Annotated in this window: 118 protein-coding genes and 1 riboswitch (2 of these 119 only partly in view); of the genes, 65 read left to right on the top strand and 53 right to left on the bottom strand. The window is 54.0% G+C overall.

Going from position 1 to position 114,994, the window contains the following annotated elements:
* Both nrdA and ubiG read right to left on the bottom strand, forming a co-directional pair.
* Positions 1–708, bottom strand: the start of a protein-coding gene (nrdA, locus tag J5067_RS08905; RefSeq protein ID WP_264650934.1) for a class 1a ribonucleoside-diphosphate reductase subunit alpha. Its footprint begins 1,578 nt before the window's first position; the window shows 708 of its 2,286 coding nt (coding positions 1–708); the start codon lies at positions 706–708; its stop codon lies beyond the left edge, outside the window.
* 401 nt (positions 709–1,109) lie between these two features.
* Complete coding sequence (ubiG, locus tag J5067_RS08900; RefSeq protein WP_264650933.1) at positions 1,110–1,832, bottom strand: bifunctional 2-polyprenyl-6-hydroxyphenol methylase/3-demethylubiquinol 3-O-methyltransferase UbiG; 723 nt, start codon at positions 1,830–1,832, stop codon at positions 1,110–1,112.
* 221 nt (positions 1,833–2,053) lie between these two features.
* On the opposite strand from ubiG, the gene gyrA reads away from it, so the two are divergent.
* Both gyrA and rcsC read left to right on the top strand, forming a co-directional pair.
* Positions 2,054–4,690: a DNA topoisomerase (ATP-hydrolyzing) subunit A gene (gyrA, locus tag J5067_RS08895; protein WP_264644969.1), complete on the top strand. Its 2,637-nt coding sequence runs from the start codon at positions 2,054–2,056 to the stop codon at positions 4,688–4,690.
* A gap of 121 nt (positions 4,691–4,811) precedes the next feature.
* The gene (gene rcsC / locus J5067_RS08890) at positions 4,812–7,691 is read left to right on the top strand and encodes a two-component system sensor histidine kinase RcsC (protein WP_264644970.1); all 2,880 of its coding nucleotides are present in this window, start codon (positions 4,812–4,814) and stop codon (positions 7,689–7,691) included.
* 133 nt (positions 7,692–7,824) lie between these two features.
* Here rcsC and rcsB read toward each other — a convergent pair whose 3' ends face one another.
* Complete coding sequence (rcsB, locus tag J5067_RS08885) at positions 7,825–8,478, bottom strand: response regulator transcription factor RcsB (RefSeq protein ID WP_264644971.1); 654 nt, start codon at positions 8,476–8,478, stop codon at positions 7,825–7,827.
* A gap of 8 nt (positions 8,479–8,486) precedes the next feature.
* The gene (rcsD, locus tag J5067_RS08880; RefSeq protein ID WP_264650932.1) at positions 8,487–11,141 is read right to left on the bottom strand and encodes a phosphotransferase RcsD; all 2,655 of its coding nucleotides are present in this window, start codon (positions 11,139–11,141) and stop codon (positions 8,487–8,489) included.
* Positions 11,142–11,465: 324 nt separating this feature from the next.
* On the opposite strand from rcsD, the gene J5067_RS08875 reads away from it, so the two are divergent.
* From J5067_RS08875 to J5067_RS08835, 9 genes are all read left to right on the top strand, one after another.
* A complete protein-coding gene (locus J5067_RS08875; protein WP_264628196.1) occupies positions 11,466–11,798 on the top strand; it encodes a type II toxin-antitoxin system RelE/ParE family toxin in 333 nt (110 codons plus the stop codon).
* 1 nt (position 11,799) lies between these two features.
* The gene (gene nadS / locus J5067_RS08870; RefSeq protein ID WP_264628197.1) at positions 11,800–12,084 is read left to right on the top strand and encodes a NadS family protein; all 285 of its coding nucleotides are present in this window, start codon (positions 11,800–11,802) and stop codon (positions 12,082–12,084) included.
* A 360-nt stretch (positions 12,085–12,444) separates the two neighbouring features.
* Positions 12,445–13,788, top strand: coding sequence for an isochorismate synthase MenF (gene menF, locus J5067_RS08865; protein ID WP_264650931.1), 1,344 nt, complete (start codon positions 12,445–12,447; stop codon positions 13,786–13,788).
* A 107-nt stretch (positions 13,789–13,895) separates the two neighbouring features.
* Entirely contained in the window at positions 13,896–15,626 is a 1,731-nt protein-coding gene (gene menD, locus J5067_RS08860) for a 2-succinyl-5-enolpyruvyl-6-hydroxy-3-cyclohexene-1-carboxylic-acid synthase (RefSeq protein WP_264650930.1), read from the top strand.
* A 14-nt stretch (positions 15,627–15,640) separates the two neighbouring features.
* On the top strand, positions 15,641–16,444 hold the full coding sequence (menH, locus tag J5067_RS08855) for a 2-succinyl-6-hydroxy-2,4-cyclohexadiene-1-carboxylate synthase (protein ID WP_264650929.1): 804 nt from the start codon (positions 15,641–15,643) through the stop codon (positions 16,442–16,444).
* Positions 16,445–16,495: 51 nt separating this feature from the next.
* Complete coding sequence (gene menB, locus J5067_RS08850) at positions 16,496–17,353, top strand: 1,4-dihydroxy-2-naphthoyl-CoA synthase (RefSeq protein WP_264644976.1); 858 nt, start codon at positions 16,496–16,498, stop codon at positions 17,351–17,353.
* A complete protein-coding gene (gene menC, locus J5067_RS08845; RefSeq protein ID WP_264650928.1) occupies positions 17,353–18,327 on the top strand; it encodes an o-succinylbenzoate synthase in 975 nt (324 codons plus the stop codon). The genes menB and menC overlap by 1 nt, the downstream gene beginning before the upstream one ends.
* Entirely contained in the window at positions 18,315–19,721 is a 1,407-nt protein-coding gene (gene menE, locus J5067_RS08840; RefSeq protein ID WP_264650927.1) for an o-succinylbenzoate--CoA ligase, read from the top strand. The genes menC and menE overlap by 13 nt, the downstream gene beginning before the upstream one ends.
* 128 nt (positions 19,722–19,849) lie before the next feature.
* Positions 19,850–20,392, top strand: coding sequence for a YfaZ family protein (locus J5067_RS08835; RefSeq protein ID WP_264650926.1), 543 nt, complete (start codon positions 19,850–19,852; stop codon positions 20,390–20,392).
* Positions 20,393–20,479: 87 nt separating this feature from the next.
* Here the strand turns inward: J5067_RS08835 and tyrP are convergent, their stop codons facing one another.
* A complete protein-coding gene (tyrP, locus tag J5067_RS08830; protein ID WP_264650925.1) occupies positions 20,480–21,688 on the bottom strand; it encodes a tyrosine transporter TyrP in 1,209 nt (402 codons plus the stop codon).
* A gap of 206 nt (positions 21,689–21,894) precedes the next feature.
* Here tyrP and J5067_RS08825 point away from each other — a divergent pair, with 206 nt between their 5' ends.
* Positions 21,895–23,091: a nicotinamide mononucleotide deamidase-related protein YfaY gene (locus J5067_RS08825; RefSeq protein WP_264650924.1), complete on the top strand. Its 1,197-nt coding sequence runs from the start codon at positions 21,895–21,897 to the stop codon at positions 23,089–23,091.
* A 324-nt stretch (positions 23,092–23,415) separates the two neighbouring features.
* Here J5067_RS08825 and J5067_RS08820 read toward each other — a convergent pair whose 3' ends face one another.
* The 4 genes from J5067_RS08820 to J5067_RS08805 all read right to left on the bottom strand — a co-directional run bounded on the left by J5067_RS08820 (position 23,416) and on the right by J5067_RS08805 (position 26,957).
* The gene (locus J5067_RS08820) at positions 23,416–24,294 is read right to left on the bottom strand and encodes a co-chaperone YbbN (RefSeq protein ID WP_264644982.1); all 879 of its coding nucleotides are present in this window, start codon (positions 24,292–24,294) and stop codon (positions 23,416–23,418) included.
* Positions 24,295–24,426: 132 nt separating this feature from the next.
* Positions 24,427–25,203 (bottom strand): SDR family oxidoreductase, encoded by a 777-nt coding sequence (locus tag J5067_RS08815; protein ID WP_264650923.1) that lies wholly within the window; start codon positions 25,201–25,203, stop codon positions 24,427–24,429.
* Positions 25,204–25,327: 124 nt separating this feature from the next.
* Positions 25,328–26,350, bottom strand: coding sequence for a tyrosine-type recombinase/integrase (locus J5067_RS08810; protein ID WP_264627694.1), 1,023 nt, complete (start codon positions 26,348–26,350; stop codon positions 25,328–25,330).
* A gap of 10 nt (positions 26,351–26,360) precedes the next feature.
* Complete coding sequence (locus tag J5067_RS08805) at positions 26,361–26,957, bottom strand: phage repressor protein CI (RefSeq protein WP_264627693.1); 597 nt, start codon at positions 26,955–26,957, stop codon at positions 26,361–26,363.
* A 95-nt stretch (positions 26,958–27,052) separates the two neighbouring features.
* On the opposite strand from J5067_RS08805, the gene J5067_RS08800 reads away from it, so the two are divergent.
* The 8 genes from J5067_RS08800 to J5067_RS08765 all read left to right on the top strand — a co-directional run bounded on the left by J5067_RS08800 (position 27,053) and on the right by J5067_RS08765 (position 31,886).
* Positions 27,053–27,304 (top strand): Rha family transcriptional regulator, encoded by a 252-nt coding sequence (locus J5067_RS08800; RefSeq protein ID WP_264627692.1) that lies wholly within the window; start codon positions 27,053–27,055, stop codon positions 27,302–27,304.
* A gap of 12 nt (positions 27,305–27,316) precedes the next feature.
* Positions 27,317–27,823 carry a phage regulatory CII family protein gene (locus J5067_RS08795; protein ID WP_264650922.1) on the top strand — a complete coding sequence of 169 codons (507 nt, stop codon included), beginning with the start codon at positions 27,317–27,319 and terminating at the stop codon, positions 27,821–27,823.
* A gap of 9 nt (positions 27,824–27,832) precedes the next feature.
* The gene (locus J5067_RS08790; protein WP_264627691.1) at positions 27,833–28,045 is read left to right on the top strand and encodes a phage filamentation protein Fil family protein; all 213 of its coding nucleotides are present in this window, start codon (positions 27,833–27,835) and stop codon (positions 28,043–28,045) included.
* Between the two features lie 2 nt (positions 28,046–28,047).
* Positions 28,048–28,410 (top strand): hypothetical protein, encoded by a 363-nt coding sequence (locus J5067_RS08785; protein ID WP_264627690.1) that lies wholly within the window; start codon positions 28,048–28,050, stop codon positions 28,408–28,410.
* Positions 28,411–28,482: 72 nt separating this feature from the next.
* Positions 28,483–28,716 carry a DUF2732 domain-containing protein gene (locus J5067_RS08780; protein WP_264627689.1) on the top strand — a complete coding sequence of 78 codons (234 nt, stop codon included), beginning with the start codon at positions 28,483–28,485 and terminating at the stop codon, positions 28,714–28,716.
* Complete coding sequence (locus tag J5067_RS08775) at positions 28,713–29,522, top strand: Dam family site-specific DNA-(adenine-N6)-methyltransferase (protein ID WP_264650921.1); 810 nt, start codon at positions 28,713–28,715, stop codon at positions 29,520–29,522. The genes J5067_RS08780 and J5067_RS08775 overlap by 4 nt, the downstream gene beginning before the upstream one ends.
* A 1-nt stretch (position 29,523) precedes the next feature.
* Entirely contained in the window at positions 29,524–31,590 is a 2,067-nt protein-coding gene (locus tag J5067_RS08770; protein ID WP_264650920.1) for a replication endonuclease, read from the top strand.
* An 86-nt stretch (positions 31,591–31,676) separates the two neighbouring features.
* Positions 31,677–31,886, top strand: coding sequence for a hypothetical protein (locus tag J5067_RS08765; protein WP_264650919.1), 210 nt, complete (start codon positions 31,677–31,679; stop codon positions 31,884–31,886).
* Here J5067_RS08765 and J5067_RS08760 read toward each other — a convergent pair.
* From J5067_RS08760 to J5067_RS08750, 3 genes are read right to left on the bottom strand one after another with little or no spacing between them, the layout of a single operon-like run.
* Positions 31,863–32,129, bottom strand: coding sequence for an ogr/Delta-like zinc finger family protein (locus J5067_RS08760; protein ID WP_264628012.1), 267 nt, complete (start codon positions 32,127–32,129; stop codon positions 31,863–31,865). The genes J5067_RS08765 and J5067_RS08760 overlap by 24 nt on opposite strands.
* A gap of 50 nt (positions 32,130–32,179) precedes the next feature.
* A complete protein-coding gene (locus J5067_RS08755; protein WP_264628013.1) occupies positions 32,180–33,208 on the bottom strand; it encodes a phage portal protein in 1,029 nt (342 codons plus the stop codon).
* Positions 33,205–34,980, bottom strand: coding sequence for a terminase family protein (locus J5067_RS08750; protein ID WP_264650918.1), 1,776 nt, complete (start codon positions 34,978–34,980; stop codon positions 33,205–33,207). The genes J5067_RS08755 and J5067_RS08750 overlap by 4 nt, the downstream gene beginning before the upstream one ends.
* 162 nt (positions 34,981–35,142) lie before the next feature.
* Here J5067_RS08750 and J5067_RS08745 point away from each other — a divergent pair, with 162 nt between their 5' ends.
* From J5067_RS08745 to J5067_RS08610, 26 genes are all read left to right on the top strand, one after another.
* On the top strand, positions 35,143–35,967 hold the full coding sequence (locus J5067_RS08745) for a GPO family capsid scaffolding protein (RefSeq protein WP_264628015.1): 825 nt from the start codon (positions 35,143–35,145) through the stop codon (positions 35,965–35,967).
* A gap of 69 nt (positions 35,968–36,036) precedes the next feature.
* Positions 36,037–37,074 carry a phage major capsid protein, P2 family gene (locus tag J5067_RS08740; RefSeq protein ID WP_264650917.1) on the top strand — a complete coding sequence of 346 codons (1,038 nt, stop codon included), beginning with the start codon at positions 36,037–36,039 and terminating at the stop codon, positions 37,072–37,074.
* A 2-nt stretch (positions 37,075–37,076) separates the two neighbouring features.
* Complete coding sequence (gene gpM / locus J5067_RS08735) at positions 37,077–37,778, top strand: phage terminase small subunit (RefSeq protein ID WP_264650916.1); 702 nt, start codon at positions 37,077–37,079, stop codon at positions 37,776–37,778.
* Positions 37,779–37,873: 95 nt separating this feature from the next.
* A complete protein-coding gene (locus tag J5067_RS08730; protein WP_264650915.1) occupies positions 37,874–38,326 on the top strand; it encodes a head completion/stabilization protein in 453 nt (150 codons plus the stop codon).
* Positions 38,323–38,823, top strand: coding sequence for a phage tail protein (locus J5067_RS08725; RefSeq protein ID WP_264650914.1), 501 nt, complete (start codon positions 38,323–38,325; stop codon positions 38,821–38,823). Before J5067_RS08730 ends, J5067_RS08725 begins: the two co-directional genes overlap by 4 nt.
* Entirely contained in the window at positions 38,820–39,524 is a 705-nt protein-coding gene (locus tag J5067_RS08720) for a phage virion morphogenesis protein (RefSeq protein WP_264627808.1), read from the top strand. The genes J5067_RS08725 and J5067_RS08720 overlap by 4 nt, the downstream gene beginning before the upstream one ends.
* Positions 39,525–39,526: 2 nt before the next feature.
* Positions 39,527–40,672: a DUF2586 domain-containing protein gene (locus J5067_RS08715; protein WP_264627809.1), complete on the top strand. Its 1,146-nt coding sequence runs from the start codon at positions 39,527–39,529 to the stop codon at positions 40,670–40,672.
* A complete protein-coding gene (locus tag J5067_RS08710; protein WP_264650913.1) occupies positions 40,669–41,124 on the top strand; it encodes a DUF2597 family protein in 456 nt (151 codons plus the stop codon). The genes J5067_RS08715 and J5067_RS08710 overlap by 4 nt, the downstream gene beginning before the upstream one ends.
* Before the next feature lie 8 nt (positions 41,125–41,132).
* The gene (locus J5067_RS08705) at positions 41,133–41,438 is read left to right on the top strand and encodes a phage holin family protein (protein WP_264628284.1); all 306 of its coding nucleotides are present in this window, start codon (positions 41,133–41,135) and stop codon (positions 41,436–41,438) included.
* Complete coding sequence (locus tag J5067_RS08700) at positions 41,425–41,766, top strand: M15 family metallopeptidase (RefSeq protein ID WP_264628285.1); 342 nt, start codon at positions 41,425–41,427, stop codon at positions 41,764–41,766. The genes J5067_RS08705 and J5067_RS08700 overlap by 14 nt, the downstream gene beginning before the upstream one ends.
* 104 nt (positions 41,767–41,870) lie before the next feature.
* A complete protein-coding gene (locus J5067_RS08695) occupies positions 41,871–42,224 on the top strand; it encodes a hypothetical protein (RefSeq protein ID WP_264628286.1) in 354 nt (117 codons plus the stop codon).
* A 132-nt stretch (positions 42,225–42,356) separates the two neighbouring features.
* The gene (locus J5067_RS08685) at positions 42,357–42,614 is read left to right on the top strand and encodes a putative phage tail assembly chaperone (protein ID WP_264650911.1); all 258 of its coding nucleotides are present in this window, start codon (positions 42,357–42,359) and stop codon (positions 42,612–42,614) included.
* 187 nt (positions 42,615–42,801) lie between these two features.
* A complete protein-coding gene (locus J5067_RS08675; RefSeq protein ID WP_264650909.1) occupies positions 42,802–44,859 on the top strand; it encodes a phage tail tape measure protein in 2,058 nt (685 codons plus the stop codon).
* Positions 44,852–45,187 carry a DUF2590 family protein gene (locus tag J5067_RS08670; protein WP_264628236.1) on the top strand — a complete coding sequence of 112 codons (336 nt, stop codon included), beginning with the start codon at positions 44,852–44,854 and terminating at the stop codon, positions 45,185–45,187. The genes J5067_RS08675 and J5067_RS08670 overlap by 8 nt, the downstream gene beginning before the upstream one ends.
* Complete coding sequence (locus J5067_RS08665; protein ID WP_264650908.1) at positions 45,177–46,361, top strand: baseplate J/gp47 family protein; 1,185 nt, start codon at positions 45,177–45,179, stop codon at positions 46,359–46,361. The genes J5067_RS08670 and J5067_RS08665 overlap by 11 nt, the downstream gene beginning before the upstream one ends.
* A complete protein-coding gene (locus tag J5067_RS08660) occupies positions 46,354–46,986 on the top strand; it encodes a phage tail protein (protein ID WP_264627826.1) in 633 nt (210 codons plus the stop codon). The genes J5067_RS08665 and J5067_RS08660 overlap by 8 nt, the downstream gene beginning before the upstream one ends.
* A gap of 11 nt (positions 46,987–46,997) precedes the next feature.
* Entirely contained in the window at positions 46,998–48,290 is a 1,293-nt protein-coding gene (locus J5067_RS08655) for a phage tail protein (RefSeq protein WP_264650907.1), read from the top strand.
* 23 nt (positions 48,291–48,313) lie between these two features.
* On the top strand, positions 48,314–48,541 hold the full coding sequence (locus tag J5067_RS08650) for a hypothetical protein (protein WP_264650906.1): 228 nt from the start codon (positions 48,314–48,316) through the stop codon (positions 48,539–48,541).
* An 8-nt stretch (positions 48,542–48,549) separates the two neighbouring features.
* Positions 48,550–48,855 carry a hypothetical protein gene (locus tag J5067_RS08645; RefSeq protein WP_264627829.1) on the top strand — a complete coding sequence of 102 codons (306 nt, stop codon included), beginning with the start codon at positions 48,550–48,552 and terminating at the stop codon, positions 48,853–48,855.
* A gap of 3 nt (positions 48,856–48,858) precedes the next feature.
* Positions 48,859–49,584 (top strand): hypothetical protein, encoded by a 726-nt coding sequence (locus J5067_RS08640; RefSeq protein ID WP_264650905.1) that lies wholly within the window; start codon positions 48,859–48,861, stop codon positions 49,582–49,584.
* Between the two features lie 45 nt (positions 49,585–49,629).
* Positions 49,630–50,358, top strand: coding sequence for a hypothetical protein (locus J5067_RS08635; RefSeq protein ID WP_264650904.1), 729 nt, complete (start codon positions 49,630–49,632; stop codon positions 50,356–50,358).
* The gene (locus J5067_RS08630; RefSeq protein WP_264650903.1) at positions 50,324–50,857 is read left to right on the top strand and encodes a hypothetical protein; all 534 of its coding nucleotides are present in this window, start codon (positions 50,324–50,326) and stop codon (positions 50,855–50,857) included. Before J5067_RS08635 ends, J5067_RS08630 begins: the two co-directional genes overlap by 35 nt.
* Positions 50,857–52,509 (top strand): hypothetical protein, encoded by a 1,653-nt coding sequence (locus tag J5067_RS08625; protein WP_264650902.1) that lies wholly within the window; start codon positions 50,857–50,859, stop codon positions 52,507–52,509. Before J5067_RS08630 ends, J5067_RS08625 begins: the two co-directional genes overlap by 1 nt.
* Before the next feature lie 64 nt (positions 52,510–52,573).
* Positions 52,574–53,113 (top strand): YfbU family protein, encoded by a 540-nt coding sequence (locus J5067_RS08620; RefSeq protein WP_264650901.1) that lies wholly within the window; start codon positions 52,574–52,576, stop codon positions 53,111–53,113.
* Between the two features lie 530 nt (positions 53,114–53,643).
* Positions 53,644–54,756: a PIN domain-containing protein gene (locus J5067_RS08615; protein WP_264650900.1), complete on the top strand. Its 1,113-nt coding sequence runs from the start codon at positions 53,644–53,646 to the stop codon at positions 54,754–54,756.
* 48 nt (positions 54,757–54,804) lie between these two features.
* Positions 54,805–55,116, top strand: coding sequence for a hypothetical protein (locus J5067_RS08610; RefSeq protein WP_264650899.1), 312 nt, complete (start codon positions 54,805–54,807; stop codon positions 55,114–55,116).
* 333 nt (positions 55,117–55,449) lie between these two features.
* On the opposite strand, the gene tesA is transcribed toward J5067_RS08610, so the two are convergent.
* Positions 55,450–56,118, bottom strand: a complete 669-nt coding sequence (gene tesA, locus J5067_RS08605; protein WP_264644984.1) for a multifunctional acyl-CoA thioesterase I/protease I/lysophospholipase L1 — start codon at positions 56,116–56,118, stop codon at positions 55,450–55,452.
* On the opposite strand from tesA, the gene ybbA reads away from it, so the two are divergent.
* Together ybbA and ybbP are read left to right on the top strand one after the other, a co-directional pair.
* On the top strand, positions 56,053–56,772 hold the full coding sequence (gene ybbA, locus J5067_RS08600) for a putative ABC transporter ATP-binding protein YbbA (protein WP_264650898.1): 720 nt from the start codon (positions 56,053–56,055) through the stop codon (positions 56,770–56,772). The two genes, tesA and ybbA, sit on opposite strands and share 66 nt — an antisense overlap.
* Positions 56,769–59,198: a putative ABC transporter permease subunit YbbP gene (gene ybbP, locus J5067_RS08595; protein WP_264650897.1), complete on the top strand. Its 2,430-nt coding sequence runs from the start codon at positions 56,769–56,771 to the stop codon at positions 59,196–59,198. The genes ybbA and ybbP overlap by 4 nt, the downstream gene beginning before the upstream one ends.
* A gap of 129 nt (positions 59,199–59,327) precedes the next feature.
* Here the strand turns inward: ybbP and J5067_RS08590 are convergent, their stop codons facing one another.
* From J5067_RS08590 to purM, 6 genes are all read right to left on the bottom strand, one after another.
* Complete coding sequence (locus J5067_RS08590; protein WP_264628857.1) at positions 59,328–59,678, bottom strand: hypothetical protein; 351 nt, start codon at positions 59,676–59,678, stop codon at positions 59,328–59,330.
* A gap of 259 nt (positions 59,679–59,937) precedes the next feature.
* Positions 59,938–60,513: a spermidine N1-acetyltransferase gene (speG, locus tag J5067_RS08585; protein WP_264644987.1), complete on the bottom strand. Its 576-nt coding sequence runs from the start codon at positions 60,511–60,513 to the stop codon at positions 59,938–59,940.
* A gap of 135 nt (positions 60,514–60,648) precedes the next feature.
* Positions 60,649–62,769, bottom strand: coding sequence for a TonB-dependent siderophore receptor (locus J5067_RS08580; RefSeq protein ID WP_264650896.1), 2,121 nt, complete (start codon positions 62,767–62,769; stop codon positions 60,649–60,651).
* A complete protein-coding gene (locus J5067_RS08575; RefSeq protein ID WP_264650895.1) occupies positions 62,759–63,883 on the bottom strand; it encodes an ABC transporter substrate-binding protein in 1,125 nt (374 codons plus the stop codon). The genes J5067_RS08580 and J5067_RS08575 overlap by 11 nt, the downstream gene beginning before the upstream one ends.
* A gap of 208 nt (positions 63,884–64,091) precedes the next feature.
* On the bottom strand, positions 64,092–64,730 hold the full coding sequence (purN, locus tag J5067_RS08570) for a phosphoribosylglycinamide formyltransferase (protein WP_264644990.1): 639 nt from the start codon (positions 64,728–64,730) through the stop codon (positions 64,092–64,094).
* A complete protein-coding gene (gene purM / locus J5067_RS08565; RefSeq protein WP_264650894.1) occupies positions 64,730–65,767 on the bottom strand; it encodes a phosphoribosylformylglycinamidine cyclo-ligase in 1,038 nt (345 codons plus the stop codon). Before purM ends, purN begins: the two co-directional genes overlap by 1 nt.
* 318 nt (positions 65,768–66,085) lie before the next feature.
* Between purM and upp the strand changes: the two genes are divergently transcribed.
* The 4 genes from upp to hda all read left to right on the top strand — a co-directional run bounded on the left by upp (position 66,086) and on the right by hda (position 70,605).
* Positions 66,086–66,712, top strand: coding sequence for a uracil phosphoribosyltransferase (upp, locus tag J5067_RS08560; RefSeq protein WP_195314718.1), 627 nt, complete (start codon positions 66,086–66,088; stop codon positions 66,710–66,712).
* Positions 66,713–66,923: 211 nt separating this feature from the next.
* Positions 66,924–68,222 carry a uracil permease gene (gene uraA / locus J5067_RS08555; RefSeq protein WP_264644991.1) on the top strand — a complete coding sequence of 433 codons (1,299 nt, stop codon included), beginning with the start codon at positions 66,924–66,926 and terminating at the stop codon, positions 68,220–68,222.
* A gap of 74 nt (positions 68,223–68,296) precedes the next feature.
* Positions 68,297–69,766 (top strand): tetratricopeptide repeat protein, encoded by a 1,470-nt coding sequence (locus J5067_RS08550; RefSeq protein ID WP_264644992.1) that lies wholly within the window; start codon positions 68,297–68,299, stop codon positions 69,764–69,766.
* 131 nt (positions 69,767–69,897) lie between these two features.
* Positions 69,898–70,605, top strand: a complete 708-nt coding sequence (gene hda / locus J5067_RS08545) for a DnaA inactivator Hda (RefSeq protein ID WP_264650893.1) — start codon at positions 69,898–69,900, stop codon at positions 70,603–70,605.
* On the opposite strand, the gene arsC is transcribed toward hda, so the two are convergent.
* The 4 genes from arsC to J5067_RS08525 form a co-directional block, all read right to left on the bottom strand.
* The gene (gene arsC, locus J5067_RS08540) at positions 70,600–70,956 is read right to left on the bottom strand and encodes an arsenate reductase (glutaredoxin) (protein ID WP_264650892.1); all 357 of its coding nucleotides are present in this window, start codon (positions 70,954–70,956) and stop codon (positions 70,600–70,602) included. The genes hda and arsC overlap by 6 nt on opposite strands.
* A 145-nt stretch (positions 70,957–71,101) precedes the next feature.
* A complete protein-coding gene (locus tag J5067_RS08535; protein WP_264651100.1) occupies positions 71,102–72,517 on the bottom strand; it encodes a M48 family metallopeptidase in 1,416 nt (471 codons plus the stop codon).
* Between the two features lie 321 nt (positions 72,518–72,838).
* Positions 72,839–73,306 (bottom strand): thioredoxin-dependent thiol peroxidase, encoded by a 468-nt coding sequence (gene bcp / locus J5067_RS08530; protein WP_264644995.1) that lies wholly within the window; start codon positions 73,304–73,306, stop codon positions 72,839–72,841.
* Between the two features lie 2 nt (positions 73,307–73,308).
* The gene (locus J5067_RS08525) at positions 73,309–73,914 is read right to left on the bottom strand and encodes a glycine cleavage system transcriptional repressor (RefSeq protein ID WP_222159958.1); all 606 of its coding nucleotides are present in this window, start codon (positions 73,912–73,914) and stop codon (positions 73,309–73,311) included.
* A gap of 187 nt (positions 73,915–74,101) precedes the next feature.
* On the opposite strand from J5067_RS08525, the gene dapA reads away from it, so the two are divergent.
* The 9 genes from dapA (at position 74,102) to J5067_RS08480 (ending at position 83,700) form a co-directional block, all read left to right on the top strand.
* The gene (dapA, locus tag J5067_RS08520; RefSeq protein ID WP_264644996.1) at positions 74,102–74,980 is read left to right on the top strand and encodes a 4-hydroxy-tetrahydrodipicolinate synthase; all 879 of its coding nucleotides are present in this window, start codon (positions 74,102–74,104) and stop codon (positions 74,978–74,980) included.
* A gap of 16 nt (positions 74,981–74,996) precedes the next feature.
* The gene (gene bamC / locus J5067_RS08515; protein WP_264650891.1) at positions 74,997–76,034 is read left to right on the top strand and encodes an outer membrane protein assembly factor BamC; all 1,038 of its coding nucleotides are present in this window, start codon (positions 74,997–74,999) and stop codon (positions 76,032–76,034) included.
* A gap of 327 nt (positions 76,035–76,361) precedes the next feature.
* A complete protein-coding gene (gene purC, locus J5067_RS08510; protein ID WP_264624180.1) occupies positions 76,362–77,075 on the top strand; it encodes a phosphoribosylaminoimidazolesuccinocarboxamide synthase in 714 nt (237 codons plus the stop codon).
* Positions 77,076–77,267: 192 nt separating this feature from the next.
* Complete coding sequence (locus J5067_RS08505; RefSeq protein WP_222159962.1) at positions 77,268–77,720, top strand: DUF441 domain-containing protein; 453 nt, start codon at positions 77,268–77,270, stop codon at positions 77,718–77,720.
* 13 nt (positions 77,721–77,733) lie between these two features.
* Positions 77,734–79,815, top strand: coding sequence for a tRNA(Met) cytidine acetyltransferase TmcA (locus J5067_RS08500; RefSeq protein ID WP_264650890.1), 2,082 nt, complete (start codon positions 77,734–77,736; stop codon positions 79,813–79,815).
* 64 nt (positions 79,816–79,879) lie between these two features.
* A complete protein-coding gene (locus J5067_RS08495; RefSeq protein WP_264651099.1) occupies positions 79,880–80,464 on the top strand; it encodes a TIGR00730 family Rossman fold protein in 585 nt (194 codons plus the stop codon).
* Positions 80,465–80,467: 3 nt separating this feature from the next.
* Positions 80,468–80,872: an NUDIX domain-containing protein gene (locus J5067_RS08490; protein ID WP_264650889.1), complete on the top strand. Its 405-nt coding sequence runs from the start codon at positions 80,468–80,470 to the stop codon at positions 80,870–80,872.
* Between the two features lie 181 nt (positions 80,873–81,053).
* The gene (gene ypfH, locus J5067_RS08485) at positions 81,054–81,671 is read left to right on the top strand and encodes an esterase (protein ID WP_264645089.1); all 618 of its coding nucleotides are present in this window, start codon (positions 81,054–81,056) and stop codon (positions 81,669–81,671) included.
* Between the two features lie 358 nt (positions 81,672–82,029).
* A complete protein-coding gene (locus tag J5067_RS08480) occupies positions 82,030–83,700 on the top strand; it encodes a methyl-accepting chemotaxis protein (protein WP_264650888.1) in 1,671 nt (556 codons plus the stop codon).
* 42 nt (positions 83,701–83,742) lie between these two features.
* Here the strand turns inward: J5067_RS08480 and J5067_RS08475 are convergent, their stop codons facing one another.
* From J5067_RS08475 to J5067_RS08450, 6 genes are all read right to left on the bottom strand, one after another.
* Entirely contained in the window at positions 83,743–84,927 is a 1,185-nt protein-coding gene (locus tag J5067_RS08475; protein WP_264650887.1) for an acetyl-CoA C-acetyltransferase, read from the bottom strand.
* A 10-nt stretch (positions 84,928–84,937) separates the two neighbouring features.
* Positions 84,938–85,585, bottom strand: coding sequence for a 3-oxoacid CoA-transferase subunit B (locus J5067_RS08470; RefSeq protein ID WP_264650886.1), 648 nt, complete (start codon positions 85,583–85,585; stop codon positions 84,938–84,940).
* Positions 85,585–86,241: an acetate CoA-transferase subunit alpha gene (gene atoD, locus J5067_RS08465; RefSeq protein ID WP_264645003.1), complete on the bottom strand. Its 657-nt coding sequence runs from the start codon at positions 86,239–86,241 to the stop codon at positions 85,585–85,587. Before atoD ends, J5067_RS08470 begins: the two co-directional genes overlap by 1 nt.
* Before the next feature lie 183 nt (positions 86,242–86,424).
* Positions 86,425–86,724 (bottom strand): hypothetical protein, encoded by a 300-nt coding sequence (locus J5067_RS08460; RefSeq protein WP_222159969.1) that lies wholly within the window; start codon positions 86,722–86,724, stop codon positions 86,425–86,427.
* A complete protein-coding gene (locus J5067_RS08455) occupies positions 86,724–88,064 on the bottom strand; it encodes an acyclic terpene utilization AtuA family protein (protein ID WP_264645004.1) in 1,341 nt (446 codons plus the stop codon). The genes J5067_RS08460 and J5067_RS08455 overlap by 1 nt, the downstream gene beginning before the upstream one ends.
* Positions 88,065–88,113: 49 nt before the next feature.
* Positions 88,114–89,436: a CitMHS family transporter gene (locus tag J5067_RS08450; RefSeq protein ID WP_264645005.1), complete on the bottom strand. Its 1,323-nt coding sequence runs from the start codon at positions 89,434–89,436 to the stop codon at positions 88,114–88,116.
* A 476-nt stretch (positions 89,437–89,912) separates the two neighbouring features.
* Between J5067_RS08450 and J5067_RS08445 the strand changes: the two genes are divergently transcribed.
* Positions 89,913–90,818, top strand: a complete 906-nt coding sequence (locus J5067_RS08445) for a LysR family transcriptional regulator (protein ID WP_264645006.1) — start codon at positions 89,913–89,915, stop codon at positions 90,816–90,818.
* Positions 90,819–90,866: 48 nt separating this feature from the next.
* Here the strand turns inward: J5067_RS08445 and J5067_RS08440 are convergent, their stop codons facing one another.
* From J5067_RS08440 to J5067_RS08420, 5 genes are all read right to left on the bottom strand, one after another.
* A complete protein-coding gene (locus tag J5067_RS08440) occupies positions 90,867–91,055 on the bottom strand; it encodes a YpfN family protein (RefSeq protein WP_195314740.1) in 189 nt (62 codons plus the stop codon).
* A gap of 2 nt (positions 91,056–91,057) precedes the next feature.
* On the bottom strand, positions 91,058–91,732 hold the full coding sequence (locus J5067_RS08435; protein WP_264650885.1) for a M15 family metallopeptidase: 675 nt from the start codon (positions 91,730–91,732) through the stop codon (positions 91,058–91,060).
* Entirely contained in the window at positions 91,729–92,856 is a 1,128-nt protein-coding gene (gene dapE, locus J5067_RS08430) for a succinyl-diaminopimelate desuccinylase (RefSeq protein ID WP_264645008.1), read from the bottom strand. The genes J5067_RS08435 and dapE overlap by 4 nt, the downstream gene beginning before the upstream one ends.
* 1 nt (position 92,857) lies before the next feature.
* Entirely contained in the window at positions 92,858–93,220 is a 363-nt protein-coding gene (locus J5067_RS08425) for an ArsC family reductase (RefSeq protein WP_264645009.1), read from the bottom strand.
* 450 nt (positions 93,221–93,670) lie between these two features.
* Positions 93,671–94,369 (bottom strand): aspartate/glutamate racemase family protein, encoded by a 699-nt coding sequence (locus tag J5067_RS08420; protein WP_264645010.1) that lies wholly within the window; start codon positions 94,367–94,369, stop codon positions 93,671–93,673.
* A gap of 220 nt (positions 94,370–94,589) precedes the next feature.
* Here J5067_RS08420 and cspE point away from each other — a divergent pair, with 220 nt between their 5' ends.
* On the top strand, positions 94,590–94,799 hold the full coding sequence (gene cspE / locus J5067_RS08415; RefSeq protein ID WP_222159976.1) for a transcription antiterminator/RNA stability regulator CspE: 210 nt from the start codon (positions 94,590–94,592) through the stop codon (positions 94,797–94,799).
* A 53-nt stretch (positions 94,800–94,852) separates the two neighbouring features.
* On the opposite strand, the gene crcB is transcribed toward cspE, so the two are convergent.
* On the bottom strand, positions 94,853–95,236 hold the full coding sequence (gene crcB / locus J5067_RS08410) for a fluoride efflux transporter CrcB (protein WP_264645011.1): 384 nt from the start codon (positions 95,234–95,236) through the stop codon (positions 94,853–94,855).
* 75 nt (positions 95,237–95,311) lie between these two features.
* Positions 95,312–95,373: riboswitch (Fluoride riboswitch) on the bottom strand.
* A 173-nt stretch (positions 95,374–95,546) separates the two neighbouring features.
* On the opposite strand from crcB, the gene tatE reads away from it, so the two are divergent.
* Positions 95,547–95,756 carry a twin-arginine translocase subunit TatE gene (gene tatE, locus J5067_RS08405; protein WP_264645090.1) on the top strand — a complete coding sequence of 70 codons (210 nt, stop codon included), beginning with the start codon at positions 95,547–95,549 and terminating at the stop codon, positions 95,754–95,756.
* Between the two features lie 100 nt (positions 95,757–95,856).
* On the opposite strand, the gene lipA is transcribed toward tatE, so the two are convergent.
* The 13 genes from lipA to leuS all read right to left on the bottom strand — a co-directional run bounded on the left by lipA (position 95,857) and on the right by leuS (position 109,776).
* The gene (lipA, locus tag J5067_RS08400) at positions 95,857–96,822 is read right to left on the bottom strand and encodes a lipoyl synthase (protein WP_264645091.1); all 966 of its coding nucleotides are present in this window, start codon (positions 96,820–96,822) and stop codon (positions 95,857–95,859) included.
* A gap of 213 nt (positions 96,823–97,035) precedes the next feature.
* Positions 97,036–97,731 carry a lipoyl(octanoyl) transferase LipB gene (gene lipB, locus J5067_RS08395; RefSeq protein WP_264645092.1) on the bottom strand — a complete coding sequence of 232 codons (696 nt, stop codon included), beginning with the start codon at positions 97,729–97,731 and terminating at the stop codon, positions 97,036–97,038.
* A 108-nt stretch (positions 97,732–97,839) separates the two neighbouring features.
* On the bottom strand, positions 97,840–98,103 hold the full coding sequence (gene ybeD / locus J5067_RS08390) for a DUF493 family protein YbeD (RefSeq protein ID WP_252319101.1): 264 nt from the start codon (positions 98,101–98,103) through the stop codon (positions 97,840–97,842).
* Positions 98,104–98,363: 260 nt separating this feature from the next.
* A complete protein-coding gene (gene dacA, locus J5067_RS08385; RefSeq protein ID WP_264645012.1) occupies positions 98,364–99,575 on the bottom strand; it encodes a D-alanyl-D-alanine carboxypeptidase DacA in 1,212 nt (403 codons plus the stop codon).
* A gap of 164 nt (positions 99,576–99,739) precedes the next feature.
* Positions 99,740–100,852, bottom strand: coding sequence for an endolytic peptidoglycan transglycosylase RlpA (gene rlpA, locus J5067_RS08380; protein ID WP_264645013.1), 1,113 nt, complete (start codon positions 100,850–100,852; stop codon positions 99,740–99,742).
* Positions 100,853–100,866: 14 nt separating this feature from the next.
* Positions 100,867–101,979: a peptidoglycan glycosyltransferase MrdB gene (mrdB, locus tag J5067_RS08375; protein WP_264645014.1), complete on the bottom strand. Its 1,113-nt coding sequence runs from the start codon at positions 101,977–101,979 to the stop codon at positions 100,867–100,869.
* Between the two features lie 8 nt (positions 101,980–101,987).
* Positions 101,988–103,892: a peptidoglycan DD-transpeptidase MrdA gene (gene mrdA, locus J5067_RS08370; RefSeq protein WP_264645016.1), complete on the bottom strand. Its 1,905-nt coding sequence runs from the start codon at positions 103,890–103,892 to the stop codon at positions 101,988–101,990.
* 34 nt (positions 103,893–103,926) lie between these two features.
* Positions 103,927–104,397, bottom strand: coding sequence for a 23S rRNA (pseudouridine(1915)-N(3))-methyltransferase RlmH (rlmH, locus tag J5067_RS08365; RefSeq protein WP_264645017.1), 471 nt, complete (start codon positions 104,395–104,397; stop codon positions 103,927–103,929).
* 1 nt (position 104,398) lies between these two features.
* Complete coding sequence (gene rsfS / locus J5067_RS08360) at positions 104,399–104,716, bottom strand: ribosome silencing factor (RefSeq protein WP_264645018.1); 318 nt, start codon at positions 104,714–104,716, stop codon at positions 104,399–104,401.
* Positions 104,717–104,938: 222 nt separating this feature from the next.
* On the bottom strand, positions 104,939–105,595 hold the full coding sequence (gene nadD / locus J5067_RS08355; protein ID WP_264645019.1) for a nicotinate-nucleotide adenylyltransferase: 657 nt from the start codon (positions 105,593–105,595) through the stop codon (positions 104,939–104,941).
* Positions 105,588–106,625 (bottom strand): DNA polymerase III subunit delta, encoded by a 1,038-nt coding sequence (gene holA / locus J5067_RS08350; protein WP_264650884.1) that lies wholly within the window; start codon positions 106,623–106,625, stop codon positions 105,588–105,590. The genes nadD and holA overlap by 8 nt, the downstream gene beginning before the upstream one ends.
* Positions 106,622–107,179: an LPS assembly lipoprotein LptE gene (lptE, locus tag J5067_RS08345; RefSeq protein WP_264645021.1), complete on the bottom strand. Its 558-nt coding sequence runs from the start codon at positions 107,177–107,179 to the stop codon at positions 106,622–106,624. Before lptE ends, holA begins: the two co-directional genes overlap by 4 nt.
* 14 nt (positions 107,180–107,193) lie before the next feature.
* Positions 107,194–109,776 (bottom strand): leucine--tRNA ligase, encoded by a 2,583-nt coding sequence (gene leuS / locus J5067_RS08340; protein ID WP_264650883.1) that lies wholly within the window; start codon positions 109,774–109,776, stop codon positions 107,194–107,196.
* A 284-nt stretch (positions 109,777–110,060) separates the two neighbouring features.
* Between leuS and J5067_RS08335 the strand changes: the two genes are divergently transcribed.
* Positions 110,061–110,546: a zinc ribbon-containing protein gene (locus tag J5067_RS08335; RefSeq protein WP_264645023.1), complete on the top strand. Its 486-nt coding sequence runs from the start codon at positions 110,061–110,063 to the stop codon at positions 110,544–110,546.
* An 82-nt stretch (positions 110,547–110,628) separates the two neighbouring features.
* Here the strand turns inward: J5067_RS08335 and J5067_RS08330 are convergent, their stop codons facing one another.
* The 5 genes from J5067_RS08330 to lnt all read right to left on the bottom strand — a co-directional run.
* Positions 110,629–111,354: an amino acid ABC transporter ATP-binding protein gene (locus J5067_RS08330; RefSeq protein ID WP_264645024.1), complete on the bottom strand. Its 726-nt coding sequence runs from the start codon at positions 111,352–111,354 to the stop codon at positions 110,629–110,631.
* Positions 111,351–112,028: a glutamate/aspartate ABC transporter permease GltK gene (gene gltK, locus J5067_RS08325; RefSeq protein ID WP_264645025.1), complete on the bottom strand. Its 678-nt coding sequence runs from the start codon at positions 112,026–112,028 to the stop codon at positions 111,351–111,353. Before gltK ends, J5067_RS08330 begins: the two co-directional genes overlap by 4 nt.
* Positions 112,028–112,768 carry an amino acid ABC transporter permease gene (locus J5067_RS08320; RefSeq protein WP_264645026.1) on the bottom strand — a complete coding sequence of 247 codons (741 nt, stop codon included), beginning with the start codon at positions 112,766–112,768 and terminating at the stop codon, positions 112,028–112,030. Before J5067_RS08320 ends, gltK begins: the two co-directional genes overlap by 1 nt.
* Positions 112,769–112,983: 215 nt before the next feature.
* On the bottom strand, positions 112,984–113,883 hold the full coding sequence (locus tag J5067_RS08315; RefSeq protein ID WP_264645027.1) for an amino acid ABC transporter substrate-binding protein: 900 nt from the start codon (positions 113,881–113,883) through the stop codon (positions 112,984–112,986).
* A 438-nt stretch (positions 113,884–114,321) separates the two neighbouring features.
* Positions 114,322–114,994: the end of an apolipoprotein N-acyltransferase gene (lnt, locus tag J5067_RS08310; protein WP_264650882.1), read on the bottom strand. It continues 857 nt past the right edge of the window; the window shows 673 of its 1,530 coding nt (coding positions 858–1,530); the start codon falls outside the window, past its right edge; the stop codon is at positions 114,322–114,324.

Here is a 114,994-nt window from a genome sequence, read left to right as displayed (position 1 = left end):
GGAATCCAGGCTGTCGCCGCACTCGATCAACACGCAGGAGCTGAACTGACGGGTCGGGGTACGCACGCCGGACATGATCGGCGTTGGCAGCGAAATCTTGAAGGTAGAAATCGCGTCATAGAAGCGTTTGACGTAATCCAGACGCGTTTCGCGCGGGTAACCGGAGAACAGGCAGGCGGCTACCAGTACATACAGGAACTGGGCGCTTTCGTAGATGTCACCGGTGACGCGGTTTTGCACCAGATATTTCCCTTCCAACTGCTTAACCGCAGCGTAAGAGAAGGTCATGTCGCGCCAGTGATCGATGAAAGCGTCCATCTGAGCGAACTCTTCTGGCGTGTAGTCCTGCAATAAGTGGGTGTCGTATTTGCCCAGTTCCACCATGTTGGTGACGTGATCGAACAACGCCGGCGGTTCAAACTGGCCGTACGCTTTCTTACGCAAGTGGAAAATGGCCAAACGCGCGGCCAGATATTGGTAGTCCGGGCTGTCGCGCGAAATCAGATCGGCGGCGGCTTTGATAATGGTTTCATGGATATCGGCAGTCTTGATGCCATCATAAAACTGAATGTGGGAGCGCAGCTCTACTTGAGACACTGACACATTGTGCAGGCCTTCTGCTGCCCAGGTAATCACCCGGTGAATCTTGTCCAGATTGATGCGTTCTTTGCTGCCATCGCGTTTGGTTACTAGCAGGCTCTGGTTCATGTGGTGTAGTACCTATCCGTTTTTCCTATTGCAATAGTGTTTTCCCCGATCGAAAACGCACACGACAGTCTAGTGCTGCGGTGTGTGGAGGAAACACTACATATAGGGGGTTTGGTTTAGAATGATAACAAGATAGTGAGAATTTTCGGCTATTGCAAGTGAACAAAACACACTGAAATTGTGGATAACATGGGGAGGAATTGTTACACAGTGGCTAAACGCCTGTAGCGTTGCGGCCTTAACTTTTGTCAATGGATGGGGATAAAAAAATAAAAAATTGATCGGTTGCCGCTTTTTTCCGCGCACAGAAAATGCTTAATTTGATCAGCGTCTAAGGTTATGACTGAAGAGGGAATGGCAGATTGGCGACGATATCACCAATCTGCGTTCCAAACGCTGAGTTATTCCGCCTCGCGCTGCGTATGCAGCATATAGTTCACATCCACGTTAGGACCGAGCGTAAAACGATCGCGCAGCGGATTATAATGCAGACCGGTGATATGCTGGTCGGCCAGCGAGGTGCCGTCCACCCAGTCCAGCAGTTCTGCCGGGCGAATAAATTTCTTCGCGTCATGGGTGCCTTTGGGCACCATTTTCAGCACGTATTCGGCACCGAAAATCATCAACAGCCAGGCTTTGGCATTACGGTTGATGGTCGAGAAAAACACATGTCCGCCGGGTTTGACCAGGGCGGCACAGGCGCGCACCACCGATTGCGGGTCTGGCACATGTTCCAGCATCTCCATACAGGTCACAACGTCATAGCGCCCGGCGTGCACCGCTGCGTGAGACTCCACGGTTTCCTGCACATAGTGCACGCTAACGCCGCTCTCCAGCGCGTGCAACCGGGCTACCTGCAACGGTTCGGCCCCCATATCTAATCCGGTAACCTCTGCCCCTTCGCGCGCCATGCTCTCCGCCAGAATGCCGCCACCGCAGCCGACATCCAGCACCTGCTTGCCAAACAGCCCATCGGCGCGGCGCGCGATATAATCAAGTCGCAGCGGGTTGATGCGGTGCAGCGGTTTGAACTCGCCTTCCAAATCCCACCAGCGTGAGGCGACGGCTTCAAACTTGGCGATTTCATCATGATCGACATTGTGCGTCGGTGTTTCTGCGTTCATGCGGTATACCACCTTTTGTTATTCTCATCTGCGGTGAGTATATCGGGTGTACGCAGGATGTAGTAGCGATTCTCCCTTTCGCTTCAGCGATGGAAAAGGCGGTGAATGAAAGAAAAGCGTCATTACTCGTGCGCGTATTTTCCCTGTGAGGTGGGTTTTGTGCTATCATTTTCCACCTTTTGAACTCGGGTTGATGCATTAAATAGAGGGATAGCGGCTCCATGAGCGACCTTGCCAGAGAAATAACACCGGTCAATATCGAAGATGAGTTGAAAAACTCATATTTGGACTATGCCATGTCCGTTATTGTCGGGCGTGCCTTGCCTGATGTTCGTGACGGCCTGAAACCCGTGCACCGGCGCGTGCTCTTCGCGATGAGCGTGCTGGGAAATGACTGGAACAAACCCTATAAAAAATCGGCCCGTGTGGTCGGCGACGTAATCGGTAAATACCACCCGCACGGTGATTCCGCCGTGTATGAAACCATCGTGCGTATGGCGCAACCTTTCTCCTTGCGCTATATGCTGGTGGATGGTCAGGGCAACTTCGGGTCAATAGACGGCGACTCCGCGGCGGCCATGCGTTATACCGAAATTCGCATGTCGAAAATCGCCCACGAGCTGCTGTCGGATCTGGAAAAAGAGACGGTAGATTTTGTGCCCAACTACGATGGCACAGAACAGATCCCCGATGTAATGCCGACGCGTATCCCTAACCTGCTGGTGAACGGTTCTTCCGGTATCGCCGTGGGGATGGCAACCAACATTCCGCCTCATAATCTGACGGAAGTGATCAACGGCTGCCTGGCGTACATTGAAGATGAAAACATCAGCCTGGAAGGGTTGATGGCGCACATCAAAGGGCCGGATTTCCCGACCGCCGCAATCATCAACGGCAGACGTGGCATTGAAGAAGCGTACCGCACCGGGCGCGGCAAAATTTACATCCGCGCACGCGCTGAAGTAGAAGTGGACGAGAAAAATGGTCGTGAGACCATTATCGTGCACGAAATTCCCTATCAGGTGAACAAGGCGCGTCTGATTGAGAAAATTGCCGAACTGGTAAAAGAGAAACGCGTCGAAGGCATCAGCGCATTACGCGATGAGTCTGATAAAGACGGCATGCGCATCGTGATTGAGATCAAACGTGATGCCGTGGGCGAAGTGGTACTGAATAACCTCTATTCTCTGACTCAGCTTCAGGTCTCGTTCGGCATCAACATGGTGGCACTGCATCAGGGTCAGCCGAAGATTATGCCGCTCAAGGATATTCTGGTTGCCTTTGTTCGTCACCGTCGTGAAGTGGTGACGCGCAGAACCATTTTTGAACTGCGCAAAGCGCGCGAGCGTGCCCATATTTTGGAAGGGCTGGCGGTTGCGCTGGCAAATATCGATCCGATCATTGAAGCGATTCGCAATGCGCCAAACCCGGCGGAAGCCAAGGCGGCATTGATTGCTCGTGCGTGGGATCTGGGCAACGTCGCGGCGATGCTGGAACGCGCCGGTAATGATGCTGCACGTCCTGACTGGCTGGAGCCGGAATTCGGTATTCGCGACGGTAAATACTACCTGACCGAGCAGCAGGCACAGGCGATTCTGGATCTGCGGTTGCAAAAGCTGACCGGTCTGGAACACGAAAAACTGCTGGATGAGTATAAAGAGCTGTTGGTACAAATCGCCGAGCTGCTGCATATTCTGACCAGCCCTGAGCGCCTGATGGAAGTCATTCGCGAAGAGCTGGAAGCCATCAAGGCCCAGTACAGTGACGAACGCCGTACCGAAATCACTGCCAACAGCGCTGACATCAATATCGAAGACCTGATCAATCAGGAAGATGTGGTGGTTACGCTCTCGCATCAGGGCTATGTTAAATACCAACCGCTGAGCGACTATGAAGCGCAGCGTCGTGGGGGCAAAGGCAAGTCAGCGGCACGTATCAAGGAAGAAGATTTTATCGACCGTCTGCTGGTGGCCAACACCCATGACACGATCCTCTGCTTCTCCAGCCGTGGCCGCCTCTATTGGTTGAAAGTGTACCAACTGCCGGAAGCGAGCCGCGGTGCGCGTGGGCGTCCTATCGTCAACCTGTTGCCGTTGGAGCCGGAAGAGCGTATCACTGCCATTCTGCCAGTGCGTGAATACGAAGCAGGCCAAAACGTGTTTATGGCGACCGCCAGCGGCACCGTGAAGAAAACCGCGCTGACCGAGTTTAGCAATCCACGTTCGAAAGGGATTATTGCCGTTAACCTCAATGACGGCGACGAACTGATCGGCGTTGATTTGACGGACGGTGAGAACGAAGTGATGCTGTTCTCTGCGGAAGGCAAGGTGGTGCGTTTCTCCGAAGCGGCAGTGCGCGCTATGGGACGTACCGCTACCGGTGTGCGCGGTATCAACCTTCAGGGTGACGATCGCGTGGTGTCTCTGATCGTGCCGCGCGGCGAGGGGGATATCCTCACTGTGACGCAAAACGGCTTCGGTAAGCGTACTGCGGTGAGTGAATACCCGACCAAATCTCGTGCGACCAAAGGCGTTATCTCTATCAAAGTGAGCGAGCGTAACGGTAAGGTTGTCGGTGCGGTGCAGGTCGATGAACTGGATCAGATCATGATGATCACCGATGCCGGTACGCTGGTGCGCACCCGTGTTTCTGAGGTCAGCATCGTAGGCCGTAACACCCAGGGCGTGACGCTTATCCGCACCGCGGAAGACGAAAACGTGGTAGGGCTGCAACGTGTTGCTGAGCCGGTCGAAGATGAAGAGCTCGACAGCGTGGCAACTGCGCCAGGTGAAGTCGCCGAAGAAGAAGACGGCATTGATGATGCCGAAACTGACGACGATGTGGCTGACGACGAATAATCGCTCGCTACACCGGTGAAACCAAAGCCAGCATCTCAGATGCTGGCTTTTTTTATGCGCTCTCGGTACTGTATCGGCAAGCCTTTGCCTTGCAACCGTTTACCAACCCGATGGAATAAATTTGAAATACCTCGCTTCATTTCACACGACGCTGAAAATTTCCCGCTACCTGTTCAGGGTGCTGGCGATGATGTTATGGATGCTGGGAGCGCTGATTTCCATCTTCTATTTCAGCAAGGTTCTTAACGATAAAGAAGCCGAGTTACGCCTGGAATATAACCAGAGCTACGATCAGTCGCAGGAGTATATTCGTCGCACCACGGACATCGTGCGGGAATTACGTTATGTGGCCGTCAGTCATGTCAACATGGCGCCCGCACACGCCATACCGCCTGCCGCCAACACCCTGCGTACGCCGCTGCTTTCACTTTATCCCTTAACCGCAGGTGCAGACTGTCAGGCGATCTACCAGACCCAAAAAGGGCAGTTGGATGCCGTCAGCGCATTTTTTACCGATTGGCAGGATAACTTCTCTACCGTATACGATCTGAACCGGGTGTTTTTTGTCGATGGCGCCTGGCAGTGCATGATGGATTTTGGCATCCGTAATCAGGCGCTGGATCGCGATAATTTGTTGCAGAACCTGCAAGAGCGTTTTGCCGATAAAAAGCATGCCACCCAGGGCGAATGGCGCGATGAAACGGTATATTGGATAACCCCGGCCTCCGATCCTGACATCGGCTATCTGTATGCCATTACGCCGATTTATAAAGGGGATCGTCTGGAAACCCTGATGGGCATTGAGCAAACCATCCGTCTGGATGATTTTGTTGCCGCAGGTAAATTTACGGTCGGTGCCAAACTGCTCGATCAGTTCAACCAACCGTTGCTGCAATTTACCGATAAAGAGCGCAACGGATCGATGACCTCCAGCTACCCGAACGATCGCACCTATTTTGGTTATGTGGACGGTTACGACGAAATTATCCTGAAGAAAGCCTTACCGCCAACCACCTTTAATATTGTCTATTTCATGCCGTTCAGCGTGCTGTTGTCGCAGTTGAACTCGCTGATTATCAACATGGTGCTGTTAAATCTGCTTTCTGCGCTGGTGCTGTTTATTCTCGCCTGGACGTTTGAACGCAAGATGTTTCTGCCCGCGCAAATTAATGCGTTTCAACTGGAAGAGAACGAGCAGTTTAACCGTAAAATCGTCGCCTCTGCGCCGGTGGGCATTTGTATTCTGCGCATCAGTGATGGCACCAATCTGCTCAGCAACGAACTGGCGCACAATTACCTGAATTTGTTAACCCATGAAGACCGGCTCAAGATCACACGCATTATCTGTGAACAGCAATCAAAATACGTCGATGTGGTCACCAGCCGGAACCATCACCTGCAAATCAGTTTCGTTCATTCGCGTTATCGCAATGAAAATGTGGCAATTTGCGTGCTCTCCGATGTGAGCGCACGGGTGAAGATGGAAGAGTCTCTGCAAGAAATGGCGAATGCCGCTGAACAGGCGAGCCAGTCGAAATCGATGTTTTTGGCTACGGTCAGCCACGAACTGCGCACGCCGCTGTACGGGATCATTGGTAATCTGGATTTGCTCCGCACCAAAAGTCTGTCGAAAGATGCGAATCGATTGGCGGCGGCGATGCAGAACTCCTCGGCGCTGCTGCTAAAAATCATCAGCGATATTCTCGACTTTTCCAAGATAGAGTCGGAACAGCTTAAAATTGAACCCGCTATTTTCACCCCACAGGAAGTGGTCAGCCACATTACCAGCAACTATCTGCCGCTGGTGGTGCGAAAAAATCTGACGCTCTACTGCTTTATCGATCCGTCGGTGCCCGCGACGTTGTCCGGAGATCCGGTGCGTTTGCAGCAGGTACTCTCCAATCTGGTGAGCAATGCGATTAAATTTACCGATACCGGCTGCATTATCTTTCAGGTGTGTTGCACCGACGGCTATCTCGAATTTTGGGTACGTGACACCGGCGTGGGCATCAATCCCCGCGAAGCGCTCAAGCTGTTCGATCCCTTTTTCCAGGCGGGCAGCGGCGTTCAGCGCCATTTTCAGGGAACCGGACTGGGGTTGGCTATCTGTGAAAAGCTGGTGAACCTGATGGATGGCGACATGTCGCTGATATCGGAGCCGGGGCTGGGCAGCCAGTTTGGCATTCGCATTCCGCTTTATCAGGCACATTACCAGGCACGAACGGTCAGTGATGCACTCAGGCAGAAAACCTGCTGGCTGCGGATGCGTAATGCCAGTCTTGAGCACAACGCGCTGAGTTTGCTGCATCAATATGGTCTCTCTGCTGCACGGTATTCTGATCAGGCGGTGCAGGAGGACGACATCGTCATCAGCGATTATCCACAGGCTACGCCGCCGCTCTCGCGCTGGAGCGTGTTGTTTAGTCACGTGCACATCGGCAGCGCACAGGAGAGGGAGGCAGGGCGCTGGGTCATGAGCACCGCTGGATTGCCGGATTTGCCGACGCTGCTGGAACGCCTGTGCCGCCACAAAGACGGAGAAGAAGATACCGTGGCCGTGCCGGGGACGCGCGTCCAAGCGCACTATAACCTGGTGGAAAATAGCGACATATTGATTATGGTGGTGGACGATCATCCAATAAACCGTCGCTTGCTGGCCGATCAGCTTGGATCGCTGGGGTATCAGGTCATTACCGCTAACGATGGCGTGGATGCGTTAAGCACGCTGGCAAAGAAAACGGCAGATATCGTGCTGACCGATGTCAACATGCCGAATATGGATGGTTATACGCTGACGCGCACCCTGCGTGCACAGCGCTGGGAAGCGCCGGTGATTGGCGTCACCGCCAACGCGCTCGCGGAAGAACGACAACGTTGTTTGGCGGCGGGGATGGACAACTGTTTATCGAAACCGGTTACGCTGGATGTGCTGCAACAGTGTTTGTCGCAGTATAGCCAGCAAGTGCGTGAACAGCGTACTCATTCAACAGGAAAGGGTTAACACCCGTCGTCGTTCCTGCGAATAACCATCACGTCATCCTCGGCGAAAGCCGGGGATCTCTTGCAGAATACATGCGTTCATTCTGCAAGAGATTCCCGCTTTCGCGGGAATGACAGAGGGAGTGGGGGAATGTTTAGGCGCCCTCGTTTGGCTCGGCACCGTTGATAGAGGACAGGTATTTCAGCAGGGCAATATCGTTGTCGACGCCCAGCTTGGTCATGGCAGATTTTTTCTGGCTGCTGATAGTTTTGATGCTGCGGTTAAGCTTTTTGGCAATTTCTGTCACCAGAAAGCCTTCTGCAAACAGGCGCAGCACTTCGCTCTCTTTCGGTGACAGGCGTTTGTCGCCGTAACCGCTGGCGCTGATCTTTTCCAGCACCTTGGCAACGCTATCCGGGGTGAATTTCTTGCCCTTTTGCAAGGCAGCCAGCGCTTTGGGCAAATCGGTCGGTGCCCCTTGCTTCAACACAATGCCTTCAATATCAAGATCTAACACCGCGCTCAAAATGGCGGGGTTGTTGTTCATTGTCAGCACAATGATCGCCAGATGGGGAAAATGGCGTTTGATGTATTTGATCAGTGTGATGCCATCACCGTATTTATCGCCAGGCATGGATAAATCGGTAATTAACACGTTGGCATCAAGTTTCGGCAGATGGTTGATCAGTGCTGTCGAGTCTTCAAACTCGCCCACCACGTTAACCCACTCAATTTGTTCAAGCGATTTTTTAATGCCAAAAAGGACAATCGGATGGTCGTCAGCGATAATTACGTTTAAATTACTCATCGTTTTATTTACTCGTCTTGTTGGCCATTAGGCTGCAATAATACACGGACAAGTTCGTCGATCTCATCAAGGTCGTTTTTGATTTCTTCACTCGCCTGTTCGGTAATATGCCGCTCAAGTTGTTCACACAATTGTTTGCCAGGGTGCAGATTTAGCATGGCAAACACACCCTTAAGTCGATGCGCCGTTTGTGCCAGCGTTGAAAAGTCGCCTGCTTCTGCATCAGTATACAGTTTGGCAATGTCGTCGGGTACCGTTTCAACGAACAGCGAAAAATAGTCGCTGGCTTTCAGTTGCCGGGCATATTCTTGAATATCCGTCGGTGCAGCGTCGAGCGTCGTGGACTCAAACTGTTGCTCAATCAAGGTCAATAATGCGTCTTGCAGTAACTGACTGATATTAAAATTGGTGCGTAAACGCCTCGGTGCCAGTATGGTCACCTGGGTATCCTCACCGTTCACCAGCAGCGTGTTATCCGCCATTTTTGCTTCATCATCGACAATGCGCAGGTCGAACTCCTGAGGCATCTGTCGCTCATCAGCGTTGATACATTCTGCCCCCCAACTGGCGAGCAGGTGCTGCACGATCTGCCGTACCTCATTGGCGGTGATGTCTAACAGCACCGTCATGTCTTCCAGCAGTTTTTCGTCTTCATCCCGGCTGCTGGCGCTGGCGGGCAGCGTGAACGTCAACTGGTAGTGCGTGCCGAGATCTTGCTTGCTGGCGATACTTAGCTCTCCGCCAAGCTTGCGTGCCAGTTGATGGCAGAGGAACAGCGCAAACCCTGAGTTTTGCCGGGAACGATCCGCAGACGGCACCGTTAGCCAAGGGTGGCGCAGATTATCCAGTTCTGCCGCTGACATGCGGGTGCCGGTATCACTGAGCCGGATAGTGAGTTTGTCCGCCTGCTGGGCATCCGCTTCCAGTGTGAGCGTAATCTTGCCGTAATCCGTATTGGTGATGGCGTAATCGAGCAACAGCTGCAGCGCTTTTTGCAGCATGTCCATGTCGCCCATATACAAACGTTGCGGCTCCAGACGGTAGTGATGAAACAGGTGCAGCCCTTTCTGGGAAAGGCGCGGCAGGCTGGCAAGCAGCAAGCTATCCATCATGGCTAAGGGAGAAAATGGCACCACTTCCGGCTGCCACGCGTCGCTGTCGAGCTGGTCATGGAGCGCAATATTATCCAGCAGTGCGATCGTTTGCGCCGTTTCATCCGAGGCTTTACCTAACAGTCCCGCGCGAACGTCGTCATCCGTGGTTTGCGCCAGGGACAGCAAGTGTTGCTGCAAGGCCTGCATTGGCGTATGCAGCTCCTGACGCAGGTTGGTTAACAGCCGTTGACGCGCCAGCACGTTTTTATCATATTCCCGCTGCGCCAATTGCATCTTTTTATGCACCAGGATTTCTTTATCCTGCTCGCGAATCAGAAACAGATTGTGCTCTGGCATCTGCGGCTGGCTGAACTGCAAAATCTCATACATCTCGTTGTTGATGGTTGCCTGCACTACGCCCTGATGCTCGCGCGCCATCGCGGCGATTTTCTCCAAACTCAGGTGAGGCAACAGATGTTCGGCAATGGCGTTTTGTACCACCACGCGGTTGGCAGCAAAATCATAAACCAGAATGCCAACGGGGATGCGTTTCACGATCTCCTGATAGAGCGCCTGCTGTTTACGCAAGCGCGGTGACGGATCGTCGCGCGCATCGCGGTTGGGCTGACGCCACAGGTAGAACCCCGTGAGGGTCAGCGCCAGCAGCGCCAGATTCAGCAGCAGCAACCAGATATTATTACGCGCCATATCGGCAGCGAATTGCCGCAGAGGTAACTGATAAACGATGTTTACCGGCGCGTTAACCAGCGGTGCCGCCACCTCTAACAGCGAACCGTTTAACTGGACGCGGGTGGTATCGTCGTTGTTGGTGAACGCTTCACTGCTGGCACCCACGGTGTCCGCGCGCAGAATGAAATTGTCGCGCGACAGCGTATGCGGGATCAGATCGTTGATGGGCAAATCAAAGGCGATAATGGTCGCCAGATGGCCCGGCTGGTTGAAGGTGGTGCGCAGCGTAAAATAGTAGTCATTATAAAAGCGCAGCTTACGGATCGGGGAGAAGCTCTCGCGTTCATCGAGCGCGTTCGACTGTTGCAGCATCTCCGTGCGCCGGGCTTCGGCAATGGCGGTGATATAGCTGCCGCGAAACTGTGCGGAAATATCCTTCAATATCTGCGTGGAAATCATGCTCAGGCTGTTATCTACGCCGTTGAGGTAGTACATGGAGTAGATATCGCTCTCTGCGCCCCACAGGATATCGAGATAACGTGAAATCTTGCGTACCGCGCTCAGCGTTGATTTATCGTGCTGACCAAAAATCAGCGCATCGGTTTTCTGGCCGTTTTTCTCCACATAGAACACCTCTGGCAGCAGACTGATGGCACTGACGTTATCTTCACCACCCGCGTCGTTGTTCAGATTGCTATAAATTTGGTAGGTGAAAAAGCGGTAGGTGTCGATGCGCTTTTGCATCCCCAGGGCGAGGGTGTTGAGCGTAGACTTCTTCTCTGCCAACCAGCTGTTCACGATATTGTAGCTCAGCGTGCCGGTCGTCAGCAGTAGCAGCAGGGTGAACAGGGTAAGGTAGCGAAGCAGACTCGCAGGCATGATGACAGTTCCTACTTGGCAGTGCGTAAAGATGAGAGAATGAAATTTTTGTCCGGCTCCCTTTTTATCATAACTTCCCCACTGAATCGAAACTTCCTTAATGCCGTTGGCTAACTTCCGAGATTAATCGGAACAGTTAACCCTTTTTGCTGTGATATTCACCAGTGTTTAGGGATAACGCTCCCAATCTGGGAACGTTATCCCTGCATCTTGTGTGCTGTTCAGCTCGGGTTTTAGATCGCTTTGCGCATAATTGCGCACCATTTCATGGTGTACATAGTACTCAATTGGTGTACTATGTACCCTTGCAGGGAGAGCATTTCAGTGAGCTATGGGATAGCGTTTATCGAAACTCCGATCTTTACTCGTCAGATAAAGCAGATTGCCACTGATGATGAGCTTAAAACACTACAGAGAACGCTTATCGAATCGCCAGAAAAAGGCGACCTGATACCGCAAACGGGTGGATTGCGAAAAATCAGAATGGCCGTGGGTGCTAAGGGAAAAAGTGGTGGTGTCAGAGTGATTTATTTTCTGGCAACGGTCGAGGTCATCTATCTTGTGTTGGCCTACTCGAAAAGCATGAAAGAAAGTCTGAGCGACGCAGAGAAAATTGAACTGAAAAAATTAACGGCATTATTGAAAGGTGAGGTGTGAAATGCGTTTATTTGACGAACTAAAAATGTCTTTGGAAGAGGCTGTCGATATCAAGCAGGGAGGTAAGTCTCCCGCGCGTGTTACCCACTACGATATTGCAGATGTTCGGGCGATAAGAGAACAGCTCAATATCTCTCAGGGTGAAATGGCAAAAGCACTTGGAACCAGCATTGATACCATCAAAAGCTGGGAAGCTAAACGACGTAACCCCACTGGGCTTGCGGCAAAAGTATTGGCGACCATTCAGGCTAATCCCGCTTTCTTTTATGAACTGGCTGCGCATTGATGAATTTTACCATCTCTGACCGCTAACCCTTATCGGGCCAATTTGTTTATTTTTGCTGTCGTGATAGCCCATATTTCTGTCTCTGATTAGCATGACGGCCAAAAAAAAGCCGGTAAAAACCGGCGAAAGGATCGGAAATTGGGAAATAAATGATGATAGCAACACCATTTTACCGCGTTGCGTTCGCTGCTTTTGTCGATTAATGCGATTACTTATTGCGCGATCATCGCCATAATGCGCAGCCCCCGTTTGCTGTTGTGCTTGTTTACAATGATTTGACCGTGGATAGCACGCAAGCCTGTCTCACATCATCCGCTTTTTGCCGTATAATCTCGTGCTTTACGTTTGAGTTTTGGGGTAATGGTGAAACAACTTTCTCACTTGTTGCGTCGTATGCAGCAGGTATTGCGTGAACCACAGCCAGCAATGCCGGGAAGCCGACAGCTCGTCGTCTCTTTGACCGTGGATGTCGCGGCGGCAGAAGAGAGTGAGCCGTCATTGTTGCCCTGGTTGGCCACCCAGCCCGTCTATCCCCAGTTTTACTGGCAGCACCGGCAGGAGCCTGAAGAGGCTGCCGTGTGCGGTATCGTGCGCGGTTTTCGTCATATCAGTGATGCCGAAGGGTTTTTTCAGCGCTATCGCAGTGCGCCGGATGTGCGTGTCTGGGGCCTCAACGGCTTTGAGCACAGCGCCGTAGAAGGGGGAGATCCGGCCGACTATCTCTTTTTACCGCGCGTTGAAGTCATGCGGCAGGGCAATCAACTGAGCCTCAAGGTGAATCTCTTCAGTGAGACCTCGTTGCAGGAAGATACCGATGAAGCTGCTGCGTTTATCAAATTCCTGTTGCCTGCGCATCCCATTGCGCCGCTGACCAGTCGCATTGTGGCGCAACAGCACCGACCTTCGCGGGAAGGGTGGGTTAGCATGCTCGAACGGGCACTGGCGAGCATCGCTGCCGATGAGATGGAAAAAGTGGTATTGGCGCGCTGTACCACGTTGACGCTGTCGCAGCCGCTGCGCGCGGCCAGTATGATGGCCGCCAGCCGTGCCGCCAATCATCGCTGTTTCCACTTTATGCTGGCCCACAATGCAGAACAGGCCTTTATGGGCTCCAGCCCTGAACGCCTGTATTTTCGTCAGGGGACCATGCTGAACACGGAAGCGCTGGCCGGAACGGTCGCCAGCGATGACAACGACCACACCGCCGAGACGCTGGCGCAGTGGCTGATGAACGACAGAAAAAACCAGTGTGAAAACCAGTTTGTGGTGGAAGATATCAGCCAGCGTTTGCAGCAATCCGCCGCTACGTTGGATGTTATGCCCCCGGAAGTGATAAGGTTGCGTAAAGTGCAACATTTGCGTCGCGCGATCCGCGCCACGCTGCATCAGGCTTCTGATACTGCCTGCCTGAATGATTTGCAGCCGACAGCGGCGGTGGCTGGGTTGCCACGTCAGGCTGCGCGTGCGTTTATTCGTCAGGTCGAGCCTTTTACACGCGGCTGGTACGCGGGTTCTGCCGGTTATCTTTCACTGGCGCAGGCCGAGTTTTGCGTTGCCTTGCGTTCAGCAGAGATCAATGGCGACAAAATTAACCTTTACGCCGGTGCAGGCATTTTGCCGGGATCTGATCCAGAGCAAGAATGGGTCGAGCTGGATAACAAAGCAGCAGGGTTAAAGACACTATTCGACGGCGAAGTGTCATAGTTTTGTTTTATCTTTGTTGTGCAGAGTGCGGGTTTATATCAAAGTCAGCCTCATGAAAAAAAATATAATAAGCGGCATATCCTGAAATCAGAGCAGTCGAGTCCACCATGTCAACAAGTGTATTTAATCGTCGCTGGGCCACATTATTACTTGAGGCGTTGACTCGTCATGGCGTTCGCCATATTTGCATCGCGCCGGGCTCGCGCTCAACACCGTTAACGCTGGCTGCGGCTGCGCATTCAGCGGTGATTTGTCACACCCATTTTGACGAGCGTGGGCTGGGCCATCTTGCGCTTGGCTTAGCCAAGGCATCGCGTGAACCGGTGGCGATCATTGTGACGTCTGGCACGGCAACTGCCAATCTTTATCCGGCAATCATTGAGGCTGGGTTGACCGGGGAGCGATTGGTGGTGTTGACTGCCGATCGCCCACCCGAATTGATTGACTGTGGCGCTAATCAAGCCATTCGCCAACAGGGCATGTATGCTTCTCACCCGACTCAGGTGCTCAATTTGCCGCGTCCAACGCCGGATTTGCCCGCGCGCTGGCTGGTGTCGGCGATCGATGGTGCGCTGGGGGAATTAACCCACGGCGCATTGCATATCAACTGCCCCTTTGCTGAACCCCTGTACGGCCCCGATGACGACGATTTGTACCAGGACTGGCTGGCCACGCTGGGCGGATGGTGGCAAACGCGCGCTCCCTGGCTGCGGGTGGCACATCCAACGGCGGTTGCGGTGGAGCCTGATTGGCCGCTGTGGCGCAAAAAACGCGGCGTGGTTCTGGTCGGCCGAGTGACCGCGCAAGAAGGGGCGCAGTTGACGGCCTGGGCCGAAACCTTAGGCTGGCCGTTGGTTGGCGATGCGCTATCGCAAACCGGCCAACCGTTGCCTTACGCAGATTTGTGGCTGGCGCACCCGACCGCCGTGCAGCAATTGCAGGCGGCCGAAGTGGTATTGCAATTTGGCGGCAGCCTGACCGGAAAACGCGTGTTGCACTGGCAGGAGCACTGCTGTCCTCAGGAGTTTTGGCTGATCGATCCGATGCCGGGGCGACTCGATCCTGCCCATCATCGCGGGCGTCGTCTGGTAGCACCGGTCAGCGACTGGCTTAACGCCCATCCGGCGCACGCGCAGGCACCGTGGGCGCGCGGGTTGTCGGCATGCGTCGCGGCGGTGCGTGATTATGTGGCCGCGCGCTTGGCGGGACCCTTTGGTGAAGCGCCATTGGCACACCGTGTGGCAGCATTGCTGCCACCAAATGGCCAGCTGTTTGCCGGCAATAGTCTGGTGATTCGCCTGATCGATGCACTGGCGCAGTTGCCGGGTGCCTATAACGTGTATGGCAATCGCGGTGCCAGCGGCATTGATGGCCTGATCGCCACGATGGCGGGGGTCCAGCGGGCAAACGGGTTACCGACGCTGGGGATTGTCGGCGACCTCTCCGCGCTATACGACATGAACTCGCTGGCGTTGCTGCGTCACGCACCGGCTCCGCTGGTGCTGCTGGTGGTGAACAACAACGGCGGACAGATTTTCTCTTTGCTGCCGACGCCCGCTCGGGCGCGAGAAACCTTTTACTGTATGCCGCAAGACGTGGAATTCAGCCATGTTGCTGCCATGTTCGGGCTGAACTACGTGCGGGCGGAAAGCTGGCAACAGGTGAGCGAAGCCACGGCGGCTTGCTGGGCGCAGGGCGGCGTAACCTTGCTGGAAGCGGTTGTCGACGCCAAGGCGGGCGCTGACACGCTCAATCAACTCGCGACGCAGGTTGCCAGCGGTGAGATTGAGACACAGCTGGAAAGCGACATTGCCCGTTTAGAACCGCTCCCGCTATGATCGCTGGGCCCTCCATGAGCTTGCACTGCCTGCGTATTGCGCCTCCCGATGTTTCGCCCGAGACGCCCTGGCTGGTGCTGTTGCACGGGTTGCTGGGTCGCGGTGATGACTGGCAGGCGCTGTGCCCGTTGCTGCAAGAGTGGCCCATTCTGCAAGTGGATTTACCGGGGCATGGTGCTTCGACGTGCGTGCCTGTCCGTGATTTTAGCGAGATGCGCCAGCAGTTAGCGCTGACGCTGCGCGCGCAGGGTATCCATCATTACTGGCTGATTGGCTATTCGCTCGGCGGGCGTATCGCGATGGATTTCGCGGCCTCCGTCGCGGGGGACGCAGCGGCGGGATTGCGTGGCCTGTTGGTGGAAGGCGGCAACCCAGGGCTGATGGATGACACAGAACGTCAGGCACGCGTGGAGCACGATGCGCGCTGGGCGCAGCGTTTTCGCCGCGAACCCTTATCCGTGGTGCTTGCTGACTGGTATCGTCAGGGCGTATTTGCCGATTTGGATGATGAGTCGCGCCAGACGTTAGTGTCATTGCGCAGCAACAACGATGCCGTCGCCGTGGCTGATATGCTGGAAGCCACCTCGCTCGGTCGGCAACCGTGGTTATTGGATGCGGTGCGCCGTAGCGGTTTACCCTTTGGGTATCTGTGCGGCGCGCAGGATCAAAAATTTCAGGCTATTGCCCAGACATACCGCTTGCCGCTGCTGTCGGTTGCGCGGGCGGGCCACAATGCGCACCGTGCCAACCCGGCAGGCTATGCGCAACAGATACGTAGGTTTATCTCTTTGCCCGATGCCGCACAGGCGCAGGGCTGATTCTCTCTCTGCCACGGTAGCGCCCTGGCACCCTATGAAGGAAGGAACACCATGCTTTATCCGAGTGAAGAACTGCTGTATGCCCCGGTTGAATGGCACGATTGCAGCGGTGATTTTGTCGATATTCTCTACCACAAATCGACGGACGGCATTGCCAAAATCACCATTAACCGCCCGCAGGTGCGCAACGCGTTCCGTCCACTGACGGTAAAAGAGATGCTCCAGGCGCTGGAAAATGCCCGCTATGACGACGGTGTCGGCGTGATTATTCTTACCGGTGCCGGTGACAAAGCGTTCTGTTCCGGTGGCGATCAGAAAGTGCGCGGCGATTACGGCGGTTATCAGGATGACAGCGGCGTTCATCACCTCAACGTGTTGGATTTCCAGCGTCAGATTCGTACCTGTCCGAAACCGGTGGTGGCGATGGTTGCGGGTTACTCTATTGGTGGTGGTCATGTACTGCACATGATGTGCGATCTGACCATTGCGGCAGAAAACGCGATTTTCGGGCAAACCGGTCCGCGCGTCGGTTCCTTTGACGGCGGGTGGGGCGCTTCTTACATGGCGCGTATCGTCGGGCAGAAGAAGGCGCGTGAAATCTGGTTCCTGTGCCGCCAATACGATGCGGCTCAGGCGCTGGATATGGGACTGGTCAACACCGTTGTGCCGTTGGCTTCCCTGGAGAAAGAAACGGTGCGCTGGTGCCGCGAAATGCTGCAAAACAGCCCGATGGCGCTGCGCTGCCTGAAAGCGGCGCTCAATGCCGATTGCGACGGTCAGGCAGGGCTTCAGGAACTGGCTGGCAACGCGACCATGTTGTTCTACATGACGGAAGAAGGGCAGGAAGGCCGTAACGCCTTCAACGAAAAACGCCAGCCTGACTTCAGCAAGTTCAAGCGTAATCCATAATGCGTAGCGCATCGGTTTATCGCTATAGCGTTCCGATGGACGCAGGCGTGGTGTTGCGCAATCAGCGGCTAAAGACCCGCGAGGGGCTGATCCTGCATTTGCGCGATGGCGCGCACCAAGGCTGGGGCGAAGTTGCCCCGTTGCCGGAATTCAGTCAGGAAACGCTGCCGCAAGCGCAGGCTGCCCTGTGTGCCGCGCTGACACAGTGGCAAACGGGAGACACGCCGGACGCCGCCGGATTGCCACCGTCGGTAGCGTTCGGGCTAAGCTGTGCGCTGGCTGAGTGCGACGCGCGCTTGCCGCTGGCTGCCGATTACCGCAAAGCGCCGCTGTGCAGCGGCGATCCGGATGAGCTGTTTGCGCTGCTGCAAGGCATGCCGGGCGACAAAGTGGCGAAAATCAAGGTCGGGCTGTACGAAGCGGTGCGTGACGGCATGATCGTCAACGTGCTGCTGGAAGCGCTGCCGGATTTGACGCTGCGTTTGGATGCCAATCGCAGTTGGACGCGCGCCAAAGCTGACGGTTTTGCGCGCTATGTGGCACCGGAATTGCGCTCACGCATCGCGTTTCTTGAAGAGCCGTGCAGAACCCGTGAAGAGTCCCGCGCGTTTGCCCGTGACACCGGTATTGCTATCGCCTGGGATGAGAGCGTGCGTGAGGCGGATTTTCGCGTGCAGGCCGAACCCGGCGTGAGCGCCATTATCATCAAACCGACGCTGGTGGGCAGCCTGACACGCTGCGAGCAGTTGGTGCGTGAGGCGCATCAGGCCGGTTTGACGGCGGTAATCAGCTCCAGCATTGAGTCGAGTCTGGGGCTGACGCAGTTGGCGCGCATCGCCCAGTGGTTGACGCCGAACGTTGTTCCCGGCCTGGATACGCTGGATCTGATGCAGGGACAGGTGGTACGCGCCTGGCCGGACAGTGTGCTGCCGCTGCAATCGTTGGAATCACTGGATAAGGTATGGCAGGCATAACGGATTGGCCCTGGCGACATTGGGCAGCGCGTAAACCGCAGGCGTTTGCGCTAACGGTGGAGGCGCAGGCGTGGAGCTGGCAACAGCTGTCCTCGCACTGCGCTGCGCTTGCCGCAGCGTTTTCCCGGCAAGGGGTTAACCCTGACGATATCGTGGCACTGCGTGGGAAAAACAGTGCCGAGATGCTGTTCAGCTATCTGGCGTTGCTGCAATGTGGCGCGCGGGTGTTGCCGCTGAATCCGCAATTGCCGGCGTCGCTGCTGTCCACGCTGTTGCCATCGCTTGGCGTGGCGCATTTTCTTTCTGTCGCACCCGCTGAAGATGAACCCTTAACGCCCTTCAATCAACTGCACTATCCCAATAATGTCACCGCCGAGACGCCGTCAGCGCGACCATCACCTGAATGGCAGGCTTCTCGCCTGGCTACTCTGACGCTGACCTCCGGTTCCAGCGGGCTGCCGAAGGCGGCGGCGCATGCTTTCTCCGCTCATATTGCCAGTGCGCAAGGCGTTGTTGAACTGATGGCCTTTACGGCACAGGACAGTTGGCTGTTGTCGCTGCCGTTGTTTCACGTCTCGGGGCAGGGCATTGTCTGGCGCTGGCTGACGGCGGGAGCGCGGCTGGTGCTGCGCAGTGCGCAACCGTTGGAGCTCGCGTTGCAGGATTGCTCATACGCCTCATTGGTGCCGACACAGTTGTGGCGTTTATTGGCGCAAGACACCTTGCCTGATTCGTTACGCGCCGTGTTGCTCGGCGGTGCGGCGATTCCGCTGGAACTGACCCAGCAGGCTGAGGCGCGAGGCATTCGTTGCTGGTGTGGCTATGGCATGACGGAAATGGCCTCAACGGTCTGTGCCAAACGGGCTGATGGCCGAGCTGGCGTCGGTCTTCCTTTACTGGCGCGTGAAATCGACGTGCAGGACGGCGAGATTCTGCTGCGTGGCGACAGCATGGCCGCAGGATACTGGCGCGACGGTGCATTGTTGCCGCTCACCGACAGCAACGGCTGGTTTCATACGCGCGACAGCGGCGTATTCCAACACCATGAGTGGCACGTGCTGGGGCGGTTGGATAATCAGTTCTTCAGCGGCGGTGAAGGCATTCAGCCGGAAAATATTGAAGCGCTGCTGCTGGCGCATCCGAAGGTTAAACAGGCTTGCGTGGTGCCGGTGCCGGATGCCGAATTCGGTCAGCGTCCGGTGGCCGTAATAGACGTCTCCCCCGACGTGACGCTCGCGGCGATCCGCGACTGGCTCACGCCGCAGTTGGCGGGCTTTCAACGTCCGGTCGCCTACTACGCGTTGCCCGCTGAATTACACGGCGGCGGCATCAAAATTGCGCGGGTTCAGGTGCAAGCCTGGGCGGAAACAATCTATCGCGATGGCGCGAATTAAGCGCTTTTTTTACGCGTTCGTTGATGATATTAATGCAATTTGTTGCTGGTCACCGGGGCTGATTCAGGTAAAATCCCTCAGATGCGATGTCTTGGTAGCGTTTAATGATCGATTTAAGGATAAACACAATGAAAAAGATTGCGATTGCCCTGGCAGGCAGCCTGCTGCTGGCAACAGCGACGGCTCAGGCTATCAGCCTTTCCGGGGAAGCGGGCGATGACTATGCGGGCGCGAATGCGGGCTTTGGTCTGGGCGTTCCTGGTCTCGGCGCTAACGTCAGTTACGGTCACGGTAAAGATAACAACGACGTGTACGGTTTCGGGCTTGGTTATACGCTGCCGCTGGGCGCGCTATCACTGACAGTGGGCGGCAAAGCGCTCTATTTGAACCAGCAACACGCGACCGACGGTTATGGTGTGGCGCTGGGCGGTGGGTTGCAGTTCCCGATCAACCGCTATTTCTCCCTGTATGGTGAAGGGTATTATGCGCCGGACGCGTTCTCCAGCCATATCGATCACTATGTGGAAGCAAAAGGTGGCGTGCGCTGGCAGGTATTGCGTCCGCTGAACCTGGATCTTGGCTACCGTTACATCAATATCGGTGGCGAAAGTGGTCGCTCTGATAACAAAGTGGCCGATACGTTCTATCTGGGCGCTGGCTTTACTTTCTAAGCCAACGCGTAGCGCCATAAAAAACGGGTGTTCGCTGAGCGACACCCGTTTTTGTTGGGCGGTGTTTAGCCCTAATGGGATAGGCTATTAGCCCACCGTTGGCAGCCAGCCACTCGCCATGGCGCACTGGATGGCAATAATGCCGATGCCGCATAAAAACACCAGCAGTAGCGCCGGTGTACCGCCCGGCGTCGATCTTCCCACCGGATGTTGTTGCCGCACGCGCCAACTGAGCAGCGCCGGAATTAACAACGCCAGCACCGCGAGCGCAATGGCGGCATACCCCAGCGCCATGACAAATCCTTGCGGATAGAACAGCGCAAAAATCAGCGGCGGCAGAAACGTCAGTGTACCGGTTTGTAGCCGTCCACGGGCATTGTTCTGGCGTTTGAACAAATCGGCCAGATAGTCAAACAGGCCAAGCGCCACGCCAAGGAAGGAGGTCGCCAGCGCCAAATCGGCGAAAAGGTGTACCGCAACCTCTACGTGGGGAGAGGCCACCAACGTTCGGATCGCTTGCATCAGCCCATTCAGACCGGCTTGCTGCGCCAGGATCGCCGTGAAGGTGTTGCCACTCAGCGCGCCAAGCGTTGCCAGTTGCCAGAACAGATACACAAACAGCGGGATGGCGCTGCCGATGATAAAGATGCGGCGCAGCTTGCGACTGTCTCCCCCCATGTAATGCACAATGCTGGGAATGCTGCCGTGAAAACCAAACGAGGTCAGTACCACAGGCAGTGCGGAGAGCGTGAGCCCCTGTTGCAGCGGAAGCGTCAGCAGGTTCTGCTTTTCGACGTGCGGCATCATCATCCCCAGCATGACCAGCAGCATCAGCAATTTTCCGCTGAACAACAGACGGTTAAAGAAATCTACCGACGTGGTACCAATGCACACCACGCTGCCCGCTAACAGGGTAAACAGCAAAATACCCGCAGACGATGGGAGCGCGTAGCCACTCCACTGGTGCAAGCTGCTTGCCAGCAGTTCGCCTGCGCCACTGATATAGGCGGCGGTGAGGGCATACATCAAAAACAGCATGCTGAAGCCCGTGAGCCATTGGCCCCACTGACCCAGATAAATTTTAGCCAGCGTGCCCAAACCGGTTTGGGACGGCTGATATTGATAGACTTCGACCAGTAATAACGCGCTGTAGCACATCAACAGCCACAGGCTTAACAAGATAGCGAAGGTGACGCTAAAACCCACGCCGGAGGTTGCCAACGGCATGGCGAGCATACCCGCGCCAATGGTGGTGCCTGCAACGATAAATATGCTGCCAAATGTACGATTTTTCACCCTTTCTCCTGAGCGTGATGGTATCTCTTTTTCTTATGGCTGCGCAGACTAGAGTATTCCGTAAAGTATGTCAAAACGCCGTTACGACGGCTGTAAAGTTGGCGTTACGATTTAGGCGCTTTCACAAAAAGTGGGCGGCGATGAGCGCAGCGATTGTCTTTCTGCGAGGGAATTTTTACAGTGAAAGAAAAACACAGGAGTAGCACATGCTGAGGGTGGAGATGTTGTGTACCGGAGACGAAGTGCTCCACGGACAGATTCTGGATACTAACGCGGCCTGGTTGGCGGATTACCTGTTTGAACAAGGTATACCGATGACCAGCCGTATGACGGTAGGTGACAAGCTGGAAGAACTGGTAGCGGCGCTGACGCAACGTAGCCAGATTGCCGATGTGCTGATCGTGAACGGTGGCCTGGGGCCAACCAGCGACGATCTAAGCGCGCTGGCAGCCGCAACGGCGGCAGGGGAAGGGCTGGTAGAACATCCTGAGTGGATTGCGCGCATGGAGGCGTTTTTCACTGAGCGCGGCCGGGTAATGGCACCGAGCAACCGTAAACAGGCGCAGATTCCTACCAGTGCCGAGGTGGTGGATAACCCGATAGGGACAGCCTGTGGCTTTATGTTAACGCTGAACCGTTGCCTGATGTTCTTTACGCCCGGCGTACCGTCGGAATTTAAACGGATGGTGGATGAGCAGATTGTGCCGCGCCTGCGTGAGCGTTTTTCTGTGGCCGCTGCGCCGTTGTGCCTGCGCTTGACCACTTTTGGTCGCTCAGAGAGCGATTTGGCAAACCAGCTCGACAGCCTGCCGCTGCCGGAAGGGGTGGTGCTGGGCTATCGCTCCTCCATGCCGATCATTGAATTGAAACTGACCGGCCCGGCATCGCAGCGAGCCGCGATGGAAGCGGCGTGGGAGACGGTGCGCTCGGTGGCGGGTGAAAACGCCTTGTTCGAAGGAACGCAAGGTTTACCGGCCCAACTGGCGCAGCGCCTGTCCGAGAAAGGCTTGACGTTGGTGGTCGGTGAGTCATTTACCGCTGGTCTGCTCCATTGGCAACTGAATGCCGCACAGGTGCCGCTTAACGGCGGTGCGCTGTGGTCACAGACGCCGTTTGCCTCGTTGACCGTGCTGGCAGAGGTGGCAAACCGTTTGGCTGACGAGCATCAGTCTTCGTTGGCGCTGGTGGTGAGCGATCGTCAGGACGATCGTTTATCCCTTGCATTGCACACCCCGGAAGGCACCTTTGCCCAGGCGATTTCGTTCAATGTGACGCGCTACAGCCTGCAAACCCATCAGGAGGTGGTCGCCATGCTGGCGATGAACATGCTGCGCCGCTGGCTGAATGGTTGGTCACCGTACGGTGGGCATGGTTGGATCACGGTGGTGGAAACATTAGGGTAGGCACCCTGGGTGCAAAAGCGATTTATGCCACTGATTGGCTTGTTTTCGTGCGCGAATATTACCGTGTTTCTCTGCTAACGGCGTAGCACGCGCCCGACGAGGGGTGTGCAGTCGCCCACACCCCTCGACCCCGCGCTTTTTGCGCAATGATGCCGCTGCGCGGTACCTTCGCAAACGGGGTCGCCGGACGGACCGCGCCTGACGTGCTCCCGGCACGGCAGGCGCTTTCGCCGCATCCTTGCGGCTCATCCTGGCGTCCCCTTATTGCTCAGCATCATTGGACGCGGGAGTTCAAAACCCTAAAAGCGCATAACAGACAGAGGATTAATATAATAGCGCGTAAAGTTGGCGTCTGTAGCGCGATGCAAGCGCATCACCGGTCCCTAGCGCGGCCAAAATATCCATCATGGTTTTACGCGCGTTGCCATCGGCGGCGGCCAGATCTTTTTTCAGCATCACCATCAGGCTTTCCAGCGCTTCTTCGTTGCGTCCTACCTGATGCAACTGCAACGCCAGTTTCACTGCCAGTTCCGCATTGGTCGGATCCGCAGCGAGTTGCTGTTGTAGCTGCTGAATTTCTGGCGTGTCGGCGGCTTGCTTGAGTAGTTCAATCTGTGCCACCAGACTGTGATAACGCGTATCCTGATCCTGCAACGGGATGGTGTCCAGTACCGCTTGCGCATCGTCGCTGCGGTTCAGTTGAATCTGCACTTCGGCCAGCATCAGGCCGATATCGCTACGCTGCTGGCTCAGTTGCCAGGCATCTTTAAGCAACGTCAGCGCCGCCGGGAGATCGCCTTCCTGAATACGCTGCTGCGCTTCTGCCACTTTCAGCTCTTCTTCGCGCGGCAATACCCGTTGCAGCAGATCGCGGATCGCTTCTTCTGGCTGCGGGCCCTGGAAACCGTCCAGCGGTTGACCGTCTTTAAACAGATAAACCGTCGGAATGGCGCGCAAACCAAACTGCGCCGCCACGCGCTGTTCTGCATCACAATCAACCTGCGCCAGAATAAACTGACCGGCATATTCCTGTGCCAGTTTGTGCAGCACCGGCGTGAGCGTCTGGCAGTGTTGACTGCGTTCTGACCAGAAATAAAACAGCACCGGCAGTTGCGTGGATTGCTCCAGCAACTGATGCAGGTTGGTCTCGTTAACATCCATCACGCTCGCGTAATGGGCGGTGTTGGCATTGGGATCTAGCATGGCAATCTCTCTCATCCGTTTCAGGGATAAATGGGGGCGAATAACGCCATTTCAAGCGGTTGTACTGTTCATCGTTCCACCGCGCTGTCGGCGGAATCGTGATGACTATGGGTCAATAGTATATGCCGTTAATCAAGAACGGGTACGCAATATCCCATCCAGCCAGCGGGCAGGTAACAGGCGACGCAGTACGGTAAGCGCGTGTGCTACCAGCGTTACCGGATAGCGCAGTTTGGGGCGCGGGCTTTCCAGCGCATGACGCAATTTTGGCAGTATCGCCTCAGGCGGCAGGGTAAAACGCCGGGCAATGCCGGGATTGGTAACGGGCGCTTCCGCCTGCATTTGCGATACATTATCGGTAAAGCGCGTGGCGATAGGCCCGGGTTCAATCAGGCTGACCTGCAGACCGCTGCCGTGCAGTTCCATGCGCAGTGTGTCCGACCAGGCTTCCAGCGCGTATTTGCTGGCCGCATAGGCACCGCGCCCCGGCGTGGCGACAAACCCCATCACGGAGCTGGTCTGAATAATGCGTCCTTCGCCGTGCGGCAGCATGGCGGGCAGCAAACGTAGCGTCAACTGGTGCGTGCCGAACAGGTTGCTGGCAAACTGCTGTTCGAGTTGCTGACGCGAAATAGTGTTCAGCGGGCCATAAACCCCATAGCCGGCGTTATTAAACAGCCCGTACAGTCGATTGCCGGTCAGTGCGATAACCTGCTCGGCCGCCGCCTCCACGCTGTCAGGATCGTCCAGATCGAGCGCAATGCCTTCAAGCCCCAACGTGTTCATGCGCTGCACATCCTCGGTGCGGCGGCAGGCGGCCAACACGCGATAGCCGCGTTGGTGTAAGTCCAATGCCGCAATCAAGCCAATGCCGCTGGAGCAACCGGTAATCAAAACCGTTTTTTGCATAACTTAACATACCCTTGAATTTAATATTGTTTTTATTAAAAACAATAAGTTGGTGATGTTTTGTGTCATCCTTATTACCACAAGTTAACACCGTGTGCCGCCACTTTGCCGCCACCACGTTGCACTAGTCACCGCAGGCTACAACTGGGTTTTTCGTGGTTGCATCTTCTAAGTGATTGGGCGAAAAATGAGCATAAATCATTGTCATTGTGATTTCAGAATGCCCCAATATTTCCTTTAATACGAGGATATTCCCGCCGTTCATCATAAAGTGACTAGCGAACGTATGCCTTAATACGTGAGTAAACTGGTTCTTCGGTAGCGCGATTTTTGCCATTTTCAGCACTGACTTAAAGCGCTTGTAGACATTCTCGAACAAGCGGCCTTGCTTCTTAGGAATACTGTCATAAAGTTCTTTGGTTATGGGAACTGTTCGGTTTTTACCGCTTTTTGTGTGAATGAACGTTATTCTATATGGGATGATCTGTGTGCCAGTCATCAATGCCGCCTCGTTCCATCGGCACCCTGTGCTAAGACAGATTTTTACAACGGTTGTTAAATCCTGATTTCCATACCTATCACATGCATCAAGTAACGCCTTAACCTCAGAACCTCTAAGAAAAGATAGCTCACCCTGTTTGACTTTAAATGGATCTAAGTCTTGAATGGGATTCTGATATTTAATGTATTGAAGTTTTTTAAGACGGTTATATACAGTAGTAAGCGCGGTGCATTCCAAATTAATAGTGCTCAGTGATGCCGGTTTCAGAAAGATATTATTATCCTTCCTATACACTTCACCGGCCAATCTCTTTTTCCGGTGTTCAGCTACGTCCTTACCTGTGACACTGGAAGCAATAGGATCGCCCAAAGACTCACATATTATGCTGAGTTTTTGTAATCTAGATATACCGCTGGAGAGTGTTACGCCGTGAACGTCATACCATAACTCGATGAGTTCGCTTAGCGTCCGGTTATCTTCTCTATCTCCAAGCCACGGCTTGCTATCTACCTCAGACATAATATGTTTTTCAAAGGCAACGGCTTCACCTTTTGTCGCAAATTGTTTGCGAACGCGGCGACCTTTTCGGCCTGTTGGGTAGCATTCACATAGCCACTTGCCATCATCTTTTTTTCGGACGGTCACTTGTTAAACCTTAACTATAACTTATTGTCATGGCTACGCGGCCGATCGCCTTTACATCATCAACACTGCATTCAAATGTTATTTGGTCATCACTTATTCTTATCTTTTTATTAGGTATGCGGGATATTTTTTTTAAACTAGTAATCCCATCAATTTCAACCAGCCATAACCCGTCAGTAATATCAGTGAATGACGTTTCGAGAATGTATTTACTATTCGATTCGATTAATTGAATCGGTTTTTTTAAATCACTCATTAGAAATGATAAATCAAATAATGTATGACTTGCTGGGTGGGGGATGCCACCGATTAGTTTTATGTTGTTAACTCGCACAACATCGGAATCTTTTGGATCGAATGCCTGTCCATTGCCAGTCATAAGCCAAGTCAGTGAGGCTTTGGTCTCAATTGAGCACTGTATTACCCAGTCAAACGGGAATGTGTCTCGCAACCATCTGTTCGCAAGTGTGCTTTTGGAGATACCTAAATGGTCACAAAGTTGCTGGCGTGAGGTATAGCCATAGGCTTCAATTAGGCGTGTTATGGCCTCCCTTCCTCCCTCGTTTGGGTTCTTTTTGGTCTCATTTGGGTTTTTATCGTTTGACATTGGTTGTTCGTACCTCTATCTTTGGCTCGTACCCAAGTGCGACCTTGTGTACAAGAGATGTTAACTCACAGTATACAAACAGGAGACTATGCCTGATGGCAACGTTGATTTCAATTTATATCCCAAAGGCTAAAGTGACGCCCAAGGAATTCAGTGAACTACAGGGCGTGAAAGTGCGTACTGTGCGTTCATGGTGCGAAAAAGGAATACTTTCGCAAGACAAAAAGGAAAAGAAAAACGGGCGCGTGGCTATTCACTACCTGAAATATATAGAGCGGCAGACACGTCAGGCGTTGGGACATAACCGCTTTCAAATCATCGTTGGGCAATCATCTTGTACCCAATAGGGGACTGTGGCCATGTTTGATTATCAGCTATCTAAACATTCTCACTTTGATGCCGCTTGCCGAGCGTTCGCGCTGGCGCACAATATTGAGGACGTCTCCGCCGCAATTGGTGTTCGCTCTCAGGTGCTGCGTAACAAGCTGAACCCTGAGCAACCGCACCGTTTAACGTGTGATGACCTATTAGCCATTACCGCTCACACGGAAGACGCTGTTTTATTGGATGGTTTGCTGGCGCAAATCAATTGCCTGCCGTCTGTGCCACGTAATGAAGCTAATTCACACAATGTGCCTATGTTTGCACTGAGTGCCACGGCTGACGTGGGCGCGATCGCTGGGGAAGCGGTATCAAATGCTCCAATGTCACAGGCGCGAAAAACCGCCATCCTCCATCGGGCAAATAGTGCGATCCGTAACCTGTCGCTGATCGTCCTTTCCGTTGAAGCCCGTTTTCAATCCACGCCTATGATGGCCGCCGCTGTTGATGTTTTCAATACGGTTGCTGTTCCGGCGCTTTCGTGAGGAAAAACGATGATATCTATTGCTAAGTTTCTTGTTTATCCCGCACCAGGTCTGCAAGCGCAGGCTGAACAACGGGGTAAGGGTTGGTTTGAATTGCCGAACGGCCAACGCTGTTCACCGAAACCGCACCAGGTTTATTTTCATCCGCAGAGCAGCAAACCCTATATACCTGAAGTGAAGCGTCGCCCGTGGTGGCATCGTCTGTTTGGTAAAAGGGGGTAATTGTGATCTCTGAGAATACACCACTCGAATTGCCGGACGGGCTTAAGGCGCTGCGTCGTATGCTTTCAGGAACAGATAACCCTGCTGAAATCTTTTGGAGTGATGCATCTTGGCGTGACAGAGAAAACCTGATTTTCTTCTGCCGTCCACGGCTGGGGAATAGTCACGTTGGTTGGCGTTGGGTGGATTTTGACTTTAATCAGCGCAAGGCGCTGTGGAATGGTTTGCTGGAAATGCGGCGCTTTCATGAAAAAACCTCTGTATTCCGACCAGATCATTTTAATTGCAGTGTGCTCCATGTCTGTACCGATCCTATCCCTGATTTAGTGGGGCCAGGATCAGAAGATATCCCATCAATTAATTAACCCGTAATACGCAATGCTTTTGCGGCCATTCATTGGCCGGGGCTTCGTATTGCCTGAAATCAGGAAAATGCCATGCATAACGTAGAAACAAGAAATATGAATGTTGCTGAAAACGGTGCCTTATTGGCCTTGTTGAATAACGCGCGTTTGGAAGAAAAGCGGGATCAGCATTTGGCTATGTCGGTGCGCATCGCAAAGCTGACCATTCAGATCCAGCAGCAGGGTATGAGCGTCAGTGACGTTATCGAACTGCTTAGCCAGGAATCAGAACGGTTTGAGCATTCAGCACAGGAGCTTTGCGCATGAGCGTCAACGGCACCCCGCTGAAATGGGCGGGCAGTAAAGCCCGTATCATGGATACCTTGCGCGAGCATCTGCCAGCCGGTCAACGGCTGGTTGAACCGTTTGCAGGATCTTGCTCGGTCATGCTGAACACCGATTACGCCGCGTATTTAGTGGCAGATATCAACCCCGACCTTATCAACCTGTATCAAGTGATTTGTGAGGACACCAGAGGTTTTCTAGATACGGCCCGTTTGCTGTTTTCAACGGCAAACACCGCAGAGGGTTATTATCATCTGCGCCAGAGCTTTAACCGTGATAAATCCAACCGTACCCAATCGGCGGCGATGTTTCTTTATCTCAACCGCCACGGCTATAACGGGCTGTGCCGCTATAACAAGCAGGGCATTTTTAATGTCCCCTATGGCAAGTACACATCCCCGTATTTCCCTGAGCAAGAGATCCATTTCTTTGCTGAGAAAGCCAAACGCGCCACCTTCCTATGCTGCGATTTTGAGGAAACCTTAGCGCTGGTTTGCCCTGATGATGTGGTGTATTGCGATCCACCTTATTACCCTGCGTCGGATACCGCAAACTTCACGCAGTACCATACACAAGGCTTTGATAAGTTTGACCAATACCGGCTGGTGACGGCGGCGGGCAAGGCCGCGCGGGATGGTGCACAAGTGGTGGTATCAAACAGCCATATTGCCCATGACGTCGGCTTGTATGCAGGGTTTGAAGTCAATCATATCAGTGCACCCCGCACGATATCAGGTAACGGCAATCGTGGCCGCGTCGGTGAAATCATCGTTAAGATGGGGCGTTGACGTGTCCCAGCTTGGCCTTAGCGAAACCAATGGAACCTATCACGCTGCCTTAGCCTGGCAGCGTGAACACTTTGCCCCCGGTGAACCGAAAAATATAAGCTACGTTGAGCGTAACTTATGGCATTTGGATAAAACCGATCATGACTGGCGGCAGCAATACTTTGCCGGGCTGCCTGACTATCTGGCCAAATACTTTGGTCACCGCTACGAAACCCTTTTCAAATCCGACTCGCACAAAGGCCGCCGCCGTGCCAATACGTTTCTACGCCGTACTTTGGGTGGGAACGTATTGCCACGCCTGCGCAAAGTCGTCGCCCGCTATCAGACAACCTTTAGGGCGGCTGGTGAAATCCCCTTCCCGTTTAATGACGATCTGGAAAAACTGCCGACCTATGGCCGTGATGATATCCGGCGCTTATCGCAAGAGGTTGCCGACTTTATGGCAGCCAGCTTCCGCGACTACACCGAACGCGGCATTAAAGGGGCTGCCGATCTGGATATGCGCGCTATCACGCTGCTTGCGTTCCGTCACCTGGGGCAACTGACATTACAGGCTGGCACCCAGCCGCCCTACTGGAGTGTATTTACTAAAGGCCGCCGCCCGCTGCCAACGCACACCGCTGAATCCGGTTTGTTGCGAATGATGTCGCCAGAGTGGTGGCGAGTGCGGATACAGCGACGCCGTGACGTGCAGCGTGAGCACATGGCGATCGCCGTTGGCCAGGTGCAAAAATCCGCATCGGCCTATGTCTCCCGCTCAACGTTAGGCGAATGGATAGAGCAGAAAAAGCGCAACCGCGAATTCTTTAAGGCATTCGAGTTGGAAAACGAAGAAACCGGTCAGCGGGTATCACTCTATGACATGGTTACTGGCAGCAATGCCAATCCAGCAATCCGCCGCTGCGAGCTTATGGTTAGGATGCGTGGTTTTGAAGATTTAGCCAATGAAATGGGCTGCGCCGGTGAATTTTACACCATAACCGCCCCAGCAAAATATCATGCAGTGCACAGCGCTGGCGGGTTTGTTGAACACTGGAACGGTGCTAGCCCACGAGATACGCAAAAATATCTATGCAGTGTGTGGGCAAAAATTCGTGCAGCTCTCTCACGCGAGGAAATCAACGTGTTCGGGTTCCGCGTGGTTGAGCCGCATCACGATGGCACACCGCACTGGCATTTGCTGTTGTTTATGCGCCCTGAGCACGTTGATCAGGTGCGAGACATTATGTGTTACTACGCCCGTCTGGAGGATTCAGAGACATTACAGACAGAGAAAGCGCTTAAAGCACGCTTTCATGTGGAACCTATAGATCCTACCAAAGGTAGCGCCACGGGCTACATCGCTAAATACATTTCAAAAAATATCGACGGTTTTGCGTTGGACGATGAAACCGACGAAGAAACCGGAGAAAGCCTAAAAAGCATGGCTAAGTCGGTTTCTGCGTGGGCTTCTCGCTGGCGTATTCGTCAATTTCAGCAAATTGGAGGCGCACCGGTGACGGTTTGGCGTGAATTACGCCGTTTGCCAGGAGATGAACAATTTTTGGTTACTGAGGATATGGATAACGTGCGTTTCGCTGCGGATGTTGGCAACTGGTATGCCTATACAGAATGCCAGGGCGGTGCCTTTGTGAAACGGTGTGATCTTACTGTGCGACTCGCTTACGACATCACAGAGCAGGGCAATTTATACGCAGAGGATGTAAAACGCGTAGCGGGGGTGTATTCCCCCTCAGTTGCAGACTCACAAACTGATACCCGGTTAGTTAAGTGGAAAATGGTCCCGAAGTTGGCCGAAGCGTCAGCGGAGGCGGGTTTTTCTGGCGGCCCCGCCGCCCCTTGGAGTTCTGTCAATAACTGTACGCCGCCCATCCGGCGACGGTTAGCGAAACTGTTAAAAGGCCGTGGTTTGAGTGGTGATGAGGAGCAAATCAGCATCCTTTTACGGGGAGGTAAATTATCAATAGGGGAGGGTAGTGCGTTGCACATCGTTGATGGCCAGTTAGATGAGGTAAGACCGTCGTCAGACAATGACCTGTGGCCAGGCTGGAACTGGCATGGCAAATAACCCCTTAAGAAACAGTCACGTTATACAGTATTTTTTTAGAAACATTCTGATATACTGGTTATACATACAGTGATGTAGAGGTGTTTATGCGGGATTTTTTATTTGAATCGTTGGCTTTGCAGCGTATAGATCTGGTCGTGCGATTGATTGCTGACAGCGAGTGTTGTGATGAAGATATGACGTTGGCAATTAACTGGATTGCGGAGTTAACGCGGGATTTGGTCTGCAAGGTTGATGAGTATGGACGTAAAAACCCCCATGAAGGGGGCAAATCAGGCGGCGGGGTTTTGCAGTAAATTTAACAGCATTTGTCGCCGTTCGGGGTCTAAGGTATCTACGATCCCCTTCAATAAGCTGTCTTGTGATTTAGCGCTTGGGCTGATTGTGTGTGAAAACGTCATGTTTAATACAAATGTATGCCCACACTCGACGTCAGCACATGCACAGTAAATATCTGATATATGGCGATGTTTACGAACGGTTTTGCGGATAATCGCCTTGCTATTGCACTCAGGGCAAACGACTTTCAGTACACGCATGTTTCTGGCTCTCGATGAGTGAAATTGGCCAAATTTTAGCATTTTTGACCTCATTTATCACCCTCGGGCGTTTCATCAATAGTGAATTTCAGATGTAAGGCGGGCGGCACTTCTTTATCCCCATTCACGGCGGCCATAAAACGGCGCTGGATGGGGATCACCTCATCTTTGCGATAGGTAGTGCGGGCTTTCTCGGGATCACCCAATCCCGCCGCATTTTGCGGGATAATACCGCACAGGCCAGCCGGGAAGCGGTGGGCGTTGAGGATATCCTGCGCGCTGATGTTCTTCACGTTGGCAAACTCATCTTTGGCGCTGATGTCGCCCATCTGGATAAATTGCACCCCTTCTTTGTCGCCGTTAGGGATGTTCACCAGAATGGTGGAGAAATTGCCAATTCCTTTGCTGCTGGCTAATTGCCGCTCGATCTCTTCTTCAATCTCATCAGTCATGTTCGGGTCGCTGGTATACAGAATGCCCCCTGTGTGCGCCCCGTTATGGTAGTAACGGCGTCGGAAAATCACCGCCTCACTGTTGAGTAATGCGGAGTGAATGCCGCCGATATAGTCGGGCAGGCCGTACACCTGCTGTTGGGGGTCATACATCTTGATAAAAATCACATCTTCCGGGGGGTAAACCAGCGGTTCACCGTTCTGGAGTACCACAAATTCCTCGGATTTTCGGCAGCGTAGATAAAGTGCCGGCAGCGGGGCCAACGCCACAACATCCCCCCACCCGTTACGCACTTTCAGGATGGCTACATCCCCAAAGGTGATGTAATCAAACAGCACGGCCAGAATGTCATCGTGAGTTAATCCGCCGCTCAGGTAGTCAGAGGCCACCATGTTACGGCGTGAATAGACGATGCCGCCGTGCTGGCCATTCAGATTGATGAGCTGTGCCAGCGCCAGGCGATCAATCGGTAGCGTGTAATGGTCGAAATTGTTGTCGTACCACACATCGTGATAATCGGTGCCAGTGGTTAACACCGGTTCCGGCTTACCAAAAGTGATAATGCTCATTTTCTTTTGCGGAGCGCTGTTAGCCGTTTTGCCGCGTCGGTTAGTCGTCTTTTTCATGCTGCTTTTTTTAGTCTCCATCGGGATTGCAGTTTGTTCTCATAGTTCAGCGGTTCATTGTCCAGCGCGTGCATGATGGCAAAAGCGGCCTCCGCGTGACCGGTTTCCGCACTGCGATCGGCAACAAAGGTCATGGCATTGCCGCTGGCGGTGGTGGTTTTTCTGATGGCCATAAAGGACGCGGCGATCGCCTTTTCATCCTGATCCCATTCAATGCGTTTGCTTTCCACCACGTCAGCGGCTTTCATCACCAGGCGGTTTTTTGTCTCTACGCCGTAGCGAATGGCTTTTGCCTGGCGCATGGCGAAATGCTGGATGTTTTCAAACACGCCAATGCCAAGGCCGGTGATATCTATGCCGATATAGGTGAAGTGGTATTGCTGGAACAGCTTCTTGATCTGGTTGGCCTGATAGCGAAAATTCATGCCCTGCCAGTTAATCACCCGCAGCACACGGAATTTTTCACCCTCATAAAGCGGCGGCGCGATGATCACAAAGGTAGAGAGGTCGCCGGAACGGGCAGGGTCATAGCCGCCCCACACTTCACGGTTGCCAAACGGGCGCGGTGCGCTGGGGTCATGGTCTTGCCAGGTGGCCGGGTCAACGCCGCAGCGCTCCAGGTCGTCAAAGCTGAAAACCGCGTCTTTGCTGTCCACAAACACGCACATATACAGCATGTTGAACGTGTCCACGTTGTAGCGGTTGCGCAGCTTTTCGATGTTGGCCAGGTTAAACCCGCCTGCGATCGCATCTTCCATCGTGATGACATAGCGCCACTGCCCATCGGGACATAAACGCCCGCCGTCGCGCAGCTGGTCAACATCAGGGAATTTAATCCCTGCACGTTTCTTGCTGCCGCGCTTCCACTCTTCACCCGTCCAAAATGGGTACGCCTGGTGTGTTTTGGCGCTCGGCGTAGAAAAATAGGTGGTGCGCCATTTGTCATGGGTGGCCATAGCGCTGGCCACTTCATTCAGGCGGGAAAAGTTCGGCACCCAAAAATATTCGTCACAGTACAGATGGCCGCTGTAGGATTGCGCCGTGTTTTTGTTGGTAGACAAAAAACGCAGTTCGGCACCGTTCGACAAGCGGATCGGGTTGCCGGTCAACGTGATATCAAAATACTGCTGGGCGATGTTGACGATGTAGGAACGGAACACCTCCGCCTGGGCGCGGCTGGCTGACAGGAATATTTGTGGTTCACCGGTCAGCACCGCATTTTCAAAGGCTTCAAAGGCAAAGTACCAGGTTGCGCCAATCTGGCGGCTTTTCAGGATATTGCGCACCGCTTGTGCGATATTGGCGCGCAGGTGTTTTTGATAGCCAAACAGGTGTTCTTCTGCCCAGGCATCGAAATCTTCTTTGCTTAAGCTGGAAATGTCGTTTTTGCGGTACTGGCGCTTTTTCCTGGTACGTTCGTTACCGCCTTCATCATCTTCAACCTGCTGGCGCTGCCCTTTAGCCTCGGCCAGTTTTTCTTTATGCTTATTGCTCTGCGCCCGCAGCTTGGTGGCGTGAGCAATAAGCATGTCCATTTCTTTTAATTCGAGTTCGGTTTTCGTGTCGCGTCCGGCCAGTAACTGATAGCGGCGCTCGATCGCTTCTTCTGTACTTTCCTGACTCAGCAGGTCAGCCCATTTCCCTTTCTCAGCCCAATAGTAAATGATCCGCGCATTCGGCAGATTTAAATCAGCGGCAATTTCCTTTGGTGTCGCTCTTTTTAAATAGAGCGCCCGCGCTACACCTATTAATTCATCTGAATATTTAGCCATGTCGCTATTATGCGGTGTTATTTCTTCTTTTTTTGAATGGCGATTCTTATCTGTTCGGGAAATGGCGATAACCGAACGCATAAGAATAATGACGGTCGCGGCATGTGTTTTAATCGTCAATAATACGGTTGACCGAATATCACGGGGAAACGGAATTTAATTATGTCGCAGTTAATGACTAACTGGATTTGTATCGCGACGGAGGGCGAAACCGTTGATAAGCGGCAAATGGATCGACAATGGTTAATTGAAGCCGCTGAGCTTTACGATCCGCAACTTTACACCGCCCTGATTTGGCCTGAGCATGAAAAATGGTTTGGGAATATGGGGGAGGTGTTAGCCGCCAAGGCAGAACAGGGCGACGACGGGTTGATGAGGCTTTATGCACAACTGCGGCCAAATAACTATTTGTTGCAGGCCAACCGGGACGGCCAAATGATTTTTTGTTCGGTGGAGCTAACGCCGGATGGCAATTTCCGTGGTACCGGAAAGCATTACCTCGAAGGGCTGGGGGTTACAGATACACCCGCCAGTGTTGGTACAACGCGCTTAAATTTTCACAAGCGAAAAAATCGGAATCGCCTGTTGGGTGCATTTAAACCACTGGTGATTGATGAAGTAAAAGCATTTAAGGAAAAGGGAATGGCAAAGGAATCAACAAAACCAACGTGGCATAGCCTGTTTGGTATTAAGCCGAAAAATTTTGCTGAGGAAGAAGGCAGCGAAGGCAACGACGATAAATTGCAGGCGCTGGCCGAAGCCTTAACCGCACTTGAAACGCGTGTAGCTGCATTGGAAACCGGGCAGGAAGAAGTTCAGGAAGATTTGGAAGTTGTGAAAGATGTGGTAGACACGCAAGAATTTGCCAAGCTGCGTGATGCCCTGCCGGAAATTATTAAAAACTTTGGCAAGCTGGATGCGAAAATCACCAAATTACCGCAACGTAAAATCGGTGATAAAGAAAAGCGCTTTAACCATCTGGTGTAATTCGTAACAGTATATTAGCCAGTTATTTCAGGTTTACTTTTATTTCGCTAAGACGCGAGAGGGATTTCTATGTTTTTAAATCAGCGGGCGCGTGACTTTCTACACTCGTTTTCTGCTGCGCTGTCAGAGGCGCACGGGGTAACGGATGTATCCAAGTACTTTGCGCTGTCCGATCCAAAGGAAACGCAGTTGCGGGATGCGCTGCTGGAGTCGGTGGATTTCCTGTCACTGATTAACGTGATGGACGTTGATCAGCTTGCGGGCCAGGTGGTTTCTGTTGGTAGTTCGGCCTTGCATACCGGGCGCAAAGAGGGTGGGCGTTTTCTCCGTGCTGTTGGGGTCGAGGGTAATGAGTACAAGCTGGTTGAAACTGACTCTTGTGCCGCCTTGCCCTGGGATCTGCTGTCGGTATGGGCAAACGCCGGTGGGGAGAATGAATTTTTCCAAAAGGTACAGGCGTTTTCTAACCAGGCGTTTGCCTTGGATATGCTGCGCATCGGTTTTAACGGTACGTCTGTTGCCAAGACAACCGAACCCGATAAAAACCCGAACGGCGAAGACGTCAATATTGGCTGGCACGCTCTGGTTAAGACGTTCAAGGACGGTCAGCAAATTATCACCGATAAGGTGACGCTGGACGAAAAAGGCGACTATCGCTCGCTGGATTCGATGGCCTCTGACCTGATTAACGCCAAAATCCCGCAGCAGTTTCGCAACGATCCGCGCCTGGTGGTGTTGGTCGGTGCTGACCTGGTGGCCGCAGAGCAATACCGCCTGTTCCAAAAAGCCGATCGCCCGACTGAAAAGATCGCCGCGCAGATGCTGGATAGCACCATTGCAGGCCGTCCGGCCATTGTGCCGCCGTTTATGCCAGGCAAGCGCATGGTCGTGACCACGCTAAGTAACCTGCATATCTACACCCAACGTACCACGCGCCAGCGTAAAGCGGAATTTGTCGAAGATCGTAAGCAGTACGAAAACAAGTACCTGCGCAACGAAGGCTACGCCGTGGAATACCCGGAGCTTTACGCGGCGATCGATGAGTCAGCGGTGACGATTGGCACCGTGGCCGAACCGCAAAACCCGCCTGCCGGTGACGGGGAATAATTATGGCCCTGTCGCCCGCACAACGTCATAACGCCCGTTTACAGACTGAGCAGCAGCTAACATGCTGCCAGCCGATCACCGGTGGCCATAGCCTGCATCTTCAAATTCAGGCGTTGGAGCGTGATGTTGTGCGGCTGCGTGACTTACCCATGACCAGTGATCGGGTAGAGATGAAGCGGCGCGAACTGCTGCCGCGCTGGTTGCCCACTGTCCAGGCGTATCTGGACAGCGGCGAAACCTACCAGCACCCGATTTTCTCTTACTGCGTGGTATGGCTGTTTGATGTTGAAGAGTTTGATCAGGGGTTGGATTGGGCGGATATCGCCATTGCGCAGGGACAGCGCACCCCGGACAACATCAAGCGCAGCTTTGCCGCCTTTGTGGCCGATACGATGCTGGAGTGGGCCGAGATTGCGGCCAGCAGCGGGCAAAGTGTTGAACCGTATTTCTCGCGCACCTTTAAAAACGTGGCTGAGCATTGGCGATTGCATGAAGAGATCACCGCCAAGTGGTTCAAGTTTGCCGGGTTGCTGCTGTTACGGGACGACAATGGCCAGCCGCGCGCCACGGCGACGGAAGATGCGGAACTGTTGCAGAAAGCCGATGCGTTGCTGGCACAGGCTGAACATTATCACCGCAAGGTTGGCGTAGGCACGATGCGTAAAACCATCGCTGCGCGTCTGCGTACCTTGCAAAAAAGTTAAACGACTACCGCAAGCCAGGCGGGCGCGGTGGAGGCAATGCACAACGGTGCGATGTGCCGTGGAAGCCGGTCAGCCCGCCTTTTTCGGGAGATGTAATGTTTAGTGGCACACCAGTGGATTATCAGGATGCGGTACTGGCCAATGATGGATTTTGGCCGGATCTCAACCTAAAAGATTTCCAGGAGCAACGCAAAATCCCGGCAGACATGGACGCGGGAACGGTGGCGCAAGCGTTATTGACCGCTGCCGGAGAAGTTAACACGGATTTGGTCAGTGTGGCACAGCGACACCAGACGAATGGCCATGCAACGGCCAGCGCGGTGCCGGGTGTCAGTCTCGACGGAAAAAACCTGTTGAGTGCGCAATATCAAAAAGCGGTGTTTGCCAGGGCGAAAGCCGATTTGATGGGGGAATTCGCCACCATTGGCCGCCGCGAGTCTCATCCAGGGCAGGAGGGAGACGATACACGCAAGGGACTGCTGGCGGAGGCGGCGATCGTTATCCGCACCATGAAGGGGCTGAAACGCGCCACGGTGAAAATGGTATGAGCCAGTTAGAGGCGTTAACCGACTTTGTGACTCAAAACCTGCCACGGCGTGTGATGCAGGGCTTTGACAGCTTTATGGATGAAATCAGTTTTATCAGCGCGCAGCGGGATCTCGGAGAGGGCCAGTATCAACTGGCGGTGATGCAGTTTGATGCGGTACTGAGTTGGGAGCGTTGGCCCTATCGGGAGTTTGATCCTAAAAACCTGTGCGCTTTATTGCTGGTCTGGCAGACAGAGCAGGACGAACAGCCCTTTATGGATGCCGGGCTGGATAGGGAGTTGCCCACGTTGGATGTTGACGTTATCGATCGGGATACCGCTACGGTGGTGGTGTCGGTCAAAGGCGCGTCTTCACTGACCATCATTGAAGATGATAACGGCATTATCCCGTTCGACGGCAAACGCTGGCGACTGGCTGACCCGGAAATCTGGTTTGCCTCAGAGGCCAGCGTGTACGGCGCTGATGAAACCGGTGCGCCGATTGGCCAAACCACATGATTGTTGATGGCCAACTGAATAAAGGGCAGTTGAAGGAACTGCGCCAGGCGTTGCGGCAACTGGATTTCCCGCCGAAAAAACGCCAGCGCCTGCTGTGGCGGTTGGCCAAGTACGGGGTGATTAACGCGGCTGCGCGCCATGTGCGCCAGCAACAAACGCCGGACGGTACAGCCTGGGCGAAACGCAAAGGCAGGCGACGCGGCAAGATGCTGCGCAACCTGCCCAAATTGCTGCATATCCGTGAAATGCCGGAAACAGAGTCGGTACGTATCTATTTGCAGGGCGGTGGATATCGCAACGGGGCTAACCCGGTTCCGGCTGGCGTGGTGGGTTATGGCCAGCAGCGTGGCATGAGCGTATCGGTGAAAGGTCGCCAGGCGCAGAAAGGCAAATCTGATACGACACGGTTAGCTACACGTCGCCAGGCCAAAAAATTGCGGGCGTTGGGGTATCGGGTAAAGCAGGGCACGCGCTGGCGCAAACCGGCTTATAGCGAGATTGAGGGCGTGATGCGCTTTGACCAAGCCGGTTTACTTATCAAGAAGCTGAGCGGTAAGGCAGCAAAAGCCGCCTGGACAATTGATGTTCCCGCCCGTCCGTTTTTGGGCATGAGCGACGAAGAATTTAACAAGGCGTTGGCACGCCAGCTACAGGCGATCGGCTTTGGCTGGAATGTGAACGCGCAGGATATCAAGGGGTAGGGATGAGTTGGCCAACGGTACAAATTAATCAGGTTAACCAGCTACAGGGCGAAACCAACGAGATCGAGCGTGTGGTGTTGTTCGTTGGGTTGGGCAGCGGCAAGGAAGCCACCACGGGCCAGGCCATGCCGGTGAATACGCAAAGTGATTTTGATGCGTTGTTAGGCGCAGACGATAGCACCCTGAAAAGTACGGTCAAAGCCGCCATGCGTAATGCGGGGCAAAACTGGAGCGGTTATGTGTTTGTGCTGCCCAGCGATTTGACCGCCGCCGATGCCGAAAAGGCGTGGGCGTCGGCAGTGAAAACTGCGCAGCAGGTGGCAAGCGTTGAAGGGGTAGTGCTGACGCTGGACGCGAGCAAAACCACAATCCAGACCGCCGCCACGTTGCGCGCGGAGTTAATCGCGCAGTTTGGGCGCTGGGTGTGGTTTGTGCTGGCCGTGGGTGGCCCCGGCAAGGATGAGGACTGGACAAAGTACCTTACCCGCCTGAGTACCTTACAGAACGGTGCAGCGGTGCCAGCGGTGCAACTGTCGCCGCGTCTGTGGGGGAATGAGCCTGGCGTGTTAGTGGGCCGCCTGTGCAATCGTGCGGTGACGATCGCAGACAGCCCGGCACGCGTGCAGACCGGTGCCTTGCTGGATATGGGCAATGCGGATTTACCGGTAGACGGCAAAGGTAACGTGCTGGAGTTGGCCACGTTGCAGGCGTTGGAGAAACAGCGCTACAGCGTGCCGATGTGGTATCCCGACTATGACGGCTATTACTGGTCAGATGGTCGCACGTTGGACGTGGAGGGCGGAGATTATCAGGCGATCGAAAACCTGCGCATTGTCGATAAAGCGGCGCGGCGTGTGCGTCTCCAGGCGATTGCCAAAATTGCCGATCGCAGCCTGAACAGCACACCGGGCAGCATTGCCGCACACCAAGCGTATTTTGCCAAGACGCTGCGCGAAATGTCCCGCAGCAGCCAGATTAACGGCGTGACGTTCCCCGGTGAGGTGAAAGCGCCGCAGGATGGCGACGTGGTGATCACCTGGCGCAGCAAAAGCCAGGTTGAGATTTATATCACGGTGCGCACCTACGAATGCCCGAAAGGCATCACGGTGAGCCTGCTTCTTGATCAGTCAGTGGAGAGTGCGGCATGACGAAACGGATTTCAGGCCAATCGGTTGATTTCAACATGGACGGCGATCTGGTTCATGCGGAAAAAGTCAGCCTGAGCATTACCGACAACACCGCCGCCGCGCAAACGCAAGGGGTGCCGGATGGCTGGGTGTCGGGGGATGTGGCCGCAGAAGGTGAGATGGAACTCAGCACCAAGAGTCTGTCTGTGGTGACGGCCAAAGCACGCAGCGCTGGATCGTGGCGCGGTATCGAACCGGTTGATTTGATGTGGTATGCCAAGGCTGGTAATGAAGAAATCAAGGTGGAGGCGTTCGGCTGCAAGCTGGTTGTCAGTGACATTCTGGACAACGATCCAAAGGGCGGCAGCGTCATGACACACAAAATTAAGTTTTTTGTGACCAGTCCGGATTTTGTGCGCATCAACGGCATTCCGTACATCGAAACGGACCTTACGGAAAAACTGATCGGGTAAAGATACCTATGCAGGAATATGAAAAAAACATCCTTTGGTTGGCCGTGTTGGGAGCGTTGATCGCCATCGGCAAAGTGCTGGCCAGTGATGAGAAAGTGACGCCGCGCCTGTTTGTTGGGCGGGTGATTTTGGGTTCCGCCACGGCGCTGGCTGCCGGTGCGGTATTGGTGTGGATCCCAGGGCTATCGCAGACCGCGATCACCGGGTTGGGGGCGGCGTTTGGTGTCGCCGGTCACCAGGTGGTTGAAATCTGGTTGCGGCGTCGTGGTAGTCAATTGCTGACAGGGAGAAAAGGCAATCATGACATTAAGTGAAAAACAGCAGCTTTTTACCCAGCTTGTGGCGCAGCTTATCGCCTGGGCGGGTGAGCGTGGCTACCGCCTGACCTTTGGTGAAGCCTACCGCACGCCAGAACAGGCAAAACTGAATGCCAAAAACGGCAGCGGCATTGCCAATAGCCTGCATACCCAGCGCCTGGCCGTTGATCTCAATCTGTTTGTCAATGGCGTCTACCAGACCAAAACAGAGGATTATTTACCGCTGGGTGAGTATTGGGAATCGTTGGGCGGCAGTTGGGGCGGGCGCTTTACATCGCGCCCGGACGGCAATCACTTTAGCCTCGAGCATCACGGGGTGCGTTGATGGATAAGGCCCTTTTCTGGATGTTCGCCATTGCGCTGGGTGTGAGCATTCTCTGCGATGTGGTTCGTACTGCAATGACCGTCTGCATGGTGTGGGGGTGATTGGTGAATATCTGGGCGATTGTCGGTGTGTTGGTCGCTACGTTTGCCGCAGGTTGGCAAGGGGCAAACTGGCAGCGTGATAGCGTTGAGTTGGCCATCACGCAGGCGGCCAACAAAGCCGGGGAACAATCCCGCCAGGCGATGCAGCAGATTGCCAGCCAATCGGGGCAACGGCTGGAAAGCCAACTGGAGGCGATACGCAATGCGCCAAACAAAGAGATCTATCGGGAGCTGGTTAAGCCGGTGTTTACTAACGTGTGCCTGTCTGCTGAGTATGTCAGCCTGTACAACACCGCTGTCGAAAACACCGAACGTATCCTTTCAGGAAAACCTGAAAAAGAAATGCCCGGTCACTAATTTACCCCGCATTAAGGGGAATACCGGAACGGATGCCGCCATGCCATTAACGCAATGGCCGGAAATATATGCTGATTGTGCAGTACGACATAACCAGTTAGTGGACGAAATCAATCAAAGGGAATTAATTAAGTGAGCAAAATTACATTAGCTATTGCCGGAAAAGAATTGGTGTTTGAACCCAATATCGTGGCGTATAACAGCCTGATTAATGATATGTCTATGGATAATAAGGTGGCACCGGCGGTGACGTATTTACGCCGTATTGTGTCTGCACCCCATAAAGCCGAACTTGATGAACTGCTGCAACGCCCCGGCGCAGCGCTGCAAATCACCGAAGCGGTTAATACACAGTTCGCGCCAAAGTTGGACATTGACGTAAAAAACTAACCGAGCGGTTGCGGGCCATCGACAATAATTTCATCGAACAAGCGTTAACCTTACGGCGGCATTATTTGCCGCATGAATCGGACGATATCGATAATTTAGCCCGCGCCGTATGGCTTGATAATTCTCATTGGGAAAAGATGCGCGTATCTGTGGCGAATGGTATTGCGCTGGCATTTAAGGGCGATTAATGAAGCAATTAGATTTTACGCTGAGCTTAATAGATAAACTGACGCGCCCGATTAAACAGGCGCAAGCGTCAGTTACTGGCTTTGCGGATAAATCACAAGCGGCATTTAAAAAAATCGCCATTGGCGGCGCGGGATTATTTGCCACGGCCATTGCTATTAAAGATGCCCTTTCGCCCGCGATTGAAATGAATGATGCGCTGTTGTCTGCCTCAGCCCAGGGCGTCAGCGATGCCACGCTAAAGCAGGTGGCGGCCAACGGCCTGAAATTCAGCATTCAATACGGTAAATCGGCGTTGGAGTTTGTGCAGTCTACGGAAATCATCAAGCGCTCTGTGTCCGGGTTATCTGATGGCGAACTGCCACGCATGACAACCATCACCAACACTGTGGCCGCTGCGCTGAAAACCACGGCAGCGGAAACCACGGAATTTATGGGGCAGATGTTTGCCAATTTCCGCACCGATGCCAAAGCGTTGGGCAATGTGGATTTTGCGGAACGGGTAGCCGGAAAAGCGGCCTACATGCGCCAGGCGTTTGGCACCGAAATGGCCACTATCAAGGATTTGATGGAAGGGGCCAAAGGTGCCGGGACAAACTTTGGTATCGGCATGGATGAGCAAATGGCGGTGCTGGGCGAGTTACAGCGCACGCTAGGCACGGAAGCCAGCGGATCGTATGAGTCCTTTCTGACCGGTGCGGCGGAAGGGGCTAAAAAGCTGGGGCTGAGCTTTACCGACGCCAGCGGAAAAATGCTGTCGATGCCGCAAATGCTGGAAAAATTGCAGGGCAAGTACGGTGCCACCATTGAGGGCAACCTGAAAGCACAGAAGGAACTGGATGAAGCCTTTGGCGGTGGTTCTGCCGTTATCAAGCAGCTTTACGGCAATGTCGGCGTGTTGCAGCGCCATATCACTGAATTGGGCAGCAGCGACGGGATGAAGCGCGCCACGGAAATGGCCGAGAAGATGGCAAATCCGTGGGATCGCCTGGTGGCCGTCTGGTATGCCATGCGCGCCGCGATGGGGGCCACGTTGCTGCCGGTGCTCTATCCGTTGATTAACAAGCTGGCCGACGTGGGACAAACGTTGGTGCGGTGGCAAAACCTGTTTCCCAATATCACCCGCGTGATCGGCTATGCGGTGCTGGCTGTGCTAAGCCTGGCCGCTGCCGGTGCGGTGGTCAACATCGTGATGGGGGTATCTGCCTTTGTCATGGTGGGCTTGCGTGGACTGTGGGCCGGACTCACCACGGTGATGAAAATCCATGTTGGCGTGATCTGGTTGTATCACCGCGCGGTGCTGGCCTGGACGGCCACCATGCGGATATTACGCGGTGTGCTGTTGGCGGTGCGTATGGCCACGGTGTTAACCGGTGTGGCATTCAATTTTGCCTTATGGCCGGTGATGTTGGTGATTGCGGCGGTGGCGGCACTGGTTGCCGGGTGCTATCTGCTTTATCAGCATTGGGATCAGGTGATTGCCGCCATTACGCAGACAGAAGCCTTTCAGGTGCTGGCTGAGATCGTCAAGGTGACTGCGCAACTGTTTTCACTGGCCTGGGCGAACATTACCGAAGGTTGGGAACGTCTGGTGGCGGCTATCGGTAATTTTTCGCTGATGGACACCCTAAGCGGCGTGGCTACAGGCATTAGCAATCTGTTTAGCGGATTGTGGGAGGGCATTAAGGCGTCTTTTGCGGGCGTCTACGGCTGGATTGTCGAAAAGCTAAATCATATTCCCGGCGTCAGTATTGATATGCCCGGTAATACGCTGGCCGCAACGGGGGAAAACATTCAGCCGGTGGCGCAAATGCCGGTGATGCCCTTATCGGCACCGGTAATGCCCCTGGCGGCGCAGCCCATAAAACCGGGTGGCAATGCGCTGTTGACCGGGGGAAACCTCAAAGGCATTGAGCGCGGCGGGTTGAGTAAAGACATTAACAACAATACGCGATCGATTACGGATAACAGCAAACATATTGGCAGCGTGGTGATCCACGCCAATAACGGCATGACGCCGGAAAAATTGATGGAATGGGACGAACTGCGCAATGGATGATGCGAAATATATCGATCTGCTGATCACCGGGCGTAATTTTTCATTGAACGCCGGTAATGAGCCGAATCTGTGTAATAACCGGGTAAGCATTGGGCAAGACTGCGTACACACCATTATTGAAAGTGGACTCACCACACAATTAATCGCCGAGCGTAGCCCGACATTACGCGCCGACATCATGACGCAACTGATTATGTTAGTTGAAGAGGATGAACGGATTATTCCCGGTACGGTGGTATTGAGCGAAGAAACCAAAACGCGGCTATGGATCACCGCAGAAACCTATGATTTTGGCCCGCTGCAAGTGAGTGCAGATTATGACAGTTAAACCTCAGATTGATTACGAGCAGGCGCTGAGCGATGCCGGAATGCCGGTAACGGCGCAGGCGGTTAACGATAAATTCCAACAACTGGTTACTGCCGAAGGGCTGATCACCAATACCTCGAAAATGTCGCCTTTCTGGCGACTGATTAACGCCATCGTTACCACGCCGGTGATGTGGCTGAAAGACGTATTAATCAATGTGGTGTTGGCCAATATGTATTTGGCCACCGCATCCGGCAGCTTTTTGGAGGTGTTCGCCTGGGGCGTCAATCTGTCGCGCAAGCCTGCGACGGCCGCGCGCGGCGCGATGCGGTTTTTTAAAACCGCTGCCGATCAGGCGGTGATTATTCCTGCCGGAACGCTGGTGCAAACGGAGCGCATTAACGGCCAGGTGTACAGCGTGCGCGTACTGGCAGATACCACACTGGACGCGGGCAGCCTAAGCGGCTTGGTGTCGGTGGAAGCCAGCGGAACGGGCGGGGCGTTTAATCTGGCACCCGGTTATTACCGCATTCTGCCGGTAGCCGTATCGGGGATTGAGCGAGCAGAAAATGAGGAAAACTGGTTACTGACGCCAGGGGCTGATGCTGAATCTGATGATGACCTGCGCGATCGCTGTCGCAACCAATACAACCTGGTCGGCAACTACCACACCGATGCGGTGTATCGCAGCATGATTGCCGCCGTGGCGGGCCTGAGTATTGACCGGATTTTCTTTTTGCACGATGCGCCACGCGGGCCGGGAACGGCGAATGCCTATTTGTTGCTGGATTCCGGCGTGATTTCTGCGCCCTTTATCACAGCGGTGAATGACTACATCACCGCGCAGGGGCATCACGGCCACGGCGATGATATGCAGTGCATGGCCATGCCGGAAACGCAGCACGACCTAACACTGACGGTGTACGTCAACAATCTGGCCAACGTGACCGATGAAACGCTGACGGCATTACTGACCGGTTGTGAAAACCTGGTGCGTTGCGCGTTTCGGGAAAACAGCGCCTTTGACGTAAAAAAGACATGGCCTTATGCGCGTTTCTCGTTTTCTAACCTGGCGCGCGAGTTGCACCGCCAATACCCCCTGATCGATTCGTTGCATTTTTCGCTGGACGATATCGTTAGCGATCTGAGCGTGCCGCGTCTGGCGTCGTTATCGGTGGTGTCAGCCAATGCCTGATTTTAAGCAGCGGCTGGATAGCCTGCGCCTGCCATCATGGATGGACAGGGGCGAACCGGCCAGCCTGTTACGAGCGGCCCGCCACCACTGGCAGCAGGTGGGCGACTGGTTGCGCTGGCCACTCCAGCAGTGGGATGCGGAAACCTGCCCGTTGCCGCTGCTTGACGTGCTGGCGTATCAGCGCGATATCGAACGCTTTAACGGTGAGCCGATCAGCCTGTACCGCAAACGGGTAAAGCACGCGTTTATCAACGCGGTGGATGCGGGCAGCAAAGCCGGATTTATCGCCATCTTTGAACGGCTGGGCGTGGGTGCGGTGCAGTTGCAGGAACGGCAACCGGGCTACGATTGGGACGTGATTCTGGTTGGTATCAACGACGAGCAGTTGAGTACCTATAACGCGTTAATGATGAATCTGGTGCGTCAGTATGGCCGTACCTGTCGCCGCTATAACTTTGATGTGCTCAATGAGACACGCACGCAGGTTCATGCCGGGGCGTTTTCGCATGATGCGGAATATTTTTCTGCGGCTACGGATACCCTGCACGGCCTGGTGATGTTAACGCAGGTGACGAGTGCGCCGGATTTTTCAGCGGTAACGGACTACCACACCGCCAGTATTTAAAGGGAAAGGATATGGCCCAAAGCATTGTGACCCGCGCGTTTGAGGCGTGGAATGTGAACAAGGTTCTGGACGGGAAACCCGCCGTACCTGACAAGATTATTTTTGCGCTGATCCCCGGTCAGGATGAAAACCAGCCGATCAGCCGTGATGAAGGGATGCCCGCCGCCGCGATGATTAAAAACGCGCCGGATATTACGCAATATGGCGTCCTGAATGATAACGCGGTGGTTTACTCGGTGGTGCTGGATACCAGCGTGGGCGATTGGGATTACAACTGGATCGGGTTGGCTGACAGTAAAACCAATACCGTGCTGATGATTGTCCACGTTCGCACTCAGCAGAAACTCAAGACAAAGAACGGCCAGCAAGGCAATAGCCTGACGCGCAACCTGTCGATGCAGTTTGATGGCGCAGCAGAAGCGACGCAAATCAATGTCTCTGCGCAGACCTGGCAAATTGATTTCTCTGCCCGCCTGGCGGGTATTGATGAAATGCAGCGTCTGATCACCCTGGACACGTTCGGCAATGCGGCATTTTTGGCCGCTGGCTTTGAGGTGGTGCGCGCGGGTGAGCAATACACGGTCAGAAAAGGGATCGGTTATGTCGGCGGGCTGCGTGGCGAACTAACGCAAGAGCAAACGCTTAACGGGCTACGCTCAACCAAACTCTATGCCGATTTCAGCTACCAGGGCAGCGTGGTGGGTAAATGGCAAACGGCGGTTACGCTGCGTGCCGCCAACGATCTGAAAAACTACATTGATGCGGCGGGTTTTGCGCATTATGTGGCTCCGATTGCCAGTATTGACGCGTCCGGTAATGTCACTGATTTGCGGGTATTGGGCGCGCGTTACGATCGGGATATTGACGACATTAAAACGCGCTATGCCATCAAAACGGATTTATCAGCCTGGCAGTACACGGCGAAAGGGGACGAATTAACCCTATCCCCGCCGTATACGCTCAATGCCTGCATGATTTTTATTAACGGGGTTGAACAGGCGCTGAATTACTCGTATTCGCTGGAAGAAAACACCATCACGTTTGCCGAAGCCTTACTAAAAGGTGATTTTGTGAATGTGGTTTTTAATGTGCCGTTGTCAACGCAAGGGGCATTAACAAACGATAGCGAAACCAACGCGCTGTTATATGAAATCGATAAATTGCGGGCAGAGGTTAGAGGGCTAACCGGCAACAATTTTTTAAGCAGCGATAAAAATAACCTGATTGCAGCCGGAACGGATGCGGGGCTTTTTTTGCCGGAAAGCGTGTTGCAGAAAATCACCGGGATTGAAGTCAGTAATTAAGTTTTTAAACAAGGAAGGGAATTATGCCAGCTAAACGCACAGTCACATTAAATTTTAAAACCTCAGACGGAAAAACGTTACCTGCTGCATTCGACGTTTCTGACGGTGCAAGCGCTTATGAAGTCTGGAAAGCACAGGCCGGGAACGCCAATAAAACCGAAGCGCAATATGTGACAGAGAATAAGGGGGCTAAAGGTGATAACGGCGTCAGCATTACCGGCGTTGAGGTAACAATCAAAGAAAACGCGTGAGGTAATACATGGCCGCTGGGCGTACTGTTTCGCTCATTTTTAAAACCAGTGATGGCAAATCGTTACCCGCCATTTCTTTCAATGTTAACGATGGCGCAAAGGGCGATAACGCTTCACTGGTGATTGAGAATTTACGCCCAGCCGTTAAAGGCGGTGAAACGTCTTTTGCGGTGGGCAATGTCAATGTGATTTCTGTGCACCTTAACGGTGTCGGTCAACCGCTGGGATATGCCTACACCGTCGAAGCCAATACGGTGTATCTGGCCGAAGCGGTTAAAAGCACGGATGTGGTATCAATTGAGTTTGTGAGGTAATTAATGGCAAAGCCTACAGGGAAGTTAATCCGCCCGACGCCAGAATCGGTTGGGGCGTTACCCACTGGCGGAACGGCAGTGGCGGCAACAAAACTGGCAACAGCCCGCAAGATTAACGGTGTCGCCTTTGATGGCACCGGCGATATTAATTTATCATCGGCCAATATTGGGGCGCTGACGGATGCACAAGCGGCCCAAAAATATGCGATGCGCTCTATCAAAATTAACGGTCAGCCGCTTTCCGCTGATGTGAATTTGCTGGCTGGTGATGTGAATGCCTGGAATAAAACGGAAGCCGATGGCCGCTATCTGCTTAAAGCGGCGACGGCTGCCGCTGCCACTAAACTGGCGACGCCGCGTAAAATTAACGGTGTGCCCTTTGATGGAACAGCAGACATTAACTTAACGCCTGAGCAAATCGGCTTTTTGGGGATATCAGAGTCAGGCAGTGGAAGCGGTTTTTATTGGCGAAAATATACCGATGGCCGTATTGAGCTATTTGGCCGATTTGGTTTAACCATTGGTGCGCTGCTTGATGTCGTTTTCCCGAAAGTGTTTACAGAAAACCCAATGATTTTTATTCAAGAGAATGGCAACCCCGAGGTCAATGGTTGGGTGATGAGAGTTCGATCTCTGTCAAAGACGGGCTTTTCTGTGGCGTGGAACCAGTGGAGTGGTTCCGGCGCAGGTACTGCCATTGATGTGTGTTATCACGCTATCGGTAAATAATCAGTGAGTGCCACTGTGTACCTATTTGATGAGGAGCAAAGGCCGATGTGGCGTGATGCGGATATTCGTTTTCCGGCAGACATGGCCGCCATTCATTGCGCCGTGGTGCCGGTACATCCGTGGGTGTACGGCGCAGGCCAGAAAACGGCAACCGGCAGTTATTTAAGTCCGGCCAATGCGCTGGCGTATCTGGCTCCACGTATTCAGGCGGCGCAGGGTGAAAATCAGGTGGTGGTTCTGATGGTTTGTGCCGCAGCCCATGCAGATTTTATGCAACGCCTGGCGGCATTGACGGCGGTTTTTCCGCTGCCCGATTTAACCCAGGTGGCGCGCATGGCACAAGCGGCGGCAGAGCTGGAGACGGTAAAGATGCAGTTACCGGCGAAAGGCCAATCACTGCCCGCCGCCCTTCCGTTATCCGTTGCCACCAACCGCCAGGCGCTCAACGCGCAGCGTATTGCGGCCGCACAGGCGCAAGCGGCGGTATCCAGCAGTGTGGATGCCATCAAAAGCCAGTTGGCCAGCTTTGCCGCTGAGCGTGGCAACCTGCTGGAGAAAATCAGCCAGGGGCTGAGCGCATTACAGCAAGCCAGCGCCCGCGCCTGGGTATTTAGCGCTAAAGGACAAGGCAGCGTGATCGCTGCTGAAATGGTGAAGGACATTCCGCAACCGTCAACGGTGTATACCGCGGCGGTGATGTTTGTCGGGAAATCACTTAATGCACTGGAAGGCATGATCCATGAGCCAGATTATTACGCTCGCCCTCGATGGTGAGGCGATTCCCCTGCGTAGCCTGACGGTTACGCCATCAATGCAGTTTCAGGAAAAAGACCAATCCGGCCAAACGTCGAGCACCGCCAATGCAGAGCAGGGCATAAAGCCCAAAGAACTGCGCGTATCGGGCGTTATCCCGTTTACGGATGCGAAGGTGTTAACCCGCCTGTTTGCTCTGGCAGAAGCCAAAGAGGGCGGCAAACTGAAACGTTACCGGGTGGCCAACCCTACCGCACAGGCCATTAATTTTCGCCTGGCCACCTTCACCGGCTCGATCGATGCACCGAAGCAGGACGGGAAACAGGCGTGGTTAGTGACCTTTACCCTGCGTGAGCATGTGAGTGTGGCTGAGAAACGGGACGCGCGCGCAGATGGCAAAACCGCAGCACAAAAGCAATCACCAGGGCAGGGCGGTGGCAATGCCGCAGAGAGTGACGAGCAATTAAGCTGGTTTGAGCGCAAGGTGTTGAAACCGATCAATGACGGGTTGGGCAGCTAATGAAACCGATTAGGCGGCTGATGTTGTCCGGGGATGCGGTTCACCTGGTCAACGCTAACATGGTGCTGGAGCTAAACGCCTGTGGGCGCGGCTTTATCACCGTGGAAACCGATCAGGACTATACCGGCAAACTGGTGCGGCTGGATGTGGGCTACACCGATCTGGTGCTGCGCTGGTTTACCGGCTACGTGGAGCGCTCACAACCGGCAGAGAACGGCTATCAACGCTTGTTTGTGCGTGAACTGGCGGGCGTGTTCGAAAGGATGTGGCCGTGTTCGTTTCAACATCCGACGCTTAAGCAGTTGGGTGCCTGGCTGGAAGAAAACAGCGGTATCACTGTGCATCTGCCGGATGCCGACTACACGCGCAAACCCATTCCCCATTTCACCCATAGCGGCACCGGCTATCAGTTACTGGCTAACCTGGGCGCGGCGTTTGGCGTTACGGATTGCATCTGGCAAGTGTTGCCAGACGGTGGCCTGTATATCGGCAGTTGGCAGCACTCGCTGTTTGCGGATAAGCCTGTGGCTATTCCGCCAGAATTCAGCACAAGCCAGGCGGCGGGCAATAGCATGACATTGCCGGTGATCCAGTCGGTGCGCCCCGGCGTGGTAGTCAATGGCCAGCGCCTGACGTCAGTACGGCTAACCGATGATGATATGGCCGTTACCTGGACACCGCTTAATGCCCTGACGGGCAAACCTTTGCAACGCACACCGGCGCAGCGCCAGATTGATGCCGCCTATCCCGAATTATCCGCAGGGCTGCATCTGCCGCGCTTTGCCCGAGTGGAAGGGCCAGCGGAGAGCGTCAGCAGTGGCAATATTGCCGATCCGTTTCGCCCACGCTATGCGGTAGATGTGCAGTTGCTGGATGCAGACGGCAACCCGGTCAAGAATACGCCGGTTTACCCCGCCGTCCCGCTGCCGGTGCCGATGGCGGGCAGTGAGTCGGGCATGTTCCAGTTTCCCCCGGCTGGCACACTGGTGGAGATAGGTTTCACTGAGGGACGGCCCGATCGCCCGTTCGTGCGGCAAACGCTGGCACAGGGCCACAGTCTGCCGGATGTGAAGCCAGGAGAGCAGCTACAGCAGCAGCGTGCGGAAGTGTCGCAGCGTGTGACGGTGGCGGGGGATTGGGAGCGGCAGACCGACCAGGCCATTAAAGAATCGTCTATGCGTCGGGATATCACCGCCGATGAAGAAAAACGCACCGTTGTGGCCAGAGAGACCACGATACAGGCCATGGACAAAACCACGGTATTGGGCACCTCTACGCTGATGGCCGGTGCCGTGGTGCAGATTGCCCAGGGAGATCACAGCCTGGCCACGCAGGCGGGATATGTGGCCAGCGTCGGTAAATCGGCAACATGGGACGTAGGGCAAGACCTGATAGAGAAAATCGGCAATATCCGCCGCAGTATCGCCGCACAGCGTCAGGAGCTTATCGCGCCTGTGGTGTGGGTAGGCAATCAGCAAATCAATGTGATGCAGTTGATGATCGAGACGCTGGACGTGGTGCAGGAGCTGGCAGCGCAGACCGCAACGCATACCCATTCCAACACCGGCGCACCGGTCAATGCTAATGCTATTGCAGCAACCGGCACCAAATCTAGCGCGTTGCAAGCCAGGTACAGCCCGGTTATTGGCTAGGTTCTATTTATTTTTCCTTGAGTTGGTCTATTTTATAATTTCCTACAAACCATAAGGGAATGCCATGAAGCTTACAAATTCAGAAAAATTAATTCTTACTATGCTCAGCGAAATCTATGAAAAGTTGGGTATGAATGACGGTCATAATGAAATCGATGGTAATTTTGTCAAATCTGCCATCCAAAAAAATCATACATGGGCCTTATCATGGAAGTATCAAGGTATCGCGTTTGATGAAGAAGACCAGCCTCATGAAGTTGATGAAGTCGTTAACTATCTAGATATGTGGGATTTTTTGGAAGAGTCAGCGGGTAGCCTTTCTGCTGCAGATCAAGCAGAGCTAGTTGAAAGAATGCCTGGATTTGCAGGGTTACCTGTTTTTAAAGGTTTTGATGGAAACAACGAGTCCCGTTATTGGAGTACGGCTCTTTTCATGGTCAATCACCTAGACAGTTTCACCAGATTCCAGGGCAGGGATCTAAACTCCCACTGCCCATTGGTACAGCGCTATAGTCGAATGTATGCAGTGTTCGAACCTATAAGAAATAGGCTGTTTGGGAGATGTTTAACCATTGACGAAATGGTATCAATACTCAACGCTTGATTATGTATAACCCGCCCGCCGAGAGCGGGTTTTTTGTACCCGCAATACAGCGCCACCAAACCGGCCACAATCTGTTATCTCCATCAATCACCTAATGCCATGTCCATCATTCGGATCGCCTCACCACGTCCCGCAGGCGCAGCCAGCGCATACACAAAATAAACGCTCACATGACAAAATCCGCGCTACACCGCACCCGCCTGCGGTTTTCTGATCAGGAAAATTTTTCAGTTTTTTTTTTCTACAAACCGATACGCCAGCCCACGCCGCCGCAGGGGTTTTGGTGAAGGTCTCAAACTGAAAAGATTGAAAGGAATTTCATTTATTTTCAGTTTTAAACATCTATCAATGAGTTGGTCTTTTCTTTAAAGTATTGATAAATAATAATAAAATGTGTTTTCTGTGAGTGCGTTATTATCGTGGAAGGTGATAGGTTCACTACTAACACTGGATGATGATTGTAAGTGTGCTAGATTAGTTGCTGATTTATAATGTATTTTTATTTTTCTCTCTATTAAAGGAGAAGGGCGATGGCTGAAAAGTATACCGCGATTCTTATAGATACTTCAGTTTATGAGCAGTATGGGCTGCGCATGGAGAAAGGGTTACTTGGCAAGTTAACGCAGTTCAGTCGTGTAGAAACCAAATTATTATTGCCTGATGTTATTTACAGCGAAGTAAGGAAGCATCTTGATGTCAAAATTAAGGCTTCAAAAGTTTCATTAGAAAAGGCTCTTGATGAAGCTAGTGACCATTTATTCTTCGAAGGTAGTGAACTTAATTGCGCAAGGAAGAGTTTAATAGAAGGTAAGGAGATCGAAGGATTAGGTAAAAGTAGGATAGATAAGTTTGCGAAAGCAACCGCAGCACTGATGTTGGAGACCGGTGAGTATGTATCTGTTCCTGAGTTACTGCGAAGCTACTTCACATCTAAACCTCCTTTTGCTGAAACGGGAAAGAAAAAAAGTGAATTTCCAGACGCCATTATACTGATGGCGGTTCAGTCGTGGGCTGAGCAAAATCAAGAAAATGTTCTTGCAGTTGCGAGGGATGAGGATTGGGCACGTTTTTGTGAACATTCTAAATTTATTCATTACGAAACCGATTTGGCTAAAGCGTTAGCGTATTTTAATGAGGAAACCGCTCCTTATGCACTGACTGATAATTTGGAAAGGGCATTAAATGAAGGTGTTGCTCAAAAATTTATCGATGATATTGCCGAGGAGTTAAATTCAGCATTATCAAACTTTGCACCCTACCAAGAGGCTAATTCTTATTTGTATTGGGAACCTGGTGGAAGTTCTGGTGGCTTTAAACATTTTGAGTTCTCAGACAATCGTTTTAGTGTGATCGATAAGGACGAAAACAGGGTGGTTCTCGAAGCATATGCTGATATAACTGTATATATAGATGGTGATTTCTCTCTATCAGTTTATGATTCTATCGATAAAGACCATGTTTTCATGGGATCAGTTACTAAAAGGGTTGTGGAAACTTTTACCTCTGCAATATTGATTACTATCTCAGGGGAGTTAACAGGTCCGATTGAGAATTTGATTGTGGAAGAAGTGGAGGTAATAGAAAAACCGGACTTGATCGATTTTGGTGAGTTAGAAATGGAATATCAACCAGATTACGATTGAAGTCTGTCATGGCCGTTTTTTAGCTCATATTTATATAGGATTTACTACATGACTAATAATTTCAGCAATAAAATTAATAGATTAACACGAAACCTTGAAGGGATTGGAAGTACAACGCAGCTAACTTTTCCTGAGTTATTCAACCCGACGTTCCTGAAAGAATGTTCCTCGTTTACTTCAATTGAAGATTTGTTTGAAAAATCTGGTTTCAAAGTAGAGTCTATGGAGGATTTCAAAGCGATACCGGATGAGGAGTGGGAACGCTTCATCGTAAAAAACACAAAGTATGAAAGTTGGTTAGACATGCAAAAGGATGCAACGACCAAACTGCTAAGTCAGCGACTTATGGACGGTTTATAGCAGTTAATGATCCATGCGGCTAATATTTGATCTGTGTGGACGCAAAATGGACACTAGACGTAAAAAGGGGTGCGATCTCACGCAACCCCTTATTTTAATTGGTGGTTTGGTAGGATTGAACCGCCTCCGAAATTCCTACATTCACCGTGCTAGATAGTAACATCAGATATACAGTGCCGCCATTTTGCCGCCCATATCAATGTTTGTTTATTTAAGTGTATGATTTAATTGTTTTTTATTTTATCATTAAGTATTTTTGCATAACTTTACCTAAGTAAAAAGCCCTATTTTTCAAGAGTCATGGTTAACTAGCAATGAGACGCAAATAAGCGGTCACAGATTCACTAACGGTTTAAGCTGTTTTGCCATCCAGTCGGCAATAAACGGCTGCGCTTCGCGCGTAGGGTGGATACCATCGTCTTGCATCCATTCCGGCTTAAGATAAACCTGTTCCATAAAGAACGGCACCAGCGGGATGGAAAATTGCTGCGCCAGTCGCGGGTAAATGGCGCTGAACGTCGTGGTGTAGCGCTGACCGTAGTTGGCAGGCAGGCGGATTTGCATTAGCAAAGGCTGTGCATTGGCCGTTTTCACCTGATTGATGATGGTGGTCAGGTCCTGTTCGATGGTTGGTGGGGGAAAGCCGCGCAGGCCATCATTGCCGCCCATTTCGATCAGTACCCAGCGTGGCTGATGTTGTTGCAGCAGTGCCGGTAAACGCGCTAGCCCTTGTGAAGCGGTATCGCCGCTGATGCTGGCGTTAACGATTTTTATGCCGTCAGGGCTCGCTTTTTGCCAGTGCTCATTGAGCAGGGCGGGCCAGGCGGAAGCGGCGGGCATGCGATAGCCCGCGCTCAGGCTGTCTCCCAATACCAGGAGCGTTTCCGCAGCAAATGCGCGGGCGCTGAGTAATCCCAGCAGCAAAAGGATGTAGATATGTCTTTGAATGGCGTCTCTTCGGCAGCCACCGCGTCGGCGGAAAATATTCTGGAAGTTCATCATTTAAGTAAGCACGTCGGTCAGGGTGAACATCGGCTTTCCATCCTCACCGGAGTTGAGCTGGTTGTCAAACCCGCGCAGTCGATTGCGCTGATCGGTGAGTCCGGTTCAGGGAAATCGACGCTGCTGGGAATACTCGCTGGGCTGGATGACGGCAGTGAAGGTGATGTCAAACTGCTCGGCGAATCGTTGGGTGCCCTGGATGAAGATGGGCGCGCTGCGCTGCGTGCCCGCGATGTCGGGTTTGTGTTTCAGGCGTTTATGTTAGTGCCGACGCTGAATGCGCTGGAGAACGTGCAACTGCCCGCGCTGTTGCGCGGTGAAAGTGATGCACAAAGCCGTGCGCAGGCAGAACAGTTGCTGCGTCAGTTGGGATTGGGCGAGCGCTTGCACCATTTGCCCGCGCAGTTATCCGGCGGTGAGCAACAGCGTGTCGCCATTGCGCGCGCCTTTAGCGGACGGCCCCGCGTGCTGTTTGCGGATGAACCGACCGGCAATCTGGATCGCAAAACCGGCGAACGCATTGTGGATCTGTTGTTTTCACTCAATCGTGATTATGCCACCACGCTGATTCTGGTTACCCACGATGAGCAGTTGGCAGCACGCTGCGAACGGCGTTTGCGGCTGTTGGACGGCAAATTGCAGGAGGTGGCATGATCTGGCGCTGGTTTTGGCGGGAGTGGCGATCTCCATCGCTGCTGATCGTGTGGCTGGCGTTAACGCTGGCGGTGGCGTGCGTGCTGGCGTTGGGCAATATCAGCGATCGCATGGAGAAAGGGCTAAGTCAGCAGAGCCGTGATTTTCTGGCCGGCGATCGCGTGCTGCGCGCCGCGCGTCCGGTCGATGAGGATTGGCTGCAAACGGCACAGCAACAAGGGTTGACGGTCAGTCGTCAGGTGTCGTTCATGACCATGACCTATGCCGGCGAACAAGCGCAGTTGGCGCGCGTCAAGGCGGCGGACGATCGCTACCCGCTCTACGGCCAGCTCCAGACGCGTCCGGAAGGGTTGCACCCGGTTCCTGGCTCGGTATTGGTCGCTCCGCGACTGCTGGCGTTGCTGGGCCTGAATGTCGGGGATAACCTCGATGTGGGCGATACCACGCTGCGCATCGCCGGGGAACTGATTCAGGAGCCGGACGAAGGGTTTAACCCGTTTGATACTGCACCGCGCGTGTTGATGAGCCGCGCCGATGTGGAAAAAACCGGAGCGATACAGCCGGGCGGACGCATTACCTGGCGCTATATGTTTGCCGGTGATGAAGCGCGTATCGCGCTGTTCAGCGATTTTATCAAGCCGCTGCTAAAACCGGATCAGCGCTGGTACGGCATGGAAGACAGCGACGGGGCATTAAGTAAATCCCTGCAACGTTCGCAGCAGTTTTTACTGCTATCGGCGCTGTTGACGCTGCTGTTGTCCGTTGCGGCGGTGGCCGTTGCCATGGGGCACTATTGCCGCAGCCGCTACGATTTGGTGGCGGTACTCAAAACCCTGGGGGCGGACAAACGTGCGCTGCGGCGTTTGATTGTCGGACAATGGGTGTCGGTGCTGGCGTTGGCTGGCCTGTGCGGCAGTCTGGTGGGGTTAGGTTTTGAAGCGATACTCACGCGTTTGTTGGCGCCGGTGCTGCCCACGGCGTTGCCTGCGGCGGGGTTGTGGCCGTGGGTATGGGCATTGGGATCGCTGGTGGTGATTTCGCTGCTGGTGGGATTACGTCCTTACCGCCTGCTGCTGGCAACCCAGCCGCTGCGGGTGCTGCGTCAGGATATCACGGCGAACGTCTGGCCGTTGCGTTACTATCTGCCTGCGGTGGCGCTGATTGTGGTGGCTGGGCTGGCGCTGCTCTCTGGCGGTGGCACGTTGCTGTGGGCGTTGCTTGGCGGTACGGCGGTGCTGGCGCTGTTGCTGGGTATTGTCGGCTGGGGCGGGTTGATAGTGTTGCGCCGCCTGACGGTCAAGCATCTGCCGTTGCGTCTGGCAGTCAATCGCCTGTTACGCCAGCCGTGGTCCACCTTGAGCCAACTGGCGGCCTTTTCCCTGTCGTTTATGTTGCTGGCGTTATTGCTGGTGATGCGTGGTGATTTGTTGGAGCGTTGGCAGCGTCAACTGCCGCCGGAAAGCCCCAACTATTTCTTGCTGAATATCGCACCCTCTCAGGCGGCACCACTGAAAACCTTCCTTGAGCAGCACGCGGTGAAGCCGGAATCATTTTATCCGATCATTCGTGCGCGCCTGACGGCTATCAACGGTCAGGTGGCGACCGAGCGTATCCACGAAAACGATCCGGGTGCTAATACGGTTAACCGCGAACTGAACCTGACCTGGATGGAGGGGTTGCCGGATCACAATGTGCTGACGGCCGGGCAAGCGCCGAAAGCGGGGGAAGTCTCGATGGAGGCGAATGAAGCACAGGAGATGGGCATTAAGCTCGGTGACACCCTGACCTTCACTGGCGACACGCAGCCTTTTAGCGCCACGGTGACCAGCTTCCGGCGCGTGGATTGGGAAAGTTTGCGACCGAATTTCTTCTTTATTTTCCCGCCCGGCGCGCTGGATACGCAGCCGCAATCGTTACTGACCAGTTTCCGCCACGACGGTGACGACAAGCTTGTCGTGCAGCTTAATCGCCAATTCCCCACGGTCAGCGTGCTGGATGTGGGCACGATGCTGCGCCAGATTGGTCAGGTATTGCAGCAGGTGAGTCGCGCGCTGGAAGTGATGGTGGTGCTGGTGTTGTTCTGCGGCGTGCTGCTGCTGTTGGCGCAAATTCAGGTTGGCATGCGCCAGCGGCGTCAGGAGTTGATGGTTTATCGCACGCTGGGGGCTGGGCGTCGCTTGCTGCGTGGCACCCTGTGGTGTGAGTTTGCAGCGCTGGGCCTGATGTCGGGCGTAGCGGCCGCTATTGGCGCGGAAGTGGCGCTGTGGCTGCTGCAACGCAAAGTGTTTGATTTCCCCTGGGAGCCTAATGTGGTGATGTGGGGAGCGCTGCCACTCAGTGCGGCCTTGCTGCTGTCGCTGTGCGGCGGCTGGCTGGGACTGCGGTTATTAAGTGGTAAAGCGTTATTTCGGCAGTTTGCCGGGTAGCGAGTTGGGTCATTGAGACGGAATAGTGGTGTCCGTTGCGCTGACACGTTTACAGTGAATGATGACGCCATCCTTAAGAGAAGTGCAGTTTATTCTCGCGGGGATGACGTCAACCCAAAGTACATCGACTCAGTCGGAAGGTCCCTTACCGATCAGACTCACCTCCAATCTCGTTTTATTATTATCACCTTTTGAAGGTGTTAATAGAATACTTTGAATACTAGGCGCGCTGAGGCTGATCGTTTTTGTTTTTGATACTGAAAATAGATTTGAGTTAATCATGTTTGTGACGCTGATATTTATTTTTTGCTCATCCTTATTCTTGCCTTGAGATAGAGATACGGAGTTCAGGGATGAGTGTTTGATATTTAATATTCTCTTCAGTATGTTGTAGGGTGAATGGTTACTTAAATGACTTTCAGAGTTGAAATCAATGACGACTGTAGGGGAAGATGTTTTAACTGCTGTCGCTGATAACATAACTATCTCCTTAGTTGAGCTCATAGAGTAATTTGTATTGCGGTCAGTTAAGAGCCAGGAAACGCTTTTTTTTATCTGTGGTATTTTCTTAAGAGATATGAAGTGGTTTTGTTATGTTGTTCATAAGGAAACGCATGGCTGTATTTCCCTTACAATGTATGTTCTATGAGAGTTAACTGATTATATGTGTTTGTTAATAGTCGATTATATTCAATTTAAATATAACCGACTGTTTAAGTATTTTGAATGCGATTAAATATCAACGCGTGATATCTGCTTCTGGTGACGGTTTTTCTGCTGTCGCGTTCGCCTTGTACCGTTCCATATACTGGTGCTGGAAAATGCACATGCGAATGGTATTCCGGTATTCGCCGTTAATAAAAAACTCGTGGCGCAGTTCGGCCTCGACTTCGAAACCCAGCTTGGCATAAATGTGGATAGCCTTGGTGTTCTCTTTATCCACAATCAGGTACAGCTTGTACAGGTTCAGCACGGAAAACCCGTAATCCATCGCCAGCTTGGCGGCGGCGCTGGCGTAGCCACGCCCTTGATGGGCGGGGTCGATAATAATCTGGAATTCAGCACGGCGGTGGATATGGTTGATTTCCACCAGTTCGACCAGACCTACCCGATTTTTTTCAAACGCGATGATAAAGCGCCGCTCGCTTTGGTCGTGAATGTGCTTGTCGTAGAGATCGCACAATTCCACAAAGGCCTCATAGGGCTCTTCGAACCAATAACGCATCACGCTGGCATTGTTATCCAACTGATGGACAAAATTGAGATCCTCTCGTTCCAGAGGCCGTAAACGCACGATATTGCTCGCGCCAGACATGGTTCCTCCCATTACATGTTTGCCACATGGCAACAGGATGAGTATAGCGTGCTTTGTTCTCAGAACCACCGTTTGTGAGGGGAGGGAAAGGAGCGCGCCCTTATGGTTAAGATCACAGGGCGCGGCATGGCAGGATTAAAAATCTACGCTGGCGCGCAGCAGTACCTGACGTGGTTCACCCACCGCCACTCGCAGGTTGTTGCCGCTGGACGGATAGTAGGTTTTATCAAACAGATTCTTCACGTTCATCTGCCATTTCACCTTGTAGCCGTTAAACGGCACGGTATAGGCAACGAAGGCGTCAGCAACGGTGTAATCATCGACATAGAAACTGTTGGCTGCATCTCCCGCGCGGCGACCCACGTAGCGCGCACCGGCACCTGTGCGCAGGTCGTCTCCGGCATGCCAGCCAAGCGATCCGAAATCTTGCGTCAGAAACAGCGCGGCAGTGTGGCGGGCGGCGTTGGTCATTTCGTTGCCGTTGTTTTTCGGATCGGCAACCACGCGCGCCTCGGTGAAGGCGTAGCTACCGATCAGGCTCAGCGAGTCGGTAAGCTTACCGGCCATATCCAGCTCAATGCCCTGTGAGCGTACTTTGCCTGAGGTGCGCGTCACCGTTTCATTGCCGATGGTTTCATCCACCATCACGTTACGTTTTACGATATCGAACAGCGCCAGGTTGGCGGTGATACGGTCCGGCAGATCGATTTTGGTGCCCACTTCATACGAACGGCCCAGTTCCGGAGGAAGTGCGCCAATTTGAGTGGCAATGGACGAGTTGGGTTTGAACGATTCGCTGTAGCTGGCGTAGAGCGAACTGTTTGGCGTCAGGCTGTAGATAACGCCGGTGCGCGGAACCAAACGGTGGTAGGAACCGTCGGTGTTGGCGACGAACGGGCGGCCTTTGCCTGCCATGACATCAAAGCTGTCGTAGCGTAACCCGCCCAGCAATTGCCAGCGTTCGTTCAGGCGCAGGGTGTCTTGCACGAAAAAGCCGGTGCTGTCGATATTTTCACGCTGATCGCTGTCTTTGGCGCTGACCGTGGTGGAAGCGGGCAGTGTGCCGTAGACCGGGTTGTAAATGTTGAAGCCGGAGGCTGCTGTGCCACGGATCATGTCGCCACGGAAGGTACGATCGGCTTCATAGTCAACGCCAAACAGCAGTTGATGGTTGATGCGTCCCCAGTCTACGTCGCCGTTCAGGGTCAATTGAACGATTTGCGCCTGACTGCGTGCGTCAGCTGTGGCATCCGCCTGACGGGTCAGTATTCCGGTCGCCGCGTTGAATTTGGTGGCGCGCGCCTGATTGTCGCTATAGCGGTTACGTGCATAGGAGTAGGCGAGGTTGCTTTTCCAGCGATCGTTGAGCGTCCGCTCCATCTGGAGCGTCACGGTGTCCTGATCGCCGCGCGTGGCGTTGTAATGTTCATCAAAGCGGCGATCGCGCGGCGTATTGACCGGCTTGCCGGTGTTAGGATTGATGATGGTGCCGCGATCGAACGGCGTCAGGTATTCCTGATGTTCATAGGCAAGGCGCACCGTGGTGTCATCGCCATACCACATCACTGACGGCGCCACGGTGGTTTGGCGCTTGCGGCCAAAATTGCGCCAGTAATCGGTTTCGTCGTGATCGACCAGCATGCGGTAAGCGAGACCGTTGTCCCCCAGTGGGCCGGTGACATCCACCTGACCGCCGCCCCCGTTAAAACTGCTCTGCCAGCCTTCGATATGGGTTTTTTGAACCAGTTCCGGTTTTTTGCTGATGATGTTGATCACGCCGCCGGGTTCACCCATGCCGTACAGCATCGAGGCGGGGCCTTTGAGGACTTCAACGCGCTCGCTGGTAGGCGTGAAATTGCGGGCCTGAATCGAACGAATGCCATCGCGAAACAGCGAGCCATCGCGGTTGTCGCCAAACCCACGTTTTATCACCGCATCCTGCGTACCCCCGAGCGTGTTGGCTTGGGTAATACCGCTGATGCTGTACAGCGCTTCGTCCAACGTGCGTGCTGCCTGATCGCGTAACACCTGCGGTGGCACAACGTTAACTGCCTGCGGCACGTCCAGCAGACGTGCTTCGGTGCGTGTGCCGGTTACGCTTTTGTGCGGTTGATAGCTGCTGTCTGTATCCGCGGTAGCGCGGTCAGATTGGGTGACCACCACGGTGTCTTCCTGCGCGCTCGATGAGGCAGCGTGCGAACCCAGTGGCAACAGCGCGATAAGTGGCCAGCCGCGACGGATAAAATTAGCGTTCATGTGCGATGTGACTCCAGAATGTCCCTGAAAATTCAATAGGTAAGAATTGTTGGTAGAGTTGTTTTAAGGTGTCTTGCGGTTGCAGATCGGCAAACAGATCGGGGTAGAGCGCTTTGGCAAACATCTCCACCATCACCACGTGATACGGGCTCAGGTAGAAGTTGTGCCACATACTCCAGGCGCGCCCCTGCTGCACGGCGTTCAGGTGTGACAGAATGGGTTCTTGTTGTAGCAGGGTAGTAAAACTGTTTTGCGCTTGCTGCTGGGAAACATCCGGGCCCAGCATCAATGTTGAGAAACGTTTTCCTTCTGGCCCTGCCATGCCGGTGGCGATGTAGACATCCGGGTTGGCTGCCAGCACTTTTTCCGGGTTGAGTTCACCGTAGACGCGCTGAATGCTGTCGGCCGCAATGTTATCGCCACCCGCAAAGGTTAACAGTTCACCGAGATTGCCACCGACCGCTGTGGTACAGCAGGTATCGCGGCGGCCCAGATGCAGGTGCAGCATCACGGTAGGCTTTTGCCCGTGATAGTGCGCCAGCCGTTGCGAAATGGCATCCATATGCTGCTGATAGAACGCGCTGAACGCGGCAGCACGCTCAGTGCGGTTTAGCACCTCGCCGAGTAAACGGACGCTGGGCAGGGTGTTTTTCAACAATTCAACGCGCAGATCGACATAAATCACCGGGATGCCTGCGCGTTCAAGCGTTTGCTGTAGCGCCTCATCCTCCGCCGAGGTTTTAGCCAGACGCGGCAGGATAACCAGATCGGGTTTTAACGGCAGAATGGCTTCGGCATTCAGCGTACGCGGTCCCCCATCGCCAAGGCGTGGGATTTGTGCAATGGCAGGAAACGCAGCGGTGTATTTTTCCCAGCTTTGCGCATCGTAACGCGCCAGATCGCCGGGCCAGCCGACCACTCGCTGTGCCGGATTGCCGGGTTCCAGCAACGCAAGGGTATAGAGCAACCGGCTTTCACCAAGAAAAAGACGTGAAGGATTATCGGGAATGGCTACCTGGCGTCCCAGCAGGTCGGTAACGGTCTTTCCCCAGGCGGTGGTGTTCGCCAACAACAGCATGACCAGTAACGCTTTGGTCAGGAATAACGCACGCATATTCGCCCTCTGCATAAAATCGAGCAGGGGAAGTTAATGAGTATGAGAGTGATTATCAATAATACTAAGGTGGGGAAAGTGCGACAAAAAGATAATGTTGTTTTATATCATTAGGATGGTAATTATTTTGTAAATAAATAAAGTGTCGAACAATGGGAACTTTCAGGGCGGCAGGGTGCTACCGCCTGAACGTCAAGGGGGATTACCGTTATTCGGCAGCGTAACCCTGTTTGGGAATACGCACGCCGTCAAGCCAGGCTTCGCCCTCGCGCATTTTAAGACGGCCTTCGGCAAACCAGTTCACCACCAGCGGATAGATGGTGTGTTCCTGAGTTTGTACCCGAGCCGCAAGCGCTTCTTCCGTATCATCACCAAACACCGGGACCTTGGCTTGCAGAATCAGGGGGCCACCGTCCAGTTCGTCAGTCACGAAGTGGACCGAGGTGCCATGTTCCTTATCGCCCTTTTCCAGCGCTTTGCGATGGGTGTGCAGACCCGGATACTTGGGCAGCAGAGACGGATGGATATTCAGCATTTTGCCTGCAAACAGCGCAACGAATTCCGGGCTGAGGATGCGCATATAACCCGCCAGTACCACCAGGTCCGGCTGGTATTGCGCCATCTCTTCTGCCATTGCGGCGTCAAAGGCGGCTCGGTCAGCAAACCCTTGCGGGTCGATGACATGGGCCGGAATCTCGGCTTCTTGCGCCAGCACCAGACCATAGGCTTCTGGATTGTTGCTGAACACGGCTGCGATATTTGCTTTGACGCGCTTGCGCGCGCAGGCGTCAATCAACGCCTGCAAGTTGCTTCCTTGACCTGAGAGCAAGACAACGATGTTTTTCATTAATTAATGACCACTGCGTCTCCGGCGTTAGCGGGTTGAATAACGCCAATTTTCCATGCGGTTTCACCCTGGCTATTGAGGAATGCCACGGCTTCCTCTGCCTGTTCAGCAGGCAGTGCGATAATCATACCCACACCGCAGTTAAAAGTACGGTACATTTCGTGACGGCTGACGTTGCCCGTCTGTTGCAGCCAGTTGAACACGGCGGGCCACTGCCAGCTGGATTCATCAATGTTGGCCTGCATGCCTTCTGGCAGCACGCGTGGGATATTTTCCCAGAAACCGCCACCGGTCAGGTGAGCAATTGCGTGTACATCTACTTTTTCAATCAGCGCCAGAATAGATTTAACGTAGATCTTGGTCGGTGCCAACAGATGATCGGCCAATGACTTGCCTTCAAGCGTCGTCTGTTCCGGATCGGTTTTGCTCACCTCAAGAACCTTACGTACCAGTGAATAGCCGTTAGAGTGCGGGCCACTGGCTGCCAGTGCTATCAGGGTATCACCTGCCTGCACTTTACTTCCGTCGATGATCTCTGATTTTTCAACAACACCGACGCAAAAACCGGCGACATCGTAATCTTCACCGTGGTACATGCCGGGCATTTCAGCGGTTTCGCCGCCGACCAGCGCGCAGCCTGACTGCTTGCACCCTTCGGCGATACCGGTGATCACGCTGGCGGCGGTATCGACATCCAGTTTCCCCGTGGCGTAGTAATCCAGGAAGAACAGCGGCTCGGCCCCTTGAACTACCAGATCGTTGACACACATGGCCACCAGGTCGATACCGATGGTGTCGTGGCGTTTCAGATCCATGGCAAGACGCAGTTTGGTGCCGACCCCATCAGTACCGGAAACCAGAACCGGTTCACGGTATTTTTGGGGCAAGGCGCACAGGGCACCGAAACCGCCCAGACCGCCCATCACTTCAGGACGACGGGTTTGTTTCACTACGCCTTTAATACGGTCTACCAATGCGTTGCCAGCATCAATATCCACGCCTGCGTCTTTGTAGCTAAGAGAGGTTTTGTCGGTCACTGCGGAGTCCCCACGGAGAATACAATTGGTGGTGAGATAGTGAGCATATCCAGCCTGGTGGATCTACCCCTATCGAAGCGCGCTAATTCTAACAGCGAGAGCAATCGTTTGCGAGTGGTGTGTTGCCTGCTTTGCATTTTTCCTGTTCAATGAGAATTTCCCTGCCCGGTTGATCTGGATCAGGCTATAACCTGTAGCGCTTAAGCAAAAAAGCGGTATAATCCCGCGATTTTTTTTATGATGGGCTGCCATGTCCGCCCTCGGCGCACCGATTCTGCGTCGTGAGGATATCCGTCCACTTTCTATAGGGGGAATAGAATGAAGGTCGTCGAGGTTAAACACCCGCTCGTCAAACATAAGCTTGGCCTGATGCGTGAAAACGATATAAGTACAAAACGCTTTCGTGAACTGGCATCCGAAGTCGGCAGCTTATTGACCTATGAAGCCACTGCCGATCTGGCTACAGAGAAAGTAACCATCGAAGGCTGGTGCGGTCCGGTGGAAGTCGATCAGATCAAAGGCAAAAAAATTACCGTGGTGCCGATCCTGCGTGCAGGTCTGGGCATGATGGAAGGCGTGCTGGAAAACGTACCGAGCGCGCGCATCAGCGTGGTGGGCATGTACCGCAACGAAGAGACGCTGGAGCCGGTGCCTTATTTCCAGAAACTGGTCTCCAACATTGATGAGCGTATGGCGCTGGTGGTGGATCCGATGCTGGCGACCGGTGGTTCGATGATTGCCACTATCGATCTGCTGAAGAAAGCGGGTTGCCAGAGTATCAAGGTATTGGTGCTGGTGGCTGCACCGGAAGGGATTGCCGCGTTGGAAAAAGCGCACCCTGACGTTGAGCTGTATACCGCTTCCGTCGATAAGGGACTCAACGAGCATGGCTACATCATGCCGGGTCTGGGTGACGCGGGCGATAAGCTCTTTGGTACTAAATAAGCCGTATCAGCCGACTGAGTAAGTCGGCTTTTTTTTGCGCCAGTTTCGCCGCGCAAAACCCATGGCGGTTTTTCACCCATGTTTCGCACGATTTTTATAATCAGCCTCGCTTCCCTACGCGGTGACGCGTGGGGGCGGCTGGGCTGTGATAATGATGCTGGACCAACCGGCTAACCACAACATCAAGTGACTTTTACAGAGGATATAAACGATGACTCGTCGCGCCATCGGGGTGAGTGAACGACCCCCCTTGCTACAAACCATCCCGCTGAGCTTCCAGCACCTGTTTGCCATGTTCGGCGCGACGGTGTTGGTGCCGATTCTGTTCAAAATCAACCCCGCGACCGTGCTGCTGTTCAACGGCATTGGCACATTGCTGTATCTGTTTATCTGTAAAGGCAAGATCCCGGCGTACCTGGGTTCCAGCTTTGCCTTTATTTCTCCGGTACTGTTGCTGCTGCCGCTGGGCTATGAAGTGGCGCTGGGCGGTTTTATCATGTGCGGCGTGCTGTTCTGCCTGGTATCGCTGATTGTGCAACGCGCGGGTACCGGCTGGCTGGATGTGATTTTCCCACCGGCGGCGATGGGGGCAATTGTTGCGGTCATCGGTCTGGAACTGGCGAGCGTTGCGGCGGGCATGGCCGGTCTGCTGCCTGCGGATGGTGCGTCTGTCGATAGCAAAACCGTGATTATTTCGTTGGTGACCTTGGGCGTTACCGTTCTGGGCTCGGTACTGTTCCGCGGTTTTCTGGCCATCATCCCGATTCTGATCGGCGTGCTGGTGGGTTATGGCTTATCGTTTGCCATGGGCGTGGTAGATTTCGCCCCCATCGCACAGGCTCACTGGTTTGCACTGCCAACCTTCTATACGCCGCGCTTTGAATGGTTTGCCATTCTGACTATCCTGCCTGCCGCGCTGGTAGTGATTGCGGAACACGTGGGCCACCTGGTGGTTACCGCCAATATCGTGAAAAAAGATCTGATGCGCGATCCTGGCTTGCACCGTTCGATGTTTGCCAACGGCCTTTCTACCATGATCTCCGGTTTCTTCGGTTCAACCCCGAATACCACTTACGGTGAAAACATTGGTGTGCTGGCTATCACCAAGGTCTACAGCACCTGGGTGATCGGCGGTGCGGCAATCCTTGCCATTCTGCTCTCCTGCGTGGGCAAACTGGCGGCAGCGATTCAAGCGGTACCCGTGCCGGTTATGGGCGGCGTTTCTCTGCTGCTGTACGGCGTGATTGGTGCTTCCGGTATTCGTGTGCTTATCGAGTCCAAAGTGGATTACAACAAAGCGCAAAACCTGATTCTGACCTCGGTTATCCTGATCATCGGGGTGAGCGGTGCGAAAGTGCATCTGGGTGCTGCCGAATTGAAAGGCATGGCGTTAGCCACCGTAGTGGGTATTGCACTGAGCCTGCTGTTCGCGCTGATCAACCGTTTCAGAAGCGAAGAAGTGGTGCTGGATGCCGAAGATAACGCCGAGGAGACTTCTCGCGCGTCATAAACTGAGCATTGCTCAGGTTTCCGGGGATGGTATTATCCCCGGAAACAGAAAAACATCACAAAGGATTGTTAATCATGAAGAAAACAACGTTGGCGTTGTTACTGGGTCTATCGTGTTCTGCTTTTGCCCAAGACGCTGATGACGCCGACAGGCTCTACGACCGCCTCGAACAGCAAGATACCACTGCGCTGACCGCCCTCACCGATTTGGCTAAACGTCAGGATCCTCATGCACTCGCTGTGCTGGGGTTTGTTTATGAGTTTGGCGTTTCCGTTCCCAAAAATACCCAACAGGCGATCGACTATTATCAGCAGGCCTGTGCGCTGGGTGGCGATTATGGTTGTTATAACGCCGGGTATTTTTATCAATATGGCGTCGGCGTGCCGCAGGATAACGTCCGTGCCGGCCAATTGCTGGCAAAGATTAATGCTGCGGATATTGATATCGAAACGGCCAAGTCGCTTGGACACACCATTTATGAAGCCAAAGCCAAGGCTGAAACCGATGCAGAGATGCGCGCACCGATCCTGAAATATGTTTCCCGCTATTTAAATACCGCCGATGCGGAAACACGGCGGATATTCAGCCGCCTTGGTTTGAGTAAAAGCGACACGTTACGGCTGGCAAAGCGTTGGGCACAGCAGGGCGATCCCAAAGTAAATTTCTACGTCGGGCATTTTTATAATTTCGGTTACTCCTCGATCAAAGAGAAAGATATTGAGGCGATGCGCTGGTTTCGCCGCGCGGCAGAGGGCGGAGAGGCGGACTCGCAGAATCTTCTTGGCCTGGCCTATCGCGAAGGACGCTGGGGTGTAGATGTTGCTGCGCAAGACGCTGTCACCTGGTTTGAACGTGCCGCGCAGCAGGGCAATAAGGATGCCATGATCAATTTGGGGGAAATGTATTACACCGGTGAAGAGATTGACGTTGATTATGACAAGGCGCGCACGCTGTTTACCCAGGCCTATGACAAAGGCGTATCGCGGGCGGCAAAATACCTCGCCTGGATCTATTACAACGGTCAGGGTGTGACGAGCGATTGCCAGAAGGCTTGGGAGTATCGCGACCGGGGGCGCACTGACGAAACAAAAGCCAGCTATACGGCGCACTGCGTCAACGATAAGCGTGAGCGTGAAGAAAATCGCCAAACCTTGCCCTCATTGGTATTGAAAAACGAATCGACCTTTCTTGGTGGCAACGGTGGTGCATTGAAATGTGAAAATCATTTTATCGTTGATACCAACAAACTTGCTGAAGTGGCTAATTTGCGCGTCGTCGTCACGCTAAGAAACCGCGAGGGTGCCAGTGGACAATACACGTTGGCGTTTGCCCCCTTTGGCATGAATACCATGAATGAAACGCTGTACGGCCGGGAATACAGCTCTTTTCGTTCCGCCGAGCTGGTTCCACAAAAAACCAAAGACTTTTGCCAGCCTGGTGACGTGACATTCCAAATTGATTCCGCCACGGCGCGTATCAACGGGCAGGAAAAAGAGCTGCTGGCGACCGGGATTATCAAGCCGTATGTCAAAAATGCCGGGTAATGGCCTTTCGTTAGGACAATTCGCCTGAACAGTGAGGCGGTATCGAGAAAAACAGCCCGGTTGATGCGCTATCAACAGGGCTCGCTTTCTGTGGTAAACTCAGTCCGTTTTCCTGCCGAATTGAACATGAGGTGCTTCTGAACACGCCGGCACAGCTTTCACTGCCACTTTCTTTGCCTGATGACGAAACCTTCGCCAGTTTCTATCCGGGAGAAAACGCGTCACTTCTGGCCGCCCTTCACAACGTGTTGCAGCAAGAGCACGGTAGCTATATATACTTCTGGTCGCGAGAAGGGGGAGGGCGCAGCCATCTGCTGCATGCTGCCTGCGCAGCGTTATCGCGTCAGGGCGATGCGGCGGGCTATGTGCCGTTAGATAAACGCGCCTATTTTGTGCCTGAAGTCCTGGACGGCATGGAGCAGCTCGCGCTGGTCTGTATCGATAATATCGAATCCATTGCAGGCGATGATGTCTGGGAAATGGCGATGTTCAACCTCTATAACCGCATTCAGGAAGGGGGGCACACCCGGCTGTTGATCACCGGCGATCGCCCACCGCGCCAGCTTAATTTGCATCTGCCTGATTTGGCATCTCGTCTGGATTGGGGACAGATTTATAAATTGCAGCCGCTCTCCGATGAAGAAAAAGGTGAGGCGTTGCAGTTACGTGCTCGCCTGCGCGGCTTTGAGCTGCCGGAAGATGTGAGCCGCTTTTTGTTGAAGCGACTCGATCGTGAAATGCGCACGCTGTTTATGACGCTCGACCAACTCGATCACGCCTCCATTACCGCCCAGCGTAAACTGACTATCCCCTTCGTCAAAGAGATCCTGGGGCTATAACAGCGCCAGCACCTGCTCCGGTGGACGGCCGATACGTGCCCGTTCACCATTGATCACGATTGGGCGCTCAATCAGCGTGGGATGCTCAATCAGTGCAGTAATCAGCTGTGTTTCACTCAACGTCGAATCCGACAGGTTTAATTCGCGGTACAACGCTTCTTTCTGGCGCATTAATTCACGTGCGCTGCTAAAGCCCAACTGTGATAACAGTTGACGAATCTGTGCGGCATCCGGTGGCGTATCCAGATACATCACCACGCGCGGCGTAACGCCGTGTTGCTGCAACAGCGCCAGCGTTTCACGGCTCTTGGAGCAGCGCGGGTTGTGATAAATAACGATATCATGTGACATGGACTGTTCCTTGCTGTTTATACCCGTCATACTTCAAGTTGCAGGTGCGTTGGCTGCACTCATTCACCCGAATCACTTACCTGAGTAAGCTCATCGGGATTCATTCGCTTGCCGCCTTCCTGTAACTCGAATTATTTAGGGTATATCAGGATTTTTCAAACTGACGGAAGCGTTGCTGTAACTGGCGTAACTGGTCAATGCGGGCATCGTAGCGCGCCTGCTCCAGACTGCCGAGTTTACTCAGCGAGCTGGCATTGCTGAACAGACCGATTGCCTGATCCAGTTTTCCGGATAGCGCCAACTCCTCTCCGCGCGCGGCAAGCTCTTCGGCGCGCATGCCCTGTGCGGCAGAGGCCTGCGCCAGCAGCGACCAGCCGTTGGGATCGCCCGGATTGGCGTAGGTATAACGGTAGAGCAGGCGGCTGGCTGCCGCGGCCTGACCGCCCGTGACATAGGCGTTAGCCAGGTTCAATTGCAGTACCGGGTTGTTTTGGGCTCCCGGCGCTTTTTGTAACCGGGCGATGGCCTGCGCGGCTTTGTTTTGCGCCAGATCGATATCCGTCATCAGATCGAGAAACCAGGGGCTGTCTGGGGTTTTATCCAGCAACGGCTGAAGCACGGCGCGGGCATCGTCATATTTCTTCTCTTCATAGGCACGCACCGCTTTGCCATACTGTGCGGCAAGCTGCTCGCGCACATTGCCTTTTAACCAGTTATCGATGGTTTCATCTGCGGTGGCCTTATAGGCGGTGCTGTACATAGACAGCGCGCGCATCTTGGCAAACAGAAAATCCTGTGAGGACTGGGTGGGGGCTGGACGCATCTGGTTGGCGCGGTTGCGGGCATCGGCCAGGCGGCTCTCCGGTAATGGGTGTGTCAGCAGCATCTCCGGCGGCTTGGTGGCGTAGCGTGATTGGTCGGCCAATTTTTGCATAAAGTTAGGCATCGCCTGCGGATCGAACCCGGCACGCTGCAACACCTGTAGGCCAATGCGATCGGCTTCCTGTTCGTTGGACTGGGTGAAGCTGATAATCCCCTGCTGCGCGCCCGCCAAGGTGCCGCTCAGGGCTGCCATCCCCACCTGCGGATTTGCCATTGCCAGCAGAATGGAACCCAATGCACCTACCCAGGTGAGCGGGGCGCTGCGCTGCTGTGATTCCATGGCGCGCGCCAGATGGCGTTGGGTGACGTGCGAAATTTCATGCGCCAGCACCGAGGCCAGTTCGCTTTCGTTTTCCGCGTAGCGGAACAAGGCTGAATGGATAACCACGTTGCCGCCGAAGAAGGCGAAGGCGTTCAGCTCATCGTTGCGAATGATGAAGAAGTGAAAAGGCGTGCGCACCGAGTTGGCGCTTTTGACTAAGCGCTGGCCCAGTTGGTTGATGTATTGTACCAGCAGCGGATCGTCAATCAGCGGCGCACCGCCGCGCATTTGCCTGAGGTAGAAATCACCCATGGCAATTTCTTGATTGATACTGAGCGTACCGCCCGCAGTGGTGCCAATATCAGGAAGCTGATCCTGCATATCCGCAGCCACCGGCGCCGCGACGCCGCTCAGCATTGCGCCGAACAGCAACGCAGTCAGGGTTTTCTTTACTCTGAATCCACGCAGAAACGTCTTGCCTGCCGGAGCGGTAATGCGAGGACGTTCAGCACCTAACCAATTGAAGACCATGAGTGGGACCTTCTCGACTGCACGGTAAAAGCGATTAGCGCCTATCTTAGCCAGCGCGGAGGGAGCATGCAAAGTGGAATGCGGGAAAAGTGCAGCATAACAGCGCGCCGTGCAAAAAACAGCAAGCACAAGAATGCGCGCAGTGTGAATCAGGGCAATGCAAAAACACCGACACCCTAGCGGTGCCGGTGGATACCTAACGCGCGGTCAGGCGCTTTTCAGATAGTTCAGTACGATATCGTGGTGATCGCTGGTTTTGAAATCATCGAACACATGCGCCACGTTACCGTCTTCACCAATCAAAAAGCTGATGCGGTGAATACCGTCGTAGGTTTTTCCCATAAACGTCTTTTCGCCCCACACGCCGAAGGCTTGTGAGATCTGATGATCTTCGTCGGACAACAACGTAAAGTTCAGCAGCTCTTTTTCCGCAAAGCGAGACAGTTTTTCCGGTTTGTCGGTGCTGATACCCAGCACTTCCACGCCATGTTTCTTTAGATCGTCCATGTTGTCGCGCAAACCACAGGCTTGCACGGTACATCCCGGCGTCATCGCTTTAGGGTAAAAATAGACCAACACTTTTTGTCCCTGGAAGTCGGTTAAATTTACTTGTTCGCCATCCTGGTCGGGCAAGCTAAATTTCGGTGCGGTATCACCGGCTTTCAGTGTGTTCATCACTACTCTCCATCTTTCTCTTCATGCTGTGGATAGTTCACGACGCTAATACTGCCTTGTGCGTGCAGTTCTGTACATAGCTGATGAAAGGCTGGCTCAATAATTGCGCCATTAAGCGTTTCAGGGCTGTGTGCGGTGATTTGAATATATAACGTTGACGGATGTCCACTGGTAGCGGGCTGCGTTTTTGAAACCAGCTCCGCAATGTTCATGTGATGGGCGTCAAACAGGGCGGTAAAGCGTTCGATGATATGCGGTGAATCCGCCAGTTCAACTTTGACCCATACCGTCGAGGGCATTGGTGGGCGAGCCTGAGACTCGGTGCGTTTCATCACGATCAATAATTCCATTTCCGCCCCTTTGAGCGGCAGCGTGGATTCGATCAGCGTAATGGCGTTCCAGCTTCCCGACAGCAGCATGATGAACGTGAACTCTTTGCCCAGCATCGCAAGACGACTATCTTCAATGTTACAGCCACAGCTACTGACGTGACGTGTGATGGCGTTCACAATCCCAGGGCGGTCGACGCCGAGGGCGGTGATAACCAGAGAGTGTTCTTGTTGGCTCGGCAAAATCTTGCTTCCTCTGCATCGGGTTGAGAGTAACATGGTAAACACAAAAAATTGTCTGGGGCAATTTTGAGTGTGTTCTGGGTGCGTTTTCCCGCGCCGTCGTCAGTCGCGGCATGCAGAAAGAAAAAAACCGCATGTCAGACGCCGACAACGCGGTTGCGCGCTTGCTTTTGCAGTGAAGTCAAAAGTACCATGAAGAACTTGTTTTTGGAGGGGATGGCGAATGTTTACGGGAAGTATTGTTGCACTGGTTACGCCGATGGACGACAACGGAGCCGTCGATCGTGCGAGCTTAAAAAAACTTGTTGATTATCATGTTGCTAGCGGAACTGCGGGGATAGTGTCCGTCGGAACCACCGGAGAGTCCGCCACCTTGAGCCACGATGAACACGGCGATGTGGTGATGATGACGCTGGAACTGGCAGACGGACGTATCCCGGTGATAGCCGGAACGGGTGCCAATGCGACGTCGGAAGCCATCTCTCTCACCAAACGTTTTCACGGTACTGGCGTAGTGGGCTGCCTGACGGTAACCCCTTACTACAACCGCCCGACGCAGGAAGGGTTGTTCCAGCATTTTAAAGCGATCGCTGAACACACCGATTTACCGCAGATTCTGTATAACGTACCGTCGCGTACCGGTTGCGACATGCTGCCGGAAACCATCGCCCGCCTTTCCGAAGTAAAAAATATTGTTGCGGTGAAGGAAGCTACCGGGAACTTAAGCCGTGTGAGTCAGATCCAAGAGTTGGTTGATGATAAATTCATTTTGCTGAGCGGTGATGACGCCAGCAGCCTGGATTTTATGCAACTCGGTGGTCGCGGCGTGATTTCCGTGACGGCGAACATCGCGGCACGGGAAATGGCACAGCTGTGCGCACTGGCGGCGCAAGGTGATTTCGCTGCGGCGCGCCGTTTGAATCAGCGCCTGATGCCACTGCATCAGAAATTATTTGTTGAACCTAATCCGATCCCGGTGAAATGGGCATGCAAGGCATTAGGATTGATGGCGACCGATACGCTTCGCTTGCCGATGACGCCGCTGACTGACGCCGGTCGGGCAGTGATGGAGCGCGCATTGAAGCAAGCTGGTTTGCAGTAACCCTTAGGGAGATTTGATGACTTCTTCAGTGCAAAAGTCCATGGTGGCAAAAGTGGTTGGTTTGTCGCTGGTTATGCTGTTAGCAGCGTGTTCTAGCGATCAGCGTCACAAACGTCAGGTCAGCGGCGACGAATCCTATTTGAAAGCGCCGCAACCGAGGACGTTAGTGGCACCGGCGGGAATGATCCTTCCGGTGCAGAATGGGGATTACGAGATCCCGGCAGCCGCATCAACCGGTGAACTGGGTAAAGCGTTAGATATTCGTCCTCCTCTCCAGCCATTGGCGTTGTTAAGCGGATCGCGCACGCAAATTTCGGGTGATACAGCCACCTTGCTGATCGAAAACAGCGCGCAGGCGAACCGTCTGTGGCCGCAGGTGGTGCAAATCGTTCAGGACAAGGGCTATGTGATTGCCAGCCGTCAGGATGCTACGCAGACGCTGACCACCGATTGGATCTTCTGGCCGCGTGACGATGAAAGTGTGCCGTACCGTGCGCGTTATCAGATCTCCGTGCAACCTCAAGGGTATCAGGTCGCGGTTGTGGTGAAACTGCTCGGCCTCGAAGTGCAAAACACGCCGGTGGCAGAAACGCTTCAGGTGCAACGTTACACCAGTCTGATGGCCAATACCCTGTCAGAGGCATTGGAAAAACAGGCGGCTGCGCGTGAAAATGCACAGGTCAATCGCGCGGTTGGTACGCTGGACGTGCTGAGCGGTGCCGATGACAGCGGTCTGCCGTTGCTGGTGGTGCGTGGCCCTTATTCGGTGGTCTGGGATCGTCTTCCTGCCGCGCTGGAAAAAGTCGGCATGAAGGTCAACGATCGTAGCCGTCCACAAGGCTCTATCGCGCTGACCTACAAAGCACCGGGCAGCAGCGCCTGGGAACGTCTGGGGGCGAAAGACCCTGAATTGACCAACGGCGATTACAAATTGCAGGTTGGCGATCTGGGTAACCGCAGTACGTTGCAGTTTATCGACGCGAAAGGGCATACGCTCAGCCAGTCGAAAAACGACGCGCTTGTCGCCGTCTTCCAGGCGGCGCTCAGCCACTAACAGCAAGGGCCGGTCACCTCCGGCCCTTCTTTATTCGGCCCGGCGAATGCCGGTAATTTTGTTATTTATACCCTAAATAATTCGCGTTGCAGGAAGGCGGCAAGCGAAGGAGTCCGATGAGCTTACTCAGGTAAGTGATTCGGGTGACAAATCTGCCGGGAGCAGATTTGAACGCCGCTTGCGGCGGCCTCGCTAGAGGTGAGGCCCAGGGATGGGCCGAATAACGAGCGCAACCAACGCACCTGCAACGTGAAGTATGACGGGTATATCAGTATTAAATCATCGGGCCCGTGGTCGGTGGCCCACAACTGTGTGGAGTAATAAAAGATGCAAAAGCTAGCTGAGTTGTATCGCGGAAAAGCGAAAACGGTCTACACCACTGAAGATCCCGATCTGCTGGTGCTGGAGTTTCGCAATGATACGTCAGCCGGTGATGGCGCGCGCATTGAACAGTTTGATCGTAAAGGCATGGTGAACAACAAGTTCAACCATTTCATCATGAGCAAACTGGAAGAAGCGGGCATCCCGACGCAAATGGTCAAGTTGCTGTCCGACAACGAAGTGCTGGTGAAAAAGCTGGAGATGGTACCGGTAGAGTGCGTGGTGCGTAACCGTGCTGCCGGTTCACTGGTGAAACGCCTGGGTGTGGAAGAGGGCATTACCCTGAACCCGCCGCTGTTTGACCTGTTCCTGAAAAATGACGCCCTGCACGACCCGATGGTGAATGAGTCTTACTGCAAAACCTTCGGTTGGGTGAATGAAACCCACCTGGCACGCATGAAAGCACTGAGCTACAAAGCCAACGAGGTGCTGAGCAAGCTGTTTGATGACGCGGGCCTGATACTGGTGGATTTCAAACTGGAATTCGGATTGTTCAAAGGTGAAGTGGTACTGGGTGATGAGTTCTCTCCGGACGGCAGCCGCCTGTGGGACAAGCAAACCCTGAACAAGATGGACAAAGACCGTTTCCGTCAAAGTCTGGGTGGTTTGATTGAAGCCTATGAAGAAGTTGCACACCGTCTTGGCGTAAAATTAGACTAACCGCGCAATCGTTTTCGTGTTAAGCGTAACGCGTGTGCCGTTGCCTGTCATTCTCTGCGCTAAGCGGAGAATGACAGTTTACCCTTACCAATAGGGGTATTGGGCTAATGGGCCGTGCCAAAACAGTGCTATCATCTGAGTCTTGAATGAAACCGATAACTTGACTCCAGCATAGCAGGAACCCCCTTCCTCATGACTTCTTTCGATCCCACGCTTCTGATCCTGCTTGGCCTGGCGGGACTGGGTATTATCAGCCACAACATGACGGTCACCTGGGCGATGTTGGCGTTGCTGGCGGTGCGCTTGACGCCGCTCAACGGCTATTTCCCGCTGGTGGAAAAATATGGACTGAGCATCGGGATACTGATTCTGACTATCGGCGTGATGGCCCCGATTGCCAGTGGGAAAATCAGCGCCCATGACTTCTTTCAGGCGTTCCTCAACTGGAAATCGCTGGTAGCGATTGCGGTGGGCGTTGCGGTTTCCTGGCTCGGTGGTCGCGGTGTTTCTCTGATGAGCAATCAGCCTTCCGTGGTGTCGGGATTGTTGATTGGCACCGTGGCCGGTGTGGCGTTGTTCCGTGGCGTGCCGGTAGGTCCGCTGATTGCGGCAGGTCTGCTCTCGCTATTGATTGGCAAATCCTGAGAACGGCATTGGCATGTCTGAGCTCATCACCCCAAACCTGCTCGGTGCTGATGCGAACGGCGCTCCTGCGCTGCTGAGGCATGTTGGCGCACGTCGCCTGCTGGTCCTCAGCGGTGAATCGCACTGGGTGCAAACGCAGGCGCAAGCGCTGTGCCGCCAGACGCGGGGGGATTGGCTTTGGTTGGGCGGTGCACAGCCGGACAGCATACCCGTTAGCAAGGCGCGAAGGCTGCTGGGGCAGGAGTATCAGCATGCCGTGTTTGATGCCCGCATCGGGCTGGATGTGGAAGCGCTGGCGATCGTTGCTGGCACCTTGCGTGCGGGCAGTTGGCTACTGCTGCTGGTCCCGCCCTGGCAAGCGTGGGCACAACGGCCCGATGCTGATAGTCTGCGCTGGAGTGAGCAGCCGCAGGCGATAGCTACGCCAAATTTTATTAGGCATTTTCAGCAACAGTTGCTGGCGGACGAAGAGATAACCCTGTGGCGACAGGGAGAAGATGGCGCAATAAAAGCGCTGTCCCCCCGTGCACCGTGGCACCCCGCCAGCGGTGGCCCAACGCCACAGCAGCAGGCATTGCTGACCCGGCTACAGGCTGCGGCACCGGGCGTCTATGTGATTACCGCCGCGCGCGGGCGCGGTAAATCGACGCTGGCGGGGATGCTGGCCGCGCAGTGTAGCGGTGTCTGTTGGGTGACTGCGCCTTCCCGCGACACGGCGGCCCAGTTGCTACAATCCAGTGATGCAGCATTGCCCTTTTGGTCTCCGGATGCCTTGCTGGCGCTTTGCCAATCGTCATCTGTGCCGCCGCCCGACTGGCTGTTGATTGATGAGGCGGCGGCGATCCCGACGTCAGTGTTGCAGGCGCTGGTAAGCCATTTTCCTCGGGTGTTAATGCTCACTACGGTGCAAGGGTATGAAGGGACCGGGCGTGGTTTTCTGCTGAAATTTTGCGCCTCGCTGCCGCAGTGCGAGATGCTGACGTTGGATCAACCGCTGCGCTGGGCCGCGAACGATCCGCTGGAGCGTTTTCTGGATCAGGCTCTGCTTTTTCGAGACGCGTTTACCGCTGCCGATATCCTGAATCCGGAGACAGCGAGATTACCCACTGTTATCACCAAACCTCTGGCGGCGGCGTGGTTGAGCGAACCGGCCGGTTTGCATTCGTATTATGCCTTATTGTGCAGCGCGCATTACCGCACCTCGCCGCTGGATTTGCGACGGTTGTTGGATGCGCCCGGCATGCATCTTTACGGTGCCCAGCGGGGCGACGCACTGTGCGGCGTGGCCTGGTGGGTTGATGAAGGTGGCCTGTCGTCAGCGTTAGCGCATGAGGTGTGGGCGGGCCGCCGTCGCCCGCGCGGCAATCTGGTGGCACAATCATTGGCGGCACACGGTGATGAGTGGCAAGCTCCCTGTTTACGCTCGCGGCGTATCAGCCGTATCGCGGTTGTCGCGCAACAGCGGCGCAGCCGCATTGGTCATGCACTGATTGCCGCACAACGGGACATCGCGAGCGATGACGGCATTGATTTTTTGTCGGTCAGCTTCGGCTATCAGCCCGAACTGTGGGCATTCTGGCAAGCGTGCGGGTTTCGGCTGGTGCGCATTGGCAGCCACCGCGAGGCGAGCAGTGGCTGCTATAGTGCGATGGCGATTTTGCCTATCAGCGAGGATGGTCGGCAACTGGTCTCGCGTGCCGAACGGCGTCTCGCTCAGGCGTGGCCTGCCTTGCGCCGCATTATCCCTTTGGCACTGCCGTTGGCGCAGACCATACCGGATCCAGATAAACTCGAAGACGCCGAATGGTGCAGTCTGGCCGGGTTTGCTTTTGCGCATCGCGGCATGGAGCCGACCTTTGCCGCATTGACACGTCTGCTGGCGCGCTCGGGTTTGCCGCTGCCCGCATTGCGTGAGCTCAATGCGTACCCGCACGATCCCGAGCGGGGTGTGACATCGTTTTCATTAAGCGGTAAAAAAGCGCTGTTACAACGCTGGCGTGAGGAGACGGCTCAGGCACTGGCCGAGCTTGATGCAGCGGCCTGCGCGCGTTGGCAACGTTGGACGCAACCGGGTGGTTTCCGGCTGAATAATTAAATGCCTGGTGGAATGGAGATGTTTGCCGGCATAGGTAGGTAATCGACATGGAGAAGAGAGACATATCATGGTGATGGGAATTTTTTGCGGTTCGAGTGCGGGAAGTGACACCGCCTTTATTGATGCGGCGCGTGTGACGGGCAAAACCCTGGCGCAGGCCGGTATCGCCATTGTTTACGGCGGTGGCCGTGTGGGATTGATGGGCGCGGTCGCGGATGCGGCGTTGGCGCAGGGCGGCGAGGTGATTGGTGTCATGCCGCGTCTGTTGGCCGATCAAGAGCTTTCTCATCCGGGTCTGACCACGCTGCATGTGGTTGAAAACATGCATGAGCGTAAAGCCAAAATGGCGCAGATTGCTGATGGTTTTATCGCGATGCCGGGCGGTCCGGGGACGCTGGAAGAGATTTTCGAGCAGTGGACCTGGGCGCAGTTGGGGATTCATGACAAACCCTGCGCGTTTCTCAATGTTAACGGCTATTTTGACCCGCTGAAAACCATGAACGACACTATGGTCAGCCAGGGGTTTATGAAGCAACCCTATGCCGATATGCTCACGTTTTCTGACAGCATTGAAGATATTCTGCGCGTTTTCGCTGCCTATACGCCGCCGCCGCACAAGTGGACGCCCGCGTTTCGTCAGGTAGGGTGAGCGATGGAGACGTCCTGTGTGATCCGCATCGCCGCTGCCGTGATTACCGACGCGACGGGGGCCTGTCTGTTGGTACGCAAACAGGGCACCACCGCGTTTATGCAGCCGGGGGGAAAAATGGAACCCGGTGAAACGGCAGAGCAGGCGCTGGTGCGCGAACTGAAAGAAGAGCTGTCGATACAGGTTGCGATAGCGGATCTGACGTATCTTGGCCATTTTTCCGATCGGGCGGTTAATGAGCCTGGGTATGTTGTTGAAGCTGACGTGTACCGTGTGCAGGGTGTGAGTAGCGTGACACCGGCGGCTGAAATCGCCGAAGTTGTCTGGGTCAACCCAAAAGTGCCGACGGCGCTGTGCCTTGCCCCTTTGACTGAGCAGCAATTATTGCCCCTCGCCGCCGCGTTTTGAGGCCAGGGTGACAGGCTGACCGCCGCGTCAGCCTGGTATTTCCCTGTTTCGTTCCGGCCTATGGGGTGAAAGCGGTTAGGGCGGGTCATTGGAAATAATGGAATGACTTGTTCAATAAATCCCGATAGCACGTGATAGCCGCAGGGGTATCATGCTGGAATACCACGACAAAACGGGACATATCATGAGCGATGCAATTACAGTACAACAACCGGAGCGGGCGCAACGTCTGGTCCTGCTGTTTCACGGCGTTGGCGACAGTGCCAACGGCATGGCGGCGTTAGGGCGTTATTTTGCTGATGCCTTGACGGATGCCTGTGTTGTCAGCCTCAATGGGCCTGAAAGCACCGAATGGGGCGCCGGGCGTCAGTGGTTCTCCGTGCAAGGGGTGACCGAAGAGAACCGTCAGGCGCGCGTTGATGCGGCGATACCGGGGTTCCTGTCAACCGTGCGCCAGTGGCAGGAGAAGGTTGGGGTTGACGCTGCACATACCGTGCTGGTTGGGTTTTCGCAGGGGACCATCATGTCGCTGGAAGCGCTCAAGGCGGACCCGGCCATTGCCGGTACGGTTATCGCGTTTAGCGGCCGTTTTGCCTCGTTGCCGGAATCTGCATTGACGCCAGCGGTGGTGCATTTTATCCACGGCGAGCAGGACAGCGTGATTTTGCCTGCGCACGCACAGGCTGCCGCTCAGTGCCTGCACGCGTTGGGCAGTGCGCATTCACTCGATATGATTGCCGGTGTCGGCCACTCGATTGACGGTCTGATGCTGCAACGGGCGCTGGGTTATCTGGCATAACCACTCACCTTGCTGGTAAGGCGGTTCTACCCATGAATCGCCTTTATTTTTCTTTGCCCTTTCTCGCTATTTTCGCCCCGCACTGAATGAGATATCGCGCCAAAATCATGTCGAGTAGTTTTCCTGTCCATATAAAAAGTGAATTTTTCCATATTTAAATAACGTTGAATGGCAGACGATGTGATTGCACTACACACACCATAATGTCTGACGTTTTTCCCGCTATACCCAAATGTATTCGCGTCGCTGGCCTATTTAACGCCGGTTATTTATACCGCCGCATTATTACGTCAGTGATGTAACGCGCATCATTGAGGGTATATACATGTCACGTCCTTTTAGGAAATAAGGGTGTTATATGTTTAAACGTATAAAAGTTGTGACCATTCTCATTATTGTTCTTTTAACTCTGGGTATTTCACAATTTCTCACCGGTGCGCTTTCCATGCGTGCGCTGGTCAATGACCGAGAAGGGTTTCAGGCTTCACAGCGTGCTAATCAGAGCGTGGCCGCGTTTACCGATGCCTGGATTATGATGAACCAAACGCGTATTGCCGTCGGCACCATGATTCAAAATATGATGATGGGGAATGCGGATAAAGACGCGATGCAGTCGCTGCTGCAAATGGCGAAGGAGCGTATCACCAGTTCCGAAAGCCGTTATAAAGCCTATCAGGCCATTCCGCCTTCGCCGGGGGTGGATCCGGCGCTCACCAAAAAGCTGGAAGAGAGCTATATCGTTTATCAGAAACTGTTGAACGATATCGTCAATTCACTGGCCGGTGGATTGGCCGGGGCGGCAATGAAACTGCATGAAGGGGCGGCCCCGTTAAATGTTGCGATGCAGGAAAACTATCTGGCGTGGCGGGAAGCCCAAACGCAAGTCGCCGATAATGGGCTGCATGATAACCATCGTGCGTTTCAGGAGATGTTGTGGCTGCTGGGTATTATTTCACTGCTGGTGGTATTGGTGATTGTGCTCAGTTGGGTCGGATTGCAGCGTATTCTGTTGCAACCGCTGCATGCGCTGATGCGCCATATCAACGCGATTGCCAAAGGCGATCTGACGCAATCGATTGACGTTCAAGGACGAAATGAGATGAGCCAGCTTGCCACCGGTTTGCATCATATGCAGCGTTCACTGATTGATACGGTAAGCGCGGTGCGTGACAGCGCGCAGTCAATTTATACCGGTGCCAGCGAGATCTCGGCAGGCAGCAACGATCTTTCATCGCGCACCGAGCAGCAGGCGGCGTCGCTGGGCGAAACCGCGGCCAGCATGGAACAGTTGACCGCCACGGTAAAACAGAATTCACACAGCGCGCGGCAGGCGGCGCAGGTGGCAAAAGAGGCGTCAGAGACGGCAGACAAAGGCGGGGTAAAAGTCAGCCATGTGGTGATCACCATGAACCAGATCTCCGACAGCTCGCAAAAAATCGCGGATATCACCAATGTGATCGATGGTATTGCCTTCCAGACCAACATTCTGGCGCTGAATGCTGCGGTGGAGGCGGCACGAGCAGGCGATCAAGGTCGTGGCTTTGCCGTGGTGGCAGGCGAAGTGCGCACGCTGGCACAGCGCAGCGCGCAGGCCGCGAAAGAGATCAAAACCCTGATTGACGATTCGGTCAATCGCGTCAGCACCGGGGCGATTCAAGTGCGGGAAGCGGGAGACACCATGCAGGAAATTGTCACGGCGGTGAGTCGCGTGACGGATATTATGGGGGATATCGCGTCGGCGTCTGATGAGCAAAGTCGTGGCATCGATCAGGTGGGACAAGCGGTGAGCGAAATGGATCGGGTGACGCAGCAAAATGCGGCGCTGGTAGAAGAATCTGCCTCTGCGGCAGCCTCTCTGGAGGAGCAGGCGGGCTTTTTACAAGGTGCGGTGTCTGCGTTCAATATTGGCAATAATCAGGGCGTGCCAGCAGTTGCCGCCCGGCCGTTTACACACGGTGCGCCAGGATTATTGCCTGCGGTGAAAAACGCCTCCGGGCGTGGATCAGAACGCGACTGGGAGGCGTTTTAGCGCGGTATACTCGCTGGGCCGTGGAGCGATGCAGCGGCCCGGTTACAGGCGCTCAACGATCAGTGCGATGCCCTGACCGCCGCCGATGCACAGCGTTGCCAGCCCCAGCGTTTTGTCGTAGCTGTGCAACGCGTGGATCAGCGTAACCAGAATACGTGCGCCGCTGGCACCGATCGGGTGGCCCAGCGCAATCGCGCCGCCGTTGACGTTCACTTTTTCCGGGTCCAGACCCAAATCGCGCTGTACGGCCAGGAATTGTGCCGCAAACGCCTCATTGGCTTCGATCAGATCGATATCCTGAATGGTCAGTCCTGCCTTGAGCAGCGCTTTTTGGGTGGCAGGAATTGGGCCTAATCCCATCACCTCGCTCGGCACACCGGCGGAGGCCCAACTGCGAATGCGCGCCAGCGGCGTGATACCCTGCTGGCGGGCTTCGGATTCCCGCATCAGCACCAGCGTTGCTGCCGCATCGTTGATTCCCGAGGCGTTGCCCGCCGTGACGGTGCCGTCCGGCAGGAAAGCCGGGCGCAGTTTACCCAGAGAATCCAACGTGGTATCGGCACGCACGAACTCATCCTGATTGAAGATACGCGTCTCTTTTTTCACGCGCAGCGCAATTGGGGTGATCTCAGCCTCAAAGCGACCGTTCGCCTGCGCGGCGGCGGCTTTTTGCTGCGAGGCGAAAGCTACGCCATCCTGATCTTCCCGGGTAAAGCCGTACTGTTTGGCGATGTTCTCGGCGGTGATCCCCATATGGTAATCATTGAAGGCGCACCACAAACCGTCCTGGATCATGGAGTCGATTAATTTGCCATCGCCCATGCGGTAGCCCTGACGTGCTTTTTCCAGCAGGTAAGGGGCAGCACTCATGTTTTCCATACCGCCCGCGATACAGATCTGATTGTCGCCCGCCACAATGGATTGCGCACCGAGCGCTACCGCTTTGAGGCCGGAGCCGCACACTTTGCTGACGGTAAAGGCGGGCGTCTCCACACCGAGCCCGGCAGCCTGACCCGCCTGATGCGCCGGGTTTTGGCCTAAACCGGCGCTCAGCACGTTGCCCAGCATCACTTCATCAATCTTCAAACCCTGCGGCAGGGATGACAGGCTATCTTTAATCGTGGCGCTTGCCAGTTCAACGGCGGAAGTATTGGCTAAACTGCCCGCGAATTTACCGATCGCGGTGCGTTTGGCGCTCACAATCACAACGGAATCTTGTGTGTTCATCAGGGTCTCCTTAGTGGATTTTTAACGGTTGCAGAGAGTCGGAGACAATGAAGTGGGCTTCTGTCTTCTGGCGCAGTTCGTCGAGGGTGATATCCGGGCTGATTTCACGCAGCACCATCTGTTGGTCGATAAATTCAAATACCGCCAGTTCGGTGACCACCATGCTGACTTTGTTGGCGGCGGTAAGCGGGTAGGTGCATTCGTGCAGCAGTTTGGGGGCACCGTTTTTGGCGCAGTGTTCCAGCGCAATGATCACTTTCTTGGCGCCGACCACCAAATCCATGGCACCGCCCATGCCGGGCACCATTTTGCCGGGTACCACCCAGTTGGCGAGGTTGGCATGTTCGTCTACCTGCAAACCGCCGAGTACGCATACGTCTACATGACCACCGCGGATCAGGGCGAACGAGAAGGCGCTGTCAAACATCGCCGCACCCGGCACCATGCCGCAGGGTTGCCCGCCCGCGTTAACCAGATTGGTATCGATGTCGGTGACAGCACCTAAGCCGAGAAAGCCGTTTTCCGACTGAAAGGTCACTTCAATGGTTTCGGGTACGTAGTTGGCGACCTGAGTCGGCAAGCCAATGCCTAAATTCACCACGTCGCCGTCGTTTAACTCCAGCGCGACGCGGCGAGCGATAATTGATTTAGCGTCCATTATTTTTCTCCAACATAAAGGTGATCGACCAGTGCAGCAGGCGTCACAATGCATTCCGGCGCTAATTGACCGACAGGAATAACCTGTTCGCATTGCGCAACAACGTTATCTGCGGCAAGTGCTATCAGAGGATTAAAATTACGGGCGGTAAGGTGATAAATCAGATTTCCACGAGTGTCGGCAACGCTTGCCTCAATAATGGCAAGATCGGCTCTTAACGGTAATTCCAATAAATAGGTGGTATTATCGAGGGTGATTTTTTGTTTATTTTCTTCCACCACGGTGCCAACGCCCGTCGGGGTGAGAAAACCGCCCAATCCAGCACCGCCGCTGCGAATACGTTCTGCCAGCGTGCCCTGTGGCACCAGTTCGACATCCAGGGTTTTGGCAATCATGCGTTTGCCGGTTTCCGGGTTGGTGCCAATATGCGAAACGATGACTTTTTTAACCTGACCGCTGGCAATCAAGGGGCCAACGCCGGTGTCGGGAAATGCCGTGTCATTACCAATCAGGGTTAAATCAGTGACGCCGGATTTCATTATTTCTTTTACCAATAAATCCGGGGTTCCGACACCCATAAAACCACCGAACATAATTGTCATTCCGTCTTTTAATAAAGAACGGAAATAACTGGCATCAATGATTTTGTTTTTCATTATTCAGCTACTCCATCAATCAAAGGGCGCTAATGCCGTTTTTTAGGCAAAAGTTGCCCTGTAGAAAATTGCCGCCAATTTTCTAAGGTCGTTATGTGGATATATCGGGGTATATAGTGGGGCAATAATCATTGCCCCATCGATCTTTTATTTCCGTGCCACGGGCGAACCCGTGGCAATCGCTTAGATATCCATGTCCAGAATGGCTGCACTCAGCCCTTTGCCGTGCATATCCAGCGCCAGTGAGCGGGTAACACCGCCACCCAGTGCGCCATACATGACAAAGTTCAGCGCGCCAATGGCGGGCAGTTCGTAGCGAACGACGTCACCGGTGACGATATCGGCAAACCAGGCCTTGACCTTTTCCGCGGTAACGGCCGTTTTGATTTTCTCAAAATCTTCCGCACGATAGGCAATCAGAGAAATATTCGACGTATTGCCTTTGTCGCCAGTGCGAGAGTGGGCGATTTCACGTAGTTTCATTATTTGATCTCCAGGTAGTTAACCGCTGGGGTAACGAAAGCACGCGCCAGCAGGGTGGAATCCATGGCCAGAATCTCTTTGACGCCTTTATTGACGCCACCGCCGCCCGCAGGGCCGTTGGTGTATAGCGTTTCCACTTCATTGCCCACTTTCACTGCCTGTGCGCGGGTGGCGCAGCGAGCGGCCACGCGCGCGCGCACTTCATAAGGCTCGCTGCGTTGAGAACGCTCTGCGCCGTGCAGCGCGTCTACACCAATCAAATCGAAACGCACTTCTGACGGTGCGAAACCGCATACTTCAAAACGGCCTTTGACGATATCGAGCGCCAGACGTCCGCGTGCAACGGCACCTGGTCCGGCGTAGGAAATTTCCCCTTCGCCGATAAAGCCATCCTGATAACCGACGGAGACTTTCAATGTGTCGGTTTTGGCGCGGCCCGTAGCACCTTGAACGCGAACTCGGTCGTCACCGACCTGAGTGAAGGTGACACCGGTGAAATCGGCTACCACATCGGGAGTGATATAGCTGTCCGGACGGTGGATTTCATACAGCATTTGCTCTTTGCAGGTATCTACGCATACCCGGCCGCCAGAACCGGCGACTTTGGTGATGACCGCATCGCCGTTTTCATCAATTTCCGCGATCGGGAAGCCAAGGCGTTCCAGATGCGGAATGTCCTTGAAGCCAGGATCGGCATAGTAGCCGCCGGTGATCTGTCCGGCACATTCCAGCAGGTGACCGAGGCAGGTGCCTTTGCCCAGGTGTTCCCAGTCATCGGCTGCCCAGTTAAATTCATACATCATCGGTGCCAGAAACAGCGACGGGTCAGAAACGCGCCCGGCGATAATGATGTCCGCACCATCACGCAGCGCTTTGACCATGGCATCAGCGCCCATGTAGGCATTGGCGGACAGGATCTCTTTACCGCAGGTAGAAACCGGCTGGCCGATTTCATCCAGACGCGCATCTTGTTTAATCAACACATCACGCACGTCATCACCGGTCACCACGGCAATTTTTAACTGTTTGGCACCCAGCTCTTTGGCGATCTCCAGCACGCGCTGGCCCGCTGCCGTTGGGTTGGCGGAACCCATATTGGTGATGATTTTGATGCCTTTTTCCAGACAGGTCGGCAGTACCGCGTACATTCTGTCTGCCAGCAGCTCGTTGTAGCCCTTTTCCGGGTTTTGCTGCTTCTGTTTCTGGCCGATAGCGATGGTGCGTTCTGCCAGGCATTCAAACACCAGGTAGTTGATATCGCCTTTTTGCGCGAGCTCAAGTGCGGGCTCGATGCGATCGCCGGCATAGCCTGCGCCGGAACCTATACGGATAGTTTTCATAGCTTTACCTTCTATATTTAAAACGGCTCTGGTTACGGTGTGTGGGCGCTTATAGCGGGAACACACCAAAGATGACGCAGGCGAATGTCATGACGACACTGGCTGCCCAGAGCACGGGAATAGAGAATTTCTGGTGGTCGGCCAAATCGACGCCTGCCAGGCTGCACAGCAGGAACGTGGCTGGGGTCAACGGGCTGACCGGGAAACCGGTGGTCATCTGGCCCAGAACCGAAGCCTGCGCCACCTGAATGGCCGGCACGCCTAACATTTCGCCGGTGTGAGCGATAACGGGCATGATGCCGAAGTAATAAGAATCAGGGTCAAACACCAGGCTCAGCGGCATGGAGATGAGACCCACCACGAACGGAATGTGGGATGCCAGAGCAGGAGGAACAAAGCCGACGGCCGCTTCAGACATGGCTTTCAGCATACCTGCGCCACCCATGATGCCGGTGAAGGCACCTGCGGCGAACAGGATACTGGCCATCATCAGTGCCGCTTTGGCGTGCGCATTGATACGCGCTTTCTGCATTTCAACGTTGGGGTAGTTCACCATCAGCGCGACGGTCAGCGCGACCATAAAGGCAACGGTTGGCGAGATTTTGGTGAAAACCATGGTGCCGATAACACAGACCACCAGCGCGATGTTAATCCAGAACATGTGCGGACGACGCAGGGCTTTTTCTTCGTCGGTCAGTTCCTTCACGTGCTCTTGTGCATTGAACGAAGCAGAACCGCCAGCCAGCGGGTTGCTGCCCGACAGACCCAGGCGTTTCTCTTCTTTCTTACCCCAGTAGTAGCCCATCAGCACCATGAAGACCAGGCCACAGATCTGCGCAGGGATTAACGGGATAAACAGATCGTGAGTGGAAATGTTCAACGCCGCCGAGGCGCGGATCATCGGTCCGGTCCACGGCAGGAAGTTCACACCGGCGCTCAGCGCGGTGATACCGACCAGAATGCGCTTGTCCATGCCCAGCTTGTTAAACAGCGGTAGCATGGCCGGCACCGTGATCAGGAAGGTGACCGCACCGTTGCCGTCCAGATGCGCCAGCAGCGCCAATACGCCGGTACCGATGATGATCCTGACCGGGCTGGTTCCCACCATCCGCAAGATGCCGCGAATGATCGGATCAAACATGCCTGCGTCGGTAACCACGCCGAAAAAGCAGATAGCAAATACAAACATGGCGGCCATCGGTGCCAGTTTGGTAATCCCATCTACCACGTATTTTGCTGTGTCAGTGCCGCTTCCGGCCAATAATGCCCCAGCAATCGGAATGACAATCAATGCCACCAGCGGTGACATTCGTTTGGTCATAATGAAAAATAATAGGGTGGCAATGGTGAGCACCCCGATTAACGCTAACATATAGCACTCCTCTACTTATTATTGTGCGCAGTTGACAATCCATGCCGGCTTAACGATTATGTTAAAAATTATCGTTTATTTATAACAAACATGAAAATCAACGCCTAACCCAGAACAGATATTGTTGGCTGCGCTATTTTTATCATTTGGAATTGCATCAGACTAACTCATAATGGCAATGGATTCATTTGAAAACAGAATGGGTTTATTCTATTTGCAGATCAAATAAATAGACAAGAATTACCCATATATGGGTAACTGGTTGTTTTGAAATGGTATCGCAGAATAATTTGCGATAGGCGTCGGTGAGGTGTTGTGATTTTGCTTCAAAATGTAGCAATTGCATCTTTTATCTGAAGGTCAAATAAGATTAAATAATTGTGGCAGCGATCATAAAAACAAAATAAGTCACTTGATTGAAATAAAGTTTGTTAATTTTTTACCGATGTGTAAGGTCTATTTCAGATAGAGGTGTTATGAACTTATCCATTAAACAATTGAGGGCATTTATTGCGCTCACGGAAACTGAAAACTTTACCCGAGCAGCGCAGAAAATAAACCTGTCGCAGCCCGCGTTTAGCGCGTTGATCGCGGCGTTGGAAGATGAGGTAGGATATCGCCTTTTCGATCGTGATACACGCAAGGTGCAGTTAAACGGTAATGGCATTCACTTTATTGATATTGCTCGCCGACTCATTCAGTCACACGATGACGCCGTCGTGGAGATTAAATCTTATGCCACCGGGTACAAAGGTAAAATTGTATTGGCGGTGTTGCCTTCGATGGCGGTGGAGTGGTTGCCGCAGGTGCTGGCCCAGCACCATCGCGCACATCCTGACATCAAGGTTGAGCTGCTGGATACGCAGTGGGATCGCTGCCTGAAAGCCATTCTGGACGGGCGCGCGGATCTGGCATTAACCGCAGGTCAGCCTTCTCCGGGCACGTTCAGTTCCCGAATGCTGTTTGCCGATGAGTTTTTCCTGATTTGCCATCGCAATCATCCTCTGGCACAGCGTCAGAGCGTTGACGTTGCCGAAGTGGCGCAGCACGCCTTTGTGGGCTTCTCGCAAGGGACCAGCATCCGTCAGTACACCGATCAGCTGATGGCGCCGCACAGCTTTGACTACGTGCTTGAAGTGCGTCAACTGACCACCATGATGGGGCTGGTCGCGGCCAACTATGGGGTGAGCATTGTGACCGGCCTGACGCTGTTTCAGTTTCAGCACAAAGATATCGCCATTGTGCCGTTTCGCGATCTGTCGCTACAGCGCGGCATCTATCTGGTGACTGACAAAGAGCGACAACTGTCGCAGTGTGCCAAAGAGTTCTATGAATTTCTGCTGGAAAAGGCGGAGAGTTTCACCCCGCGCTCTGCACTCTGACGTGTTGTTAAAAGCGGCCCGCAGGCAACAGGCTGGTGGGGAAATGCCTCAGGGCTTTTTCTCCGGCCAGTCATCTTCCTTATCCCACTCGGCGTTGTTGTCTCTGTGGGGAGGCAACTCCGGTTTATTCTTGAGGAAGCGCTTATGGTCGAGGCGGCTCAGTTCTTTCATGCCGTTAATCACCATGCCAACCAGAATAATCAGAATCACCCACCAGTAATCAGCCAGCCAGGACATGTTCAATCCTCATCGATATTCGTGATAAAGCGGGAAAAAATATCAGGCAGATTCGGGCGTAACCAGACATCCCCCGCGATATCTTCATGTTGCCAGGCCGCCAGAATAACCTCTGGCGTCAACTGTTGGGCTGCCGGTCTGGACAAGGGCTGGTAGCTGATGTGCCAGGGTTCCACGGCAACGCCGCCGCGATCGTGGGCAAAGGGTCGGTAAAAATCGAACTGCGCCATATGCGCCGTGAGCCAGTCGCTTAGTTCAGCAAAATAGCCGCCCGCCTGATATTCCCACGGCTCCAGCTGCAGACGAGCCCCTTGAGGCAGGCGTGACGGATCGTAAATATCAAGCTCGGTACCCCAGTGATGGCGGCTGGCACCCGGCAGGGCAGACCAACGCAATATCGCGGCACAGCGTTGCGCCACGGGAAGCGTTGCCGCCACCAGCGGCTGGCTGTTTTTATCCAGCAGCGGGCGCTCGCCGTCGAATTTTTGATTCCAGATGTGGCGCTGGCGGGCAAAGTCACGAAAGGTGCTGGCGGGTTGTAGATTAAAGCCATCACGTGCAGCCGCCTGCTGTAAGCCAGTAAAGGCGGCGAGGGCGGCCGGTTGCAGGCTGTGTGCCTCACCGAGCGGGACAAGGTGCTCACGGGTTTTCCCCGTGAGCATGGCGTGCGTCATCATGCGATGAGCTGCTCCATAATGCGTTGATAAATACGGCTCAGTAGTTGCAGATCGGCGGCGCTGACGCACTCGTCCACTTTATGGATGGTGGCGTTTACCGGGCCAAGCTCCACCACTTGTGCGCCCATCTGCGCGATAAAGCGCCCATCCGAGGTACCGCCATTGGTCAGCAACTCCGGGGTTATTTCGCTGTAATGCTCAACGGCGGTCACCACGGCATCGACCAGATCTCCTGGCGGGGTTAAAAACGGTTGGCCGGAGAGATTCCAGTTCAGCGTGTAGTTAAGCTGATGGCGATCCAGCAGGGCGGCGACGCGCGCTTTGATCACCTCGTCCGTCAACTCGGTGCTAAAGCGGAAATTAAACTGCACCACCAGCTCGCCGGGGATCACATTATTGCTGCCGGTGCCCGCATTGATATTGGCAATTTGCATGCTGGTGGGAGGAAAGAAAGCATTGCCCTGATCCCATTCGGTGACCACCAATTCATTCAGAGCTTCCATGGCGCGATGCACCGGGTTGTCGGCCAAATGCGGATAGGCAACGTGGCCTTGTACGCCATGCACGGTCAGATTGGCGGTGATAGAGCCACGGCGCCCGTTTTTCACCACATCGCCCAGTTTGCTGGTGCTGGAGGGTTCGCCCACCAGACAGTAATCCAGGCGCTCGTTACGGGCTATTAACGCCTCAACCACCTTCACCGTGCCGTTCACCGCACTGGCTTCTTCATCTGAGGTAATCAGAAACGCCAGACGGCCCTGATGATGGGGATTGGCCTGTACAAACCGCTCGGCGGCCACCACCATGGCTGCAACCGATCCTTTCATGTCTGCCGCGCCGCGCCCATACAAAAAGCCATCGCGCAGGGTGGGTTCAAACGGTGGATGCTGCCAGCGGCTGGCATCGCCGCTCGGCACCACGTCGGTATGCCCGGCAAACGCCAGCGTTTTGCCTTCACCGCGCCATGCCCAGAGATTCTCGGTATCGCCGAAATCCATTTTTTCAATGGTAAAGCCCACCGCTTTCAGACGTTCAATCAGCAGGGCCTGACACCCTTCATCGCGCGGGCTGAGCGACGGGCGTTTAATCAATTGTTGTGCAAGTTCCAGTACGGGGCAGGACATCTCACTCTTTCTCCGCGGTAAAGGCGTGGTAACTTTCGGCATTAAAGCCTAACAGGGCGCGCTCCCCGCTCACCAGCAGCGGGCGTTTGATCAAGGCAGGATGAGCCAGCAGCAGGGCGCAGGCGCTTTCGGCATCGGTGACGGCGGCGCGCTCAGCGTCGCTTAACTGACGCCAGGTGGTACCGCGCGTATTGATCAACGGTTGCCAATCACCGACAAGGCGGATAAAGGCGGTTAACTGAGCGTGCTCTAACCCATCAACACGGTAATCATGAAACTGATAGGCAACCTGATGCGCTTCCAGCCAGCGTCGTGCTTTTTTGATGGTATCGCAGTTTTTGATACCGTACATCATCAGCGTCATGGTGATAACAGTCCTTTCTCATCGGGAGGCCACTAAGGCGGCATGTGGATATGTCAGCATGCCGAAAAATGGCCGGGAGATCCACCGATGCAATCTGCGCAGAATGGGATCTTGTTCGCTTTTTATTCGACAGGAAAACGTTTCGCTGGTCAAAAAGTGGGCGTATAATGGCCGCAGTTAACCACCAGGGGGACATGATGATAGAAGTAGAAGTGCGTCACTGGAAAGACTTCATTGAAGAAATGCTACGTAAAAAATAATTATCGGCTACCTAGTTTTTCCCATTGATAGATTTGAGTACAGAACCAGGAACAACATTCCACCCAATGCAAAGGCAGTCAGAACGTTCTGACTGCCTTTTTTCATGGCTAAAATGAGGAAATCTTGAGTGTTTTAGTCAGGAAATTGTGATTTAAAACAATGATTACCTTATTTATGAATATATATCAATTAGTTATTTTCTAATGCGTAGTCCGCAGCGGCGATGGCATGTAGGTGGCTGGTATCAAAAAGGGGAATTTTCGTATCGGATTGCTGGATTAAAAGGGGAATTTCGGTACAGCCGAGGATCACCCCCTGAGCACCTTGCTGGGCAAGCTTGTCGATAATAAGGCGAAACGCCTGCCGTGAACGGTCGCTCAATACGCCGCGGCACAGCTCGTCGTAAATGACCCGATTGATCTCATCGCGCTGATCGGGCTGCGGAATGATGACATCAATGCCGTGGCGCTCCTGTAAGCGACCACGGTAAAATTCCTGCTCCATGGTATAGCGGGTCCCCAATAAGCCAACGCGCGTCATGCCATGCTGTTTCAGGCTGTTGGCAGTGGCATCGGCGATATGCACTACCGGCAATTGACTGGCGCTTTCAACGTCATCGGCCACCTTGTGCATGGTGTTGGTACAGATGACAATCGCTTCTGCACCTGCCTGACCTAGCCCGATGGCTATTTTAGAAAGCTGCAGTGCGGCCTGCGCCCATGCGCCTTGCGCCTGAAGCTGCTCGATATCGTGAAAATCTACGCTATGCAGTATCAGTTTCGCTGAGTGTAAGCCCCCCAGACGCTGTTGAACGCGCTCATTAATGAGACGGTAGTAGGGCACGGTGGATTCCCAACTCATGCCGCCAATCAATCCAAGGGTTTTCATTGTTCGTTTATCCTGTGGGTCATTTACGGTTACCCGACACAGTGTGTAGGGAGAAAACGGTAACAAAGGTGCCCCATTTCAAACTATTGGTAAATCGGAGCGCTTATTTAGCGATTTTCATCACTTTTTATCCAAGTTCAACTGGACAAATGCGTTACTAATTGCTGTACTGTACCGGACACACATTTTGTGTCTTTCATTCATGTTAAAGGTAAGTTTGATGTCTAAGATTAAAGGTAGCGTTAAGTGGTTCAATGAGTCCAAAGGTTTTGGTTTCATCACTCCGGAAGACGGCAGCAAAGATGTATTCGTACACTTCTCTGCAATCATGAGCAATGGCTTCAAAACTCTGGCTGAAGGTCAGCGCGTAGAGTTTGAAATCACTGACGGTGCTAAAGGCCCATCTGCGGCTAACGTTATCGCTATTTAATAATACCGATTTCTTGAAAACCCGCCTCACGGCGGGTTTTTTTTATCCTGTTTTCAGGATGCCATCCCGTTAACCAGTGCGAATGCCAGCGCCGTCATGAGCAGTGAACCCGCCAGATTACATAGAATGTTGATGGCAGCCGCTGAGAGTTGGCCTTGATTGATAAACAGGAACGTCTCCGCCGAGAAGGTGGAAAATGTGGTCAATCCGCCGCACAGTCCGGTGGTTATCAGCAGCTTCCAATGCGATGGCAACTCCGCATGACGGGAAAAATAGGCGAGTGCGCCGCCGATGACGAAAGCCCCGATCAGGTTTGCCATTAGCGTACCTAAAGGCAACACTGACACCGCGGTGGTGTTATAGCGCATTCCCAGTGCCCAACGGGCAACGCTTCCCGCTCCGCCGCCGATAAACACGGCAAGAAACATCATCCACATAATGACCTCGAGTTGTGCATTATTTGACGCTGAAAGTGATACAGAGCGGGCAGACTCCTACGCGCCTGCTCTGAGGCGTACGTAGGCATCATCAGCCCAAAAGGCGGTTAGGGAGGAATGCCATCTCCATGTGACAAAAACAGTGTAGCGGGGATAGGTATCTGGATTCAAGCACTGGCAATAGACGTATCAGCAGTAGGGTCTAATTTTGTTACAAATGGATGTTGTGTTCGCGCTGTAGTAGGCATAAATAAACAATATCGGTATTTTTTCGCTGGTATTCCAGTATTCGTAATCAGGTAGGTGTGTGATGGAAGGTATTAGCATTGCCAAGCTGTTGGTGATTGGCGCACTGATTGTTTTACTGTTCGGCACCAATAAACTGCGCTCGTTGGGCGGTGATTTGGGGGCAGCAATCAAAGGCTTTAAGAAAGCGATGAATGACGATCAGTCAGTGAAACCGACTACCGCAGGGGACGACACAGCGCCTGCCGGTGAAATTCGTCATAACAAGGATTAATCGGCGTTATCAAAAAGGACGGCCCGGTGGCCGCCCTTTTGCACGAGATATACCAGCAACACCTTCAATGTGTAACTAAATATTGTTACACCCTGCGTGCTTACTTGACCTCAATCCCTTTCGCTTGCAGATCGGCGTGATACGACGAGCGCACGAACGGGCCGCAGGCTGCGTGGGTAAAGCCCATCGCCATCGCCTCGGCTTTCATCTCATCGAACTCTTCCGGGCTCACATAGCGTTTCACCGGTAGGTGATGACGACTCGGCTGCAAATATTGCCCTAACGTCAACATGGTGACGCCGTGGCGGCGCAGGTCACGCATTACCTCAACGATCTCGGCATTGGTTTCTCCCAACCCAACCATCAGGCCGGATTTGGTCTGGATTTCGGGATGCAAGGCTTTGAAGTTTTCAAGCAGCTTCAATGACCATTCGTAGTTGGCACCAGGGCGTACCTGACGGTAGAGGCGCGGTACGTTTTCCAGGTTATGGTTGAACACGTCTGGCGGCGTCACGTTCAGGATATCCAACGCTTTATCCATTCGGCCGCGGAAATCGGGCACCAGCGTCTCAATGCGAATATGCGGGTTTTTACGGCGAATAGCGGCGATACAGTCAGCGAAGTGCTGTGCGCCGCCGTCGCGCAGGTCATCCCGGTCTACGGAGGTGATAACCACGTAGCGCAGCCCCATGTCATGAATGGTCTGTGCCAGTTTCTCTGGCTCATTGGCATCGGGCGTTACCGGGCGGCCGTGTGCCACGTCGCAGAACGGACAGCGGCGGGTACAAATCGCACCCAGAATCATGAAGGTTGCGGTACCGTGGTTGAAACATTCGGCCAGATTCGGGCAGGAGGCTTCTTCACACACGGAGTGCAGGCCATTTTTGCGCATGGCCGCCTTGATGCCCTGAATACGGCTGGAATCGGCAGGTAACTTGATTTTCATCCATTCAGGCTTACGCAGTAGCTCCTGCCGCTCAGTGACGACGGTGCGCACCGGGATGAGTGCCATTTTGTCTGCATCGCGGTATTTGACACCGCGTTCCATCTGAATCGGTTTACTCATGATAGCCAGGTTCCAGTTCTGAATCACAGGTTGAATCATAATTTAAACCTTATGATTCAATGGATTATGTTTCTAGTTAAACTTTTTTTTAAAATCTATAAAAATTATACCATCTTTGCTGGCTGACATTCAGCCTTTACGTCGCACAAATGCATAAATAATGTAAACGGAATGTGATTTGGCACCGATAGGCATAAACCCAACGGCGCGATTTCACGCCGACATACCCTGCGGTGCGGGGGCACCCTGAGTGGCCCAATCCCATACCAGCGGCGCTTGTTGCGTGTAACCTAGCTGTTGCATAAAGGTGGTTACCAACACCGGGGCGACATCTGCCACCGCCACACCGGGGGCTTGCTGACTGACCTGCGTCATCACCATGCCCGCATAACCGCACGGGTTAATGCGCAGGAATGGTGTCAGATCCATGTTGATGTTGAGTGCCAGCCCGTGGAAAGAACAGCCTCTGCGAATGCGCAGCCCGAGTGAACAGATTTTGGACTCCTGCACATAGACACCCGGCGCATCGGCGCGAGCATGCGCGGCAATGCCGAACTGCGCCAGCGTGCCGACCACGGTATTTTCAATGGCGGTGACCAGTTCCCGCACACCCACTTTTCGGCGTTTTAAATCCATCAGCACATACATCACTTGCTGGCCCGGCCCGTGATAGGTTACCTGGCCGCCGCGATCGCTCTGAATTACCGGAATATCGCCGGTAGTAAGCAGATGCTCTGCTTTGCCAGCCTGGCCTTGGGTAAAAACGGGGGGGTGTTGCACCAACCAGAGTTCATCCGCGCTCTGTGTGTCACGCAAATCGGTAAACCGGTGCATCGCCAATGAAACGGGCTCATAGGGTTGTACGCCAAGCTGACGCACGATGATCTTATCCTGTAGCAAAATCGTAATCTTCAGGTTAAGGAAAACAATGGAGCCGATTATAGTCGCGGGAAGCGCCATCGAACAGCGCTGATGCACATTTTCCCGCGATTATCCGGTCAAGCAGGGGTCAAGCCCTTACAGCACGACGCGCACGATATCGATAGCGCCCAGCTCTTCATAGAGCGTCTCGACTTGCTCAATGTGGGTGGCCGTAATGGTGATGGATACCGAATGGTAATTGCCCTTGCTGCTCGGTTTGACCTGCGGGCTATAGTCACCCGGCGCATGGCGTTGCACCACTTCGACAACGCGGTCTACCAATTCTGGCTGCGCGTGCCCCATCACCCGATAGGTGAATGAGCAGGGAAATTCGAGCAGTTCATTGAGTTTGGTTTTCATGTGTTCTCCAGATGGATCGGTGCCCATGCTGATCGTCGCTGTTCACTAGCGTTTGGTTCAACATAAAGTATATACCCGTCATACTTCAAGCTGCGGGTGCGTTGGCTGCACTCATTCACCCGAATCACTTACCTGAGTAAGCTCATCGTGATTCATTCGCTTGCCGCCTTCCTGCAACTCGAATTATTTAAGGTAAAACTCCCGCCGCAGCGGGAGTAATCATCTCTGAATATGGGGCCAAAAAAGGCTAACCCAAGGGCTTAGCCCAACCAGCGATGGAACATCAGGCGAATGTAGTCAAACAGGCGGCCAAAAATGCCCCCTTCTTTCACTTCATTCATCACCACTAGCGGGCGCTGCTCAATGGTTTTGCCATCCAACTGGAAGTTGATGGTACCAACCACCTGGTTCTTGCTCAGCGGTGCGTGCAGTTCGGTATTATTGAGTACATAGCTGGCTTTCAGATCTTTCATCCGGCCGCGCGGGATGGTGAGATAGGCATCTTTTTCCACGCTCAGGGAAACCCTGTCGCTGTCACCGAACCAGACAGGTTCAGACGCAAATTCTTTGCCGGCTTTCAGCGGAGCAACGGTTTCAAAGAAACGGAAACCCCAGGTGAGCAACTTTTTGCTCTCGGTTTCGCGGCCTTTGAAGGTGCGTCCACCCATCACTACCGAGATCAAACGCATCTGACCTTCGGTCGCCGATGCAACCAGATTGTAGCCTGCCGCATTGGTGTGGCCGGTTTTGATACCGTCAACGGCCAGGCTGCTGTCCCACAGCAAACCGTTGCGGTTCATCTGCTTGATGTTGTTAAAGGTGAACTCTCTTTCTTTGTAAATGGCGTACTCATCCGGCACATCGCGAATCAATGCCTGACCAATCAGCGCCATGTCGCGCGCAGAGCTGTGTTGCCCCGGCGCATCCAGGCCGTGCACGGTCTGGAACGTGGTGTTCTGCAACCCCAACGCTTTCACATAGTTATTCATCAGGTTAACGAAGGCATCCTGGCTACCCGCCACGTAATCTGCCATCGCCACGCAGGCATCATTACCCGATTGCAGAATGATGCCGCGGCTGAGTTGTGAAACCGGCACGCGATCGCCCGGTTTCAGGAACATCAGCGACGATCCCTGGAAGGTCGGATTACCGGTTGCCCAGGCGTCTTTACCGACGGTCACGATGTCATTTTGGGTGATCTTGCCGGATTTCAGCGCCTGCCCGATAACATAACTGGTCATCATTTTGGTCAGGCTGGCGGGATCGCGGCGCGCATCGGCATTCATTTCCGCCAACACTTTGCCAGAGTTGTAATCAATCAGGATGTACGACTCGGCGTCGATTTGTGGTACGCCGGGGATCATCGTCTTGAGATTGACGTCTTCCGCATGGGCCGATGTGGCAACGCTGACGGCAAGCAGCGTGCCCAGCGCTGTACCTAGGGTGAAACGAGACGTGATAACAATATTCATGATTGGAACTACAACATCCGTGGAGTGAAGTTAAAAACGAGCCGTACTATAGCAGATGCACTATAGCGCGGCACCAGACATTCCGTTACTTGATTTTGCCAAAGCAGAATAGCGTAACATCCCCTGCCCGCACCTTAACCGCGGGCGGGCAGGGGGCGAGAGGATTATTGCGCGTCTGCCGCCGTCACAAAGGCGTGCTGCTGCGCTTCCGTTGCCAAACGTTGCTGAAGGTCAGTGGCCTGTTGGCGGTTTGGAAAGGGTCCGAGCTGAATGCGATACAACCCGTTGCTGGGCGACACTTTCCCCGTTACGCGGAAGCGTTCGCTCAGGCTTTTCAGCCAGGTTTGTGCGCGCTGTGGGTCGCTCAGCGCGCCGACCTGCACCAGATAGCGTCCGTTAGTGTTGCCAATCGGTGTTGCTGTGGATGTCACTGCAAGCGGGCGTGCTGCCGTGGTTGCCGTTGCCGGTGTGCTGGTAACCGGCGTAGCGGCATGGGTCTCTTCCAATACGCCAGAACGCAGGGCAGTGGGGGCACCCAGCAACCCACTTTGGCGCGCACTGGTGCTGCTGGCTGGCATGTCGCTGTTATTTTGCACCCCGAGGGCGCTGTTGCTGACGGGCCTGCTGGCGATGGCTGTCGGCGCACTGGTTTCCATCATCGGCGTACCCAATCCGCTGGCACCGAGGCTCGGGCGATCGGGCAGGGCGAAACTTTGTTTGGCAACGGCAGTGCCAATGGTGCCCGGCCCAGATAGCGTGCCATCCGGCGCGACCACGATCGCTTCGACTTTCACTTTGGTGTTATTGGAGATATTGAGGCGATCGCCTGCCGCCTTGGACAGGTCAATGATTCTACCTGGCGTATACGGGCCGCGATCGTTCACGCGAACCACCAGACGGCGGCCGTTGCTCAGGTTGGTCACGCGGACATAGCTGGGTAATGGCAGCGTCGGGTGCGCAGCGGTAATAGCGTTGGGATCGAAGATTTCGCCGATAGACGTACGGTTTCCGTTGGCCTCAGCGCCATACCAGGTTGCCAGACCAACCTCGGAGAAGTTCTGCGCATTCTGGACAACCTTGTAGGTTTTTCCCTTGACGGTGTAATCCTGCAACGTGCCCGGATTATAGGGCTCGTAACGCGGCTCGGCTCCGCCAATCTCTTCCACCGGACCGCTATAAGCCGGGGTCGGCGTAATCGGTGCTCGCGGGGCTTCCGTGGTGGTACAGGCTGCGAGCATCACGGTGACGATGCTGACCCAAAGCCAGTCCTTACGCATGTGTTTACCTCACTTTATAAGTTTTTCGAGAGCATCTTACGGTGCGTGTGGATTGACATCACGATGCCAAATCCTGCCATCAACACCACCAACGCCGAGCCGCCGTAACTGATAAGCGGGAGTGGCACCCCAACCACGGGCAATATGCCGCTCACCATACCGATGTTAACAAAAACATAGACAAACAGAATGAGAATCAGGCCGCCGACCATCACCCGGCCGAACGAGGTCTGGGCATTGGCGGCAATCATCAGACCGCGCATGATAACAAACAGATACATGGCGATCAGAATCAGCACCCCAATCAACCCCAACTCCTCTGCCAATACGGCAAAAATAAAGTCGGTATGGCGTTCTGGCAGGAATTCAAGCTGTGACTGGGTGCCTTGCAGCCAGCCTTTGCCAGACAAGCCCCCGGAGCCGATAGCAATCTTGGATTGAATAATATGGTAGCCCGCCCCTAGCGGATCGCTTTCCGGGTCGAGCAGCATCATCACGCGGGCGCGTTGGTAATCGTGCATCAGGAAGAACCAGAGCACGGGAATAAACGCCGCAACCAACATCAGCGCCACGGCGATCAGTCGCCAGCTCATGCCCGCTAAAAAAAGCACAAACAGGCCTGATGCCGCGACCAGAATTGACGTCCCCAGATCGGGTTGCGCCGCCACCAGCAGGGTTGGCAAAAAGATTAAGATCAGGGCGATACCGGTGTTTTTCAGCGACGGCGGACACATATCACGGTTAATAAAACGCGCCACCATCAACGGCACGGCAATTTTGGCAATTTCTGACGGCTGAAAACGGATAAAGCCAAGATCAAGCCAGCGCTGCGCGCCTTTACTGATCTGGCCGAACACATCCACCATGATCAACAGAATGACACAAACGATATAGAGATAGGGCGCCCAGCCTTCGTAAACGCGCGGCGGAATTTGCGCCATGACGATCATCACGGCAAGCCCAATGGCTATCTGTGCCGCTTTACGCTCCATCATGCCGATATCCTGGCCGCTGGCGCTCCACATCACGAATAAGCTGTACCCCAGCAGCGCCAGGATACACAGCAGGAAGGGCAGATCGATATGAATCTTGGTCCAAATCGATCTTTTTTGTTGGCTTTCAGTCATGGCGGCGGTTACTCGCTTTCAGAACCGGGTGCGCTCGGTGGCGCATCGGGCAATTCGGTGTTGTTATCGCCCAGCATAATGTGGTCGAGCATCTGGCGTACCAAGGCGCTGATGGCGGGGCCGGCACCGCCATTCTCCAACACGATGGAGATGGCAATTTTGGGGTTGTTATAAGGTGCAAATGCCGTCAGCAGTTTGTGGTCGCGCAGGTGTTCGGCGATTTTATGCGCATTGTAGGTCTCATTTTCTTTCAGGCCAAATACCTGTGCAGTACCGGTTTTTGCCGCGATCTTATAGGGAGCATCGGCAAAATATTTGTGTGCCGTGCCGTTCTGACGGTTAGCAACCCCGTACATTCCGTCTTTGGCGATTTCCCAGTAGCTGGCGCGCACATCGCTCAGTCGCGACACTTCTTGCTGACGGTAAGGCACTACGATGCCGCTATTGCGGGCACTATACAGCAGGTGCGGTGTTTTGACGTTGCCATCGTTGATAAGCGTGGTCAGCGCTTTCGCCATTTGAATCGGCGTGGCAATCCAGTATCCCTGACCGATGCCGACCGGAATGGTATCTCCTTGATACCAAGGACGTTTGAAGCGTTTTTGCTTCCATTCGCGGGTTGGCATATTTCCGGAACGCTCTTCTGACAGGTCGATACCGGTATATTCCCCGTAGCCAAACTTGTTCATCCACTCAGACAGGCGATCGATACCCATGTCATAAGCGACTTGATAAAAGAAGGTATCCGCAGATTCTTCCAGCGATTTGGTCACGTTCAACCGGCCATGACCCCATTTTTTCCAGTCGCGGAACCGTTTTTCTGAGCCCGGTAACTGCCACCAGCCGGGATCGAACAGCGAGGAGGTGGGGGTAATCACATTGGCACTTAACGCAGAGGCGGCAATATAGGGTTTCACCGTCGACGCGGGAGGATACAACCCCTGCGTGGCGCGGTTGATCAGCGGTTTGTTGGGGTCATTCAGCAGCGCGCGATAGTCTTTGGTCGAGATGCCATCAACGAACAGGTTGGGATCGTAGCTCGGGGTGGAAACCAGCGCGCGCAGGCCGCCATCGCGCGGATCGATAATCACCACCGCTGCCCGGCTGCCTTCCAGCAGTTTTTCAACGTAGATTTGCAGGTTAAGATCGATAGTGAGGTAGATGTCCTGACCCGCCTGCGGCGGCTGCTCGTGCAATTGACGGATGACGCGACCACGGTTATTGACTTCCACCTCTTCATAACCGGGTTTGCCGTGCAGAATATCTTCGTAATAGCGCTCAATGCCCAGTTTCCCGATGTCGCGCGTGGCGGCGTAATCGGCAATTTTTTCTTCCTTGTTCAGTCGCTCTACGTCTTTATCATTGATTTTTGATACGTAGCCGAGGACATGGGTAAGGGCGGAACCATACGGGTAATAGCGGCGTTGATAGCCTTTGACTTCCACGCCGGGAAAACGGTACTGGTTGACGGCAAAACGGGCGACATCAACGTCGCTTAAGGCGGTTTTGACCGGGATGGAGGTGAAGCGGCGTGAGCGTTTGCGTTCTTTCTCGAAGTTTTCCAGATCATCGTCAGTGAGATTGACGATGGGTTTCAGAGCAGCCAGCGTATCTTGCAGGTTATCAACCTTGTCCGGCACCAGCTCAAGCTGGTAAATGGTGCGGTTGAGCGCCAGAGGAATGCCGTTGCGATCGTAAATGATGCCGCGGCTGGGCGCGATGGGCACCAGCTTGATGCGGTTTGCATTCGAGCGTGTGCGGTAGTCATCAACGCGTACCACTTGTAAATGGTACAGATTGGTCACCAGCACGCCGGAAAGCAGCAAAATGCCGATGAACGCCACTAAAGCACGACGTACGAAAAGGGCGGATTCCGCCGAATAATCACGAAAGGGTTTATGTTCTGTTTTCATCCGGCAACTATTTCGTGTGTTTCATCGGACAGTCTTACTCTCTATGGTAAGGGTGATTGGTGGTGATGCTCCACGCCCGATACAGGCTCTCGGCCACCAATACGCGCACCAGCGGGTGCGGCAGCGTTAACGGTGACAGTGACCAGCTTTGCTCGGCTGCCGCTTTGCAGGCGGGTGCCAGCCCTTCCGGGCCACCAATCAGCAGGCTGACGTCACGCCCGTCCTGTTTCCAGCGTTCTAACTGGCTGGCAAGCTGCGGGGTTTCCCACGGTGTACCGGGAATATCCAGCGTCACAATACGGTTACCTTTGCCCACTGCCGCCAGCATCAGTTCACCTTCGCGCTCGAGAATACGTTTGATATCCGCATTCTTCCCCCGTTTACCGGCAGGGATCTCTGTGAGCTCGAAGGGCATGTCTTTGGGAAAACGCCGCAGATAATCGGTAAAACCTGTCTGCACCCAGTCCGGCATTTTGGTGCCAACGGCGACCAGTTGCAGCCTCATGCTAGCTCCACAGCTTTTCCAGTTCGTACAGGTGACGACTTTCTTCCTGCATCACATGCACCATGACATCACCGAGATCGACAACCACCCAGTCCGCACTTTGCACACCTTCAACACCCAGCGGGATCATCCCGGCGGCGCGCGAGGCTTGTACCACATGGTCGGCGATAGACGCGACGTGGCGGCTGGATGTACCGGTGCAGATGATCATGCAATCTGTGATGCTGGATTTGCCACGCACGTTTAGCGCAACGATATCCTGGCCTTTTAAATCATCTATTTTATCAATAACAAAATCTTGGAGTGCTTGGCCTTGCAAAGGTTCCTCCTGCCTGGCGGTTCAACCGGAGAAATGCGCTCCGGGGGGATAAAAAAGGTTACGTGTACATGCATGACGCACCGCAGGTGTTTCAGGGTATTAACGGTCCATTTTGCGGCACATGGTGTGGCATAGAAACGCGCTTTACCGTTTTTTACTGGACTGAAAAACCAGCGGCGGAGTATAGCATGCCCGATGAGAGAGTGGTACGTGGGAAGCGGGTTAACGGTATAAGTCGTGAGCATCCATAAAATGCAGCACGGCAGGGGGAACCAAATCGTCGCAGGGCTCACCTTTCTGGCGGCGCTGGCGAATATCCGTGGCAGAAACGGTGACCAGCGGCGTGTGCGCCAAATAGATCAATCCGTGCGGCTGCGCGTGCAGGGCGGCCGCATTTTCAACGCTGTGCGCTTCCAGCCACGCCTGCTGTTCTGGCGTATCCAATACGGTGCGATAACCTGGGCGCGCGCAGACCAACAGATGGCATACCTTGAGCAGGTCTTGCCCGCGGTGCCAAGCGTGTAATGTGAGCAGTGAATCCTGGCCGATGATAAAAGCCAATGGAGTGTTATCGCCCCTTTCTGCGCGAATCATCTCCATGGTATCAATGGTGTAAGACGGCGTGATGCGCTGCAATTCGCGGTCATCCACGCTGAATAACGGCGTCTTGGCGATGGCGAGTTCCACCATGTGTTTTCGCTGTTGTGCTGTGGCTTCAGGTTGTTCGCGGTGGGGCGGTACGTTATTGGGCATCAGCGTGATGCGCGTTAACCCGATCTCATCCGCCAATGCGGTGACCGGACGCAAATGTCCATAATGGATGGGGTCAAAGGTGCCGCCGAAGTAGGCGATCAGTTCAGCGGGATTAGGGCTATTCATCGGCGTTGACCATACCCGGCGCAAGCGCTTTGCCGCACAACAACAGCGTCAGCGTTTGCATTTCCGGCCAGATGGATTGGCCATAATCCTGTTTTAGCGTCAGTTCCAATCGTGTCAGCAGGTGCATGGCCTGCTGCAACTGAAGTGCGTTCAGCCGCTGGAGTGCCTGAGTGAGCAGCGTGCGTCGGTTTTGCCACACCTTGTGCTGATCAAACAGGGTGCGTAGCGGTGTCGTCGCCATGTTGCGCTGCAAGGTCACCAACAGCGTCAGCTCACGCTGGAGTGTGCGCAGCAAAATCACGGGTTCGTTGTCTTCAGCCTGTAACTGTTGCAACACATGCCAGGCGCGTTTGCTTTTGCCTGCCAGCACCGCATCCAGCCAGTGAAACGGCGTGAAGTGTGCGGCATCGTTTACCGCCTGCTCAACGCGTGGCAGCGTGAGCTTGCCGTCAGGATAGAGCAGGGCGAGCCGCTCGAGCGCCTGCATCAAGGCCAACAAATTGCCCTCGTAGCAGTAACACAGCAGTTGTATGGCAGCATCATCCAGTTGCAGGTTGCGCTGCTTGGCACGCTGCGCTACCCAGCGCGGTAATTGCGCCTGTTCCGGGGTTAAGCAGTTGACGATCACGCCGTGTTGCGACAATGCTTTAAACCAGGCGCTGTTTTCTTGCGCTTTGGTCAGCTTGTTGCCACGTAGAATCGGCAGTACGTCCTGATGCAGCAGCCCAGCCAGTTTGACCAGATTTTCTGCCATGGCGGCGTTCGGGCCGTTTTCCGGCAGTTGCAGCAGCAGGCTCTGTCGTGAAGCGAACAGGCTGAGTGCCTGACATACGCTGAAAATGGCATCCCAATCGGTGCTTTGATCGAGTGTGAAGCTGAAATGCTCGGTGAAACCCTGTTCACGCGCGCGATGGCGCAGCGAGTCCAGGCTTTCCTGCAATAACAGTGGGTCGTTGCCGAACAGCAGATAGCAAGCGCGCAGCCCTTCATTGAGCTGCGCAGCAAGCTGTTCCGGATAGATACGGATCATGAACGCCCGTTGTTGGCGCTGATGGCGGCGGCACGTTGCTGGCGGTTTTTCACCTCATCATTGCCGTTGATGGTCACCAGTTTACGCACTAACTGCTCGGCAGCCTGGCGGCGCATCTCCTTACGTATAATGTCCTGCTCCGCGTCTTTTGCCAACGCCGCGAGCGGGTTATCAAAGAAGGTGCGGAACACCGTGACCGAGAGTGGATAAATATCCTCACCCGGCAACAACACCTGCGCCTGAACGGTCAGTACCAGTTGGTACTCTGCGGTGGTCCCGTCCTGAAAAATAGAGACGGTGTCTCTGGTTTCCGTGGAGCCGAGAATACGCAGGGATGCGATATCCTGACGCGCGGCGTCGTCCTCGATTCTTACATCACTGGCACGTAGCTGATCGCGAATGGCCCGGGTCAACGGACCAAAAGGATCGTTACTGGTCAGCGTTAATACTTTCAATTCGCTGGGCAGTTGTGTGGTGCCACGCAGATGAAAACCGCAGCCAGCGGTGACCAGCACCGCCAACCCCAGCAACAACGTGAATAAACGATGTCGCACAGTGCCTCCTTGGCTTAACCTACAACCAGGTTAAGCAGTTTGCCCGGAACGTAAATGACTTTACGTACTGTAACGCCTTCCAGGTATTTTGCCACCAGATGTTCCTGTGCGGCACGCGCCTGAACCTGCTCCTGAGTGGCATCGGCAGCAACCGTAATTCTGCCGCGTACCTTGCCGTTCACTTGCACCACGACCAGCTTGGAGTCTTCCACCATGGCGTCTTCATCGGCGACAGGCCACGGCGCGGTGTCGATATCGCCATTGCCGCCCAGCGCCTGCCACAGCGTGAAGCAGGCGTGCGGTGTGAACGGGTACAGCATACGCACCACGGCCAACAGCGCTTCCTGTGTCAACGCGCGATCCTGCTCGCTCTCCTGCGGCGCTTTCGCCAACTTGTTCATCAGTTCCATCACGGCGGCGATAGCGGTGTTAAACGTCTGACGACGACCAATATCATCGGTGACTTTAGCGATGGTTTTATGCAGGTCGCGACGCAGTGCTTTCTGATCTTCGGTCAGTGCAGCGACATCCAGCGCGCTGGTGGCACCTTTTTCCGTGTGGTCGTAAACCTGTTTCCACACGCGTTTGAGGAAGCGGTTAGCCCCTTCAACGCCTGATTCCTGCCATTCCAGCGTCATTTCTGCCGGAGAAGCGAACATCATGAACAGACGCACGGTGTCTGCACCGTATTTCTCTACCATCACCTGCGGGTCGATACCGTTGTTCTTCGATTTCGACATCTTGCTCATCCCGGCATACACCACTTCGCGGCCTTCTGCATCGAAGGCTTTCAGGATGCGCCCTTTGTCATCACGTTCAACGGTGACGTCAGACGGTGATACCCAGATGCGCTCGCCGTTGTTGCCGGTGTAGTAGAAGGCGTCAGCCAACACCATACCCTGACACAACAGACGCTTGGCGGGTTCATCGGAGGTGACCAGGCCAGCATCACGCATCAGCTTGTGGAAGAAGCGGAAATACATCAGGTGCATGATGGCGTGTTCGATACCACCCACGTATTGATCGACCGGCAGCCAGTAGTTAGCCGCAGCCGGATCGAGCATGCCCTGATCGTACTGCGGGCAGGTGTAGCGCGCGTAGTACCAGGAGGATTCCATAAAGGTATCGAAGGTATCGGTTTCACGCAGCGCAGGCTGACCGTTGACGGTGGTTTTCGCCCAGGAGGGATCGGCCTTGATGGGGCTGGTAATGCCATCCATCACCACGTCTTCCGGCAGGATCACCGGCAGTTGATCTTCTGGCGTCGGGATAACGGTGCCATCTTCCAGCGTCACCATCGGGATGGGCGCACCCCAATAACGCTGACGGGAAACCCCCCAATCGCGCAAGCGATAGTTGACTTTGCGTGCGCCGACGCCGAGTGCAACCAGCTTGTCAGCAATGGCGTTAAAGCCTGCTTCGTGATCCAGACCGCTGAATTCGCCTGAGTTGAACAGTGCGCCTTTCTCGGTCATGGCTTGCCCAGAGATATCGGGTTCGCTGCCGTCCAGGTTCAGGATAACGGGTTTGATCGTCAACTGGTATTTGGTGGCGAATTCCCAGTCGCGTTGGTCATGGCCCGGAACGGCCATCACCGCGCCGGTGCCGTAATCCATCAGAACGAAGTTGGCCGCCCATACCGGCAGTTTGTCGCCGGTCAGCGGGTGCACCACGAACAGGCCCGTCGCGATGCCCTTTTTCTCCATGGTGGCCATGTCCGCTTCGGCAACCTTGGTGTTACGGCATTCATCGATAAAGGCGGTCAGCGCCGGGTTAGTGGCGGCAGCGCGCAGCGCCAGCGGATGCGCAGCAGCAACGGCGACATAGGTAGCACCGATAAAGGTATCCGGACGCGTGGTGTAGACGCTCAGCTTGTCAGCGCTATCAGCCACGTCAAAGGTAATTTCTACCCCTTCCGAACGGCCAATCCAGTTGCGCTGCATGGTTTTGACCTGCTCCGGCCAACTTTCCAACGTGTCCAGATCGTTGAGCAACTGATCGGCGTAATCGGTGATTTTGATAAACCACTGCGGAATCTCTTTACGCTCCACTTTGCTGTCACAGCGCCAGCAGCAGCCATCGATAACCTGTTCGTTGGCCAGCACCGTCTGATCGTTCGGGCACCAGTTCACCGCTGAGGTCTTCTTATAGACCAGCCCTTTTTCGTACAGCTTGGTGAAGAACCACTGTTCCCAGCGGTAGTAATCGGGTTTACAGGTGGCGACTTCACGATCCCAGTCATAACCAAAGCCCAGCAGCTTCAGCTGGTTTTTCATGTAATCGATGTTGGCATAGGTCCAGGGGGCCGGTGCGGTGTTGTTTTTGACCGCTGCGCCTTCAGCCGGCAGACCAAAGGCATCCCACCCGATCGGTTGCAGGACATTTTTCCCCAGCATGCGTTGGTAGCGGGAAATAACGTCACCGATGGTGTAATTACGAACGTGCCCCATGTGTAGGCGGCCAGAAGGGTAGGGGAGCATGGAAAGGCAGTAGTACTTTTCCTTGCCGGGCTCTTCGGTCACTTTAAACGTTTTGTTTTCTTGCCAGTGAAGCTGGACGCGAGTTTCTATCTCTTCTGGGCGGTATTGCTCTTGCATGGCAGCCAGGGGTCCTATTTAGTAAAGAAGCGCTACACCCGTAGCGTGTTCCGATTCATCATAATGATCCGCATAGCATAGCTGATAAGCAACGCTGGCAACAACCGTCTCTATGCCCTTAGCACGTATTTCTGCGCGCAAGCGACAAAGTTGGCAAAAAGTGAGGCAAAGAGCGGCAATGATCAAGAATAGTGCTTAAAACCGTCTAAAATAGAGAGGGATAGCTAAACAGGTACCGTCATTGCCCCACTAATGTTAACCAATCCGCGTATTCAGGAGGCACCATGAACAAGAAAGCTCGGCATTATCGTGCGCTGATGTCTTCCATCATGACGCGTTTAAGCGCCGGTGAACGCGATCTGACGCAGATGCTCCAACACGCCCGGGAGAGCTTGCACGACAGCGAAGATCTCACCCACAGTGAACGCGAAGACATTATTCAGTCTGTGGAGCGCGATTTGGCTGAATTTGCTCAGCGTTATACGGATAGCCAGGAAGAGGATTTATCCGATAGCGTGTTTCTGCGTGTGATCAAAGAGAGCCTGTGGCAAGAACTGGTGGATATCACGGATAAAACCCAGTTGGAATGGCAGGCGCTGTTTAAAGATGTCAGCCATCACGGCGTTTACCACAGTGGCGAAGTCGTAGGGCTGGGAAATTTGGTGTGTGAAAACTGCCATCATCATGTGGCATTTTATACGCCGGAAGTGCTGCCTCGTTGTCCGAAGTGCGAGCACGATCAGTTTCAGCGGCAACCTTTTCAGCCCTGACGGGGCAGCTTAAGAGAAGCACGTTCCCGCTTGCGCGGGAACGTGAGTCGCAGCGCCTGACATTGCGACGCTGGGTGATGGCTTAGTGCAGGATCTTCGCCAGAAAGTCTTTGGCGCGATCGGATTTGGGATTGTTAAAGAACTCGTCTTTTGGCGTATCTTCCACAATCTTGCCTTCATCCATGAAGATGACGCGGTGTGCCACTTTGCGCGCAAAGCCCATTTCGTGGGTAACGACCATCATCGTCATACCTTCTTGCGCCAGCTCAACCATTACATCCAGCACTTCGTTGATCATTTCTGGATCGAGCGCGGACGTCGGCTCATCAAACAGCATGGCTATCGGATCCATGCAGAGTGCGCGCGCAATGGCGACGCGCTGTTGCTGCCCGCCGGAGAGTTGGCCGGGAAATTTGTTGGCGTGCGCGGACAAACCTACGCGATTGAGTAACTTGGTGGCCTTTTCACGCGCGGCCCCTTTGTCACGCTTGAGCACTTTTACCTGTGCCAGCGTCAGGTTCTCAATGATGGAGAGGTGGGGAAACAGTTCAAAATGCTGAAACACCATGCCCACTTTGGAACGCAATTGTGCCAGATTGGTTTTCTTGTCGTTAACCGAGATGCCGTTAACGTCAATCTGACCTTGCTGCACGGGTTCAAGGCCATTAACGGTTTTGATAAGCGTAGATTTCCCCGAACCTGACGGCCCACAAACCACCACCACTTCGCCTTTCTTCACTTCTGTTGAACAATCGGAGAGCACCTGAAAGTGACCATACCATTTGGAAACGTTTTTTAGAGTAATCATCGAACAGTCCTTCTTTTCAGGTAACTGACCAGCATTGATGCACTAATGCTGATAACGAAATAAACCAATCCGGCAAACAGCACCATCTCCACCTGGGTCCCGTCGCGCTCGCCAATGGTTGACGCGGTGCGGAAGAAGTCCGCCAGGCTCAGTACGTACACCAGCGAGGTATCCTGGAACAGGACGATCCCCTGCGTCAGGAGCAACGGCACCATGGCGCGAAACGCCTGCGGCAGGATCACCAGTTTCATGGATTGCCACTGCGTCATGCCGAGCGCCAACGCCGCGGAAGATTGTCCGCGTGAAATGCTGAGTATGCCCGCACGAATGATTTCAGAGTAATAGGCGGCTTCAAACAGCGAAAAGGCTACCATAGCGGAGATCAGACGAATATCCGTTTTTGGTGATAGCCCAAGCACATTTTGTAATAAGCTAGGAACCACAAGGTAGAACCACAGCAATACCATCACCAACGGGATGGAGCGGAAAATGTTGACGTAGCCTTTGGCGAACCAGCGAATCGGGGCGATAGGCGACAACCTCATTACCGCCAGAACGGTTCCCCACAGGATGCCAAACACCACGGCAATCACCGTGATTTTCAGTGTGACCACTAGCCCTTGCAGCAGGTAGGGCATGCTTGGCGCAATGGAGCTCCAGTCAAATGCGTACATTATTTACTCCCCATATTGCCGGGCAAACGGGTCTTTTTCTCAACCACTTGCATAATCAGCATGATAATGGCGTTAATCGCGACATACGCCAGCGTGATAGCGGTAAAGGACTCATAGGCGTGCGCAGAGTAATCCAGCAGCTTGTTCGCCTGTGCAGCCATGTCAACCAGCCCGATGGTCGAGGCGATGGCCGAGTTTTTCACCATGTTGAGCATTTCAGACGTCAGGGGCGGTACGATAATGCGATAGGCATTGGGCAGCAGAACGTAACGATAGGTCTGCGGCAGCGTTAGCCCCATGGCAAGCGCGGCGGCTTTCTGGCCGCGGGGCAGTGATTGGATGCCAGCACGAACCTGCTCGCAGACGCGAGCGGCGGTAAACAGGCCTAAACAGACCATGGAGGAGACGAAAAACTGAATGTTGGGATCCAGTTCCGCTTTAAACCACATGCCAATCTTTTGCGGCAGTAATTCGGGAACCACCAGATACCAGGCGAAAAATTGGACGATAAGCGGGACGTTACGGAACATTTCCACATAGCAGGTGCCGAGACCTGACAAAAACCGGTTGGGGACGGTGCGCAAAATGCCGAAAACAGAGCCGACAACGAATGCAATGATCCAGGCGCAGATGGACAGCGCCACAGTGACCTGCAACCCAGACCAAATCCACCCAAGATAAGTGGTATTACCGAACGGGGCGGCTTGTAAAAAAATACCCCAGTTCCAATCTATAGACATAGCAAACTCCGGTAAAAAAAGGGTAGCAGAGCTACCCTGAAGATTGATGAGTGGCGATAACCCATTGGTGGGAAAGGGCAGTGCGGTTAATCAACACCTGCGATATCCACCGGTTGGGCCGGGACGCCAGACGGGGAACGACCGTCTGGCGTCTGTCTGTCCAGCCACGAGTCAACAATCGAGGGCAAGCTGTCTGCCCTTGTTTTCACTTGTTGTTAGTTTAATGCTTTATCGTTAGGGGCTTTGAACAGTGCCTTCATCTCTGCTGACAAATCGAAGTTCATGTTGAGATCTTTAGGCGGAATCGGCTGTTTGAACCAGCGATCGAATGATTTTTCCGCATCACCGGAGGTTTGCAATGTCGCAATGGTGTCATCAACCAGTTTCTTGAACTGCGGATCGTCTTTACGCAGCATACAGCCATAGGCTTCTTCGGACTGCGCGGTACCAACGATCACCCAGTCGCCCTGCTGTTTGGCCTTGGCACGTTCACCGGCCAGCAACGCGTCATCCATCATAAAGGCAACGGCACGACCTGTTTCCATGGTGCGGAAGGCATCGCCATGGTCTTTGGCGCTGATGATACGCATATCCAGTTTTTTCTCTTCGTTCAGCTTGTTCAGCAATTTCTCAGAGGTGGTGCCAGAGGTAACCACTACGGTTTTGCCTGCCAGATCCGGGAAGTCTTTAATGCCCGAGTCTTTTTTAGTCAGCAAACGCGTACCGACGATAAAGATGGTATTGGAGAAAGCCGCCTGTTGCTGACGTTCCAGGTTGTTGGTGGTGGAACCACATTCAAAATCAAAGGTGCCATTTTGCAACAAGGGGATACGGTTCTGGGATGTGATCGGAATCAGTTTGACCTGAAGATCGGCAACGCCAATTTTTGCTTTGACCGCATCGACAATTTTGTTCGAGTAATCCTGAGAGTAACCAACGACTTTCTGTTGGTTGTCATAGTAGGAAAATGGCACGGAAGACTCACGGTGGCCTACAACGATAACGCCATTGTCTTTGATCTTTTTCAGCGTCCCCGTTAATTCTTCTGCATGAGCCAGGCTGCTTGCGGCTGTACCAATCAGAAGCAGTGACAGTGCCAGTTTACGCATTTGCATGTTGTAACTCCTTTGCTGTTGTGATGACGGCAGTCGCTATGACGCTAAGGCGGTTGCGAATTCAATCATGCCGATAGAGCGCTCTCTTGGGTGCGACGGGCTATGCACCATAAAAGAGCGAGTACTTGCCTTTATCTTTAAAAAATAGCCGATTGTGAACAAAATGAAATAAATTTGTTTGTCTTTTGAGAACTCAACTGCACTAAATCACTGCACTAAAATCGTTTGGCACTATTTTGGTGCGCTGATTGCCCTGTTAAGGTGCTTTTTCGCTGGTTTTCAGAGAGCAAACAACGGAATCATCCCGTTACACTCTGTTATTCAATGAATAATAAGCAAATGATGTGCCAATTATGCAAATGGGCGATGGCAGGTATTACGCAAAGGTATGGCAGGTATTGGCGGGAAACCGGCAGACAACGCCTGCCGGTGATAACGTTAACGACGCAGACGGGTGACGCAGGCAATACCGGCCAGTACGGCGAGAATGATCCACATCGGCCAGGCACCAAAGCGAGCGTAGGGGGTGATGCCGGTGGTTGGTGTCACCTTGGTGAGCAGCACTTTGCGCGTAAACTGCGGCAGTTCGGCACTGATTTCACCCTGAGGGCCAATCACGGCAGTCACGCCATTGTTGGTCGCCCGCAGCAGCGGACGCCCTAATTCCAGAGCACGCATGCGGGCCATCTGGAAATGCTGCCATGGGCCGATAGAACGACCAAACCAGGCATCGTTGGATATGGTCAGCAGCATATCGGTATCAGGCTGGAAGTTATCGCGCACTTGTTGGCCGAGAATAATTTCATAGCACACCGTGGCCGTCATCCGTATACCGTTTACCATGAGCTGAGGCTGTTGGTAAGGGCCGCGGCTAAACGAAGACATCGGCAGATCGAAGAACGGTGCCAACGGCCGTAACAGCGTTTCCAACGGCACGAACTCACCAAACGGCACCAGATGGTTCTTGTTGTAGCGGTTAGCGCTGGGATAGCGGTACGGCTCGTTACCACCCAGCACGATAATGCTGTTGTAGAAGTCAACCTGCTCGTTTGTGCGACGGCGTGCATCCACAACCCCGGTGACCAGACTGCTGTTGTGCGCGCGCAGCAGG

The organism is Candidatus Symbiopectobacterium sp. NZEC151 (assembly GCF_025962655.1).
In the GTDB taxonomy this organism is placed as follows: Bacteria; Pseudomonadota; Gammaproteobacteria; order Enterobacterales; family Enterobacteriaceae; genus Symbiopectobacterium.
This window is presented reverse-complemented; position numbering and strand designations above follow the sequence as displayed.

Coding starts and splice junctions, on each gene's coding strand:
- dapE (WP_264645008.1), bottom strand. CDS start 92,856: ATGTCCTGCCCCGTACTGGAACTTGCACAACAATTGATTAAACGCCCG.
- ybeD (WP_252319101.1), bottom strand. CDS start 98,103: ATGAAAACCAAACTCAATGAACTGCTCGAATTTCCCTGCTCATTCACC.
- J5067_RS08550 (WP_264644992.1), top strand. CDS start 68,297: ATGAAGAAAACAACGTTGGCGTTGTTACTGGGTCTATCGTGTTCTGCT.
- upp (WP_195314718.1), top strand. CDS start 66,086: ATGAAGGTCGTCGAGGTTAAACACCCGCTCGTCAAACATAAGCTTGGC.
- tatE (WP_264645090.1), top strand. CDS start 95,547: ATGGAAGGTATTAGCATTGCCAAGCTGTTGGTGATTGGCGCACTGATT.
- J5067_RS08740 (WP_264650917.1), top strand. CDS start 36,037: ATGTTTTTAAATCAGCGGGCGCGTGACTTTCTACACTCGTTTTCTGCT.
- atoD (WP_264645003.1), bottom strand. CDS start 86,241: ATGAAAAACAAAATCATTGATGCCAGTTATTTCCGTTCTTTATTAAAA.
- J5067_RS08435 (WP_264650885.1), bottom strand. CDS start 91,732: ATGATGACGCACGCCATGCTCACGGGGAAAACCCGTGAGCACCTTGTC.
- J5067_RS08640 (WP_264650905.1), top strand. CDS start 48,859: ATGGCAAAGCCTACAGGGAAGTTAATCCGCCCGACGCCAGAATCGGTT.
- J5067_RS08445 (WP_264645006.1), top strand. CDS start 89,913: ATGAACTTATCCATTAAACAATTGAGGGCATTTATTGCGCTCACGGAA.
- J5067_RS08730 (WP_264650915.1), top strand. CDS start 37,874: ATGTTTAGTGGCACACCAGTGGATTATCAGGATGCGGTACTGGCCAAT.
- menD (WP_264650930.1), top strand. CDS start 13,896: ATGTCAACAAGTGTATTTAATCGTCGCTGGGCCACATTATTACTTGAG.
- J5067_RS08775 (WP_264650921.1), top strand. CDS start 28,713: ATGAGCGTCAACGGCACCCCGCTGAAATGGGCGGGCAGTAAAGCCCGT.
- J5067_RS08590 (WP_264628857.1), bottom strand. CDS start 59,678: ATGTTATCAGCGACAGCAGTTAAAACATCTTCCCCTACAGTCGTCATT.
- J5067_RS08615 (WP_264650900.1), top strand. CDS start 53,644: ATGGCTGAAAAGTATACCGCGATTCTTATAGATACTTCAGTTTATGAG.
- J5067_RS08765 (WP_264650919.1), top strand. CDS start 31,677: ATGCGGGATTTTTTATTTGAATCGTTGGCTTTGCAGCGTATAGATCTG.
- J5067_RS08700 (WP_264628285.1), top strand. CDS start 41,425: ATGACATTAAGTGAAAAACAGCAGCTTTTTACCCAGCTTGTGGCGCAG.
- J5067_RS08650 (WP_264650906.1), top strand. CDS start 48,314: ATGCCAGCTAAACGCACAGTCACATTAAATTTTAAAACCTCAGACGGA.
- J5067_RS08470 (WP_264650886.1), bottom strand. CDS start 85,585: ATGGACGCTAAATCAATTATCGCTCGCCGCGTCGCGCTGGAGTTAAAC.
- J5067_RS08425 (WP_264645009.1), bottom strand. CDS start 93,220: ATGACGCTGATGATGTACGGTATCAAAAACTGCGATACCATCAAAAAA.
- J5067_RS08790 (WP_264627691.1), top strand. CDS start 27,833: ATGATATCTATTGCTAAGTTTCTTGTTTATCCCGCACCAGGTCTGCAA.
- J5067_RS08710 (WP_264650913.1), top strand. CDS start 40,669: ATGACGAAACGGATTTCAGGCCAATCGGTTGATTTCAACATGGACGGC.
- rcsD (WP_264650932.1), bottom strand. CDS start 11,141: ATGCCTGCGAGTCTGCTTCGCTACCTTACCCTGTTCACCCTGCTGCTA.
- purC (WP_264624180.1), top strand. CDS start 76,362: ATGCAAAAGCTAGCTGAGTTGTATCGCGGAAAAGCGAAAACGGTCTAC.
- rcsB (WP_264644971.1), bottom strand. CDS start 8,478: ATGAGTAATTTAAACGTAATTATCGCTGACGACCATCCGATTGTCCTT.
- J5067_RS08795 (WP_264650922.1), top strand. CDS start 27,317: ATGTTTGATTATCAGCTATCTAAACATTCTCACTTTGATGCCGCTTGC.
- J5067_RS08745 (WP_264628015.1), top strand. CDS start 35,143: ATGTCGCAGTTAATGACTAACTGGATTTGTATCGCGACGGAGGGCGAA.
- J5067_RS08815 (WP_264650923.1), bottom strand. CDS start 25,203: ATGCAAAAAACGGTTTTGATTACCGGTTGCTCCAGCGGCATTGGCTTG.
- menF (WP_264650931.1), top strand. CDS start 12,445: ATGGTGAAACAACTTTCTCACTTGTTGCGTCGTATGCAGCAGGTATTG.
- J5067_RS08580 (WP_264650896.1), bottom strand. CDS start 62,769: ATGAACGCTAATTTTATCCGTCGCGGCTGGCCACTTATCGCGCTGTTG.
- menC (WP_264650928.1), top strand. CDS start 17,353: ATGCGTAGCGCATCGGTTTATCGCTATAGCGTTCCGATGGACGCAGGC.
- J5067_RS08750 (WP_264650918.1), bottom strand. CDS start 34,980: ATGGCTAAATATTCAGATGAATTAATAGGTGTAGCGCGGGCGCTCTAT.
- J5067_RS08720 (WP_264627808.1), top strand. CDS start 38,820: ATGATTGTTGATGGCCAACTGAATAAAGGGCAGTTGAAGGAACTGCGC.
- J5067_RS08525 (WP_222159958.1), bottom strand. CDS start 73,914: ATGTTACTCTCAACCCGATGCAGAGGAAGCAAGATTTTGCCGAGCCAA.
- gltK (WP_264645025.1), bottom strand. CDS start 112,028: ATGTACGCATTTGACTGGAGCTCCATTGCGCCAAGCATGCCCTACCTG.
- J5067_RS08505 (WP_222159962.1), top strand. CDS start 77,268: ATGACTTCTTTCGATCCCACGCTTCTGATCCTGCTTGGCCTGGCGGGA.
- J5067_RS08490 (WP_264650889.1), top strand. CDS start 80,468: ATGGAGACGTCCTGTGTGATCCGCATCGCCGCTGCCGTGATTACCGAC.
- menB (WP_264644976.1), top strand. CDS start 16,496: ATGCTTTATCCGAGTGAAGAACTGCTGTATGCCCCGGTTGAATGGCAC.
- gpM (WP_264650916.1), top strand. CDS start 37,077: ATGGCCCTGTCGCCCGCACAACGTCATAACGCCCGTTTACAGACTGAG.
- J5067_RS08665 (WP_264650908.1), top strand. CDS start 45,177: ATGACAGTTAAACCTCAGATTGATTACGAGCAGGCGCTGAGCGATGCC.
- crcB (WP_264645011.1), bottom strand. CDS start 95,236: ATGTGGATGATGTTTCTTGCCGTGTTTATCGGCGGCGGAGCGGGAAGC.
- holA (WP_264650884.1), bottom strand. CDS start 106,625: ATGATCCGTATCTATCCGGAACAGCTTGCTGCGCAGCTCAATGAAGGG.
- J5067_RS08780 (WP_264627689.1), top strand. CDS start 28,483: ATGCATAACGTAGAAACAAGAAATATGAATGTTGCTGAAAACGGTGCC.
- J5067_RS08635 (WP_264650904.1), top strand. CDS start 49,630: ATGTGGCGTGATGCGGATATTCGTTTTCCGGCAGACATGGCCGCCATT.
- J5067_RS08645 (WP_264627829.1), top strand. CDS start 48,550: ATGGCCGCTGGGCGTACTGTTTCGCTCATTTTTAAAACCAGTGATGGC.
- J5067_RS08420 (WP_264645010.1), bottom strand. CDS start 94,369: ATGAAAACCCTTGGATTGATTGGCGGCATGAGTTGGGAATCCACCGTG.
- cspE (WP_222159976.1), top strand. CDS start 94,590: ATGTCTAAGATTAAAGGTAGCGTTAAGTGGTTCAATGAGTCCAAAGGT.
- J5067_RS08475 (WP_264650887.1), bottom strand. CDS start 84,927: ATGAACACACAAGATTCCGTTGTGATTGTGAGCGCCAAACGCACCGCG.
- J5067_RS08725 (WP_264650914.1), top strand. CDS start 38,323: ATGAGCCAGTTAGAGGCGTTAACCGACTTTGTGACTCAAAACCTGCCA.
- J5067_RS08825 (WP_264650924.1), top strand. CDS start 21,895: ATGCTGAGGGTGGAGATGTTGTGTACCGGAGACGAAGTGCTCCACGGA.
- dacA (WP_264645012.1), bottom strand. CDS start 99,575: ATGAATATTGTTATCACGTCTCGTTTCACCCTAGGTACAGCGCTGGGC.
- J5067_RS08480 (WP_264650888.1), top strand. CDS start 82,030: ATGTTTAAACGTATAAAAGTTGTGACCATTCTCATTATTGTTCTTTTA.
- J5067_RS08620 (WP_264650901.1), top strand. CDS start 52,574: ATGAAGCTTACAAATTCAGAAAAATTAATTCTTACTATGCTCAGCGAA.
- J5067_RS08670 (WP_264628236.1), top strand. CDS start 44,852: ATGGATGATGCGAAATATATCGATCTGCTGATCACCGGGCGTAATTTT.
- J5067_RS08450 (WP_264645005.1), bottom strand. CDS start 89,436: ATGTTAGCGTTAATCGGGGTGCTCACCATTGCCACCCTATTATTTTTC.
- bcp (WP_264644995.1), bottom strand. CDS start 73,306: ATGAACACACTGAAAGCCGGTGATACCGCACCGAAATTTAGCTTGCCC.
- J5067_RS08575 (WP_264650895.1), bottom strand. CDS start 63,883: ATGCGTGCGTTATTCCTGACCAAAGCGTTACTGGTCATGCTGTTGTTG.
- J5067_RS08630 (WP_264650903.1), top strand. CDS start 50,324: ATGAGCCAGATTATTACGCTCGCCCTCGATGGTGAGGCGATTCCCCTG.
- J5067_RS08610 (WP_264650899.1), top strand. CDS start 54,805: ATGACTAATAATTTCAGCAATAAAATTAATAGATTAACACGAAACCTT.
- rlmH (WP_264645017.1), bottom strand. CDS start 104,397: ATGAGGCTGCAACTGGTCGCCGTTGGCACCAAAATGCCGGACTGGGTG.
- nadS (WP_264628197.1), top strand. CDS start 11,800: ATGCGTTTATTTGACGAACTAAAAATGTCTTTGGAAGAGGCTGTCGAT.
- J5067_RS08315 (WP_264645027.1), bottom strand. CDS start 113,883: ATGCAAATGCGTAAACTGGCACTGTCACTGCTTCTGATTGGTACAGCC.
- J5067_RS08535 (WP_264651100.1), bottom strand. CDS start 72,517: ATGCTGAGCGGCGTCGCGGCGCCGGTGGCTGCGGATATGCAGGATCAG.
- J5067_RS08760 (WP_264628012.1), bottom strand. CDS start 32,129: ATGCGTGTACTGAAAGTCGTTTGCCCTGAGTGCAATAGCAAGGCGATT.
- J5067_RS08705 (WP_264628284.1), top strand. CDS start 41,133: ATGCAGGAATATGAAAAAAACATCCTTTGGTTGGCCGTGTTGGGAGCG.
- mrdA (WP_264645016.1), bottom strand. CDS start 103,892: ATGAAAACAGAACATAAACCCTTTCGTGATTATTCGGCGGAATCCGCC.
- leuS (WP_264650883.1), bottom strand. CDS start 109,776: ATGCAAGAGCAATACCGCCCAGAAGAGATAGAAACTCGCGTCCAGCTT.
- nadD (WP_264645019.1), bottom strand. CDS start 105,595: ATGAATAGCCCTAATCCCGCTGAACTGATCGCCTACTTCGGCGGCACC.
- J5067_RS08800 (WP_264627692.1), top strand. CDS start 27,053: ATGGCAACGTTGATTTCAATTTATATCCCAAAGGCTAAAGTGACGCCC.
- J5067_RS08655 (WP_264650907.1), top strand. CDS start 46,998: ATGGCCCAAAGCATTGTGACCCGCGCGTTTGAGGCGTGGAATGTGAAC.
- J5067_RS08820 (WP_264644982.1), bottom strand. CDS start 24,294: ATGCTAGATCCCAATGCCAACACCGCCCATTACGCGAGCGTGATGGAT.
- ybbA (WP_264650898.1), top strand. CDS start 56,053: ATGTCTTTGAATGGCGTCTCTTCGGCAGCCACCGCGTCGGCGGAAAAT.
- speG (WP_264644987.1), bottom strand. CDS start 60,513: ATGTCTGGCGCGAGCAATATCGTGCGTTTACGGCCTCTGGAACGAGAG.
- J5067_RS08715 (WP_264627809.1), top strand. CDS start 39,527: ATGAGTTGGCCAACGGTACAAATTAATCAGGTTAACCAGCTACAGGGC.
- rlpA (WP_264645013.1), bottom strand. CDS start 100,852: ATGCGTAAGGACTGGCTTTGGGTCAGCATCGTCACCGTGATGCTCGCA.
- menE (WP_264650927.1), top strand. CDS start 18,315: ATGGCAGGCATAACGGATTGGCCCTGGCGACATTGGGCAGCGCGTAAA.
- uraA (WP_264644991.1), top strand. CDS start 66,924: ATGACTCGTCGCGCCATCGGGGTGAGTGAACGACCCCCCTTGCTACAA.
- bamC (WP_264650891.1), top strand. CDS start 74,997: ATGACTTCTTCAGTGCAAAAGTCCATGGTGGCAAAAGTGGTTGGTTTG.
- J5067_RS08805 (WP_264627693.1), bottom strand. CDS start 26,957: ATGTCAAACGATAAAAACCCAAATGAGACCAAAAAGAACCCAAACGAG.
- J5067_RS08460 (WP_222159969.1), bottom strand. CDS start 86,724: ATGAAACTACGTGAAATCGCCCACTCTCGCACTGGCGACAAAGGCAAT.
- J5067_RS08330 (WP_264645024.1), bottom strand. CDS start 111,354: ATGATTACTCTAAAAAACGTTTCCAAATGGTATGGTCACTTTCAGGTG.
- lipA (WP_264645091.1), bottom strand. CDS start 96,822: ATGAGTAAACCGATTCAGATGGAACGCGGTGTCAAATACCGCGATGCA.
- dapA (WP_264644996.1), top strand. CDS start 74,102: ATGTTTACGGGAAGTATTGTTGCACTGGTTACGCCGATGGACGACAAC.
- J5067_RS08500 (WP_264650890.1), top strand. CDS start 77,734: ATGTCTGAGCTCATCACCCCAAACCTGCTCGGTGCTGATGCGAACGGC.
- J5067_RS08335 (WP_264645023.1), top strand. CDS start 110,061: ATGAACAAGAAAGCTCGGCATTATCGTGCGCTGATGTCTTCCATCATG.
- J5067_RS08835 (WP_264650926.1), top strand. CDS start 19,850: ATGAAAAAGATTGCGATTGCCCTGGCAGGCAGCCTGCTGCTGGCAACA.
- arsC (WP_264650892.1), bottom strand. CDS start 70,956: ATGTCACATGATATCGTTATTTATCACAACCCGCGCTGCTCCAAGAGC.
- J5067_RS08675 (WP_264650909.1), top strand. CDS start 42,802: ATGAAGCAATTAGATTTTACGCTGAGCTTAATAGATAAACTGACGCGC.
- J5067_RS08455 (WP_264645004.1), bottom strand. CDS start 88,064: ATGAAAACTATCCGTATAGGTTCCGGCGCAGGCTATGCCGGCGATCGC.
- J5067_RS08625 (WP_264650902.1), top strand. CDS start 50,857: ATGAAACCGATTAGGCGGCTGATGTTGTCCGGGGATGCGGTTCACCTG.
- J5067_RS08660 (WP_264627826.1), top strand. CDS start 46,354: ATGCCTGATTTTAAGCAGCGGCTGGATAGCCTGCGCCTGCCATCATGG.
- J5067_RS08755 (WP_264628013.1), bottom strand. CDS start 33,208: ATGAAAAAGACGACTAACCGACGCGGCAAAACGGCTAACAGCGCTCCG.
- J5067_RS08440 (WP_195314740.1), bottom strand. CDS start 91,055: ATGTCCTGGCTGGCTGATTACTGGTGGGTGATTCTGATTATTCTGGTT.
- ubiG (WP_264650933.1), bottom strand. CDS start 1,832: ATGAACGCAGAAACACCGACGCACAATGTCGATCATGATGAAATCGCC.
- J5067_RS08320 (WP_264645026.1), bottom strand. CDS start 112,768: ATGTCTATAGATTGGAACTGGGGTATTTTTTTACAAGCCGCCCCGTTC.
- purN (WP_264644990.1), bottom strand. CDS start 64,730: ATGAAAAACATCGTTGTCTTGCTCTCAGGTCAAGGAAGCAACTTGCAG.
- tesA (WP_264644984.1), bottom strand. CDS start 56,118: ATGATGAACTTCCAGAATATTTTCCGCCGACGCGGTGGCTGCCGAAGA.
- gyrA (WP_264644969.1), top strand. CDS start 2,054: ATGAGCGACCTTGCCAGAGAAATAACACCGGTCAATATCGAAGATGAG.
- mrdB (WP_264645014.1), bottom strand. CDS start 101,979: ATGACTGAAAGCCAACAAAAAAGATCGATTTGGACCAAGATTCATATC.
- menH (WP_264650929.1), top strand. CDS start 15,641: ATGAGCTTGCACTGCCTGCGTATTGCGCCTCCCGATGTTTCGCCCGAG.
- ybbP (WP_264650897.1), top strand. CDS start 56,769: ATGATCTGGCGCTGGTTTTGGCGGGAGTGGCGATCTCCATCGCTGCTG.